The 110,435-nt window shown below is 38.7% G+C and carries 133 protein-coding genes, 6 tRNA genes, 1 rRNA gene, 2 other RNA genes, 1 pseudogene and 2 riboswitches (2 of these 145 running past the window's edge); of the genes and pseudogenes, 43 read left to right on the plus strand and 100 right to left on the minus strand.

Annotated elements, in window-relative coordinates; all coding sequences use genetic code 11:
• Positions 1-1,259, minus strand: partial view of a S8 family serine peptidase gene (locus AC1DEF_RS14790; RefSeq protein ID WP_097822900.1) — the 5' portion only. 199 nt of this gene lie to the left of the window's left edge; the window shows 1,259 of its 1,458 coding nt (coding positions 1-1,259); the start codon lies at positions 1,257-1,259; its stop codon lies beyond the left edge, outside the window.
• A gap of 257 nt (positions 1,260-1,516) precedes the next feature.
• On the opposite strand from AC1DEF_RS14790, the gene AC1DEF_RS14795 reads away from it, so the two are divergent.
• Positions 1,517-2,383, plus strand: coding sequence for an alpha/beta fold hydrolase (locus AC1DEF_RS14795; RefSeq protein ID WP_255255678.1), 867 nt, complete (start codon positions 1,517-1,519; stop codon positions 2,381-2,383).
• Positions 2,384-2,619: 236 nt separating this feature from the next.
• Here the strand turns inward: AC1DEF_RS14795 and AC1DEF_RS14800 are convergent, their stop codons facing one another.
• The 7 genes from AC1DEF_RS14800 to AC1DEF_RS14830 form a co-directional block, all read right to left on the minus strand.
• Entirely contained in the window at positions 2,620-4,083 is a 1,464-nt protein-coding gene (locus AC1DEF_RS14800) for a sensor histidine kinase (protein ID WP_097822902.1), read from the minus strand.
• On the minus strand, positions 4,071-4,748 hold the full coding sequence (locus tag AC1DEF_RS14805; RefSeq protein WP_097822903.1) for a response regulator transcription factor: 678 nt from the start codon (positions 4,746-4,748) through the stop codon (positions 4,071-4,073). The genes AC1DEF_RS14800 and AC1DEF_RS14805 overlap by 13 nt, the downstream gene beginning before the upstream one ends.
• Positions 4,749-4,755: 7 nt before the next feature.
• On the minus strand, positions 4,756-5,529 hold the full coding sequence (locus AC1DEF_RS14810; RefSeq protein WP_082178509.1) for an ABC transporter permease: 774 nt from the start codon (positions 5,527-5,529) through the stop codon (positions 4,756-4,758).
• 13 nt (positions 5,530-5,542) lie between these two features.
• Entirely contained in the window at positions 5,543-6,370 is an 828-nt protein-coding gene (locus tag AC1DEF_RS14815) for an ABC transporter G family protein (RefSeq protein ID WP_097822904.1), read from the minus strand.
• Complete coding sequence (locus AC1DEF_RS14820; protein ID WP_097822905.1) at positions 6,367-7,092, minus strand: ABC transporter ATP-binding protein; 726 nt, start codon at positions 7,090-7,092, stop codon at positions 6,367-6,369. Before AC1DEF_RS14820 ends, AC1DEF_RS14815 begins: the two co-directional genes overlap by 4 nt.
• A gap of 63 nt (positions 7,093-7,155) precedes the next feature.
• Positions 7,156-7,419, minus strand: coding sequence for a YesK family protein (locus AC1DEF_RS14825; protein WP_097822906.1), 264 nt, complete (start codon positions 7,417-7,419; stop codon positions 7,156-7,158).
• 54 nt (positions 7,420-7,473) lie between these two features.
• On the minus strand, positions 7,474-7,785 hold the full coding sequence (locus AC1DEF_RS14830) for a hypothetical protein (protein WP_097822907.1): 312 nt from the start codon (positions 7,783-7,785) through the stop codon (positions 7,474-7,476).
• A gap of 557 nt (positions 7,786-8,342) precedes the next feature.
• Between AC1DEF_RS14830 and AC1DEF_RS14835 the strand changes: the two genes are divergently transcribed.
• From AC1DEF_RS14835 to AC1DEF_RS14845, 3 genes are read left to right on the plus strand one after another with little or no spacing between them, the layout of a single operon-like run.
• Complete coding sequence (locus AC1DEF_RS14835; protein WP_097822908.1) at positions 8,343-8,825, plus strand: DUF2975 domain-containing protein; 483 nt, start codon at positions 8,343-8,345, stop codon at positions 8,823-8,825.
• A gap of 28 nt (positions 8,826-8,853) precedes the next feature.
• Positions 8,854-9,333 carry a DUF2975 domain-containing protein gene (locus AC1DEF_RS14840; protein ID WP_097822909.1) on the plus strand — a complete coding sequence of 160 codons (480 nt, stop codon included), beginning with the start codon at positions 8,854-8,856 and terminating at the stop codon, positions 9,331-9,333.
• A 10-nt stretch (positions 9,334-9,343) separates the two neighbouring features.
• Positions 9,344-9,562, plus strand: a complete 219-nt coding sequence (locus AC1DEF_RS14845) for a helix-turn-helix domain-containing protein (RefSeq protein WP_097822910.1) — start codon at positions 9,344-9,346, stop codon at positions 9,560-9,562.
• A 269-nt stretch (positions 9,563-9,831) separates the two neighbouring features.
• Here AC1DEF_RS14845 and AC1DEF_RS14850 read toward each other — a convergent pair whose 3' ends face one another.
• From AC1DEF_RS14850 to AC1DEF_RS14865, 4 genes are all read right to left on the minus strand, one after another.
• Positions 9,832-10,251 (minus strand): GNAT family N-acetyltransferase, encoded by a 420-nt coding sequence (locus tag AC1DEF_RS14850; protein WP_097822911.1) that lies wholly within the window; start codon positions 10,249-10,251, stop codon positions 9,832-9,834.
• 197 nt (positions 10,252-10,448) lie between these two features.
• The gene (locus tag AC1DEF_RS14855) at positions 10,449-10,856 is read right to left on the minus strand and encodes a universal stress protein (RefSeq protein ID WP_057244203.1); all 408 of its coding nucleotides are present in this window, start codon (positions 10,854-10,856) and stop codon (positions 10,449-10,451) included.
• 14 nt (positions 10,857-10,870) lie between these two features.
• Entirely contained in the window at positions 10,871-12,337 is a 1,467-nt protein-coding gene (locus tag AC1DEF_RS14860) for a SulP family inorganic anion transporter (RefSeq protein WP_097822912.1), read from the minus strand.
• Between the two features lie 222 nt (positions 12,338-12,559).
• Positions 12,560-12,760 carry a helix-turn-helix domain-containing protein gene (locus AC1DEF_RS14865; RefSeq protein ID WP_097822913.1) on the minus strand — a complete coding sequence of 67 codons (201 nt, stop codon included), beginning with the start codon at positions 12,758-12,760 and terminating at the stop codon, positions 12,560-12,562.
• 231 nt (positions 12,761-12,991) lie between these two features.
• Here AC1DEF_RS14865 and AC1DEF_RS14870 point away from each other — a divergent pair, with 231 nt between their 5' ends.
• Positions 12,992-13,534 carry a recombinase family protein gene (locus AC1DEF_RS14870; protein WP_097822914.1) on the plus strand — a complete coding sequence of 181 codons (543 nt, stop codon included), beginning with the start codon at positions 12,992-12,994 and terminating at the stop codon, positions 13,532-13,534.
• A gap of 70 nt (positions 13,535-13,604) precedes the next feature.
• Here AC1DEF_RS14870 and AC1DEF_RS14875 read toward each other — a convergent pair whose 3' ends face one another.
• From AC1DEF_RS14875 to AC1DEF_RS14885, 3 genes are all read right to left on the minus strand, one after another.
• Positions 13,605-14,216 (minus strand): DUF421 domain-containing protein, encoded by a 612-nt coding sequence (locus AC1DEF_RS14875; protein WP_318331156.1) that lies wholly within the window; start codon positions 14,214-14,216, stop codon positions 13,605-13,607.
• A 166-nt stretch (positions 14,217-14,382) separates the two neighbouring features.
• A complete protein-coding gene (locus tag AC1DEF_RS14880) occupies positions 14,383-14,766 on the minus strand; it encodes a DUF302 domain-containing protein (protein WP_318331155.1) in 384 nt (127 codons plus the stop codon).
• A 121-nt stretch (positions 14,767-14,887) separates the two neighbouring features.
• Positions 14,888-15,601, minus strand: a complete 714-nt coding sequence (locus tag AC1DEF_RS14885) for a DUF4396 domain-containing protein (protein WP_097822917.1) — start codon at positions 15,599-15,601, stop codon at positions 14,888-14,890.
• Between the two features lie 153 nt (positions 15,602-15,754).
• Here AC1DEF_RS14885 and AC1DEF_RS14890 point away from each other — a divergent pair, with 153 nt between their 5' ends.
• A complete protein-coding gene (locus tag AC1DEF_RS14890) occupies positions 15,755-16,084 on the plus strand; it encodes a four-helix bundle copper-binding protein (protein WP_028409479.1) in 330 nt (109 codons plus the stop codon).
• A 107-nt stretch (positions 16,085-16,191) separates the two neighbouring features.
• Here the strand turns inward: AC1DEF_RS14890 and AC1DEF_RS14895 are convergent, their stop codons facing one another.
• The gene (locus AC1DEF_RS14895) at positions 16,192-17,034 is read right to left on the minus strand and encodes a LysR family transcriptional regulator (protein ID WP_097822918.1); all 843 of its coding nucleotides are present in this window, start codon (positions 17,032-17,034) and stop codon (positions 16,192-16,194) included.
• Between the two features lie 117 nt (positions 17,035-17,151).
• Between AC1DEF_RS14895 and AC1DEF_RS14900 the strand changes: the two genes are divergently transcribed.
• Complete coding sequence (locus AC1DEF_RS14900; RefSeq protein WP_097822919.1) at positions 17,152-17,895, plus strand: SDR family NAD(P)-dependent oxidoreductase; 744 nt, start codon at positions 17,152-17,154, stop codon at positions 17,893-17,895.
• A gap of 86 nt (positions 17,896-17,981) precedes the next feature.
• Here the strand turns inward: AC1DEF_RS14900 and AC1DEF_RS14905 are convergent, their stop codons facing one another.
• Positions 17,982-18,701 carry a nucleotidyltransferase domain-containing protein gene (locus AC1DEF_RS14905; RefSeq protein WP_097822920.1) on the minus strand — a complete coding sequence of 240 codons (720 nt, stop codon included), beginning with the start codon at positions 18,699-18,701 and terminating at the stop codon, positions 17,982-17,984.
• A gap of 266 nt (positions 18,702-18,967) precedes the next feature.
• On the opposite strand from AC1DEF_RS14905, the gene AC1DEF_RS14910 reads away from it, so the two are divergent.
• On the plus strand, positions 18,968-19,228 hold the full coding sequence (locus AC1DEF_RS14910) for an HPr family phosphocarrier protein (protein ID WP_029323251.1): 261 nt from the start codon (positions 18,968-18,970) through the stop codon (positions 19,226-19,228).
• 198 nt (positions 19,229-19,426) lie between these two features.
• Entirely contained in the window at positions 19,427-20,488 is a 1,062-nt protein-coding gene (locus AC1DEF_RS14915) for an NAD(P)-dependent alcohol dehydrogenase (protein ID WP_097822921.1), read from the plus strand.
• 80 nt (positions 20,489-20,568) lie between these two features.
• Here AC1DEF_RS14915 and AC1DEF_RS14920 read toward each other — a convergent pair whose 3' ends face one another.
• From AC1DEF_RS14920 to AC1DEF_RS14930, 3 genes are all read right to left on the minus strand, one after another.
• On the minus strand, positions 20,569-20,958 hold the full coding sequence (locus AC1DEF_RS14920) for a MerR family transcriptional regulator (protein WP_097822922.1): 390 nt from the start codon (positions 20,956-20,958) through the stop codon (positions 20,569-20,571).
• 248 nt (positions 20,959-21,206) lie between these two features.
• Entirely contained in the window at positions 21,207-21,383 is a 177-nt protein-coding gene (locus AC1DEF_RS14925; RefSeq protein ID WP_223260221.1) for an aspartyl-phosphate phosphatase Spo0E family protein, read from the minus strand.
• A gap of 242 nt (positions 21,384-21,625) precedes the next feature.
• Complete coding sequence (locus AC1DEF_RS14930) at positions 21,626-21,814, minus strand: hypothetical protein (protein WP_013058178.1); 189 nt, start codon at positions 21,812-21,814, stop codon at positions 21,626-21,628.
• A 275-nt stretch (positions 21,815-22,089) separates the two neighbouring features.
• Between AC1DEF_RS14930 and AC1DEF_RS14935 the strand changes: the two genes are divergently transcribed.
• Both AC1DEF_RS14935 and AC1DEF_RS14940 read left to right on the plus strand, forming a co-directional pair.
• The gene (locus tag AC1DEF_RS14935) at positions 22,090-22,617 is read left to right on the plus strand and encodes a cupin domain-containing protein (RefSeq protein ID WP_016764982.1); all 528 of its coding nucleotides are present in this window, start codon (positions 22,090-22,092) and stop codon (positions 22,615-22,617) included.
• A 225-nt stretch (positions 22,618-22,842) separates the two neighbouring features.
• Positions 22,843-23,154, plus strand: a complete 312-nt coding sequence (locus AC1DEF_RS14940) for a hypothetical protein (protein WP_097822923.1) — start codon at positions 22,843-22,845, stop codon at positions 23,152-23,154.
• 1 nt (position 23,155) lies between these two features.
• Here the strand turns inward: AC1DEF_RS14940 and AC1DEF_RS14945 are convergent, their stop codons facing one another.
• The 4 genes from AC1DEF_RS14945 to AC1DEF_RS14960 form a co-directional block, all read right to left on the minus strand.
• Positions 23,156-23,311, minus strand: coding sequence for a hypothetical protein (locus AC1DEF_RS14945; RefSeq protein WP_162488940.1), 156 nt, complete (start codon positions 23,309-23,311; stop codon positions 23,156-23,158).
• A 185-nt stretch (positions 23,312-23,496) separates the two neighbouring features.
• Positions 23,497-24,204, minus strand: a complete 708-nt coding sequence (locus tag AC1DEF_RS14950) for a hypothetical protein (protein WP_097822924.1) — start codon at positions 24,202-24,204, stop codon at positions 23,497-23,499.
• A gap of 15 nt (positions 24,205-24,219) precedes the next feature.
• A complete protein-coding gene (locus tag AC1DEF_RS14955) occupies positions 24,220-25,374 on the minus strand; it encodes a ParM/StbA family protein (RefSeq protein ID WP_097822925.1) in 1,155 nt (384 codons plus the stop codon).
• A 380-nt stretch (positions 25,375-25,754) separates the two neighbouring features.
• On the minus strand, positions 25,755-26,624 hold the full coding sequence (locus AC1DEF_RS14960; protein ID WP_097822926.1) for an STAS domain-containing protein: 870 nt from the start codon (positions 26,622-26,624) through the stop codon (positions 25,755-25,757).
• Positions 26,625-26,857: 233 nt separating this feature from the next.
• Here AC1DEF_RS14960 and AC1DEF_RS14965 point away from each other — a divergent pair, with 233 nt between their 5' ends.
• Both AC1DEF_RS14965 and AC1DEF_RS14970 read left to right on the plus strand, forming a co-directional pair.
• Entirely contained in the window at positions 26,858-27,070 is a 213-nt protein-coding gene (locus AC1DEF_RS14965; protein WP_016764987.1) for a cold-shock protein, read from the plus strand.
• 440 nt (positions 27,071-27,510) lie between these two features.
• Entirely contained in the window at positions 27,511-28,038 is a 528-nt protein-coding gene (locus tag AC1DEF_RS14970) for a hypothetical protein (protein ID WP_377574864.1), read from the plus strand.
• 200 nt (positions 28,039-28,238) lie between these two features.
• Here AC1DEF_RS14970 and AC1DEF_RS14975 read toward each other — a convergent pair whose 3' ends face one another.
• The 4 genes from AC1DEF_RS14975 to AC1DEF_RS14990 all read right to left on the minus strand — a co-directional run bounded on the left by AC1DEF_RS14975 (position 28,239) and on the right by AC1DEF_RS14990 (position 33,194).
• Complete coding sequence (locus tag AC1DEF_RS14975; RefSeq protein ID WP_097822928.1) at positions 28,239-29,750, minus strand: methyl-accepting chemotaxis protein; 1,512 nt, start codon at positions 29,748-29,750, stop codon at positions 28,239-28,241.
• 17 nt (positions 29,751-29,767) lie between these two features.
• Entirely contained in the window at positions 29,768-30,352 is a 585-nt protein-coding gene (locus AC1DEF_RS14980) for a GGDEF domain-containing protein (protein WP_176521196.1), read from the minus strand.
• Between the two features lie 54 nt (positions 30,353-30,406).
• Positions 30,407-31,411 carry a PAS domain S-box protein gene (locus tag AC1DEF_RS14985; protein ID WP_176521197.1) on the minus strand — a complete coding sequence of 335 codons (1,005 nt, stop codon included), beginning with the start codon at positions 31,409-31,411 and terminating at the stop codon, positions 30,407-30,409.
• A gap of 454 nt (positions 31,412-31,865) precedes the next feature.
• Entirely contained in the window at positions 31,866-33,194 is a 1,329-nt protein-coding gene (locus tag AC1DEF_RS14990) for an SH3 domain-containing protein (RefSeq protein WP_097822931.1), read from the minus strand.
• Between the two features lie 345 nt (positions 33,195-33,539).
• On the opposite strand from AC1DEF_RS14990, the gene AC1DEF_RS14995 reads away from it, so the two are divergent.
• The 3 genes from AC1DEF_RS14995 to AC1DEF_RS15005 all read left to right on the plus strand — a co-directional run bounded on the left by AC1DEF_RS14995 (position 33,540) and on the right by AC1DEF_RS15005 (position 35,507).
• Positions 33,540-34,751 carry an AGE family epimerase/isomerase gene (locus AC1DEF_RS14995; RefSeq protein WP_097822932.1) on the plus strand — a complete coding sequence of 404 codons (1,212 nt, stop codon included), beginning with the start codon at positions 33,540-33,542 and terminating at the stop codon, positions 34,749-34,751.
• A 133-nt stretch (positions 34,752-34,884) separates the two neighbouring features.
• Positions 34,885-35,187: a hypothetical protein gene (locus AC1DEF_RS15000; protein ID WP_013058189.1), complete on the plus strand. Its 303-nt coding sequence runs from the start codon at positions 34,885-34,887 to the stop codon at positions 35,185-35,187.
• 17 nt (positions 35,188-35,204) lie between these two features.
• On the plus strand, positions 35,205-35,507 hold the full coding sequence (locus AC1DEF_RS15005; protein ID WP_255255679.1) for a hypothetical protein: 303 nt from the start codon (positions 35,205-35,207) through the stop codon (positions 35,505-35,507).
• A gap of 47 nt (positions 35,508-35,554) precedes the next feature.
• On the opposite strand, the gene AC1DEF_RS15010 is transcribed toward AC1DEF_RS15005, so the two are convergent.
• Positions 35,555-36,496: a magnesium transporter CorA family protein gene (locus AC1DEF_RS15010; protein WP_013058191.1), complete on the minus strand. Its 942-nt coding sequence runs from the start codon at positions 36,494-36,496 to the stop codon at positions 35,555-35,557.
• A 166-nt stretch (positions 36,497-36,662) separates the two neighbouring features.
• Here AC1DEF_RS15010 and AC1DEF_RS15015 point away from each other — a divergent pair, with 166 nt between their 5' ends.
• Positions 36,663-37,520 carry an STAS domain-containing protein gene (locus tag AC1DEF_RS15015; RefSeq protein WP_097822934.1) on the plus strand — a complete coding sequence of 286 codons (858 nt, stop codon included), beginning with the start codon at positions 36,663-36,665 and terminating at the stop codon, positions 37,518-37,520.
• A 42-nt stretch (positions 37,521-37,562) separates the two neighbouring features.
• Here AC1DEF_RS15015 and AC1DEF_RS15020 read toward each other — a convergent pair whose 3' ends face one another.
• Together AC1DEF_RS15020 and AC1DEF_RS15025 are read right to left on the minus strand one after the other, a co-directional pair.
• Positions 37,563-37,787, minus strand: coding sequence for a hypothetical protein (locus tag AC1DEF_RS15020; protein ID WP_013058193.1), 225 nt, complete (start codon positions 37,785-37,787; stop codon positions 37,563-37,565).
• A 31-nt stretch (positions 37,788-37,818) separates the two neighbouring features.
• The gene (locus AC1DEF_RS15025; RefSeq protein ID WP_013058194.1) at positions 37,819-38,688 is read right to left on the minus strand and encodes an SDR family oxidoreductase; all 870 of its coding nucleotides are present in this window, start codon (positions 38,686-38,688) and stop codon (positions 37,819-37,821) included.
• Between the two features lie 222 nt (positions 38,689-38,910).
• Between AC1DEF_RS15025 and AC1DEF_RS15030 the strand changes: the two genes are divergently transcribed.
• Positions 38,911-39,249 carry a YflT domain-containing protein gene (locus tag AC1DEF_RS15030; protein WP_055992677.1) on the plus strand — a complete coding sequence of 113 codons (339 nt, stop codon included), beginning with the start codon at positions 38,911-38,913 and terminating at the stop codon, positions 39,247-39,249.
• Positions 39,250-39,595: 346 nt separating this feature from the next.
• Positions 39,596-39,948: pseudogene (locus tag AC1DEF_RS15035) on the plus strand (SDR family oxidoreductase); the annotation flags it as partial.
• Between the two features lie 45 nt (positions 39,949-39,993).
• On the opposite strand, the gene AC1DEF_RS15040 reads toward AC1DEF_RS15035, so the two are convergent.
• The 5 genes from AC1DEF_RS15040 to AC1DEF_RS15060 form a co-directional block, all read right to left on the minus strand.
• Positions 39,994-41,649, minus strand: a complete 1,656-nt coding sequence (locus AC1DEF_RS15040) for a M14 family metallopeptidase (protein WP_097822935.1) — start codon at positions 41,647-41,649, stop codon at positions 39,994-39,996.
• Between the two features lie 578 nt (positions 41,650-42,227).
• A complete protein-coding gene (locus AC1DEF_RS15045; protein WP_097822936.1) occupies positions 42,228-42,812 on the minus strand; it encodes a hypothetical protein in 585 nt (194 codons plus the stop codon).
• Between the two features lie 155 nt (positions 42,813-42,967).
• Positions 42,968-44,047, minus strand: a complete 1,080-nt coding sequence (locus AC1DEF_RS15050; protein WP_097822937.1) for a DNA alkylation repair protein — start codon at positions 44,045-44,047, stop codon at positions 42,968-42,970.
• Between the two features lie 2 nt (positions 44,048-44,049).
• Entirely contained in the window at positions 44,050-44,532 is a 483-nt protein-coding gene (locus tag AC1DEF_RS15055) for a GNAT family N-acetyltransferase (protein WP_043981141.1), read from the minus strand.
• A gap of 79 nt (positions 44,533-44,611) precedes the next feature.
• Positions 44,612-45,097: a DUF2306 domain-containing protein gene (locus AC1DEF_RS15060; protein WP_097822938.1), complete on the minus strand. Its 486-nt coding sequence runs from the start codon at positions 45,095-45,097 to the stop codon at positions 44,612-44,614.
• Between the two features lie 160 nt (positions 45,098-45,257).
• Here AC1DEF_RS15060 and AC1DEF_RS15065 point away from each other — a divergent pair, with 160 nt between their 5' ends.
• Complete coding sequence (locus tag AC1DEF_RS15065) at positions 45,258-46,388, plus strand: GerAB/ArcD/ProY family transporter (RefSeq protein ID WP_097822939.1); 1,131 nt, start codon at positions 45,258-45,260, stop codon at positions 46,386-46,388.
• A gap of 74 nt (positions 46,389-46,462) precedes the next feature.
• Complete coding sequence (locus AC1DEF_RS15070; RefSeq protein ID WP_097822940.1) at positions 46,463-46,933, plus strand: hypothetical protein; 471 nt, start codon at positions 46,463-46,465, stop codon at positions 46,931-46,933.
• Positions 46,934-46,991: 58 nt separating this feature from the next.
• On the opposite strand, the gene AC1DEF_RS15075 is transcribed toward AC1DEF_RS15070, so the two are convergent.
• The 5 genes from AC1DEF_RS15075 to AC1DEF_RS15095 form a co-directional block, all read right to left on the minus strand.
• Positions 46,992-47,237, minus strand: a complete 246-nt coding sequence (locus tag AC1DEF_RS15075; protein ID WP_097822941.1) for a hypothetical protein — start codon at positions 47,235-47,237, stop codon at positions 46,992-46,994.
• Positions 47,212-48,771, minus strand: coding sequence for a sodium:solute symporter family protein (locus AC1DEF_RS15080; protein ID WP_097822942.1), 1,560 nt, complete (start codon positions 48,769-48,771; stop codon positions 47,212-47,214). Before AC1DEF_RS15080 ends, AC1DEF_RS15075 begins: the two co-directional genes overlap by 26 nt.
• 287 nt (positions 48,772-49,058) lie before the next feature.
• Positions 49,059-49,754, minus strand: a complete 696-nt coding sequence (locus AC1DEF_RS15085) for a FadR/GntR family transcriptional regulator (protein ID WP_013058211.1) — start codon at positions 49,752-49,754, stop codon at positions 49,059-49,061.
• 223 nt (positions 49,755-49,977) lie between these two features.
• Positions 49,978-50,607 carry a CPBP family intramembrane glutamic endopeptidase gene (locus tag AC1DEF_RS15090; RefSeq protein ID WP_097822943.1) on the minus strand — a complete coding sequence of 210 codons (630 nt, stop codon included), beginning with the start codon at positions 50,605-50,607 and terminating at the stop codon, positions 49,978-49,980.
• Positions 50,608-50,711: 104 nt separating this feature from the next.
• A complete protein-coding gene (locus AC1DEF_RS15095; protein WP_097822944.1) occupies positions 50,712-51,641 on the minus strand; it encodes a hypothetical protein in 930 nt (309 codons plus the stop codon).
• A 114-nt stretch (positions 51,642-51,755) separates the two neighbouring features.
• Between AC1DEF_RS15095 and AC1DEF_RS15100 the strand changes: the two genes are divergently transcribed.
• Together AC1DEF_RS15100 and AC1DEF_RS15105 are read left to right on the plus strand one after the other, a co-directional pair.
• Complete coding sequence (locus AC1DEF_RS15100) at positions 51,756-52,256, plus strand: GNAT family N-acetyltransferase (RefSeq protein ID WP_097822945.1); 501 nt, start codon at positions 51,756-51,758, stop codon at positions 52,254-52,256.
• Between the two features lie 73 nt (positions 52,257-52,329).
• Positions 52,330-53,016, plus strand: coding sequence for a YoaK family protein (locus tag AC1DEF_RS15105; RefSeq protein ID WP_097822946.1), 687 nt, complete (start codon positions 52,330-52,332; stop codon positions 53,014-53,016).
• 346 nt (positions 53,017-53,362) lie between these two features.
• On the opposite strand, the gene AC1DEF_RS15110 is transcribed toward AC1DEF_RS15105, so the two are convergent.
• A complete protein-coding gene (locus AC1DEF_RS15110) occupies positions 53,363-53,572 on the minus strand; it encodes a hypothetical protein (protein ID WP_097822947.1) in 210 nt (69 codons plus the stop codon).
• A gap of 52 nt (positions 53,573-53,624) precedes the next feature.
• Complete coding sequence (locus AC1DEF_RS15115) at positions 53,625-54,383, minus strand: DeoR/GlpR family DNA-binding transcription regulator (protein WP_097822948.1); 759 nt, start codon at positions 54,381-54,383, stop codon at positions 53,625-53,627.
• 164 nt (positions 54,384-54,547) lie between these two features.
• On the opposite strand from AC1DEF_RS15115, the gene AC1DEF_RS15120 reads away from it, so the two are divergent.
• Positions 54,548-55,423 carry a Cof-type HAD-IIB family hydrolase gene (locus AC1DEF_RS15120; protein ID WP_097822949.1) on the plus strand — a complete coding sequence of 292 codons (876 nt, stop codon included), beginning with the start codon at positions 54,548-54,550 and terminating at the stop codon, positions 55,421-55,423.
• A 28-nt stretch (positions 55,424-55,451) separates the two neighbouring features.
• Here AC1DEF_RS15120 and AC1DEF_RS15125 read toward each other — a convergent pair whose 3' ends face one another.
• Together AC1DEF_RS15125 and AC1DEF_RS15130 are read right to left on the minus strand one after the other, a co-directional pair.
• Entirely contained in the window at positions 55,452-55,682 is a 231-nt protein-coding gene (locus AC1DEF_RS15125) for a YczI family protein (RefSeq protein WP_097822950.1), read from the minus strand.
• Positions 55,683-55,693: 11 nt separating this feature from the next.
• Positions 55,694-56,659 carry a 2-hydroxyacid dehydrogenase gene (locus tag AC1DEF_RS15130; protein ID WP_097822951.1) on the minus strand — a complete coding sequence of 322 codons (966 nt, stop codon included), beginning with the start codon at positions 56,657-56,659 and terminating at the stop codon, positions 55,694-55,696.
• Positions 56,660-56,785: 126 nt separating this feature from the next.
• Between AC1DEF_RS15130 and AC1DEF_RS15135 the strand changes: the two genes are divergently transcribed.
• The 3 genes from AC1DEF_RS15135 (at position 56,786) to AC1DEF_RS15145 (ending at position 58,142) form a co-directional block, all read left to right on the plus strand.
• Entirely contained in the window at positions 56,786-57,274 is a 489-nt protein-coding gene (locus tag AC1DEF_RS15135) for a DUF2500 domain-containing protein (RefSeq protein WP_097822952.1), read from the plus strand.
• Between the two features lie 153 nt (positions 57,275-57,427).
• The gene (locus AC1DEF_RS15140; RefSeq protein ID WP_097822953.1) at positions 57,428-57,625 is read left to right on the plus strand and encodes a hypothetical protein; all 198 of its coding nucleotides are present in this window, start codon (positions 57,428-57,430) and stop codon (positions 57,623-57,625) included.
• A 76-nt stretch (positions 57,626-57,701) separates the two neighbouring features.
• Positions 57,702-58,142 carry a DUF5391 family protein gene (locus tag AC1DEF_RS15145; RefSeq protein ID WP_097822954.1) on the plus strand — a complete coding sequence of 147 codons (441 nt, stop codon included), beginning with the start codon at positions 57,702-57,704 and terminating at the stop codon, positions 58,140-58,142.
• A 70-nt stretch (positions 58,143-58,212) separates the two neighbouring features.
• Here AC1DEF_RS15145 and AC1DEF_RS15150 read toward each other — a convergent pair whose 3' ends face one another.
• Entirely contained in the window at positions 58,213-58,347 is a 135-nt protein-coding gene (locus AC1DEF_RS15150) for a hypothetical protein (RefSeq protein ID WP_255255680.1), read from the minus strand.
• A gap of 127 nt (positions 58,348-58,474) precedes the next feature.
• Positions 58,475-59,086, minus strand: coding sequence for a transglutaminase-like domain-containing protein (locus tag AC1DEF_RS15155; protein ID WP_097822955.1), 612 nt, complete (start codon positions 59,084-59,086; stop codon positions 58,475-58,477).
• A 138-nt stretch (positions 59,087-59,224) separates the two neighbouring features.
• Between AC1DEF_RS15155 and AC1DEF_RS15160 the strand changes: the two genes are divergently transcribed.
• Positions 59,225-59,857 (plus strand): LysE family translocator, encoded by a 633-nt coding sequence (locus AC1DEF_RS15160; RefSeq protein WP_176521205.1) that lies wholly within the window; start codon positions 59,225-59,227, stop codon positions 59,855-59,857.
• 166 nt (positions 59,858-60,023) lie between these two features.
• Positions 60,024-60,164 (plus strand): hypothetical protein, encoded by a 141-nt coding sequence (locus AC1DEF_RS15165; protein WP_013058226.1) that lies wholly within the window; start codon positions 60,024-60,026, stop codon positions 60,162-60,164.
• 86 nt (positions 60,165-60,250) lie between these two features.
• Here AC1DEF_RS15165 and AC1DEF_RS15170 read toward each other — a convergent pair whose 3' ends face one another.
• From AC1DEF_RS15170 to AC1DEF_RS15235, 14 genes are all read right to left on the minus strand, one after another.
• Positions 60,251-60,664 (minus strand): DUF5301 domain-containing protein, encoded by a 414-nt coding sequence (locus tag AC1DEF_RS15170; protein ID WP_097822957.1) that lies wholly within the window; start codon positions 60,662-60,664, stop codon positions 60,251-60,253.
• Positions 60,665-60,695: 31 nt separating this feature from the next.
• Positions 60,696-60,860 (minus strand): hypothetical protein, encoded by a 165-nt coding sequence (locus AC1DEF_RS15175; RefSeq protein ID WP_165574848.1) that lies wholly within the window; start codon positions 60,858-60,860, stop codon positions 60,696-60,698.
• Between the two features lie 159 nt (positions 60,861-61,019).
• On the minus strand, positions 61,020-61,223 hold the full coding sequence (locus tag AC1DEF_RS15180) for a helix-turn-helix transcriptional regulator (RefSeq protein ID WP_097822958.1): 204 nt from the start codon (positions 61,221-61,223) through the stop codon (positions 61,020-61,022).
• Between the two features lie 187 nt (positions 61,224-61,410).
• Entirely contained in the window at positions 61,411-61,545 is a 135-nt protein-coding gene (locus AC1DEF_RS15185; protein ID WP_255255681.1) for a hypothetical protein, read from the minus strand.
• A gap of 111 nt (positions 61,546-61,656) precedes the next feature.
• Positions 61,657-62,157, minus strand: a complete 501-nt coding sequence (locus tag AC1DEF_RS15190; protein WP_097822959.1) for a GNAT family N-acetyltransferase — start codon at positions 62,155-62,157, stop codon at positions 61,657-61,659.
• Positions 62,158-62,300: 143 nt separating this feature from the next.
• The gene (locus AC1DEF_RS15195; protein WP_043981097.1) at positions 62,301-62,918 is read right to left on the minus strand and encodes an acetate uptake transporter; all 618 of its coding nucleotides are present in this window, start codon (positions 62,916-62,918) and stop codon (positions 62,301-62,303) included.
• Positions 62,919-63,060: 142 nt separating this feature from the next.
• Positions 63,061-65,355, minus strand: a complete 2,295-nt coding sequence (metE, locus tag AC1DEF_RS15200) for a 5-methyltetrahydropteroyltriglutamate--homocysteine S-methyltransferase (protein ID WP_097822960.1) — start codon at positions 65,353-65,355, stop codon at positions 63,061-63,063.
• 150 nt (positions 65,356-65,505) lie between these two features.
• A riboswitch (cobalamin riboswitch) is annotated at positions 65,506-65,694 on the minus strand.
• A gap of 79 nt (positions 65,695-65,773) precedes the next feature.
• Positions 65,774-65,884, minus strand: a riboswitch (SAM riboswitch).
• Positions 65,885-65,963: 79 nt separating this feature from the next.
• On the minus strand, positions 65,964-66,215 hold the full coding sequence (locus AC1DEF_RS15205; RefSeq protein ID WP_033580155.1) for a hypothetical protein: 252 nt from the start codon (positions 66,213-66,215) through the stop codon (positions 65,964-65,966).
• Positions 66,216-66,636: 421 nt separating this feature from the next.
• Entirely contained in the window at positions 66,637-67,512 is an 876-nt protein-coding gene (locus AC1DEF_RS15210; protein ID WP_242614918.1) for a metallophosphoesterase family protein, read from the minus strand.
• A gap of 296 nt (positions 67,513-67,808) precedes the next feature.
• Positions 67,809-67,943 carry a hypothetical protein gene (locus AC1DEF_RS15215; protein ID WP_255255682.1) on the minus strand — a complete coding sequence of 45 codons (135 nt, stop codon included), beginning with the start codon at positions 67,941-67,943 and terminating at the stop codon, positions 67,809-67,811.
• A 144-nt stretch (positions 67,944-68,087) separates the two neighbouring features.
• Complete coding sequence (locus tag AC1DEF_RS15220; RefSeq protein WP_097822961.1) at positions 68,088-69,467, minus strand: sugar porter family MFS transporter; 1,380 nt, start codon at positions 69,465-69,467, stop codon at positions 68,088-68,090.
• A 147-nt stretch (positions 69,468-69,614) separates the two neighbouring features.
• The gene (araA, locus tag AC1DEF_RS15225; RefSeq protein ID WP_097822962.1) at positions 69,615-71,039 is read right to left on the minus strand and encodes an L-arabinose isomerase; all 1,425 of its coding nucleotides are present in this window, start codon (positions 71,037-71,039) and stop codon (positions 69,615-69,617) included.
• A gap of 29 nt (positions 71,040-71,068) precedes the next feature.
• Positions 71,069-71,767: an L-ribulose-5-phosphate 4-epimerase gene (locus AC1DEF_RS15230; RefSeq protein ID WP_097822963.1), complete on the minus strand. Its 699-nt coding sequence runs from the start codon at positions 71,765-71,767 to the stop codon at positions 71,069-71,071.
• Complete coding sequence (locus AC1DEF_RS15235; RefSeq protein ID WP_097822964.1) at positions 71,761-73,392, minus strand: xylulokinase; 1,632 nt, start codon at positions 73,390-73,392, stop codon at positions 71,761-71,763. Before AC1DEF_RS15235 ends, AC1DEF_RS15230 begins: the two co-directional genes overlap by 7 nt.
• 338 nt (positions 73,393-73,730) lie before the next feature.
• Here AC1DEF_RS15235 and AC1DEF_RS15240 point away from each other — a divergent pair, with 338 nt between their 5' ends.
• Positions 73,731-74,837: a GntR family transcriptional regulator gene (locus AC1DEF_RS15240; protein WP_013058239.1), complete on the plus strand. Its 1,107-nt coding sequence runs from the start codon at positions 73,731-73,733 to the stop codon at positions 74,835-74,837.
• 90 nt (positions 74,838-74,927) lie between these two features.
• On the opposite strand, the gene AC1DEF_RS15245 is transcribed toward AC1DEF_RS15240, so the two are convergent.
• Complete coding sequence (locus AC1DEF_RS15245; protein WP_097822965.1) at positions 74,928-75,911, minus strand: HD domain-containing protein; 984 nt, start codon at positions 75,909-75,911, stop codon at positions 74,928-74,930.
• Positions 75,912-76,141: 230 nt separating this feature from the next.
• On the opposite strand from AC1DEF_RS15245, the gene AC1DEF_RS15250 reads away from it, so the two are divergent.
• Positions 76,142-76,522 carry a FixH family protein gene (locus AC1DEF_RS15250; RefSeq protein ID WP_013058241.1) on the plus strand — a complete coding sequence of 127 codons (381 nt, stop codon included), beginning with the start codon at positions 76,142-76,144 and terminating at the stop codon, positions 76,520-76,522.
• A gap of 45 nt (positions 76,523-76,567) precedes the next feature.
• Here AC1DEF_RS15250 and AC1DEF_RS15255 read toward each other — a convergent pair whose 3' ends face one another.
• The 5 genes from AC1DEF_RS15255 to AC1DEF_RS15275 form a co-directional block, all read right to left on the minus strand.
• On the minus strand, positions 76,568-76,945 hold the full coding sequence (locus AC1DEF_RS15255) for a hypothetical protein (RefSeq protein WP_097822966.1): 378 nt from the start codon (positions 76,943-76,945) through the stop codon (positions 76,568-76,570).
• 73 nt (positions 76,946-77,018) lie between these two features.
• Positions 77,019-77,702 (minus strand): hypothetical protein, encoded by a 684-nt coding sequence (locus AC1DEF_RS15260; RefSeq protein ID WP_097822967.1) that lies wholly within the window; start codon positions 77,700-77,702, stop codon positions 77,019-77,021.
• 180 nt (positions 77,703-77,882) lie between these two features.
• Complete coding sequence (locus AC1DEF_RS15265) at positions 77,883-79,250, minus strand: nucleoside recognition domain-containing protein (RefSeq protein WP_377574861.1); 1,368 nt, start codon at positions 79,248-79,250, stop codon at positions 77,883-77,885.
• Between the two features lie 13 nt (positions 79,251-79,263).
• Entirely contained in the window at positions 79,264-79,995 is a 732-nt protein-coding gene (locus tag AC1DEF_RS15270) for a FeoB small GTPase domain-containing protein (RefSeq protein ID WP_097822969.1), read from the minus strand.
• Entirely contained in the window at positions 79,988-80,245 is a 258-nt protein-coding gene (locus AC1DEF_RS15275) for a FeoA family protein (RefSeq protein WP_013058246.1), read from the minus strand. The genes AC1DEF_RS15270 and AC1DEF_RS15275 overlap by 8 nt, the downstream gene beginning before the upstream one ends.
• A gap of 432 nt (positions 80,246-80,677) precedes the next feature.
• Between AC1DEF_RS15275 and AC1DEF_RS15280 the strand changes: the two genes are divergently transcribed.
• Together AC1DEF_RS15280 and AC1DEF_RS15285 are read left to right on the plus strand one after the other, a co-directional pair.
• On the plus strand, positions 80,678-81,607 hold the full coding sequence (locus tag AC1DEF_RS15280) for a DUF3298 and DUF4163 domain-containing protein (RefSeq protein WP_043981075.1): 930 nt from the start codon (positions 80,678-80,680) through the stop codon (positions 81,605-81,607).
• Positions 81,608-82,336: 729 nt separating this feature from the next.
• A complete protein-coding gene (locus AC1DEF_RS15285; RefSeq protein WP_097822970.1) occupies positions 82,337-82,717 on the plus strand; it encodes a VOC family protein in 381 nt (126 codons plus the stop codon).
• Positions 82,718-82,796: 79 nt separating this feature from the next.
• On the opposite strand, the gene AC1DEF_RS15290 is transcribed toward AC1DEF_RS15285, so the two are convergent.
• Positions 82,797-83,180 carry a FixH family protein gene (locus tag AC1DEF_RS15290; RefSeq protein WP_097822971.1) on the minus strand — a complete coding sequence of 128 codons (384 nt, stop codon included), beginning with the start codon at positions 83,178-83,180 and terminating at the stop codon, positions 82,797-82,799.
• A gap of 205 nt (positions 83,181-83,385) precedes the next feature.
• Positions 83,386-83,733, minus strand: a complete 348-nt coding sequence (locus AC1DEF_RS15295; RefSeq protein WP_097822972.1) for a DUF6054 family protein — start codon at positions 83,731-83,733, stop codon at positions 83,386-83,388.
• 76 nt (positions 83,734-83,809) lie between these two features.
• On the opposite strand from AC1DEF_RS15295, the gene AC1DEF_RS15300 reads away from it, so the two are divergent.
• Positions 83,810-84,298, plus strand: a complete 489-nt coding sequence (locus AC1DEF_RS15300; RefSeq protein WP_235860900.1) for a MarR family winged helix-turn-helix transcriptional regulator — start codon at positions 83,810-83,812, stop codon at positions 84,296-84,298.
• A 45-nt stretch (positions 84,299-84,343) separates the two neighbouring features.
• Here the strand turns inward: AC1DEF_RS15300 and AC1DEF_RS15305 are convergent, their stop codons facing one another.
• Complete coding sequence (locus tag AC1DEF_RS15305; RefSeq protein WP_097822973.1) at positions 84,344-85,507, minus strand: DUF4179 domain-containing protein; 1,164 nt, start codon at positions 85,505-85,507, stop codon at positions 84,344-84,346.
• Positions 85,508-85,526: 19 nt separating this feature from the next.
• Positions 85,527-86,039, minus strand: coding sequence for a sigma-70 family RNA polymerase sigma factor (locus tag AC1DEF_RS15310; RefSeq protein ID WP_097822974.1), 513 nt, complete (start codon positions 86,037-86,039; stop codon positions 85,527-85,529).
• A gap of 148 nt (positions 86,040-86,187) precedes the next feature.
• Here AC1DEF_RS15310 and AC1DEF_RS15315 point away from each other — a divergent pair, with 148 nt between their 5' ends.
• Entirely contained in the window at positions 86,188-87,201 is a 1,014-nt protein-coding gene (locus AC1DEF_RS15315) for a S66 family peptidase (protein ID WP_097822975.1), read from the plus strand.
• A 142-nt stretch (positions 87,202-87,343) separates the two neighbouring features.
• Complete coding sequence (locus AC1DEF_RS15320) at positions 87,344-87,562, plus strand: hypothetical protein (RefSeq protein ID WP_097822976.1); 219 nt, start codon at positions 87,344-87,346, stop codon at positions 87,560-87,562.
• Here AC1DEF_RS15320 and AC1DEF_RS15325 read toward each other — a convergent pair.
• Positions 87,493-87,852: a DUF4181 domain-containing protein gene (locus AC1DEF_RS15325; RefSeq protein ID WP_368484534.1), complete on the minus strand. Its 360-nt coding sequence runs from the start codon at positions 87,850-87,852 to the stop codon at positions 87,493-87,495. The genes AC1DEF_RS15320 and AC1DEF_RS15325 overlap by 70 nt on opposite strands.
• Before the next feature lie 186 nt (positions 87,853-88,038).
• Between AC1DEF_RS15325 and AC1DEF_RS15330 the strand changes: the two genes are divergently transcribed.
• Positions 88,039-88,689 (plus strand): DUF975 family protein, encoded by a 651-nt coding sequence (locus AC1DEF_RS15330; protein WP_097822978.1) that lies wholly within the window; start codon positions 88,039-88,041, stop codon positions 88,687-88,689.
• Positions 88,690-88,737: 48 nt separating this feature from the next.
• Here AC1DEF_RS15330 and AC1DEF_RS15335 read toward each other — a convergent pair whose 3' ends face one another.
• The gene (locus AC1DEF_RS15335; protein ID WP_097822979.1) at positions 88,738-89,652 is read right to left on the minus strand and encodes a DMT family transporter; all 915 of its coding nucleotides are present in this window, start codon (positions 89,650-89,652) and stop codon (positions 88,738-88,740) included.
• Between the two features lie 514 nt (positions 89,653-90,166).
• On the opposite strand from AC1DEF_RS15335, the gene AC1DEF_RS15340 reads away from it, so the two are divergent.
• Entirely contained in the window at positions 90,167-91,006 is an 840-nt protein-coding gene (locus AC1DEF_RS15340) for a C40 family peptidase (protein ID WP_097822980.1), read from the plus strand.
• A gap of 57 nt (positions 91,007-91,063) precedes the next feature.
• Here the strand turns inward: AC1DEF_RS15340 and AC1DEF_RS15345 are convergent, their stop codons facing one another.
• Entirely contained in the window at positions 91,064-91,729 is a 666-nt protein-coding gene (locus AC1DEF_RS15345) for an MOSC domain-containing protein (protein WP_097822981.1), read from the minus strand.
• Positions 91,730-92,163: 434 nt separating this feature from the next.
• Here AC1DEF_RS15345 and AC1DEF_RS15350 point away from each other — a divergent pair, with 434 nt between their 5' ends.
• Entirely contained in the window at positions 92,164-93,339 is a 1,176-nt protein-coding gene (locus AC1DEF_RS15350) for a NupC/NupG family nucleoside CNT transporter (RefSeq protein ID WP_097822982.1), read from the plus strand.
• 341 nt (positions 93,340-93,680) lie between these two features.
• Here AC1DEF_RS15350 and AC1DEF_RS15355 read toward each other — a convergent pair.
• The 12 genes from AC1DEF_RS15355 to AC1DEF_RS15410 all read right to left on the minus strand — a co-directional run bounded on the left by AC1DEF_RS15355 (position 93,681) and on the right by AC1DEF_RS15410 (position 97,607).
• Positions 93,681-93,771: transfer RNA gene (locus AC1DEF_RS15355), tRNA-Ser, on the minus strand.
• A gap of 114 nt (positions 93,772-93,885) precedes the next feature.
• A tRNA-Arg gene (locus tag AC1DEF_RS15360) sits at positions 93,886-93,962 on the minus strand.
• A 9-nt stretch (positions 93,963-93,971) separates the two neighbouring features.
• Positions 93,972-94,056, minus strand: a tRNA-Leu gene (locus AC1DEF_RS15365).
• A gap of 10 nt (positions 94,057-94,066) precedes the next feature.
• Positions 94,067-94,143 (minus strand) — tRNA-Met (locus AC1DEF_RS15370).
• An 18-nt stretch (positions 94,144-94,161) separates the two neighbouring features.
• Positions 94,162-94,254 (minus strand) — tRNA-Ser (locus AC1DEF_RS15375).
• 15 nt (positions 94,255-94,269) lie between these two features.
• Positions 94,270-94,346 (minus strand) — tRNA-Ile (locus AC1DEF_RS15380).
• Between the two features lie 340 nt (positions 94,347-94,686).
• Positions 94,687-95,538, minus strand: a complete 852-nt coding sequence (locus AC1DEF_RS15385; RefSeq protein ID WP_097822983.1) for a tyrosine-type recombinase/integrase — start codon at positions 95,536-95,538, stop codon at positions 94,687-94,689.
• 125 nt (positions 95,539-95,663) lie between these two features.
• A 5S ribosomal RNA gene (gene rrf, locus AC1DEF_RS15390) occupies positions 95,664-95,779 on the minus strand.
• Between the two features lie 52 nt (positions 95,780-95,831).
• Positions 95,832-96,096, minus strand: an RNA gene (gene ffs / locus AC1DEF_RS15395) — signal recognition particle sRNA large type.
• 13 nt (positions 96,097-96,109) lie between these two features.
• Positions 96,110-96,298: non-coding RNA, 6S RNA (ssrS, locus tag AC1DEF_RS15400), on the minus strand.
• Between the two features lie 343 nt (positions 96,299-96,641).
• Positions 96,642-96,821, minus strand: a complete 180-nt coding sequence (locus tag AC1DEF_RS15405) for a small acid-soluble spore protein H (protein ID WP_013058264.1) — start codon at positions 96,819-96,821, stop codon at positions 96,642-96,644.
• A gap of 525 nt (positions 96,822-97,346) precedes the next feature.
• Positions 97,347-97,607 carry a hypothetical protein gene (locus AC1DEF_RS15410; protein ID WP_043981048.1) on the minus strand — a complete coding sequence of 87 codons (261 nt, stop codon included), beginning with the start codon at positions 97,605-97,607 and terminating at the stop codon, positions 97,347-97,349.
• Between the two features lie 356 nt (positions 97,608-97,963).
• Here AC1DEF_RS15410 and AC1DEF_RS15415 point away from each other — a divergent pair, with 356 nt between their 5' ends.
• On the plus strand, positions 97,964-98,119 hold the full coding sequence (locus AC1DEF_RS15415; protein ID WP_013058266.1) for a hypothetical protein: 156 nt from the start codon (positions 97,964-97,966) through the stop codon (positions 98,117-98,119).
• A gap of 254 nt (positions 98,120-98,373) precedes the next feature.
• Here AC1DEF_RS15415 and AC1DEF_RS15420 read toward each other — a convergent pair whose 3' ends face one another.
• Positions 98,374-99,378 (minus strand): AbaSI family restriction endonuclease, encoded by a 1,005-nt coding sequence (locus AC1DEF_RS15420; RefSeq protein ID WP_097823075.1) that lies wholly within the window; start codon positions 99,376-99,378, stop codon positions 98,374-98,376.
• A 433-nt stretch (positions 99,379-99,811) separates the two neighbouring features.
• On the opposite strand from AC1DEF_RS15420, the gene AC1DEF_RS15425 reads away from it, so the two are divergent.
• Positions 99,812-100,363, plus strand: a complete 552-nt coding sequence (locus AC1DEF_RS15425; protein ID WP_097822984.1) for a DUF4352 domain-containing protein — start codon at positions 99,812-99,814, stop codon at positions 100,361-100,363.
• A 185-nt stretch (positions 100,364-100,548) separates the two neighbouring features.
• Here AC1DEF_RS15425 and AC1DEF_RS15430 read toward each other — a convergent pair whose 3' ends face one another.
• From AC1DEF_RS15430 to AC1DEF_RS15440, 3 genes are all read right to left on the minus strand, one after another.
• Positions 100,549-100,821 (minus strand): hypothetical protein, encoded by a 273-nt coding sequence (locus tag AC1DEF_RS15430; protein ID WP_255255683.1) that lies wholly within the window; start codon positions 100,819-100,821, stop codon positions 100,549-100,551.
• Between the two features lie 252 nt (positions 100,822-101,073).
• Positions 101,074-101,925, minus strand: coding sequence for a sialate O-acetylesterase (locus tag AC1DEF_RS15435; RefSeq protein ID WP_477727424.1), 852 nt, complete (start codon positions 101,923-101,925; stop codon positions 101,074-101,076).
• 236 nt (positions 101,926-102,161) lie between these two features.
• A complete protein-coding gene (locus tag AC1DEF_RS15440; RefSeq protein ID WP_097822986.1) occupies positions 102,162-102,389 on the minus strand; it encodes a hypothetical protein in 228 nt (75 codons plus the stop codon).
• Between the two features lie 432 nt (positions 102,390-102,821).
• On the opposite strand from AC1DEF_RS15440, the gene AC1DEF_RS15445 reads away from it, so the two are divergent.
• The gene (locus AC1DEF_RS15445; RefSeq protein ID WP_043981009.1) at positions 102,822-103,016 is read left to right on the plus strand and encodes a hypothetical protein; all 195 of its coding nucleotides are present in this window, start codon (positions 102,822-102,824) and stop codon (positions 103,014-103,016) included.
• 265 nt (positions 103,017-103,281) lie between these two features.
• Here the strand turns inward: AC1DEF_RS15445 and AC1DEF_RS15450 are convergent, their stop codons facing one another.
• From AC1DEF_RS15450 to AC1DEF_RS15475, 6 genes are all read right to left on the minus strand, one after another.
• Positions 103,282-103,767 (minus strand): tetratricopeptide repeat protein, encoded by a 486-nt coding sequence (locus AC1DEF_RS15450; protein WP_097822987.1) that lies wholly within the window; start codon positions 103,765-103,767, stop codon positions 103,282-103,284.
• Between the two features lie 129 nt (positions 103,768-103,896).
• Positions 103,897-104,190, minus strand: coding sequence for an RNA polymerase alpha subunit C-terminal domain-containing protein (locus AC1DEF_RS15455; protein WP_097822988.1), 294 nt, complete (start codon positions 104,188-104,190; stop codon positions 103,897-103,899).
• A gap of 162 nt (positions 104,191-104,352) precedes the next feature.
• Positions 104,353-105,060: a DNA alkylation repair protein gene (locus AC1DEF_RS15460; RefSeq protein ID WP_097822989.1), complete on the minus strand. Its 708-nt coding sequence runs from the start codon at positions 105,058-105,060 to the stop codon at positions 104,353-104,355.
• Between the two features lie 40 nt (positions 105,061-105,100).
• Complete coding sequence (locus AC1DEF_RS15465; RefSeq protein WP_097822990.1) at positions 105,101-105,472, minus strand: iron chaperone; 372 nt, start codon at positions 105,470-105,472, stop codon at positions 105,101-105,103.
• A gap of 142 nt (positions 105,473-105,614) precedes the next feature.
• Positions 105,615-106,208, minus strand: a complete 594-nt coding sequence (locus AC1DEF_RS15470; protein WP_097822991.1) for a YdeI/OmpD-associated family protein — start codon at positions 106,206-106,208, stop codon at positions 105,615-105,617.
• A 173-nt stretch (positions 106,209-106,381) separates the two neighbouring features.
• The gene (locus AC1DEF_RS15475; RefSeq protein WP_097822992.1) at positions 106,382-107,491 is read right to left on the minus strand and encodes a Gfo/Idh/MocA family protein; all 1,110 of its coding nucleotides are present in this window, start codon (positions 107,489-107,491) and stop codon (positions 106,382-106,384) included.
• Positions 107,492-107,616: 125 nt separating this feature from the next.
• Here AC1DEF_RS15475 and AC1DEF_RS15480 point away from each other — a divergent pair, with 125 nt between their 5' ends.
• Positions 107,617-108,489 (plus strand): LysR family transcriptional regulator, encoded by an 873-nt coding sequence (locus AC1DEF_RS15480; protein ID WP_097822993.1) that lies wholly within the window; start codon positions 107,617-107,619, stop codon positions 108,487-108,489.
• A 157-nt stretch (positions 108,490-108,646) separates the two neighbouring features.
• On the opposite strand, the gene AC1DEF_RS15485 is transcribed toward AC1DEF_RS15480, so the two are convergent.
• The 4 genes from AC1DEF_RS15485 to AC1DEF_RS15500 form a co-directional block, all read right to left on the minus strand.
• Entirely contained in the window at positions 108,647-108,865 is a 219-nt protein-coding gene (locus tag AC1DEF_RS15485; protein ID WP_097822994.1) for a hypothetical protein, read from the minus strand.
• A gap of 65 nt (positions 108,866-108,930) precedes the next feature.
• Positions 108,931-109,248 carry an immunity 22 family protein gene (locus tag AC1DEF_RS15490; RefSeq protein ID WP_255255684.1) on the minus strand — a complete coding sequence of 106 codons (318 nt, stop codon included), beginning with the start codon at positions 109,246-109,248 and terminating at the stop codon, positions 108,931-108,933.
• 254 nt (positions 109,249-109,502) lie between these two features.
• Positions 109,503-110,006, minus strand: a complete 504-nt coding sequence (locus AC1DEF_RS15495; RefSeq protein ID WP_097822995.1) for a MepB family protein — start codon at positions 110,004-110,006, stop codon at positions 109,503-109,505.
• A 197-nt stretch (positions 110,007-110,203) separates the two neighbouring features.
• A protein-coding gene (locus tag AC1DEF_RS15500) for a hypothetical protein (RefSeq protein WP_097822996.1) crosses the window boundary here: on the minus strand, positions 110,204-110,435 show its 3' portion. The gene runs 230 nt beyond the window's last position; 232 of the gene's 462 nt are visible here — the last part of the coding sequence; its start codon lies off the right edge, out of view — the gene reads right to left on this strand; the stop codon is at positions 110,204-110,206.

A 110,435-nucleotide genomic window follows, 5' to 3' on the forward strand; every position in this document is an offset into this window, starting at 1 on the left:
TTTAACTCATAGGAAGTCCCTAAATACGTAGGCCATGTACTCAGAATTAAATTGCTTGGATCAGCCGCTGCAGGATCATTGGTTTTGGCATATTTCTCTCCAAAATCCCCTCCTGGAGCCGCCACGTCAATGGCACTGTTTCCATAATTAGAGTAGAAAGCAAGCTGCTGAGTCGACCATTTTGTGGAAGCCGAAACATTAATCACTCCTGGCATTTGTGCCGGTACGACAGTTGCTGGCCCTTTGACACTTATACCATATGGTTCATACAAGGTATTTAAAAAGTCGTTTACTTCCTTTTTATTATCCAAATTTAAACTTTCGTTTCCGCTACCGGCTACTACCGTTACTCCATTTTTCACGGCATACTGAATGGCTCTTTTCCAAAGCAGCGTTTCAGCGATTGATTTATAACTTTCTCCTTCAATAGTCATCTTGTTATTATTATAGAAACGAAGAGACATATTAATAACATCTACTTTATCATTGGTTGCGGCAATAATTCCGTCTATAATCCAAGATGGCAGTCCTAGAGCTTGCTCTGAGTACAGTACGCGATAAGAACGTATTCCAAGTTCCGGTCCCACTCCCTTTACTTTTCCATTCGCACCAATGATTCCAGCAACGTGCGTACCGTGTCCGTTACGATCTTTTATATCTGCAGGATCCCCTGTTTCCGATTCGTCCATTCCAGCTGGAACAAGATTACGTCCGCCTAGTATATTATCTTTTAAATCAGGATGAGACTCATCAATACCGGTATCAATTACTCCTACCACTGCTTTATGAGTTGTACTACCATCTTTATTTTTATACCCGCCTGTTTCTAGCTCATAAGATTTTCTATCATTTGTCACTCGTTGAATATCCCATTGAGAGTCCCAATAATTCTCTGAATTCTGTGAGCTGATTATACTAGACTGATAGTTATAAGGACTAACTGCTGTTTTTTCCAAGCTTAGAGGAATTTCCCTGTTAGCAGCTTCGATTGAAGAATTTCCTTTTAAATTGTTAAGAAAAGAAGACTGTTCAGATTGAGCTTCTATTCCTCCTACTTCCGGCAGAGCTTTAGTGACTTTCCCACCAGCTTTTTGAATAATCTCTTGATAGTTGTCTGGTAATCCATTTTTAAAAGCAATTGCGTATGTGTTACTTATATTTTGATCTTGAGTCTTAGCTTGAGTAGGAACTCCGCCAACAGCAAACACTCCTGCTCCTACCGCAAGTGAAAGCACCGTATGTAGAATTTTTTTTTGCATATGTCCCCTCCTATATATGGAAATATTTATCATATACTATCTTATTACATAACCTTCAAAATTCCAAGTTTTTCTAATAGATTACGATTATTCAAAATAAGACTGGGGTTATATTTCACAAACAATAACCAAAATAAGGGTTTTAAAAGAGCTTTATAGCTCATTTATCGCGTAAAGAAACCTTATTATTTGATACATCAACTAATAAAGAGTAAAGTTTTTCTATAATAAAGAGTAAAAGCGAAAGGATGAGTAACATGTTTAAAGACGGTTATGTAAAAGTGAATAATGTAAACCTCCATTACGTGACAAAAGGTGAAGGCGAGCTTATGCTATTTTTACACGGATTCCCTTACTTTTGGTATACGTGGCACCATCAGTTAGAAGAGTTTTCGAAAGATTACCGCGTGGTAGCTGTAGATATGCGAGGCTATAACTTATCAGATAAGCCAGAAGAAATTTCTTCTTACAGCATGCCCCTTCTCATGGAAGATGTAAAACAGTTGATTGAAGCGTTTGGTGAAAAAGAATGTGTGTTAGTGGCACACGATTGGGGCGGCGCTGTTGCATGGGCATTTGCTTATACATATCCGCAGTATGTCAAAAAGTTAGTGATGTTTGATGCACCGCACCCTTACACATTTATAAGAGAACTTGCTGAAAATCCTGCTCAACGAGAAGCAAGCAGCTATATGAGCTTTTTCCAACAGCCAAATTCTCAAGATGAGCTACTCGCCAATAATAGTGAAAAGCTAAGAAATATGCTGACGGAGCCCGGCATTAAAAAAGGCTATTTAACTAAAGAAGAAGAAGCTAAATATGTAGAGGCCTGGAATCAGCCAAATGCAATGAAATCCATGCTTAACTACTATCGTGCGTCTTCTCTTTACCCATTTGAAGAGCGTGTTCATAAACCCGTAGCATTGCCGCATAAAGTATTTCAGTCTCCGACTTTAATTGTATGGGGAAATGCGGACGAAGCGTTTGAAAACAGTAATTTAGATGGTATTGAAGAGTACGTTCCAAACGTAACGATTCACCGCTTAGACGGTGTGGGACATGCGCCTCAGCATGAGCAGCCAGAAAAAGTGAATGAATTTATGAGAGAATTTTTAAGTAAATAAACTAGAGAAAGACTGCAGGATACGGTATACAGCCGCTTTGCAGTCTTTTTTATAAATTATAAAGCATATTATCAACTATTCATTTCTATTATTAGATTATTTTTCAACGTTTCAACAAGTGTACATGGGGTATAAATTTTACTGTACAGATGCAGTCCCCCAAAGGAACATGTACATTTCTTTCTTACTTACCCTTTTTTGAACTCTCTTTTTTGAGGGTTCTTTTTTTTACGCGTTTACTTCTTTCCCATTGGAAGAACAATCTTAAACACTGCTCCTCCCGTCTCCTTATTATCGGCCGTGATGCTTCCCCCGTGGTTTTTCACAATGGAATGAGCAATGTAAAGACCTAGCCCCAAGTTTCCGTGGCCGCTTGTTCTCGACGCATCTTCTCTGTAAAACTTTTTAAACAGCTGTTCTTTGTTGGATAGTGTAAACCCAGGACCCGTATCATGTATTTCAAAGATTACTTCGTTGTGATGAATCACGGTATTCCAAGCTATCTCTCCTCGTTCAGGCGTGTAGCGAATACAGTTTGTGATGATATTATCTAACACTTGAGAAATGCGCTGGGGATCTCCGTAAAATTGATTTGATCCGTCTACTTCATTAATCGAAGATATAAATGTAATCTCTTTTTTTTGACATAAAAGCTGAAACTCGTCTGCTTTCTCATGAACAAATGTGTTGATATCAATAGGCTCACTCTTTACGGAAAAGCCTGGATTTTCTATGACTGATACTTCTTGCAGCTGATTTAATAGTTGAATAGAACGAAGTGTATTCGTGTAGATCGTATGTAAATATCGATTAAGCCTCTCCGGGTCCTTTTTGCTTCCTTCTACTAAAATTTCGGTATGACCGTGAATAATCGTAAGAGGCGTTCGTAAATCATGCGCAATCGCAGCCGTCATATCTTTACGGTCTTCTTCTAGCTGCCACTGTTTAGCTAGCGATTGCTTTAATTCTTTTCGCATTTCTTCAAAGGCATGAAGCAGCTGACTTAATTCTTTGGCGTCTTGAGTCACGGACAGCGAAAAATCCAAATTATTATGTTGAATATTCTTTGCGGCTGCCATCAGCTCGTTAAAAGGCCGTTCAATTTTTTTGCTAAATCGTCTTCCAAATAAATAAGCAAACAAATAAAAATAAAGAAACGGACTGGCTAGAGATAAAAACGTTACAAGCGCAACTATCCATTTAATATTTGGGTTAGTCGAAGCCATGTTTAATTGATATCTCAGCGCAATGGCCCCGTTTACTTCGTCTTTTGAATTAAAAAGCGGATACACTTTTATAATATATTTACCTGAATGGATATTTGTATTGACCTGAGAATAAAGATCCCGTTTATTTTTTATGTATGAAGTGGACATGGAGCCATACACGATTTGTCCTTCTTTATTCATAATTTGATAATCCATTCCTTCTAGCGGAATAACCGATTCTACTTGGTTTTTAGCACTTTTAGAAAGAAGCGCATCTTCCTTTTCGTTCACAAACTGGATAATTTCTGGGATTTTCTTTTCATAATAATTCGCCGGATTCAGTGCTCCGGGCATAAAAAACCAGTTCACTGAGATGACAATTCCCCACGTTAAAAGTGTCGCAAGCAGGCTATACAGCAAAATCAAATGAAAAGATAAAACAAACTGCGCTTTTAACGTTGCCCGGTTCATCCATTTTTTTATTTTACCCATTTGTAGCCAATTCCCCAAACCGTTGAAATGTAAGGCGTTTCGTCATATTTTAATAGTTTTGCTCTAATTTTTTTCACGTGTTCTGTAATCGTAGACGAATCCCCTTCCGCGTCGTAGCCCCAAACTTTTTCATACAGCTGCTCACGTGTAAAAACCTGACCTGGATGAAGAGCGAGGAAATGAATAATCTCAAATTCTCTTGAAGTAAACGGAATCACTTCATTGTTATGTAAAATTTGATAGCCGTTTAAATCAATGGTTAACTCTCCAAAATGAAGCCTGTTATAGGAGTTACTATTAATTCTTTGCTCCCGGCGCAGATGGGCGTAAATCCGGGCTTTTAGTTCTTTCATGCTAAAAGGCTTAACTAAATAATCATCTCCACCGACTAATAGTCCTTTTACTCTGTCCTGCTCCGTTTGCTTGGCGCTTAAAAAGATGATGGGACATGATATGCTTTTTCGGATCAATTCACAAAGAGCAAAGCCGTCCATGCCTGGCATCATCACATCCAGCACAATTAAGTCTGGATTTACTTTTAGCTTCTTTAACGCTTCTTGACCTTCGTAAGCGAACATCACCTCATATCCTTCATCTTGCAGCGCATCTTTCATAAACGAAATAATGTCTTTTTCGTCGTCTACTAGTAAAATTGTTTGCTTCATCTCCAGCTCACCCTACCCATTCTTTCTTTTTCCATACGAATAGGTTTATTATAAGGCTAATAAGCAAAATTGGAAATAATAGGTTCACTAAAAATTCAGAGTTTGGCCTGCTTAATTCATGAAAAACAGAATCGGTTACGGAGAAAAAGAAGCTTAGTTTATCTGACACATACACACTTCCAATTAAAGCACCAATAGTTGCTACGTAAGATAAAATGGAATTAGGCATAAGAACACTCAGGATACTCCCGATACTAATAACCGCTATAAAGATGCAAAAACAAATGCCGTAAAATTTCAGCGAATATAGGAACGCCCCTAAAGTCCCTAGCGTATGTCCGCCTAAAAACGTTGTTTCGTTTACGTGAGGCATAGCTAGCTTCCCAACACACGTGCCCACTACCCAAGTAATACAAAGAATAAGAAAAACTAACAAACATTGAACGGCCCATTTTACAAAAAACAGTTTTACACGATGATGCGGTCGAATCAATACCATGCGCAAAGCTCCGGACGTGTACTCGCCGTTAAAACTATCTGCAACAAACATAGGAATGACAATAAACGTAATAACAAACGACAGTTCTCGAAGAAACAAAGGCGCGGAATTTAAAGAATCAATTTTCACGTCATGATCTGCATCGAAAAACGAAGTGCCTCCCATTCGAAATAAAAAGAACCAAATAAAAGCAAGTAACCCTGCGTACACGGCTAATACAGCCGCTGTTTTCTTTCGTTTAAACGTTCGCTCTAATTCACTGATAAAAAGTCCTGTCATCATGTCTTCTCTCCTTTTATAAAAATGATTCTTTTTTTCGAATCGCTACATACGTTAAACCGCTAAAAAACAGAACATAAAAACCTAACACGCCGAAATTCCAGCCTACAAATTGCGGTTTCTCTGCCATCATGACTGTGATTCCCTGCCATTGAATCATCGGTACAGAAGTAAAGAAAAGCTGTCCAAAAAGCTCTTCACTCATCCACTGCCTAAATCCCGTTAATAAAGTTGGATACGACAAGGAGATTAGTATAAAAGCAACACCAATTCCAACAGCCGTAGTGGTCGTTTTGCTGATAACAGAGATAAAAAACAGCACACAGCATATCGCAATAGTCGTCAAGTAGGCATATCCATAGAATGAAAGATTATATACTAGCGCTTCTTTTATGCTGAAAGCATGACTGTGATAAAACACAAAGTAGGTTTGCGGATGTTCAAACATCAGAAAGCCTATCACATAGCTCATACAAAAATACGTAATAAAAAACAGTGCATTAAACAGCAGAATCACTGCGGCTTTTGCTAGGATGATTTCTTTAAACGAATATGATCGTATCATGACCATTCGCAGCTGTCCTGACCGGTATTCGCCGGTAACAACGAGCGTAATAAAAACTAAGAACATAGCATTAAAAACGGTAAATAACATTTCGGCTAAGCTCAGTACAGGAAAGTTTCCCGCAAACGTATACTGTGGTAAGTCGACTGTGAGTGCTCCGTTTTCTTTTTGGAGATAGGAAGAAGCAACTAACAGCACCACCGGCACTAATAGAAAGGTCAGCCACGCCACTTTTCGTTTCCAAAGTCTTTCCCACTCCGCTACTAACAGCTTCTTCATTGTGACACCAGCTCTACAAATGCATCTTCCAGATTTTTACCGGATGCTAACTGGTCTAAAGCGCCGTCCCATATTAGCTCTCCTTCTCGCATCACGACAATTTGATCACATACTCGCTGTAATTCATCCAGCAAATGACTAGAAATCAAAATCGTTTTGTTATAGTGGCGTTTTAAGGTGAAAAGAAGCTCGCGCAGTTCACGTACGCCCATTGGATCTAAGCCGTTGGCTGGCTCATCCAGTATTAATAAGTCCGGGTCGCCTAAAAGCGCTTGAGCAATTCCGAGCCTTTGCTTCATCCCAAGAGAATACGTTCGAACTTTATCATTTTCTCTGCCGGTTAGCCCCACAATATCAAGCACTTCTTTTACTTTTTGCTGCCTTTCTTTCTTTGTTGGAAATGAATGCAGGCGAGCTAAATTTGTCAGGTTTTCTTTTCCTGTCATATAAGGAAAAAAGATGGGCGACTCCACAATTGCGCCAACGCTTTGCAGCGCTTCTTTTCTTTGTGAAAAAATATGTTTGTTATTAATAAAAACTTCTCCCCCGGTTGGTTTAATCAACCCCGTCAACAAACGAATTAAGGTCGTTTTACCAGCACCGTTTGGCCCTAGCAATCCGCATATTTCCCCTTCTTTAATTTGAAACGATACTTCTTTTACTAAGTGACGACGTCTTACTTTTTTCGAAACGCTTTTTACATCTAAAATGATATTTTTCATATTAAATCCCCCCTACACGTAGTATAGGAGGGATTTATAAAGAATTTATAAAGTTTATAAAAATTATTGTACAGGCTTTTTAGCTACAATATAGGATACAAGCGCGAATAAAAGCAAAAACACAGATAAAAACAAATAGCCCGCACCTTCAAAACCTCTTATTTCTACATAGCCAATGTAAAAAAGAACGGCGGCAGCCATAACGGTTAGCATTGAAGGAAGCATTCTAATGACTTTGTTCCACTTCATCTTTCTGAACAGCCAAGTTACAAGGATTATAAGTACACCTGGCAGCAGCGCAATCAATAAAGGACCGCCTATCATCATAATCTATCAACCTCTCTAGAACCTTATCATTCATCTATAATAAAAATAATAAGCTTACGGTTCAGAAATGCCATTCGCAATTGCTAATAAAAAAATTAAGCCGGAAAGCAAAACAAAAAAGATACTGTTTGCGATAATGCTAAACCACACAACGCTCGGTTTTTTGGTTCGAACTCCTAAAACTAATGCCACAATAAAGCCAATATCTATCGCAAAAAACAGCCACAGTAGAATGGTCAAGTCACCGGTTTCACTTGGGAAAATTGAATTTTGGGGAAGCAGCCGATTTGCAAAAAATACAACAAACGCAGCCGCCAGTAAAATAACTGTCAGTAAAATCGGCTTATTTTCCTTTGGAATACTCATTTCAAATACCTCCTGACTAAAGAAAATAATACCATATATTATTAAATAGACATATACAGATTCCATAGTCTCAATATCAAAAAGAAAAAAGGACATAGATTTTTATTAACGGGTTCTTTTCTAAGGTGCAAAATTTAATTTCATCATGCATTTTTAGCATGAAGTCACACATGAATTCACGTTTTTTATTTGCTTGTATTACTTCTATATTTGCTATTCCCCCTGAAATTCAAGCAGGAATTCGCATGAAACTTCTCCACTATGGAAATAATTATTTGAATTTAACCGTGAATTATTTAGTGAGTTTTAAAGATATTATTTATTTTAAGTAGGGTCTGATATCTTTCGTTGTTGATTTTGGAAGTTTTGTTGAAAAATTTATAAATTTAACCTTCTAAAGTAAGAACATTTCTTTGTATTAAGAAATGCTTTTTATTTTGTTTAAAATTAAAAGGATATTTCAGTAACAACAATAATATAATATAAAACGATAATATTTTATTGTAAAACGATAAATCATATGTTAAATTCGTATTATCATTAGTGAGGTGTTTTTTATGAATGTTAAACGAGGCTCTACCACTTTCTTAAAGGTAATAATTTTTCTGATTGGAATTGCAGTGCTTGCCGCATGTATATTTTTGTTGCCTGAGGCAGCCAGAAGAGATGCTATAGAGCGTCCTGGTGATTATTCGTTATATCCACTGTTGGTATGTACATATGGAATATGTATTACATTTTCTTTGGCGTGTTATCAAGCTTTTAAACTTTTAACCTATATCGAGAAGAATAACGCTTTCTCTGAGTTATCTCTTCAATCTTTGAAGGTAATAAAAAAATGCACTTTTACTGTCATTTTGTTTATTTTGTTAGCAATAGTTTATTTAAGGGCGCATGCTCAATTCACAGGTGATGATGCAGCAGGTCCAATATCTCTAGGTCTAATGGGCATCTTGGCAACAAGTATCATCGCAGCCATTGTGGACGTGTTTCAAAAACCTATAAAGAATGTCATGGATTTACAGACAAAAAACAATTAATATTTTGAAATATAGAAGAGGTGTTTTTATGAAGATAGCAACCACATTATTTTTGAAGATAGCAGTTATTCTCATTGGAATTTTGGTTCTCACTTTGTGCATATTTCTAGTTCCTGAACTGGCAGATGCGGTAGCGGAGTTCTTAGGTATTCATTCCATAGAATATATAATTTTCATTCTTTTATATGGAGGAACATTACCTTTTTACTTCGCCCTTTATCAAGCTGTTAAACTGTTGAGTTATATTGACAAGAACATTGCTTTCTCCGAATTATCTGTTCGAATTTTAATGAGCATCAAATACTGCGCCATTTCTATCTGTAGTTTGCATGTCTTAGGTTTGCCCATCTATTATCTCGTGGCAGATAAAGACGATGCCCCAGGTCTCATTTTTGTTGGAATGGTCATTCCTTTTGCTTCGTTGGTTATCGCAGTTTTTGCTGCTGTTCTCCAAAGACTTTTGCAAGAAGCGATTAACATAAAATCAGAAAATGATTTAACGGTCTGAGGTGTAGGATATGGCAATTATTATTAATATTGATGTGATGTTAGCAAAACGAAAAATGAGCGTAACGGAGCTTTCAGAGAGGGTTGGAATTACTATGGCGAATCTTTCCATCCTAAAAAATGGAAAAGCAAAAGCGGTTCGTTTTTCAACATTAGAAGCAATATGCAAGACTTTGGATTGTCAGCCAGGTGATATTTTGGAGTACAAAAGCGAGGAAGACAATCAATAATAAAAGACAACAAATCCCTTCAACCATGAGGATTAAGTATTGAAATTAAAATGAAGAGACAGCTTAATTGCTGTCCCTTCTCTGCTTTTATTGATTTATTTAATTAGAGAACTTGATTGAGAATTATATTGATATTGATAACAAAAAGTGTGATGCGATTTGCAATGTTTGCACTTCAAAAGGGAACACGTTAGATTTTCTATGTCCTCTTTATTATTCATTCGGTACATACTTTAAAATGTCCCTTGGTTTGCAATCTAACACATAACTTATTCCAAATATTCTTCCGCTAAAGAAGGATTTAAATAACGAGCCATTCCAGTTTTCATTTTCCGAAATCCTGCTTTTCTATAAAACTCTTCATTACCTGCTGTAGAAACAAGATGAACGCAGGAAATATCGTCAAGCTGAGCAAGTAAGTTTTTTATAACTTTCTGTCCAATTGCTTTGTTTTGATACTGCTCGTCAACCACAACATCATAAATGGCAGCATTAAACACACCGTCTGAAAGAGCTCTCCCAAACCCTGCTATATTATCTTCATCATAAGCGATAGCTACTACGTTGCTTGATTGAAATACTTTTTTAATTTTTTCTTCATTATGGTTCGTCCATCCTACCGAGTGATAAATTTCTTTCATTCTCGACCACTCAACATTTTCTATAGAATTTGAAAGGGAAATCTTCATACAACCTCCTCCTTTTATTTTTATATAAACTATTTCTTTTTTCAAAACCAAAAGTCCTTGGCAGATTATTACGAGTATGTGTATACGATAAAAAGTATCATACATGTTAGTAATGATTTATAAACGTTAACTGCTATATTCAAACGCAAAAAAGGTACAAATCGTCTACGATTTGTACCCACAATACCTACGTTCACTTACTTAATAATCATAACCGGACAGTGTACTCGTTTAGCTACTTTATGACTGACGCTGCCTAGCACCATTTCTTGAAGAGAATTTAAGCCGCGGCTTCCTATTACAACAAGATTAAAGTTGTTTTTATTGGCGTAGTCTACAATGGTTGGCCCAGGATCGCCGCGTTCTATTTTAAGCTGATACGCTATCTGCTTCTTTTCAAAGCAACTCTTTATTTCTTCGAGCGCTTGCTGTCTTTTTTGTTTCAGCTCTCCATGTAAAATCTCGGTTTTCGCTTTTGATAAGTCAATAACCGAAATAATTTCTACTTGTGATTGCGGTATGAAAGAAGCAACTTGTATCGCATGCTCCGCGGCTCTTTTTGAATGTTCCGACCCATCTACAGCTAACAAGATTTTTTGATACATTCATTGTCCCCCTATCAATGAGCTGATGCTCTTGCGCTCGGCTTATTGTAAGTCGCTAACCTTTGAAGCAACTCTTCACTTACATCATTTAAACCTGTCAGCTTCACCTCAGCAGACGTTTGTTCTTTTAGCTTCAGTACGATTTTATCGATAGCCGCTACGGCTGAGTCATCCCAAATATGCGCTTCTGAAAAATCAATTAAAATTTGATCTTGTTTTTCTGTAAACGAAAATGAGTTTACAAAGTCTTCTACAGAGGCAAAGAACAGCTGACCTTTTACTTTGTAAACCGTTTGGTGCTCCGATTCTTTTGCTGACACGTCTAGCTTTGAAATTTTAGCCGCAAAGAAAACTGCGCTTAAAATAACACCAGCAATAACTCCTTTTGATAAATCATGGGTTGCTACAACGGTAATCACGGTCACAAGCATCACGACTGTATCTGTTAAAGGGACTTTGGTTAGTGTACGAAGTGAAGACCAGTCAAATGTTCCGATCGATACCATAATCATGACCCCGGCTAGTGCAGCCATTGGAATTTTGACAACCCAGTCGCCGAGCACCAAAATGAGAAACATTAGAAATAGACCCGCTACGAACGTTGATAAACGACCGCGTCCTCCTGATTTTACATTAATAACGGTTTGACCAATCATCGCACAGCCGGCCATGCCGCCAAAGAAACCAACGACGATATTCGCAATTCCTTGCCCTCTGCTTTCTTGATTTTTATTACTAGACGTATCTGTCATATCATCCACAATCGATGCTGTTAGCAGCGATTCTGTTAATCCAACAATAGACAGCCCTAGCGCTGTTGGAAAGATGATGGACAGTGTTTCCATATTCCAAGGAACGTTAGGAATAGAAAAGATCGGCAGTGACTTTGTAATCTCTCCCAAGTCTCCTACTGTACGCAAATTGAATCCTCCGAAAATAGCTACAATTGTCATAACGACAATGGCTACTAATGGAGAAGGAACCGCTTTTGTAAAGCGCGGTAACACGTAAATAATGACCAGTGTTAGCGCAACAAACACATAGGTCATTGTTGAAATTCCTACGAAGTGCGGAACTTGTGCCATAAAAATTAAAATAGCTAATGCGTTCACAAACCCAACCATCACGGAGCGAGGAATAAATTTCATAAAGCGAGCAATTTTAAAAATGCCAAACAGGAGTTGAATCACACCCGTTAAAATAGTCGTTGCCCATAAATACTCCATTCCATGTTCTTTTACTAGCGTCACCATCAGCAGAGCCATCGCACCGGTAGCTGCTGAAATCATGGCAGGACGCCCTCCTACAAAGGCCATCACAACTGCGATACAAAAAGATGCGTGTAGGCCCACCATGGGATCTACCCCGGCAATAATGGAAAAAGCAATGGCTTCTGGAATGAGGGCAAGCGCTACGACAATACCTGAAAGGATATCTCCTTTTACGTTGCCAAACCACTCCATTTTTAATTTATTGAACATGATAACCAAAAACACCTTTCTTTCTATACTAAAAAGCATTTATAACAACTTTTCTAGCTTTCGAATAGCGGAAATGATAAAATAAAGAACCAAAATAGAACGTTTATGGTACTTAGGATATATAAAAATGCGTAAAGGCGGTTTGTTTATTTCTATTATGTTCCGCTTTACTGAAAAGTTGCATTCATATACAGTTCCACTACGTTTTTAACTAGAACATGATTAAGAAGAAATCAGCGCCTCTATTTTTTCCTCATTTAATCCAAACGCTTCTTTCACTTTATTCTCTAAGTCCTCTGTAATTCTTCTCTTCCCAACTTCCACTAATGCAATGAGTGAAAAGCTGCAGTTTACCATTTTAGCAAAATTTCGCTGATTTAAATTGTAGCTTTTTCGAATCAGTTTAATGGTCTCTTTATCCATATTACACCTCGCTTTTCTTTTATAAGTGGCTTCCAACTCTCATAGAAGCCGAGACGTTGTTAACAACTAAAACTCTAGCAGACCTAAATCAAAATGTCTATCATTTTTTGTACCAAAAACGATCTTTTTCGGAACTACACTCCTTTCTATACTGAAAAGAAATGTTATGGGTGGAAGGAATTTGGTACAATAGGTAAATATAAATAAACAATCCGTGCAGGAGATGGTGTAGTGATTATTGGTTATACCCGTCCATACAGCGAAGATGAAAATGTGGACAAACAGTTACAGGCATTGCAGCCTTTTAATTGCGATAAAATTTATCAAGAAAAAACAAACTCCATAAAGAAAAGAGTAGAATTTGATGAGATGGTAGCCTCGCTTCAGCCGGGCGATACAGTCGTTGTGTATAAATTTTACTGTATTGCAGACTCTACTCGGCACCTCATTGAATTAATTGAATATCTTTTTGACAATGGCGTTCACTTTGTATCCATTTTGGATGACGTTGATACGTCCACGCCACAAGGAAAAACCTTTTTCAGTACCATTAAACGTATTGGAGAATTTCAGCATGACGTCATCAGCGAGCGCACAAAAGCCGGTCTTCAAGAAGCAAAATCAAAAGGAAAAAGCGGCGGCCGTCCAAAAAAGCCTGACTATAACGTCCATCGAGCGCTTGACATGTACTGGAGTAAAAACTATACGATTGCTCAAATAACGGAAGCTACAGGTATAAGCAAGACGACTTTATACCGTTACTTAGATAACTGAAGCAGTAAAAACACATGCAAAAAAGACGGCCTTTTATCCGGGAAAAGAGCCGTCTTTTTTAGTGGCTGTATCACTGAAGGTATTTAGGGTTTGGTTTAGAATCGTGATTAATTTCTTCAAATATATCTGAAGAAGGGTTAGACCACACTTTGTTATGTAAAGTTTGGACAGGGACGCTGGTTTGAGAAAAGGATGGCATATATAATTCCATTAACTGTTTAAAATCACCTACAGTCAATGGTTTTGCATCTTCTTGAAGTTCGTACCCTAGCTGTCCATTTGGTTCAATTGTTGCAGTTTTAACATCTTTTATAGTTGATATGCCTGCATTTCGTAATCTCATTTCTAATTGATCGGCGGTTAAACGTAATTTTTTAAGCTGCTTAGTATCTAATTGACCATTATTTATAACGATTTTAGACTTACCTGTCAGAAATTTTTCAAACCCATTAAACTTTAATTGTAAATACTCTAAAACTAAAATAGCAAGAACAAAGATAGCAGCCCCGCCAATCGCTTTTAGCATACTTTTTTCAACAATGGGTTGCACGATGATGGTACCTAGAGAAAGCATAACGACCGTTTGAGCGAGCGTCATTTGTGCAATCGATTTTCTTCCCGCTATTCTTAGTAATAATATTCCCGATAAAATTAAGATTGCAGATTGCCAGATAAAATTCATAATATCATCCTTTTTACTACAGTTTGCTTTTAGAGTAGGCAACTGAAAGCAAATTATTCATGTATTAAAAATTTCGTTTCCACTTCTCATATCTTAATAAGTTTAAAAAACAAAAAGATACCCCTCAGGTATCTTTTTGTTTTGATATTTTTTCTCTGAGTAACACTTACACCGATTGATCAATACAGTGGATTAGCCTTATTTCAATATCTTCTGCCAGTCGTTGAAGCTCTTCATTATGAAGCATATTAATCATCGCCGTAGGCCTAGGCATGCCAATCTTTATTTCACTTCCATCTTGATATACAACCATTTTACAAGGCAGAAAGTATCCTACTAAGAGATTTTGCGATAGAACTCGCTGAGCTTCTTTCGGATTGCACACTTCTAATACTGTAAACGGTGTATGAAAGTCCTGCCCTTTTTCCTGTAGCTTTGCAGTTAAATCGAAATTCCACAACACACCGAACCCTTCGCTTTTTAAGTTTTCTTCTAGAGAACTAATCGCTTCTTCTAAGCTTTTCGGTGTTTTTACCGTGTAATCAAACATCAAATCTCCTCCTGTTAAATTAAAATGATTTCCTTTTTCACAGGAAACTGGGAGTTGATACTATTCTGCCCCATCCTGTAGCTTTAAACCTGATATCAACGGCAGCAGCCCCAAGTAAAATCTACATCGCATGTTTTACACCTTTTTTAACAAGTACCCAGTTAGCTGGATAGCTTGTACAAAAGCCAATGATCATGGCGATTTGCATCATAAACCAAAAGACCGCGCTGTCTGGTTTGGGTGCCTGTGCAAAAAAGACATAATGTGATAAAGCCATCCAGCCGAACATCCCGATTTCAAAGGCAATAAGCGACCATGTATCCGCTCTTACAGCGTTTTTCAACTCCTCTTTTGAGCTAGTATCTTTCATACTCATGCCGTAGTATTGAAAAGCAATTCCCGCTATATAAGCAAGAATAAATTCCGCTACGTAATCCGCAAAAAGTACGCTTCCAGCAATCGTCCATCCTGTTAAAAATACAATCGGTGCACCAATTAAATCTCCAATCGAGCACCCGCTGCTGCAGTGCGTAGTCGATACAAAAACACTTTGCCAAAAAGGCTTTTCACTATGATGGTGCTCATGATGATCTTCATGGTTACCGTGCATATGTTCAGAGGAATGATGAGCGTGATCGTGTTTTTTTCGATCTTTACGCCCTAATTTAAAGTAAAACCATATCCCGGCGACAGGAAAATAGAGACCCGTAATAGGCCAGACAATATTCATCACAAACATCATCTGCGGATGCCTGATCACGTCGATTGTAATAACTAAAAATTGAATAATTCCAATTGCAATAGCTATATAAGAAAGTATTTCTAGCCAGCTCATGTACTACACTCCTTTAAGATTTATCTATCAACTACATACCCTCCACCCCTATATTTAAACATAAAAGACCACCTGCTCATTTTTATTATGTTTAATAAACCAAACGATAGTCTAATGTAATAGAGAGAAGAAAAAATAAGGAGGAATTTTACAATGTCTAACGAAAATTATCAAACTGTTATTCAAACGCTGCATGACTGTATGAGTGCCTGCAACCATTGTTTTGATGCTTGTCTAAAAGAAGAAAATGTGGGTATGATGGTGGACTGTATCCGTTTTGATCGAGAATGTGCAGATATTTGCGGATATTTGGAACAAGCTCTAGAAAGAGGAACTCCTTTCGTTGCTGAACTGGCTGGGGTTTGCGCCGAAATTTGCGAAAAATGTGGAAATGAGTGTAAGAAACACGATCATGACCACTGTCAAAAATGTGCGGAAGCTTGCTTGAAATGCGCGGATGAGTGTAGAAAATTAGCTGCATAATCTTTGGAACATAAGAAAGCTAGAACCCTTGAAGCGCATTTCAGGCATTAAGGGTTCTTTTTAATGTATTGGAAAAGAGAAGACATCACGCCACCTCAGGACAGAATCTATAGACTCCCTAAAAAATGAATAAACTTTTTAAGACTTTGAGAGCGCTGCTTCCCTTTCTTTACTACAAAATCAATATGAACGTCTTCTGAAAGCTCTTGATATTCAATGCTTTTCATATCACCACGAGAATTTACTACGCTAGCCGGGACTACACTCATGCCTATTCCATCACGAACGCCTTGTAAAATAGCTTCTAATGAATCAAATTCCATAATATTGGCTTTATGTATATGATGTTCTTTTGAAAACTCTAATAGTCTGTTTCTATAGATGCAGTTTACATCACTATTAATGAGTAACGTTAGTTGACCTGTTTCTGCTCTCTCTGCGGATAGAGGTGAAATAAGCACCATTTTTTCTGCATAGTGATAAACCGTTTCAAACTGAGCCTCATTATAGATACCGCTAAGAAAAAGTCCGTCAATTTCTCCGTACGAGAGCATTTCTTGTAAGACTTGTTTTCTATCTGTTTTTATTTTAACTTCAATATTTTGTTGTTCTTTCAGAAAAGATGAGAATAAAGAAGGAATTTTAATAGCGGAAATCGTCTGCGAGGCACCAATAATCAAGGATCTTTTAAACTTATTCGGATTAACTTCTGCTTTAGCTTCCTCCATTAAACGTAAAATACGCTGTGCGTAGTCAAACAAAGCTTCCCCTTCGTTTGTTAACGTAACTCCTCGATTCGTACGTATCAATAATTTGGTGTCTAATTCTTCCTCTAGATTTTTAATCCGCTGGCTAATATGCGGTTGAACATATCCTAATACCTCCGCAGCTTTTGATAGTGATTTTGTTTCTGCCACACATTTGAAAATTCGTAAGTCTTGGCTTTCCAATTTCAATTCCTCCGTTGCTATCATTTTAAATGATACCGCTCTTAGTATTACCTATTATATCCTTTTTCTGATCGAAGATATAATAAAAGATGTTAAGAGAAAGGAAGGTTTATAGAAGTGAACAATTTTAAAAATAAAGTATTTATTATTACGGGCGGCGGCACTGGTATAGGCAAAGCAACGGCTTTAAAGTTAGCAGATAGAGAGGCAAAACTTGTGATAAACTACAGTTCCTCAGAAACAGAAGCGAAAAAAGTTGTGGAGGAGATTGCTGAAAAAGGAGGCATTGCGTTTGCTTTTCAAGCGAACGTAGCCAGTGAGCACGAAGTTAATAATATGATTGATCAAACCATTGCACAATTCGAACGGTTAGATGGATTAGTGAATAACGCTAGTATTACAGCTCAAATCCCCATGAATGACTTAGAGTCTGCAACGGATGACATATGGAACTCTTTATATGATGTAAACGTAAAAGGTATGTTTCACTGTGTAAAAGCAGCCGTTCCACATATGAAAAAGCAAAAGTCAGGGGCGATTGTTAATGTAGGAAGCGTTGCGGGTACAACTGGAATCGGCTCGTCTATTCCCTATGCAGCGACAAAAGCAGCAATTCATACGATGACGAAATCGTTAGCGATTGCACTGGCACCACATATTCGAGTAAACTGCATCTCTCCTGGTGCAGTCGACACAAGGTGGTGGTCTGGCAACGAAGACAAAATGTATCAGCTTGCGGGAAATTTACCTCTTCAGCGCATTTCTTCTCCCGAAGATATCGCAGATGCTATTCTGTTTCAGTTAAAACAAGAGTCCGTGACCGGCCAAGTGTTTACGATCGATAACGGACAAACTCTTTAAGCATACGTAAATATTTCTAAAAAACAACTCCACTACTAGCAAGAAATAGTAGTGGGGTTATAACAAGCTCTCTGCTACTGATTTTATCATTCTTTCCCCAAGGAAAACCCTTCAAACAGCCGGCCTCCATGGGGTGCTAACACTTTATCGACTAGTTGAATTATTTTAACTTTACTCCCTGTTTTATAAAAGATTTCGAATGCCTCCACAAACTCTTTACTAAAGCTTTTATTGTAGTTATTCAAAGACCGTACAATCCATTTAGAATCCCCGATCCAATGACCGTTCGTTCTTAATACAAATTCATGAGTTATGTAAGCGAGCGTGTTAGCAATAAAAAGTGATTCACCTGTATTTGAAGAACCGATTAAATCATCTAAGGCATCACTTATAAAATATCTTTTTAATCTAATCGTCTCTTCCGGCCATTTTTCCGGACCTTTTTCTAGTAATTGTGCAGCTTCTTTTTTTATAGCCTGCATCGTTCCTTTATCCACTAAAATAATTCCCTCGGAAATCATTCTTGGGAGTGACGGTCTAGCCCTCTTACAGTCGCTTTTAAAAAAGGCTTGGTATGAAGTCAGACTATGACCAAAAACTTCAATTGCCCATCCAAATTCAATGAGTGACTCCCTAAAAGAAGAGGTGAAATTGTCATCAAAAATAACAATATCAAGGTCGGACGTATGTGTAGCTTCGCCTCTCACTACGCTTCCGGCGAGTAATGCACCTTGGCAATGAGGGTAATGTTTAAAAATGAATTGTGTAGCTGCTTGCAGCGGTTCTAACCTTTTTATCTCTTTCATCGTATTCCTCCAGAAAATGATATATATTATTTTTCTGGTTAGAACGCGGAAATTCCTTTAAACATAAGTGCTTATTTATTTAACCTTCCTGAACATGTGTACCGTATTTTCTTTTAGTTACCATCATTTAAATGACTAGTAGAAACGATTGCTGCTCCCCATACATTCATAAATGACTCTTTTATCCAAATTACCTCTTGCCTTAAAGTAGACTTTAACGTTTAAGCTAGTTTTATAGCTTTAAAAAACAAAAAAGGAGAAATACTATGCTGATTAAAAGGATTATGGTGCAACTCCCCGGCGGACTTCAGGCTAGACATACAGCTTTATTTGTACATAAAGCTTTCTCTTTTAAAAGTAACATTCTTCTTGCGAAAGACGGAAAATCTGCGAATGCCAAATGCATAATGAAGGTTATGGAGCTAGCTGTTAAAGAAGGAGATGAAATTACCTTACTGACAGGTGGAATCGATGAACACGCCGCCGTTCGCACCCTTGAAGAATTTCTTTTAACTAAACATAGATAAAAAGCTGCTACACTATTCCTTACTCTCCTTTTTTCATAAAATCATAGAAAGCAAAATTTTTTAAAAAAACTCTTGCTTTAAAGTCGACTTTAACGTTTAAGCTAGTGTTGTAGCTTTTAAATACATCAAGCGTAGTCAGTGAATGCCATTGTGCTAGCAACTGGTTATGTTTAATACGAAAGGATTGTGTTTTTACTTATGTGTAATAATCATCAACATACAACAACATCACGTGTTCTAAGTGCGCCGCATGCAAAGGCAAAATTCGAGAACACGACAATTGAACGCAGAGAACTGCGAGCAGACGACGTTTTAATTGATATTAAGTTTAGCGGTATCTGTCACTCTGATATTCATAGTGCATTTGATGAGTGGGGCGGCGGAATGTTCCCGATGGTTCCTGGTCATGAAATCGCAGGAGTAGTTGAAGCGGTTGGAGAAAGCGTAACAAAATACAAGGTTGGCGATCGCGTTGGCGTGGGATGTTTCGTTGACTCTTGCGGAGAGTGCGAGTACTGTGTGAACGGTGACGAGCAATACTGTACAAAAGGCGTTGTTCAAACGTATAATTCGTTGGATTATGACGGAAATCCTACATACGGCGGCTACAGCCAAAAAATCGTCGTAAAAGAAGGATTCGTTGTTCGTATTCCTGATAAGTTAAGTATGGATGCAGCAAGTCCCCTTCTATGTGCAGGTATTACAACATTTTCTCCGTTAAAGCACTGGAATGCTGGCCCTGGCAAAAAAGTGGCGATCGTGGGAATGGGCGGTCTTGGACATGTAGCGATTCAATTTGCACATGCAATGGGTGCTGAAGTGACGGTATTGAGCCGTTCTAACAATAAAAAAGAAGAAGCTCTAAGCTTTGGCGCAGATCATTATTTTGCAACAAGTGATGAGACGACATTCACTGAATTAGCGGGTCGCTTTGACCTTATCTTAAACACAGTATCGGCTAACCTGAACGTGGATCAATATTTATCATTACTTCGCGTAGATGGAACGCTTGTTAACGTTGGCGCACCGGCTAACCCAGATCAATACAGCGTATTCTCACTTATCACGGGACGTCGCAGCATTGCTGGTTCACTTGTAGGCGGCATTCGTGAAACACAAGAAATGCTTGATTTTGCGGCTGAACACGGCGTTGCTCCTATGATTGAAGTTATCGATGCTAAGCAAGTAGATGAAGCGTACGAGCGCGTTCTTCGCAGCGACGTTCGCTATCGATTTGTTATTGACATTTCTACACTGTAAATTTAGAAAAAAGCGGGCAGCTAATTGGATGAGCTGCCCGCTTTTTATTTCTTTATAAAATACGAAAAACAACCGATAAATTAGGCTTTAGATGAAAGCTCTTCCTGATACTTTTGTTCTAATTTATCATAGTAATCAATTTTCGTTTCCACTTTTCTAAAAGCTGCGTCCAGCTCTCTTTGTTTTTCCATCATTTTCTCTCTATGCTTTTTAAATATCTGCTTGCGCAAACCGATTGTATCATCGCCTTCTTGTGTTAATTCAACAATTTTACGTAATTCTAAAAGGGCAATATCCGTTTTTCGTAAGCAAATAATAAATTCTAACCACTCGATATCGGACTCACTAAAAATACGATTTCTGTTCTCATCTCTTTTTATAAAAGGTAAAAGCCCTTGCTGTTCGTAGTATCGAAGCGTATGCGGAGGCAGCCCTACCTTTGCAGCGGCCTCTTTAATATGATATTCCATTCCACTATACCCTCCATCGCCATTCTTAGTGCGGCGTTTGCTTTATGTATCTAAGCTTCCCTTTTTACGGGTGCTTTCAACTCTTTTTCTAGGTTTCTACTATACAATATATATAATAGATTCCACTATTTTCTTTACTATGAGGTAACTGTATAAATAGTATCATAAACATTAAAATAAACGTTAAGGCAACTTATAAAGAGCTGCCGTGAAGTCAGCAGCTCTTTTCATTTTTATATAAAATACGATTAATCTGCGGCCATCACTTTACTTAGTTCATTTAATAAATAATCAAGGGTTTGACTGATTCGAACTGTATTACGACTTGTAAGACCTTCTGTAAGTCCTAACATAACCATGTGCTCTCTTGCTGTTTCGATTTCTGTCATTAAGACTTGCATGACAACTCCTTTATACCACTTCACAGCTCATCACCCCTTTTTACTATACATATATCTCATATGCGGTAATCTTAAACCTATCATACAGGTTTTTGGGGGTGAATAACGAGTTTTAGACCTTCAACAGTTGTATTTTTTATGAAGTAAATATACTAATATACTTATTGAAATAGAAAGTATCACTCCACTTTCTGTGAGAAGTTAAGAAAAGGCCTCCTAAATGGAGGCCTTTTCTTATTTCTTATAAAACAGTCTAATACAAAGCCTTAGCCTCTAAAATATTCTCTATAATACGAACCTTTCTCACACTCTATCTCATAGCGCAGCCTAGTTTGCTTTCTGTAAAGCTCTTCGGACAGCTCATTAAATTCACCTTCTGTGATAGATCCATGAATTAAATTGTTGAATAAATTATTAAGATGTTCAGTTAATTCTTGAAGTTTTTTTTCTTTCAATGAACGTCACCCTTTAAAATAATTTTCATCTTCTAAAATTATATCAAATAAAACGTTTTCATACGATATATTTTTTACTGAATTATCGTATTAAAGTGATGAAATTATTTTTTAACCACCCCAAAACAATCAAAGAGCTCAGATAAATCATTAATCACATGATTTCAGTAAAAAATAAGTGCATAAAGACCGCGGACAAAAAGGCAAATGGTATCAACCGTTTTGACAAAAGCATAGGATGAAAAGAAAAATTAAACGAGAAAAGGAGAATGAGTATGCACTATACACCTTATTACCATCAGTGGCAGACTCCAGTGTATTACGGCTGGCAGCCATATAGTTATTATGTGCCGAATCACTATCACACTAGCGAACAGTTTCAGCAAAGAAACGGTAAATTAAAGGACTACGGACCAAGGCCGTTTGTTATTAACATTAATGAAGCATCAAAGCAAAACAATACGTACCGCACTGCTTTATGGACGGGAACACATTTACAAGTGACGCTAATGAGTCTTAAGCCCGGTGAAGATATCGGCTTAGAAATCCACCCTAACGTTGATCAATTCCTGCGCATTGAACAAGGGCAAGGCGTTGTTCAAATGGGCAAAAGTAAAAACAATCTAACCTTTAAACGAAAAGTCTACGATGACGATGCGATATTTATTCCTGCCGGAACGTGGCATGATGTCACCAATACGGGTACCACTCCGCTAAAGCTTTACTCCATATACGCTCCGCCAAACCACCCATTTGGTACGGTTCATGTGACAAAAGCAAACGCTCTGGCTGAAGAACATTAAAAATAAGCAGAGCGTTATGCAGGATTGGAACGCTTTTTCAGAATCAATACTAAATGAATAGACGGATGTTGACTAAAAAAGCCCTCTAGAAAATCGGTGTATGACCTTTTCTAGAGGGCTTTTTTTAAACTTGCTATACATACAGGATTTTATAGCCAAGGAAAGAATTATAGAATGAACCCAATCTTTTTAAACAACTTAAAATAACTGAAAGGCAAACAGGCGATGAAATTATTTTATAAAATTCCCAAATCAAACGTACATCCTTCTCTTAAACTAGCAAGAAAAATTCTATATACATCGGTAGAAGCAGTCATTATGACCATGCTTGTGATTAAATCTTTTACTGTGGCCTATGAAAACGACATAAATTTAATTCTTAGGCAGCTAAATGAACTAAAAGCTTCCATTGGCGGATTTGGCATAAACGAATCGTTATTTTGGTTTATGATAAAATGCAGTATCTTCACTATTGTTACATTCGATCTTTGCTTATACGTCCGAAAAATGCTAAAAAGAAACAAAAGAGCTTTATGATTTATACGCTAAAGCTTTTACATTGGACCGCTGTTAATTTCCGTGCAAGGCTTCGCTTTCCCCGGGCGGTCGATGAGCCTCCTCGTCGCTTGCGCTCCTGCGGGGTCTCACCTGTTCCGCTTTTCCCGCAGGAGTCTTCGCCTTGCCCTCCAATCAACAGCTAGAAGCATTTAAACACATGAAACCTACATTCAGCATACCAATAAAAAGCCGAACAAGTTGGATTCACACTCAAGAATCAAACTCGTTCGGACCTTTCTTCACCTAAAACACTTTTGTTCCGTCCTCATGTTTAATAGAAAAATAATAAAAGTAGAGGCATATTACGCCTCTACTTTCTGTTTAGAAATCTACATCGATATCTTCTTGAATGGTTCCGGTCACTTTTTCACTTTTAATTAATTGACCTTCTTTAAATGTTTCTTCTTCCTCATTTTTAATGGATTTCAGCTGCTTATAGGAAGGAGCTGACGCAGAGCCCAGCTCTTTTTTAAGCAAATGAATTTCGCCTAACAGCTCGGCTCTCAATGAATGAATTAACGATTGAAACTCGTCTTCCCGGCTGTCTTTCTGCCCGTTTTGTTCCACAAGCTTCGCTACATAATCCTGAAGGTCCTTTGCCTGCGAGGCCTCATACTCCTCACGATTTGCAGCAAGACTTGAATTCATTTCTTTTTTTAGTAAGTCAATTTCGCCCAACAGCTCTTTTCGAAGTGAATGAACGAGCGTCTCCACTTCATTTTCTTTGCTCTTTTTTTGCAAGTCTTGCTGTATGAGTCTTACTACATAGTCCTGCAGCTCGTTTGCCTGCTGTTTTTCTTTCAGAAATGAAGACACTTCTGACGGAATGTCAGCAGTGTCGATTGTGAAATTTGCACCTTCATCTCTATTACTTACGGTCTTTTCCCTTGCTCCCATCATATCTGCTGATAGATTGCCAGCTGTCAGAAACGCATTTGATAGTAAGTAAAACGGTGCAGCCATTTGGGAGCTTAGCTGACCGTACCAATCATCTAGTGCGTCCTTAAGGCGAGTGTTTTGATGACTCATATATGCTCCCCCTTTTTAAACGTGAACTGCGTTTGTTTCATGTCTGCTTAAAATTTCAAGACCGTATAAATTTAATTTGCGCGTCTCCGGCAAGAAAAGATGATTTTCTTCTCTGATTTCTTCCCCGTACATGTTATCAATCTGCTCTGCAATAAACTGTTGAAGGATAGGAGCCAGTCCTCCAATATAAATATATTTATAGACTTTATCTTTTGGCGATGAAAATAGATTTTCAATTTTCGTTAATAAAATTTGCGTGTATTCTCTAAGCGAAGCGTGAATAGGCTCCGTGAGATCTACTTTTTTCCCGCTATTGCCGTCTCTTTGCTCCATTTTTGCTTTATGGATATTAGCAATAATAAACTCTTCTAATGAACGAACATCATCAAAATACTCAAGCAGTTTTTCATTTCTTAGCTTTTCAATATGCTTCAAATATGAAATATCCGTAAGACACTTCAGCGAATTTCTGCTTTTAGGAGCTTGAAGTCCTGCAGGAAGAAGCGCAAGGTCAACCGTGCCTCCGCCCAAATCTACAATTAGCGTTTCAAAATGTTTGAATGCATTTGCTTCTTCTCTATCTTGTAATTCAAAATCTTTTTTGATCGCCCAGCGAGCAACTTCACTTTCAATACGGCATTTGCTCGTTTCAATGTTCACAGTGAGCGTTTTTTCTAATCCAGGAGTCAATACCGTAACCGTGTGCTCTCCTTGAAAACGTTCGGCCATCTTCTGCTGCATTTCACTGAATTTATTTGTTTTCTTAAGCAGCCAAATCGGAAGCATAGTCGAGAAATAATTAATCGTCACATGATTATCCTCTTTGTCTTTTCCTTTAAGTATGTTGTAATAAGCAACTGAAGCTAAAAACATCACATAAGGAATATCGGATTCAGTTTTATTATGTAACTTATTAATATGGATATTGCCTAGCACGTGTTTCTCTGCTGCGTCTCCTACTAAATAATACTTTTCTACTCCTTCGATTGTTGTAGAAATCAGTAAATTTTGAAGAAGTAATTCCGGTTCATTTACACTTGAAGGAAAATGACCTTCTGCCTGATCTTTTGTGATTTCTACTACGTTTGTAGGAATTTCATAGTAATAACCATCCACTAGCGTTTGAAAAATTGAGTTACCAAAATCAACGTTTTGACGTTTGATATCCATCCTTGTTTCTCCCCTTTATCTTTTCGTGACAACACTAATAAGTATATATTTTCCTCATTTGTTTGTCTAAGTATTTAAATAATTTATGTTATTCGAAATTGACAATTAATTAATTTTAGACGGCTAATGTAATTGAAAAGCACTTGGAATGCTTCTTTTTACCAGTACCCCTTTTTACAAGGAATGTAACATGTGACGCTGTGACTTTCCCTTAATTTTTTTGCAATATAAGCCCTTCAATCACCAGCTAGAAGCAGCCACATACATGAAACCTATGTTCACCCTAACACCAAAAAAACCCGAACCATCACTCAGATTAATAGTTCGGATTTAACTTCAACTAAAATATTTTTGTCTCAGCCTCTGGGCTTTTTTATTTATTAATAACGCCATTTGTCTTTTTTTCTTTGCGGATTTTCTGGCAGTTTACTAAAGCCTATTTCTTCAAGACCTTTTTCTAATGTCGCTCTTGTTTTGATTGTTCCAAAATCCACGCCTAAATCCACAACGGTTTGCGCGATTTCCGGACGTATTCCGGTAATCATCGTTTTAGTGCCGATAAGCTGTAAGGCTTTTACAATTTGAAAAATATTGTCCGCTACCATCGTATCGACGATAAGAACACCTGAAATATCAAATATTAAATAACTCAGCTGCAGCTGAGCGCTTTTTTCTAAAGCCGTTTCCATAATAAGCTGCGAACGATGCGTATCAATTTGTCCAACGATTGGCATCACAGCGATTCCTTCAGAAAGAGGAACGATGGGAACTGATAATTCTTCTAGCGCTGCATAAGCGCGTTTTATGGTGTCCGTATTATGTTCTTCGTAGATTTCGACAAATATATGATTAAGCTGATCAAGCATCGGATCAATTTTTTTACTTACATCAAGCATCGTAATAGGAGCAAACTGCTTCTGCTGCAGCTCTTCTGTAAAAACACCCCATATCACTGTTCGAAACAGCGCAAGTGATTTTAACGTTTGGCTCAAAGAAAGTCCGTTTTCCACAGCCACTTTTCCTATATCTGTCCCCCACTGAACGATTTTCTTTAAAACGACCGAGCGCTCCTCGAATAACGACTCGCCTAAATACTCAATGAGTTCTGCTCTCCATTTTAAAACTTCGCTTTCTTCGTGGTAAACCAGCTTCCGCTTATATTCAGAGTCCATCAGATCAGAAAATTGTATCGCTAATTCCTGCTTATTATCGATAATTTTCTTCCCTATATATAACAACTCATCCCTCATTTTTTTCTTTATCTCCTTTAGTTAGCAGAATTAACGATTACATTTTATAACAATAGTTATATCACATACAATATAAAAATATAACCGAAATAAAAAAATTGTTAGGCCCCCCCCTATTTACTTTTACCCCTATTCTTCTAATCAGTATACCTGCCATAATAGGATTGAAATTTCAGCGTTTGGGTAAAAAACTACTATGAATTTATTTCTATACTTATAAGGGGGCTTTTTCAATGAGCAAACATAAAGGAACCGTTAAATCTTTCAACGAATCAAAAGGATCTGGATTTATTACACCCGAAGACGGATCAAAAGAAGTGTTCGTTCACTCCAATGCGATTGACCGTGAGGAATATAAAAACCTGGCAGAAGGACAAAAAGTAGAGTTTGAAATCCAAGAAGGAGCTAAAGGACCCAGCGCTATAAAAGTACACCCAGTTGACTGATAGAGTGACATTTACATACAGATTATGGGTAGACTGTCAAATCAAATACTTTTCGAACCCAAAAACACCTCTTCGCCTTTTGTTCGAAAGAGGTGTTTTTTTTGTATAATGCAACTAATTCTACATTCAAAATTAGTTACTATTAGCTATTTAAAAAAACAGTTCTAAAGTTGTCGGACAAGTATCCAAACATTTCCTCTACGAGTGAATACAGTATAGAGTACTGCAAAGAAAGGGTGATTATTATAAAAAAGTATTATTTCAATTACAATGATAAAGATGACAGATATTATGTAGAAAAATCTTATCCTTACAAGAAGAAATCTCGCGAGACTTCCCTTAACAATAAGAAAGAGCAGCTTCAAGAAGATGCCCCTGAGGAAGCACGCGGCTGGGCTTATGGACGTGAAGAAGATAGCTCTGAAGAATCACAAGTTTGGATGTATGAACGCGAAGAAGATTTCTATGAGGAATCACATGATTGGGCTTCTAAATATAAAGAAGATAAAGGCAAAAAAGGAAGCACGCGGGAGTCAGCATTTAGAGCGCTCAATTTAACGATGCCTCAAAATGTTCCTGCAAATACGTTTGTAAAAGCAGTTTTCCCAACTGAACAATTTGATTTAGCAAATGAATATAACCCGATTACTTCTACCTTCCGCCCCCAAAAAGATGGCGTATATTCCATCATTGCTACAATTGGATTCTCTCCTAACGACCAAATGCTAGATTATAGAACTCGTATAGAAATACGTGTAAATGGGACAACCGCTATCGCTATCGATAACGATTTCTTTGGCGGAAACACACCGTTTGTTAATGCGGTATCCGTGTCTACTATTTATAATTTAGAAGCTGGAGATCGCGTTGAAGTTTTTGTTCAAAGCAGCATAGCTGGCACAATCGTCACATCCGAAGATGGCTCACATTTTGAAGCAGCTAGATTTCCTTCTCCAACAAATAACTAACACTAGCTTTTAGCCAAAAGCATCAATCCCCTCTTTTTAGATCGCTTCATTTTTCTAAAGGAGGGGATTTATATAAACATTAGTGGTCTAAAGGTCCGCAGAAACTTTTTAAGCGTTCGTATGTACATAATTCTTTAGTAGATTTATAGCATTAATCCAGTGTATAAAATCATGTACTTCTATGTAGTCTGCTGACTCACTCACGCTTGCTTCGCTAACTTTTCCGTTACGCTGCCAAGCTCTTCAACTAACCCACTTAAAAATTCCGCCGTCTGGCCAATGATCTGCAGCGATTGCAGCTGACGCACGGAAGCAGAAGAAATGCCCCTGCTGCTTGCAGCCGATTGATTGGCAAAAGCGGTCATATCGCTGACGGCATGGAGCACCTGCGTAGATCCGGCTGCTATTTGCTGAGCAGAAGCAGACGTTTGCTGAATTTGCTCGTGAACGTAGGCAGATGCGTCGGCGATTCGATTAAAAACATTTTCCGCTTCGTTGGCTAGTAAAATACCGTTTTTTACATCGGCTGTTCCTGATTGAATGAATGCTACGGCTTGAGACGTTTCTTGCTGAATATGCTGAATGAGCCTTGCTACTTGTTCAGCTGACTGATTGGATTGTTCGGCAAGTTTGCGAACTTCCGCTGCTACGACCGCAAACCCTTTACCATGTTCGCCTGCGCGCGCTGCTTCAATTGCAGCATTTAGCGCCAGTAGATTTGTTTGTGCAGCAATGCCTGAAATCACACTCATAATATCGTTGATTTCCGCAGAACGTTCTTTTAACTGATGAATAACGCTAGCTGCATGCTGAACAGAAGAATCGATTGTATGAATTTGTTGAATTGCTTCTTGAATTTTTTCTTTTCCCTGCACGGCTTCATTTGCTGTTTGATCAGAAGCTTCGCTGACTGCCGCTGAAGCCTCAGCTATTTTGGTTACGCCTTGCGTCATCTCTTCTAGAAACTCACTGCTTTTTTGAGCCATTATTACCTGCTGCTCAGCTCCTGCGGCTAGCTCTTGCATTGAAGCAGACGTATGGTGACTAGCCGTTTTTGATTCTTCTAAATTCCCCTTTAAGTTGTCAACCGTTTGTCTTACCTGCCCATTCGTTTCATGCAGTTTTTTCATCATGTCATAAATGATATGCTGCTTTTGTTCCTTTTCCTGCTGAAGCTGTTCTGTGTATTTTTTCTTTGAAGTAATTTGCCAAGCGGTTGCCCCTGATGTAAAAAGCAGATAAGCCGCGTGAAGGCAAAGCATCGAAAAGGAATAAGAAGACGTTCCGAAAATAATCGGCGTAAAAAATGGCACGAAAAATCCAGCTAGATGCTCGATGACAAAAATACCCGTCATTAACAATAACAGCTTTACATTTTCATAGTAGGAAAGAATAGCTATCACCATAAAAATTGAAAAGTGATACTCGACCATTCCTCCTCCCCCTACAACCGTGCTGATACTTGAAAACGTCAGCGTTAGTGTCACAAACGCAGGTACTAGCTCATGCTTTTTAACGTACAGCACAAGCAGTACACCAAGAAAAAGAATAGGAAGCATCAAAAAGATCATGGACACTTCGCCTGGCGTTGAATTATGTTCCATGGACATGCCGGACATACCCATCGGCCAAATACGATGAATGATATGTATAAGCAGAGAAATCGTTACTGCTCCGCTTGATAAAACAACCATTAATTTATGTTTATTCATGTTTATCCCTTTCTATATTAGACAATACTTCCTTTATCTATAGAATCGGCTGCAGGTTGGTTTTTTTTATAGAAATTCACGTTATTTTTTCCCTGTCGTTTTCCTTCATACAGCGCTTGATTCGCCTGTTTTAACAGCTCTTGAAACGATTCTCCGTTTTCTGGATAATAAGCGGCTCCAATGGTCGATGTAGCTGTAAAGATGCAGGATTCAATACTCCATTCTTTTTGAAGCTCTCCGTGAATTCGTTCCATGATTTGCTGTATTTCCTCGCACCTTTCAATCTGCCGAAGCAAGATAACAAATTCATCGCCTCCAAGGCGATATACTTCGTCACATGCGCGAATGCAAGACGTTAAACGATGTGCGTACTGAATTAAAAATGCATCGCCAATATCATGGCCAAATTGATCGTTCACTTCTTTAAAATTATCGCAGTCTAAAAACAGCAGGCCAAACCTTTCTTTTTGCTCCATCGCAGCCTGTACTTGTTTTTGCAGCATCATTCGATTCGGCACCCCCGTTAAACTGTCATGAAACGCCTTAAACTTCAGCTGATTTTCCAGCTTTTTTTGCGCAGTAATATCGGTTTGAATCAGCACGTAGCTTGAGATGCGATGATGAATATCGGTCAGCGGAACAATCGTCTTATGGCTCTACACGATGACGCCTTCTTTTGTTATGCTTTTGACTTGCCCTCTCCAAACCTTTCCTTGTCCAATACTTTCAAGAATCCGAGGGTCATAGCTTACATCAAACAGTTCATATGATTGTCCAATTAGCTCTTCTTTTTCATAGCCGAATATCGTACAGAACATATCGTTTACATACATAATCGTTCCATACGGATCCAGGACGCTTACGATAGCAGACTCATCAAGGGCATACTTCATGTTTGCTAAATCTTTCACCGTGTTTTCCAACTTTATTTCAGCTGTCTTTTCCTTTGTAATGTCCTGAGCAATCAAGTAAATACCAATCCATTCATTTTCCACTATGATGGGCACGTTTGTAACATATAAATAAATCTTTCCTTTTTCTTTGTGCCACGCTTGGATTTCTTTGCTGTAGCTTTGGTCGTATATGATGTGATGAAAAGGCAAAGCACGGGCGTCAATCTTCAGTTCTTCTAGAAGCTGCCTGTAAGAACTGTTGATGATCTCCTGCGCATCGTAGCCGAACATTTGCTCACAGGTAGGATTTGCTTGAACAATTTTACCGCTTAAATCCATCATGCATATGGCGTTTTCATGGTTGATAAAAAGCGATTTATACTGCTCCATGCTTTGGGCTAATTCTTTTTTTAACTTCTGGATATTTTTACTCATCACTAATAGGTGCGTACTATTGTCGGCATCATCAAAAATTGGGGTAAGCGTTGTTTCAAACGCTTCAGCTTCATCTAAGAAGGTATTTATGTCATGGTAGATAACTGGTTTTTTTGTTTCCATCGCTTTCATATAGTAAGGGTAAAGGGAGTGATACACCCGCTCAGGGAGTACGCTTTCTAGCCGCATGCCCGCTTCTCCTTGACACCGTATAAGCTTAGCAGCCGCTTTATTCATTTTTTTATAATAAAGATGTTGGTTCTTTACTTCCGCTAAAAAAACCAGCTCATTCATTTGATCAAAATAAAATTCAAACATATGATCTTTCAACATGGTAGGATGCATCTCCTTCGTTTTTTCACAGATGAACGCCCCCTGTACTTTACACTTCTGTATGAAATATACACTAGATCTTTTCACACACAAACACAACTTCAAATGTACAAACAGTAGTTCTTTTGTATCATTACCTACCCTCCTTCACAAGAAGGGTAAACATGGTGAACAAAAATAAAAGAGATTGAGGTATACCTACATCCATCCAATCTAAAAACGAACAAATGGGATAAAGCAGCTAGTATGAATCACTTGTTCCAACGCTGTTAATTTTTTTGCTGGCGGCCGATGAGCCTTGCCCTCTATTCAGCACTTAGAAGTCCCTGCATATATGAAACCTACCTTCATCAAAACAATAAAAAATCCGAACGCGTTTGATTCTCTATCAAGAATCAAACGCGTTCGGATCTTCCTTCAACTAAACTGCTTTTATTCTAGCTTCTTTTTTAAACTACTTAATTCCGTAATATTCTTCAAGCGTAATGCCTTTACTCTTAATCGCCTGCGCCACTGGTTTGCCTACATATCGCAAATGCCACGGTTCATATTTATAGCCGGTCACCGCATCTTTTCCTTTTGGATAACGAATAATAAATCCGTATTCTGCTGCGTGGGCATCGAGCCAAGTTGCTTCTTTAGTTCCGCCAAAGCAGTCTTGAGCAGCACATGTGCCGTCTCCTTTTGTTACATCAATTCCAAGACCCGTTTCGTGTTCACTCGTGCCTGGCAATGCGCTATAAGTTGCCGCTTTATCATAACCGTCTCTTTGAACATACGAACTAAAAAGCGCGCTTTGCGTTGCATGTGAACGGTAAGCTGATACGCCAAGAAGCGTAACGCCTTGTTTTTTCGCACCTGCAAATAACTGTGCAATAGCAGCGGCTGCTTCACTGCGCATTTTTTTCTTTTCCGTTTGTTCTTTGAATGTAAATGGAATCGTTGTATATACTAAATCTTTCGGAACGTAGTTTTCCGGAAGCTTGTTTTGTTTATTCACAACAACTTGTATGCTTTCAGGGTTCGAAACCACTTTCATACCAGCTAATGCTCGTACGTATTGACCGCTTACATAGCCAACCTTACCTTGATACGTAATTTTCAGCCAGCCGTTTGCTGCTTTAGCCGTTACGTCGAGCTGTGTGCCGGCTTTAAGTGTTGCAATAACAGCACCAGATGTTGAAGCAGTTGTTCGAACATTTAAATTCGCCGTTGCCACATAGACAGAAGCCGCCGGAGCTGGAGCCGGTTCAGAAGAACCCGTTGATTCCTTTACGTACTGCGTGCTCACATAGCCCGTTTTGCCTTGATAGCTTACTTTTAGCCAACCGTTCGCTGCTTGTTCTGTCGACGTTAGCTGCGCGCCTTGTTTGACCGTTACAACAATCGTGTTGGACGTCGATGGACCGCTTCGAATATTTAAATTTGCCGTTGTTACATAGATTTTGGTCGTTGAACTCGCTGACTTTTTAACATACTCACTGCTTACGTAACCCGTTTTGCCTTGATAGTTTACTTTCAGCCAGCCGCTTGCTGCTTGTCCAACTACCGTTAGCTGCGTGCCTTGTTTGACCGTTGCAATAATCGCGTTGGACGTCGATGGGCCGCTTCGAATATTTAAATTCGCCGTTGTTGTATATGTTTCCGCCGCTGCGCTTGCTACAGTTGGCTCACCCGTAAAATGTGAAGAATGAAGACCTAGAGTTCCTGCCCCTACAAGTGTAAAAGCAAGACCTGTTACCGCTAATTTTTTGTAAAATCTTTGTTTGTTCACTTCTGTCATTTTTTATACCTCATTTGCAAAATATAATAGAAATATATGCTGCTAGTTTAATAGGTTAAGTGAAAACAGGATCCGATGTTTAAGCTCAACCTTAACTAAACAACATTAAGTAAATTTATTCGACGTCTAGAGGCTTATCATTACTTCGTTCCAGCTAGCACGTACTTTTAGAATACCGGATAATCGTATCAAAAGTATATCAAAATATTTCAAACTTGTTTCCAAACTGATACATTTTCAACAAAAATAGAATAATAGAGCAGAAACAGCAAAAAAACCCTTACGTTTACGCCCAACTGCTTAGGGTAAAAAACAACTAAAAACAACGATTGAGATGGTGATAAAATGAACACGGCAACGGATTTTTCCTCAACTGCGTTTCGAGAACCTCACACATTAAAACAGCATATTTTTGATACGCTTCATTTCTACTATCCCGCTTGTATTGACAAGAAAAACGGTGGGTATATCCATGAATACTACGACGACGGCACCGTCAACAACACGCATTCAAAGCACTTGGTAAGTACGGCGCGCTTTATTTATATCTTCAGTGTAGGGGCTCTTTTAGACGGACCGGATTGGTGCAAAGAAGCAGCTCAGCACGGCATTCGTTTTCTACAAAACAGCCATTATGATAGAGAGCACGGCGGGTATTTTTTTGAAATAGCCGATGACGGAGAAGTAAAAGATGATTCTAAACAAGCATATGGGCATGCTTTTGCTCTTTTAGCTTCTTCCATCGCGTATCAAGCCGGCATTTCAGAAGCAAAAGAAACAATTGAACAGGTATATGACGTGATGGAAAAGTACTTTTGGGAAGATGCGCACGGCTTTTACCGAGACGAATGGGACGCATCGTGGTCGGCTTCTTCTTTATATCGCGGCCAAAATGCAAATATGCATATGTGTGAAGCGATGCTTTCTGCCTTTGAAGCAACAAGAGATAAAAAATACTTAGACCGAGCGTATACGCTTGCAAAAGGCGTTACTCAGCAGCTTGCTGAACGATCTGGCGGCATGGTTTGGGAGCACTATGATACAGACTGGCAGCCAGATTGGGACTACAATAAAAACAATACAAAAGATGAATTTCGTCCGTACGGCTTTATACCAGGACATCAGTTTGAATGGAGCAAGCTGCTTTTATGGCTTGATCGGCACCGTTCGGAAAACTGGATGACAGAACGTGCAAAAGATTTGTTTGATAAGGGCTGGAACCTAGGCTGGGATGCTAAGTACGGAGGTCTTTACTTTGCGCTGTCTCCTCAAGAAGAGGTCATTGATTGGGATAAAAACTACTGGGTGATGGCCGAAGCCATTTCTGCGGCTTCACTGCTTGGGGTAAAAACCGGAGACAGCGGATATTGGAAAGCATACGACGCCCTGTTCTCCTACTGTCAGAAACACTTTATCGATCACACATATGGAGGGTGGTATCAGCTGTTAAATCAGCAAAACGAACGCTACAGCTCGAAAAAAAGCCCCGCTCCTAAAGCCGATTATCACCCTGTGGCAGCTTGCTATCAAACGCTGATAGCACTGAATTCTCTTTGAGATAATGCTCATGAAGAAACCGTTTTCTAGCAAATGCGTTTATTTCTTTTATTTAAGGGAATTTACTTACTAACAATCAATGTTTCTACAATTCAGAAAAAGCTCGACTATATATATGCAAGGAGTGAGGACGATGTATTTTTACGCGTTAGCACAAGGAACAGATTCTGGAGATCCAGTAACACTGCATCATGAGAAGAAATTTTCGAAAAAAGAATTTTTAGAGATGTTTAATGAAGCATTAGATGAGTTGGATACGCATCCAGCTCCAAGCGCTGTCGGTGAATACCTTTGCCGTGCGTACGGATTTCAAGAAATTGAAATCGAGACGGGTGTTGTATGCTACTGCGCTCCTTTTAGAAAGCTAGACGACTCGGATATTATAGAAGACCGTACGTACATGGACGCCACGACCGGAACACTAAAATACAACTAACCAAAAAGAAAGGTTGGATGCGTGTGAAGACCGTACAGAACATTTATCGAACGAGTGAAGCTGTACCAGAATCGGGCGCTTACGTTTGTGCGGAAGGTGAAATTAAACTCTTTCACAAAGATGATCTTTTTACACCTTGCCCACATACACGTGAATCAACGACGTGGAAGCCTGTAGATGACGCCTTTTCAACCGGAGAATTGGTTCCGCAAACCGGTCGCTATACCGACGAAAACGGCAATCAAGTAAAGCTAAAAGAAAACGATTTATTTCCAAGATGCCTTCGTTCAGGTGAGCCTACGACGTGGAGGCGAGGATAACAGGCAACAAAGCAGCCGCTTATTAAGCGGCTGCTTTTTCTTGAAGCTTATTTAAAAAATGAATTCTTTTTTCTTCCTTTTAACAGATCGCCCGTCCACCCTTTCATTCGTAAATAGAGATAAATGGCCACGGTTGAAAGAACAATTAAAATGAGTGCGTAGACATAGCCAAACTTCCAGTCAAGCTCCGGCATCCCTTTAAAGTTCATTCCCCAAAGAGCTCCAAAAGCCGTTAAAGGCGTACTGATTGCTGTCAGCAGCGTTAAAGCTTTCATAATCTCATTTCCTCGATGAGTAGACACAACTTCTTCTAATTTAATTAACGCGTCAAATTCTTTTTGATATTGTTCAATTAGCGTTAAGCCGATTTCGATTTTTTTACACATCCGCTGATATTCGACCGTTTGGTTAATTTTTTTATGAAATGCTTCTTCTATTCCCATTGTGACTTCTCGAACAGAGCTAATTAAATTTGTCCATATAAGCAGGTCATACCGGGCTTTATGAATGTCATCTAACACGTCAATGTTATTATTATGGCGCACTTCCCACAGAAGCTCTCTGAAATGACTTTCAAACTGATCAAACCCGTTTAAGTGCTTTTTCATAATTTCGCCTAAAAGAATAAAAAAGCTTTCTGCCGTGTTAGCAGACTGCTTCATGCGTTCAATCATTCGTTCATGATGGGTGTCTTGTAGGATTTCCAAATCAATTCCTGCCGTTATAATAAACTCCTCGGTGATATAAAAATGAAACGAATCGTAATTTTTTTGATCAAACGACTTCTTATGATAAATTAGTGAACCATAAATGAGCTCACTTCCCCCTACGACATCTACTTGAATATGATTAGAATTTTTCTTTTGCAGCTGCTGGCAAAACCATTCATCTCTTGGATACTGATAGTCTTTGATTATATCAGCTATTCCATCTGCTTCTTCTAAATCAAACTGATACCATTTCCATTGATCGTTCGTCACGGTATTCATACTTTCCCTCTTTCCCCTTTTATTAGAATTTTTCCCTATATACAATCATTTAAAACCTATCACGCAAAATAAACATACATTTCATATCCATCTTTATAAAAAAGGTGCTATAATAAATACGTTGCTCACATGCGCAATGCTTTATCAGTTTGAGAGGAGAATAACAGTGAAGAAAGATATCGCTTTACGTTCTTATCTGCTAGAAAATGCACCAAATATGACGGAAGAATGGTATGAATCTTTGGACAAAAAGTCTTCTGAAGGCGTATATACCTCTAGTAACCCCGATGTCATTCAACGCTTAAAAGCGCAAAACTATGAATTTCATTTATATATTAGCAACGTCTTTATAGAAGATGAAAAAATCTTTTTTGAATCTTTTAACACGTGGCTAAATAAAGTTGCCAAAGACCAAGAACATATCAGAACACCCATTCAAAGTATTATTAAAGAATTTATGAACGTCCGCAAACAATACTGTGAGTATATTCGACGGTTTGCAGAACTTAACGATGACATCACTCAGCAGCATATTGATGTGTGGAATGAAAAAGTAGTAAGGGTATTTGATATTATTATTTTGAAATTCATCACAGAAGCGCAGGAGTACGCATCAAACCGCCTCCGCTCGCAGCAGGAAATGATTCATGAATTAAGTTCACCTGTTATTGTGATTAAAAAAGACGTTGCTCTTTTACCGTTAGTCGGCGATATTGATACGGCAAGAGCCAAAATGATCCTAGAAAGCACGTTAAAACAGTGTGCAGAGAAGCAAATCGCTCATTTGTATATTGATTTGTCAGGAGTTGTGATGATTGATACAATGGTCGCACACGAGCTGTTTCAGCTGATAAATGCGCTTGATTTAATCGGCGTTAAATCAATTTTATCGGGCATTCGCCCTGAATTAGCTACTACTGCGATGCAGCTTGGACTGAAATTTGATCATATACGAATTAAATCGAATCTTGCTCAGGCATTAGAAGATGATTCAAAAATTGTAATTGCTTCTAGCACTCATTAATATAGGGATACAAACAAAAAAACAGCCCGAGAAGGCTGTTTTTTATTTTCTATGATGAATGTTTTCAGAACCTGATTCATCTTTCGTTTTCGTTTTATTTTTCTCTTCTTTTTGTTCAAGTCTTATGTCTTCCATTGGCATAGGATCCACGGTTTCTTCTTCTTTGAAACGTTCAAATAACGTTTCGTCTTGATCTGTTACACGCTGTTCCGTTTCATCTCTTTTTTTAGGTGCATTTGATATAGATCTTTTCTTGCGTTCTCCCATCTTTTCTCCTCCTTTACTATAGGTGGTGCAATTATGTGTTCATGAAATCTCCGCCGTTGACATGAAGCGTTTGACCGGTCATATAAGATGAATCATTTGAAGCTAGCAGTACATAGCAGCCTACGTGCTCCACAGGATGCCCAGGTCTGCCCATCGGCGTATCGGTACCGAATTCTCCTACTTTATCACCTGAGAAAGTAGACGGAATAAGCGGTGTCCAGATTGGTCCCGGCGCTACAGCATTAACGCGAATGCCATCTTTGACAAGCGCTTGCGCCATGCTGCGCGTAAAGCCGTTGATTGCACCTTTTGTCGCCGTATAATCGATCAGCTGAGGATTTCCGCGGTAAGGATTAATTGACGTTGTATTAATGATCGCACTGCCTTTTCCTAAGTAATCAAGCGCTTTTTTCGTAAAATAAAAGTATGAATAAAAGTTCGTTTTGAACGTTCGTTCAAGCTGTTCACTTGTAATTTCTTTAATGCTTTCTTTTGGATGCTGCTCTCCTGCATTGTTCACAAGAATATCAAGCTTTCCAAGCTCACTTACTGTTTTTTCTACCGCTTCGTTACAGAACGATTCGTCTCCTACGTCTCCTGCAATCAGCAGACATCTTACACCTTCTTCTTCAATGCGGGCTTTTGTTTCCTCGGCGTCGCTATGTTCGTTTAAGTAAACGATGGCTACGTCCGCTCCTTCTTTCGCATAAGCAATGGATACAGCTCGTCCAATTCCGCTGTCTCCTCCGGTAACTAGCGCTACTTTTCCTTTTAATTTTCCTGTACCAATGTAATTGTCATCCTCATAAATAGGGAGAGGATTCATCTCGCTTTCGATACCCGGCTGGCGGTCTTGCGTTTGCTGGGGCTGACCTTGTGTTTGTTGATCTTGTAAATTCATTTTAATCTCCTCCTATTTTTGATGGAACTTTTTAGTATAGTCTACGTTTAGCCTTCTGTTTTGAAGTTCAAACATCTTTTTTTAAAAATTTATGATATTTCTATTCTCTTTTACTATCTTAGAAAATTCATAGAAAACAAGTTTAAAGTTGGAAACAAAGGCTACAGAATGAGTAGAAGATGTATTTCAGAAATATCTTTTATTAGGAGGTTTGGTTGGTATATGAAACACATTGAAATAGCAGAAAACCAAGAGGAGGCAACCTGCATCATCCATTCTTTTTTAAAAAAAGGATTTACAAGCAAAGATATTTACCTGCTGGCCTACGATAAAGAATGGGCTCATAATTTAACGGACGCAACACATACAAAAAAATACAGAATGGCAGAGCAAGGTATTTTTGAAACAGCGGTAAACATGCTTCTCTCAAGAGAAGATGAGCTACTTTCAAAGATGGCTTCTCTCGGCTTATCTAATCAAGAAGCAAACCGGTATAAAGAAGAAATGAAACAAGGACATATCGTGGTTGTTGGCGCACAGAGTCAATCAATTCCCTACTAGAACAGCGGAAACGTTTTTTATTAGCTTATAAGGGTATTTAGTAAAATAAACCATTGTCTATCAAGAAAGGAAGTTATTAACGATGTTAAACTATTTGGGAATTCAGATAGGCTCTCTTTACTTTCCTACTAGTATTTTGCTTATCACGTTTCTTGTATTAATCGGCTTTTTTATTTATTTCCTATCTAGAAGAAGAAAAAACCGCCAGGAATCACGTGAGCACTCACGAGGAAAATAAAAGAGAAGGTCAATTTAAAAGCCCTTCATGAAGAAGGGCTCTTTGTACTATAAAACAGGCAGATACTTCTCATAGCGAGGGTTTACATAAAAAGGCGGACGAGGTCCTAAAAGCGGCAGATCCATTATTAATACCGCTTCAATTTTGACGTATAAAGGCTATGAACAGTTAATTGACTATACGGCCTAAAGGAGCCATTGTTGGCTTTACTCGTGCGCTTTCCAATAGCGTGATTAAAGACGGCATTCGCGTGAACGCCGGAGAGCCGGGACGCATTTGGGACACCGCTCATTCCAGCAAGCTTTTCAGCTGATCAAGTAACGCAAGTGGACAATCCGATGGAGCGCCAAGGGCAGACGCTTGAACTTGCTCCAACCTACGTGTACCTCGCAAGCGACGACTCAGGGTTTGTCACGGGGCAGACGCTGCATGTAAACGGCGGAGAGTGGGTTTCTTCTTAAAAATCTCAATATAAAAAGCGTGAAGCCAAGCTCCACGCTTTTTCATTATTTACGGGATTCTTTTTGCAAAGGCGATTTTTCAATGGAACGAGTAAACCGGTAAACATCAAGTTCTTGCCCTACCTCTGAAGGCAAATACCCAAACGTTGTGAAGCTGTCCACAGATTCCGGCTCAAGTGATAGAGACAATAAATTGTTTTGCGGCTGAGATGTTAAAAAGACGTAGCTTCCTTTTGGGAACGTCACCGTTTTTGGCTTGACGATTGTTTGCACGTCTACGTTTGGTTTGTTTTCGTAGGCTTCATTTTCAATACGGCTGCTGACACTATACGCTTCTACTGAAAGAGCCGTTTCTTTCGTTAACTTGAAGCCTTTTACTCCTTGTCCCTGCAATTTCGCTGCTAACTCTTCATGTCCTGGCTTTAAAATATAAGCAGTCGGACGTTCGCGGACAAGCGTCGGCGTAGCTTTCTTTGCACTGTAGTACGTCACAGGAATGTCTTTAACAGACGCGCTTTCCACATCAACCATTTCTAACGTCGAGTTTGGTATTTTTTTATTTTCGCTGTTCACAATAATCGGGTCATGATCATTTGCATTTTTTCCTTTTTTGACAAGCGCCGCTTTTTCTTTTGCAATCAGCGCTTTAATTTGTTTCGCATGAGCGGCTGTTTGCGTAATCAGCTTTTCTTGCGTAGCAATTTGGGCACTCACTCGCCGCGGAAAATCTTCTCGTCCAATACCGATCCCTCTGCTTTCGACTAAAAACGAAAACGATGGATACAAGCCTAGTGAGTTTCGGCCGATTCGCGGTTCAACTGAGCCTTCTTCCACTTCAAGCTGCCCTTGTTTATTCACTTGAGACGTATAGTATACTTCTCCTGAATATCCTTGCTTTTCAATGGCTGTAAGTGTGCTGTTCACAAACAGCTCATCAGACATGTTGCGAATGTTCTGCGGAATATTTAAGTTTCGACCTGACTGCAGTAAAATGTCGTGATACTTCCACACGCCTTCTTTACCGATATTTTTAAATCCGCTGCTGTAAGGCGTATATTCATGAGCGTCGATGACGACTTCCGGTGAAAAACGGTTAAATTCAGCTCGTACGCTCTGCACTTCCGGGCTTTCAAGCTTTATGTAGTCGCGGTTTCCATCTAAATTATTTGCTAGCTGACGCTTGAATGCATAAGATCCGTCTGGATTAATGCGCGGCACAATGACGATGTTCACTTTATTTAGCACATCTTTTCCAAAGTCTTCTGTCAAACGCGTCGCAACGGCGAGTACGGATTCGCCGCTTGCCGGTTCATTACCATGAATTTGACTTTGAAGCCAAATCGTTGGCTTTTTAGATGTTTTTCCATCCGCAAATTTCTTTTCCTTTGAAAAATACAGAGCCGGAATGTCTCGTCCTTGCTGTGATTTACCGATAATCTTCAGCTTTACGTATGGACTTTTATGAGCAAGCTTTTGAACATAGCTCATCATTTCTTCTTGAGTCGTAAAGGCGTCTTGTCCTTTCATAAATGCCGGCGTTGCTTCATTCCCCTTTATTTCCGGATAAAGCGCTTTAATTTTTTCCGGCTGGCTATAGTCTTTTCCGTAATAAGGCATCTCAGCTTGTACCGCAAGCGGCGACAGCAATAATCCAATCGACAAAAGAGCCGGCACGGCCGTTCGTTTTACTGTTTTTTTCATTCATTTACTCCTCCCCATCCTCTTGGTTAGACATTTTAAATTTTTAAAATATTTAAAATGTTACATAAATAATTATACCGTTTAAGGAAATAACTTCAAGATAAGGGAGCTGAACCTTTTTGACTATTTTAATGTAGGAGACGAGTGCGGTTTTATAACAAAGAGATTGGGACATAGCAAAACCAACTCAATATGAAGACGACCAATCAGGCTTAATGATCTCGCTTTTCCTCCGCTGTTGATTTCCGTGCAAGGCTTCGCTTTCCGCGGGGCGGCCGATGAGCCTCCTCGTCGCTTAAGCTCCTGCGGGGTCTCATCTGTCCCGCTTTTCCCGCAGGAGTCTTCGCCTTACCCTCCAATCAACAGCTAGACGGAAACAAATGAAACCTACGTTCACCCTAAAAAAAATGAACCCCTAATGGAACATGTTGATCAATGGTTCATTTTTCATTTCAGCTAAAATACGTTTGTTCCAGCCTCTTTTTTATGTATGAACTGCTATAAAACTTAGCATTTCCTCGAGCCTGTTTTGCGCTAGTCTAGCTGTTTCATAGTCCATGCAGCTATCTCTCTTATGTTCATTTCTTTACGGATTCTAGCGTTTCTAAATCATATCGGCCGATTTCTTTGTTGTTTCTCGTGATGACGAGTTTTCCATGCCTCGCCACCTTTTGGAGTTTTTTTAATTTCTGACCGGACGGAGCCATAGGCATTTCTTTGTTTTTAACAGTCGCGCCCAGATCGTAGTGCACATCGACTTTTCCTTTTTTCATATAGTCAAACTCTTCAATTCCCGTACCTGTACCGAACTGCTCATGCCCTTCATCAAATACATTAACACCTACTGTATTGATAGATGCTTTCTTTAAATCTTCATTCGGTATAATTTTAGCTTCTATTTCGTCTTTATCATTTTGATAGAATTTACGCTCGCCTTGCTGCTTCATTTTAAACTCGTAATACAGCGCTTTTGGTTTTACGTCGACCATTTTTCCTTTGCTATCTTCTATACCAATTCCTCCAATTAAAGCAGGGTCATCTGTTATCTTGACTTTCACTTTTTGAATGCTATAGCCGCTCTCTTCTTTACTAGCAGAGTTTGAGCACGCTACCAATGACATTGTCAAAAAAGCACTCAATGTGCCCACCATAAATTTCTTCACTTCACCACTCCTCAAGGATTAACATACCATAAAAGGAATTTAAATGGATGTTTATCAGTCGATTTTGTACATAATTACAGAGGCAGCAACCTATTGACTTAAGTTTCCTCATCAGCTCTATAAAAACATAAAAAGCTCTCTCCATGAGGAAAGAGCTACTCTATCACAAAGTCCGCTTCTGCTTTTACCACTCCGTTTACAATAACAGAAAGCGTATGCGTACCGGTGTAATGTTTTCTTGTACTTAAATCTTTAAACGCATGCTTTTTTGCGACTGTCAGCGTTTGGCCTGCTTTGGCTTGAACATTTTTTAGCATAAACACTTTTTGACTGCGGTTTCCTTTTGCTTTTACGTAATGAATTCCATACTCTATGCGAAGGGGCATGTTTTTTTTCACCGATAATCGGAAAGAAAAGTCAATGCTATCACCGATTGTAATAGTATGCGGATGTACGCTAAGCTCTGTGACAGTCACGCCCGGATCATCTCCATAGCCAAAAAGAGACAGAGCTTCAGGATCTCCTTTTTTCAGCAGTGAACGGCACGCATGTTTAACGATCCAGTCGGTTTTAACGTCTTTTCCGTACCAGCTTTTCACCACATCAAGCATCCAGTCTTTTTCTATGTAAGAAATATCATTTAAATGATTGGCTACGCTTTTTCGGACATAGAGCGATTCATCGCATTTTAACTGCTCTAAAATCGGCAGCGTTTGTTTCGGATCTTGCTTTAACGCAGGTACTGATTGTCCCCACGGAAGTCTAGGCCGGCTTCCTTCGCTTGCTAATCTGCGAATATGATGATTTTCATCTCCTGCCCATTCAATCATTTGCTGGAGCATTCGATTTTTATCTTGAATTAAAAACGGACGCACCGCAAATTCTGATGTGGAAAACGGCGTAAAAAAAGCGAGTGCTTTTATTGAAGCTTTCCAATCGTTCAATCCGTACAGTTCAACGTAATCTGGAAAAATCGTGCCTTGAAGTCCTCCTACCGTTGGAGCCACTTTATAAAGGATATGAAGTGCTTCTTCATAATCCCCCGGCAGCACTTCATGCATGGAAAGCGTAATTCTTCTCATGCGCTCTTTCAGCCCTAAGTCTTCCCAGTCCTGTTGAAAAACCAGCTCATGAAATACTTGTTTATCAAATGAACTCATTTCACATGAAAAAGCGTCGCTCAAGTGCGTAATCAACTCTTCATTAAATACGCTTTTACGTAACTCTTCAGCCATACTTATCCCTCTTTTCCAGGCAGTATTTTATTTTCTTTTGAATAAAGCGCCCGCTCGTACATGCCTTTTTTAAAAATTTGCATAAACAGCTGCTTATTTTTAACTTCTTTAAATCCGTACTGACTGTACAAACCGTGAGCATCTTTTGTTGCCAATAAAATTTTTCGTACGTGTTGAATCGGCTGATAGCCAATCATTTCTTGTACCAGCGCTTTTCCAAGCCCGTTGCCCCGTGCGTGCGGAAGAATAAACACATCCGCCAAATAAGCAAACGTGGCAAAATCAGAAATAATCCGTCCGAATCCTACTTGTTTATCGCACTCATCATACACGCCAAAACAAACGGAGTGTTCAATGGACGTTTGAACAAGGTGAAGCGGAATTCCTTTTGCCCAATATGACTCATAATGAAGGTACGAGTAGATGACATCTATATCAAGCTTTTCTTTATTCGTATGTATGGTAAACTGATGATTTTCTTTCATGCTGCATCCTCCTTGCTTCTCTATCATAGCACAAATGTTCGCAACAGAAAAAAGCCTTTTCGGTAAAAGGCTTTTTTGCTTAGTATGATATTTTTTTAGAAACAGAAGCATTTTTTCTATAGCGTCTTGCGACTATGTAAATAAGCGGACTGCCAATAATCGTCGGCAAAAACCAATAAGAAAGTGCCGGAAGCTTGTTTAACAGCGGAATACTGTCTCCAACATTTACAAGCAGTGCGGTAACCGCTCCGATATAAGACCCCAGCATACCGCGAATATGATGCTGAAGCCAGTTCTTCCATTTTCGCTTGCGTGCTGCATAGCCATAAATCGCTAATCCGTATGAAAACACGGCAATATAAAATAAATAAGCAATTTCGTTCCATTTCCAAATCGCTAACATGATAGCTGTGGCAGCTAGTGCTGCATAAGAACCGTGATACACTTCTCCCCATTTGGTATGCCGTCCTTTTTTCTTAGCCGCTAGCATAGACACCATTCCTGAAAGCAAACAAATCATGCCCAGTCCAATATGGATACTTAATATAACTTCAAATAAATCCAACGCGTTCTCTCCTTTTGCGTACTTCTCTCTTATATCTTCGGCTAGCGCCCTTTTTTTTTAACAAAATATCCCTATTTCCTTTCCAACTCTTTACTTACATGATGCATATGCTCCACGTTAAAAAGCGCATACTAGCTGTAGAAAAGGAGGCGGATAGGCAGTGGAAAATGCTCGAATTAGCGGATGGCAGCTGCTTGTGTTAATTACGCTCTTTGAGATTGGCAGCGCCTTTTTGGTCGGCTTAGCGATGGACGCTAAGCAAGATGCTTGGATTGCCATTTTAGTTGATATGATCAGCAGCTACGCACTCATTTATATATATTATCGCTTGCACCGCTATTATCCAGATTTAGCTCTGACGGAGTACATTGAAAAAATTATTGGAAAAGTGCCGGGACGCATACTGGCTTTTCTTTACGTATTATATTTTGCTAACGGAGCGGCGCGGGTACTGCGCGATTTCGGCGCGATGCTTCTTACCTTTGTCTATCCTGACACGCCGCTGTTTATAGTGAACGCTTTACTGATGCTCGGAATTATCTATACGGTTCGCCAAGGAATTGAAGTGATGGCACGTTCGGCGGAACTGCTGTTTTTCTTTATTTATATACTCGCCGTCGCTGGCTTTATTCTTATCTTCGTTTCTGGCCTTCTTGATTTTTCAAGCCTAAAGCCAATGCTTGAAAACGGTATTTCTTTAGTGCTGAGGGTTGCCTACAGCCAGACGCTGTATTTTCCTTTTGGCGAAGTCATTGTATTTGCCATGATTTTTCCTCATACAAAAAATGTAAAAAAGACCGCATTCATTGTATTCAGCGCAATTACGTTAAACGGCATTAACCTTATGATTACTATGATTGTGAATATAAGTGTACTAGGAGTTACCCTAACGTCCAGATCTGCTTTTCCGCTTTTAAGCACTGTTCAAAGCATTCAATTCGCAGGTTTTTTAGAACGGCTTGATGTGTTTTTTATGCTGGCTTTAATCACTGGCGGCTTCTTTAAAATAGGTCTGTTTTTCTACGCCACTGTGCTGGGCCTTTCCCACGTGTTTCAGCTTAAAAACCCGTCACCGCTTGTATTTCCAATTGGCTTAGTCGTTTTGTTTTATTCATTGTCCCTTGCTCAAAACTATTTCGAACACGTATATGAAGGGTTAAAAATCATTCCGTTCACTTTACACCTTCCGTTTCAAATTGTCATTCCTGCTCTTTTACTCGTGATCGCATTTTTAAGAAATCGAAAAAAAACACAGTCCGTCCCTGTAAAAAATACCGCAGAAAATTCATAGTATGTCCATTTCTCTATTGGATTTGATCTCCTAAAATTATACAATATAGTCAAGAAGCCAAAAGGAGAACCAATATGATTGGATTAATTCTTTCTATTTTAGTATTTAACGTTCTTGCTTTTAAAACAAACAAGCGCTTCACGACAAATCAAATTGTACACATTTGGATGTTCACCATTGCTGCTCAGCATATCTTTGACGTCTTCATTAATTTCAAATTTCACGGCTACTGGTATTTTACACAAGGCACAGACTGGAAAGGTATTTTTGCCTATACCGTTCTCATTCCGCCTGTAAACATGCTTTTTCTTACCTACTATCCTTTTGCGGGGAAACTCACAAAAAAAGCCGCCTATATTTTACTTTGGTCGGTTGCTGTTTTACTTTACGAAGTAGTGGCCCTTCTCCCTGCTCCTTGGGGTTATTTTCATTACGGATGGTGGACGTGGTGGTATTCACTCCTCCTAAATCCGCTGCTGTTTTGGATGGTGGTGCAGTATTACCGGTGGGTGTATAAGTTGGAGAGGAATTCTAGACCAATATAAGTAATCAATGAAAGAACAGCTTTTCTGCAAAAGAAAAGCTGTTCTTTGATGAAATCTATTATTTTAAAGCACTATCCTTCTTCTCCCTCACAAACTCCACCACAGGCCCCACAATAATACAAATTCCTGCGATAATCAGCCAGCCAAACGCAAAATACGTCCAGCCTTTAAAAAAGGAAAGGGTGTATTGATAGCCCGTTAAAAACATCACGCCTGGAAACAAGAGGACAAACAAAAATGTAAGTCCCAGCGCCCAGCGCGCACATAGCTTTGCGTCTTTATTTAACTGTTGTTGTGGATCCATACGCCACTTCCTCCCTTAATGGTTCATCTCCATGTTCATCAAAGCTTTTGAATTTGTCTTTTAGTTCATCAAAGTCAAATTCTTTTTTAGCAAGCAAGCCGTGTCCAATTGATATGATTCCGCTGATAATAAAAACGGTAGAATTTCCAATAAGCATTGGATACAGTCCGCCAAGGGCTTCTACATCAATGTGACCGTTAATTAAATAAGCAGATGTGTTCCATGCGACAACGCCGCCAATCATCCCTAAAAGCGCGCCGTAAAATGCACCTGTATTCGTCGCTTTTTTCCACATCAGTCCAAGCGTAACGGGAATAACGGCTCCGCTGACGAAAATACCCATGGCCATATACACAAACCCAAGGCTAATTCCTAAGTAAAACAGTAAAATGGAAAACACACCCATCGCCAGCCCAAAGCCAAGCGTCACTTTTCGCGACGTGCTTAAGATTTTTTTACTGCTTGCTTTCGGATTGATAGATCGCAAGTAAATGTCCGTTACGATAATATTTGTGATCGCCGTTAATTCAGCTGCTCCTGTCGACATTACCGCCATAAACAGCATCGTTAAAAACAAAATAGAACCTAGATTTCCAAGCACGTGTGACGCCATAACGGGCGCGATAGAATCCGGTGAATCTACAGCAATTCCAAGCCCAGCCGCACTTACACCTAGGAAAGTGGCAACGGCAAATGGAATCGAAAACCAGGCAATTCCGCCGTAAATATACGCTTTTGAAGCAGCGCTATTTTTACTTGCGATGGCACGCTGCCAGTATGCTTGATCCACAAAGACCGTACCGAAGTTCCCGATAATATTAATCATCCCAAACAAAAGACCTGGCACCGATGCCATCGTAAGCATATGCTGTGACGAAGGCAGATTTTTCAGCCCTTCGTACACGCTTGTTATGCCGAACTTATAATAAACGGCAGCAGCAAAAATAAATAAAATAATGAAAATAAAAACGGTGTTAAAATAATCAGCAACAAATGAGGCTTTTAAACCGCCAATCATGGTGTAGATGGTAAACGTAAGAGGAATTAAAAAAGCAGCAATAAAAATATTCATCCCGGTAAGAGAGTTTAAAGCAATGGCTCCTCCTAAAATAACCATGGCGGTCACAATAATATTTGTCATAAGAGCAAAGCCAAGCATTAAACGATGATTTTTCACGTCGAAACGCTGTGCAATAAATTCTAAAAACGTATGAGCATTCGGTGCTTTTTTCTTCAGGTTAATCGCGACAATGGCAAACAGCAAAATTTGGATGCTTGCTCCCGCTGCATACCAATACGGTCCGCTAATTCCGTACTGATAGCCCGTGGAAGAAGACATCATTAACGTAGCAGCCCATGTCCACGCGGCGATAATGGACGCACTCGCCAGTCCAACGCCTACATTTCTTCCGGCTGTACTAAACTGCTCAGCCGTCATTTCCTTTCCTTGACGGCGCTGCATCATGATTGTAACGGCCGTAAATCCTCCTCCAAAAATCAGTAAAATCAAATACCCGACGCTTGATGAAAGCATCCTATCCCTCTCCTTCCTCTTAATGTTATATTTACTCACATATATATGTAAATAAAAGTAACATTTGTTAATAAAATACCACGCCGTAAAATTATTAACAATACTGTATTTTCTGATTATTAAGGAGTATAATTAGATACTTTCCCCTTATGCAAACAAAAAAAGCCGGCACATCCGCACCGGTCTAAGCATGAATTTTCGTTTTCAACGTGTGTTATTTCCTCACATGAATGAATGGTCTTACTAATAAAAAAAAACGACAACCCCTTGGGTTGTCGTTTTTTTTATTATTGAGATACCATTACTTTTTGGCGAACGTGCTCTAAGTGATCACGAACTGCTTCTGCTGCTTCTTCTGGCTCTCCATTTTTAATCGCTTCAAAAATACGCTCATGGTCGGCATCCGTTTGCTTGCGATTTTCTTTTTGGCTTTTATTTAACGAATAAGCAAGCGCTTTTCGATACAAATGGCCTAAATCTTCTACAGCATGAAGAAGGAATGAGTTATGAGCTGCTTTCACGATGTCATGGTGAAAGCGATAGTCCGCTTCATGTCCAATTTCTTCACTGTTGTGAACCGTCTTTTTAAATGCTTCTAACGATTCTTTAATTTCAATCAGTTCTTCATCTGTACGGCGCAGCGCGGCTAAGCTTGCTGCCTGCGACTCGATGATAATACGCATTTCAATTAGTTCAAGAACCTGATCTGCTTCAACCATTTCAAACGTCATTGGATCAAGCATACCCACTAAGTTTACACGTTTTACGTAGCTTCCTCCGCCTTGTCGTGATTCAATTAATCCGCTGGCAGAAAGAACGCTTAGCGCTTCACGAATTGGTGCGCGGCTCACTCCAAACATTTTGGATAACTCATGTTCCGACGGCAAACGAGACTCTGGCGGGAACGTTTTCTCTTTAATCATCTTTTTTAATTGATCAAGCACTTGACTAGATACTTTTTTTCGCTCAATAGGTACAAACATACTTCTATTCCTCCTCCAAGTAATTATCTCTCTCTTTTTTTAGTTTTCATCGGACCCAGATTAACTATGTGTATTCCGATTTATGTAAACGCTTCAATCTTTGTATTACAAGTATACATTATTTCAATTCAAATGTGTTGATAAAATTTTACTATTATTGTTATTATACCATGAAAACAAGTTATAAATGAATAACGATTCATGGTTTTTTGACATAATACCACTATCTTACATATAATCCGTATACAATCATAATCGCCGCGTCCGCTAACGCATGACTAATAATTGCCGCTTCGGCACCGTATCGCTCCCTTATACACGCCCACGTTATACCTGCTAAAAAAACGCCTACAGCCGAGATCCAATTAAAAGGAAACGCAAAAACGGGCAGAATAATAAACAGGTGATAAATCGTATAAAAGCTTGATGTAACAATGGTTGAAGCGGGTAAGGATAGATGCTTCTTCACTTTATTCTGTATATATACGCGCCAATACATTTCTTCTAAATAAGGGTTAATAAAAATCAAAATGACGGCTAAAATGATAACTTTCCATCCGCTAAATCCCCATATTTGCAAAACCGCTTGCATATCTTCTACATGAAAGATTTTACCAGAAAAAAACAGGCTGCTTCCAATTATCACAGCGGCACATAGAACTCCGCTCAGAGTTCCCACATACAGAGATTTTTTTGTAAGCGCTACCTTCAAGTTAATTTTATTATTCGCATATAAAATCATAAACATCCAGCCGTAAAAGCAAACAAATGTTACCAACACATTTTGGATAAGCCACAAACCGAAAAAAACAAAGATTGTTGGCATAAACAGCAAAAACAAAAATTTTATCACGTTTATGGCGCACCTTCTTTAAGAGACGCTTTTCTTTTACCTAGTAAACCTTTCGTATTCAAAAGGTTTACTATCTTTTATCTTATAAAAGTCCGGGGGTATTTTCAATTATTTTTTAATTCCTGCTCCAGCTCACGAAGACTTTCAGCAAGCTTTTTCTTTTCTTCTTCAAAGTGGGCATCGTTTTTAAAAGCAGGAGCTGAAGGTTCTAGCTCTTCATTTTCTCTTAGCCAATCCGGCGTCAATTCCTTGCGAACAACGTGCTTTTTAGTAGCGTAGGAAAGCGGCTTTTCAGTCTGCTGACTCGCTAGCGTGCGCTGTGATGTTACATAATGCTTATAAAAAAGATGCTGTTTGATATAGGCAAATGCTCGAATGGTATCGCCGCTGTATTTAGGCACGTAGTGATCAAATGCTTCATGCAGTCCTGATAGCGCCGTTTCTATTGGTATTTCGCTTTTTGCGACTTCGTACATATGCTTTAAATCACTGGCTGAAGGATACATCCCTCGGTTTCTTCTAGCAATAAAAGCGGCTTCTAACGTTTGTACGTAAGCGTCATGCGCGGCTTCTTCTCTTTTTATGTGATTTGTATTTTCTGCTGTAGTCTCTGTTAATGACGCCTTCACTGTGACCGGCTCCGCTGCTTCAATTTGACTTTCCCCTTCTGTCAAATTGACATCTTCGAGCTCTTCAAATTCATCGCTTGGCATAAGCTCTTCTAGTTTCTTATAATCAATCCGGTACCAGACCGTGTTGTTAAATTTAGAGCGGTTGTACTTTCCTTTTACAATCAGGCCTTCTTTTTCAAGCTTTGAAATGATGCGTTGAATCGTTGAAAGCGACCAAAATGGAAACTGCTGCAGCCACTGCTGATTGGTGTTGTATACCCACGTATATCCGTCCTGCACGTTTACGCTTTTTTCAAGCCAGTAGTGAAGCTGCTGAAGAAACAGGGCTCCGTTCACTCCTACTTTGACTGCCAGCGCCGGTAGTACAATTAACGGCTGATCTTTTAATAATAATTTACTCATTATATCATCTCCTTTGTTATGTAAAATAGCTACTATATATATACAAAAAAAATGAAAAAACAGGGATGCCCGTTTTAAAATTATGTTAAAATATAGAAAAAATGAGGTGAGCATATGATACGTCCAGGCAGAATTGGCGATGAAGCAGGCATTGCAAATGTACACGTAGAAAGCTGGAAATCAACTTATAAAGGACTTGTTCCGGATTCTTTTTTAGATTCTTTGAGCGCTGAAAAGCGAAAGCCCCTCTGGAAAAAGCAGCTGGAATCAAATTCTATTTTTGTTGCAGAAGAAAACGGTCAAATCGTAGGCTTTGCTTCTTATGGCAAAGAAAGAACCAGCAAGCATCCTTTCTATAAAGGAGAACTGTATGCCATGTATTTACTCGCAGAGCATCAGCGAAAAGGAATCGGAAAAGCGCTTATGCATAAAATAGCGCAAGAGTCGGCAAACCAACATATACATACGATGCTCACATGGGCTTTTGAACAAAACGGCGCCTGTCAGTTTTACGAAGCGCTTGGCGGAAAAAGAATCGATCGTGCTGAGGTTGTTATTGAGGGAACCTCCCTATCTGAAGTGGCTTTTGGATGGGACACGCTTAAAAATTTGTAAGACAACTCTCTGGACAGATTTTTTTCTTCACGGTAAACTGTTTAGTTGGTATAAAAAGAAAGGATGACTTACCGTGACGAATTCTACTTATCGAAACATTATTTTGCTGGTTCTTTGTGTCACAGCGGGTATCGTCGATGTGATTGGCTACTTAAGCCTTGGCCATATCTTTACTGCAAACATGACCGGAAACATCGTGCTGCTCGGGTTAGCAATCGGAAACTCGCTTGAAACAACTGTTTTTCACTCTCTGACAGCTTTAGGAGGCTTTATTATAGGAGTTGTAGGAGCTGCAATTTTAGTTGGAAACAAAGAAAAAACGTTTTGGCCTAAAGCCGTAACGATCGCGCTTGGAATAGAAGGATTAATTTTACTTGTTTTTGCACTTTTATCTTCGTTTTCTCCTTCTTTACACTTAACTTACTTATTTATTTTCTTATTAAGCTCAGCGATGGGTCTTCAAACAACGGCGGCTCGAAAGCTTGGCGTAGCCGGCATTTCCACAACTGTATTGACAGGGACGCTTGCTAACTTTTTTGAAGACGTAACGGCACGTTTTCGCAGTTCTCGCTACCGCAAAACGTTTAACATCGATGCTATTCTTCGCGCGCTGTCTCTTGTGCTTTACTGCTTTGGCGCTGTTATCGCCGCGCTTGCAGAGCCTGCTTATAAATTTGAAATTATTTGGCTGCCAATTGTGATTTTGTTAGCCATTATCATTTTTGTCAGCACGAAGTTTCACTCTGATTCAGAAAAATAATAATAAACCGAGGCTGGGATAAAAGTATTTTAGTCAAAGGAAAATCCGAACGAGTTTGATTCTTGATTGAGAATCAAATTTGTTCGGATTTTTATTAGTATAGTGAACGTTCATATATGTAGCAGCTTCTAGCTGCTGATTGGAGGGCAAGACGAAGACTCCTGCGGGAAAAGCGGGCTAAGTGAGACCCCGCAGGAGTGAAAGCGACGAGGAGGCTCACCAGCCGCCCGCGGAAAGCGAAGTCTTGCACGGAAATCAATAGCGCTGTAACAAGCGAACACAATAGCTCATCTATCCAATTTGTTCGCCTTGAGATTATATTGATTTAGTTATGTCTCAACCTTTTTCATTTTCCCGCTAGTGCCGCTAAAACGCCAAAAATGATTGCTGCTGCAGGCCCTACAATGAATAGTCCAATTAAAATCGATCGTATGGCTTCCCATAATGACCGCCAAGGACCTTGCTTAGACTCTGCTTTTTCCACTCTTTCCTCTAGGTGTTCGACTCTTTGCTGAAGCTTCGCTAATTCCTGCGTAACATCTATTTGTTCGCTCATCGCTCAAGCTCCTTTTTACTCTACATTACCATATACTTCCTTACTAAAACGACTATTTATTTGTGATTACTTCAATGCCGATTTCGCGGTAAGCATTTAACACGGTTTCGTTCACATGTTCTTCTGTAATGAGCCAATCTAGTGAGTTTGCTGAGCTGAACGTGTACGTTGACGATGTATTGAGTTTTTTAGCTGTTACAATAGCCGCTACTTCACTCGCACTTTTAATCATTTGGCTTTTAATGTGCATTTCTTCAAGCAAAGGAATGCTCATGCCGATTTTAGGATCGATTGCGTATACGCCTAAAAAACAGAGATCCGCTCGAATTTGTTTTAATGTATCAACCACGCTTTGTCCTACCGTGACCATCGATTCTTTTCGAAATGTCCCTCCAAGAGAAACAACTTCTACAAAGTCATGCTCCGCTAGTGCAACGGTAATTAACGGACTGTTTGTAATAACCGTGACGTTTAAATTCTTTGGAAAAGCTTTGACGAGCTGAATATTTGTTGTACTTCCGTCCATCAAGAGCACCTGCCCGTCTTTAATTAACGGAAGCGCCGCAACGGCAAGTGAATGCTTGACATCCATCAATTCACGTTTTCGCTCTTTGTACTCAACCGCAGACGTGGAACGCGGAAGCGCTCCTCCGTGTACGCGCTGCAGCAGACCGAGCGCGTCCATTTCCCGCAGATCTCTGCGGATTGTATCTTCTGAAACATTCAGCGTTTGACTAAGCGTCGTAGCCACAATTCGCCCTTCTTTTTCAAGCAAATTCATAATTTGTTTGCGTCTTTCTTGTTTTAACATTGCTTGTTCACCTGTTTTCTTTCTGCTTTTTACTTTATTATACTTGTTTCTTTTGTAAAAACAATGTAAAAACGCTTGATTATCAGTGTTTTTTCGTTTATTGTAGGATAAACAAGATAAAACACGCAAAAACAAGGAATAATAGTCAAAGGGAGAGATAGTTTATGAAGATGATTTTTACAGATTTAGATGGAACTCTTTTAAATAGCAGCAGTGAAATTAGCACAATTAATGCAGAAGCAATTAAAAAAGCGCAAAAACAAGGAATTGAAGTCGTGGTTGCTACAGGGCGCGCTTATTTCGACGTGCAGGAAATTTTAAAAAAAGCTGAGCTTTCAAACCTTTGGGTGATTGCCGCAAACGGAGCGACTATTCATGACCCGAACGGACAGCTCAGACATTCTGTTCCGATTGATACACATCACGTCAAAGAAGCGCTTCAGTGGCTGGATGCAAACGAATTTTACTATGAAGTGTTTGCTGAACATGCAATTTATACGCCAAACTCGGGCCGTGAACTGCTGGCCATTGAAATTGACCGAGTAAAAAGCGCCAATAAAAATGTGGATGAAGAAAGACTTCATCACGCAGCGGCTAAGCAGTACAGCCAAACGGGGTTTGCCTTTGTTGCATCGTATGAAGATATTTTAAATACAAACGCTGAGCTTTATAACGTACTAGCTTTTTCATTTGATGATGAAAAACGACAAAAAGGCTGGGATCACTTTAGCAAGCAGCACGACATGACGCTTGTATCTTCGGCTGATCATAACTTCGAACTTGAACACAAAGACGCATCAAAAGGAAACGCATTAACATACGTTGTAAAAGAGCTCGGCGGCTCTCTTCATGATACCATTGCTATTGGAGACAGCTTTAACGACGTATCCATGCTGCAAAAGGCTGGAAAAGGAATCGCTATGTCAAATGCGCACGCGGAAATTAAAGCACTAGCTGATGACGTTACATTAACAAACGATGAAAACGGAGTAGCTTCCGTTATTGAAAAAGTGTTAGAAGCACAGCTGGAAGCACATTAAAAAAACGCTTGGCATTTGCCAAGCGTTTTTAAATCATCATGCCATAAATACCGACAAACCAGCTAAACAGCGCAACTAAAAACAACAGCCATGCGCTGGTTTTCTTTCTTTTTTGCCACTCGATTGCTCCTAAAACTAGCATCGTTAAACCTAAAAGTATATTTAAAAACGAAAGGAACTGGTAACTGTGAGTAAGCATGATATAAAGAGCCAGTCCAACAGTAATAATTGAAAAAATAAGCTGTAATGCTTTTAACAAAAAATCTCTCCTTACTTGTAATTCACTTCTTCATTCACACACGTCACTAAAGGCTTTTTTTCAAGACCTAAAAGCAGGTTCTGGACGGCTAAATCTGCCATGCGATTGCGCGTTTCATACGTAGCACTTCCAATATGCGGCGTCACCAGCACATTTGAAAGCTGCAGGAGCTTATGATCTGCCGGAAGCGGCTCTGGGTCTGTTACGTCCAGTGCGGCATACGCAATTTCTTCATTTTTCAGCGCTTCGTACAGTGCTTCCGTATCCACTAATCCCCCGCGTGCTGCGTTCACAAAATACGCGCTGTTTTTCATAGCTTTAAACTCGGCTTCTCCGAACATGCCTTTGCTTTCATTTGAAAGCGGCACTAAGCATACGATACAGTCAGCTGTGTGAAGCAGCTCTTCAAATGAAAGGTATACGGCATCAAGCTCTTTTTCTGCTTCATGCTTGCGGCTTCGGTTGTGGTAAACGATGTTCATGCCCGATGCCTTTGCTCGTCTGGCAACGGCGCTTCCGATATCGCCCATTCCAACAATACCAAGCGTTTTTCCAAATAAATCAACACCAAACACCGTTTCCCAGTTTCCTTGTTTCACTTTTTCATAGCCTTCATGAATGCGGCGAGCTGCTGACAGCAAGAGACCAAACGTTAAGTCTGCCGTTGCTTCTACTAGAACGCTTGGCGTATTACTAAACGGCACCCCTTTTTTGGTGCATGCTTCGACGTCTACACTGTCATACCCGACGCCTGATTGAGAAATAACGCGCAGATTCGGCGCTGCTTCTAACAGCTCTTCGTCCACTGTGATGTGGCCGATATTAAAAAAGCCGTCGGCGTCACGAAGCCAGTCGCGCAGCGTTTCTTGTGGAATCTTTCCTTCTCCTTCCCACATTTGAATATCGCAGTGCTCCGCTAGCTTCTCGTAAGCATTTGGCCACGTTTTTCCAGACATAACAACTTTGTATTTCCCCATGTGTATCTCTCCTTTTCCTTGTTCACTCATATGTATGAATAGTAACTAGCTATCCTATCATAAGCCTACTATAAAGATGAAACTTTTTCCATTCAGTAATCGTATTTATAGTAAGGGGGAATACGAATGTTTGAAGATGAAATGATATTTGAAGATGATCCGTCCGGAGATGACATTGTTTTTGAAGGTGATGTGCCCGATGACGTAAGCGGAGGCGCTTTTTTTCCAGACGACGCGTTATTTAACGGAATGCCTGCGTTGGTGATGCTGTTTTTTGTTATTGTTATTGGTATTTTTCTATTTTCTATTTTTAAAGGAATCGGCACTTGGAGTAAAAATGAGCAGTCTCCCCGTCTCTCCGTAAAAGCAAAAATTACGGGCAAACGGACAAACGTCCACCGCCATGGCGGTCACGCTCACGAACATCATCACTCTCACACGTCTACAACTTACTACGTAACCTTTCAGTTTGAAAGCACCGACCGCTCTGAATTTACTGTTTCAGGCCGTGAATACGGCATGCTAGCAGAAGGCGACGAAGGAATGCTGACGTTTCAAGGAACTCGTTTTTTGGATTTTCAAAGGAACCTCAGTGAAGAACATACAGATGCCTAGGTTATGACCTCTTGCTTTTAGAGGTCTTTTTTACTGGAATGAGGCATTTATACAGCAAACGACCTATTTGTGCCCTTTTTACATTCTACAAGAACGTTACTCAATACAAAAACATACCGTGTAACACATTCATTTAAACAGGCAGGTGATTTTATGTATTCTCCTTATTCAGGCAGCAGCCTCTACTACGGACATTACGGTGAAGCCCCTCATTCGCACCCTATTCAAACAATACTGGCACAACACTGGCACGAAACCCACTATCCAGGTCCACACAAAAAATATGTACACGTGTATTATCTTAACCCGGCTTCTCTTCATTATTATCCAGCCTATCGAACGTTTTTGTAAAAAATTGGTGATTTATAAACTTTTTTATTGTAAAATTAATCCATATACTTATTGATTGGAAAGGAGGTTAAAAACAGTGCGTAATTCTACAGCAAAAAATAGTGTGATAGTCACCACTTTGCTTTCCGCCCTATTTTTCTGCTTCATTTTGGTTCTTGGTTCGCTTTCTCCTCTAGCAGATTCAGGCCCCAACGTTAATACATTCGGCTCAACTGGGCTGTGGTTATCTCTTGGCATGGTTCTATTTTTATACCTATTGCCTTTAGCTTTTTATATTTTGGGAATGCATTTCTTAAAATTTGTGATGGCCGCTTTTTGCAGCATCGGCCTTTTAATCGCTGCTAGTACTCTATTACTGATGCCAGCTCTGTTTTTATTCGGATTAGAAGATTTCTCAGGAAGTTTATCTTCAATTATAGGAATAATGATTTCTTGTTTAGGGTTGCTGATTACGAATATTGTGTGGTTTGTTGCTGCGTTTAAAAGACCGTCAGCCACCGTGCAGGAAAGCGTTTAAAATGGTGAAGAGATAGCATACTAATTCCAGTTAAAGACGAACAAATTGGAGAAATGAGCTGAACTGCTTGTTACACCGCTGCTGATTTCCGTGCAAGACTTCGCTTTCCGCGGGCGGCCGCTGAGCCTCCTCGTAGCTTCCGCTCCTGCGGGGTCTCACCACTTCCGCTTTTCCTGCAGGAGTCTTCGTCTTGTCCTCCAATCACCAGCTAGAAGCAGCCACATACATGAAACTATCAATAAAAAATCCGAACGAATTTAATTCTCTATTAAGGTTCTCCATTCATCGTTCGGATCTTCCTTCAACTAAAATACGTTTGTCCCAGCCTCTTTTTATAGCTCGGTAGGCAAGTAGTGCAAATACATATCCAGGCAGTCTTCATACTGATACAACACGTTCATCGTTTTTTTATGAGGTTTTGTATAAATAAGTGAATAGTCCACTTCCCCCCGTGCAGAATTCGCTGGAAAAGCCACTTTTTCTTTTTTTAGCGAAAAGTCCGCCTGCACTCCTTCTTTATTTCCTCTTGCGTCCAATCGAATCCATCTATCTTCACTTTTAATGTAAACTGCATTTAAGGCATGAATACAGTAGCCTGTGTCTATCGTATCTCCAAGTATCAGCCTTTGATAACAAAAGCCTGCAGGAATCCCTTCTGCACGCAGCAAAGCAGCTAATAGATTACACTTGCTGTAACAAATCCCTTCCTTTTCTTTTAAAGTCTCTGAAGCCGTTTTTGTGATGATTCTGCTTTGAATATCCCATGAATGAGAAACTTCGTCTCTCACAAACTCATACGCTTTTTTTATGTACGCTAGTGAAGAATGAGGCAACCCACTTTTGAGTTCACGTACCTTTTGTTGAATCAAAGGATATGTAAAATTCACTTCAGGAAGTTCTTGCGTGTAGTCTTCTTTTTCCAACGATTCACAAATTAATTTCATTTACTTTCTTCCTCCTCTATATTCACTACATGTTTTTTTATACATAATATTGAATTTTATTACATATTTTTATATAATGAAAGACCACTTAAACGGAAAACGATAGTAGATACGAGATTGAAAGAGGTTTTGTTTTTGGTGACGTTATTTTTAACAAATGTGCTGCTCGGTCTTTCGATTGCCCTTCCCGTTGGTACGGTGACAATTGAAATGACAAAACAAGGTTTAAAAAACGGGTTTCTTCACGGATGGGTTGTCGGACTCGGAGGGATGACGGTTGATTTATTATTAATTGTGCTTCTTTACTCTGGACTGGCTTCTGTTTTATCGGCTCCTTTTATACAGCTTATCATGTGGCTTATAGGAGCGCTTTTCTTACTTTATATTGGCTATGACAGCATTAAACATGCTGACCATGATATAACAGCTCCTGGAGAACACGTAAAAAAGTCGTTTGCCTCTTCTTATGTGAACGGGATCTTTGTTGCGATTTCTCCTAGCAATCTCATTTTTTGGCTCAGCGTGTTTGGAACGGTGCTGACCAATTCGCTTCAATCCTCTCATTCTTTTCATTTCCTGCTGATTGCTGCCGGAATATTAACAGGGATTTTAATTCATGACCTAGGCTTAATGACGATTGTCTCTGGAACTAGAAAAGTACTGAATCAGTTTTATATTAAATGGGTTTCTATTGCGGCTGGATGTATCTTAATCGGTTTTTCATGCTATTTTCTTTACCGATTTGTTGAGAATTTGCACATGTATTTTTAATGTTTCTACATATTTTATGACGTGCTATATCCCCTCTTTATCTAGTATAGAGAGGGAATTTTTATCATCTATCAGGGACTATTAGACAAAAAGTTCACAATTTCGTCACATTTCTATTGATTTTTTTCTCTTTTTATACGAAAATATAAAAAAGGGAGGAAATATCATGAAAATCAAAAAAGCACTTCGCATCTTTATTGGATCAAACGTTCTTGTATTATTAACATTTGGCCTTCTTCCAGCACTATTAGTTAACCCGGATATTGACCTAATTCAATCATTTATTAATTATATAGGCAAGGATTAATTCCGCTTAAAATAATCTAAATTTTCAATCTATTATTTTTATAAAAAAAGACAGCGCAGGCTGTCTTTTTTAGTAGGTTTACACGTTTATTTAGTTGAAAACAGCTTTTTAACATCTACTTTTTGGTCTTTAACAATCGTATATGTCGCCTGTTTTTTATCTTCAAAGCTAAACGCTTTTATGTAGTCATCATCATAAATCGTTAAACCGTACGCATCTTTTCCGTTTTCGACGATTTTTACCCAGTAAGACTGATCAAACTTTGGGTCGAGCTCCTTGCTTTTTTTTACTTCTATTTTTGCCAAAGAATGTACGATTTGCTTTATCTCTTTTTTATCATCTACTACACGTTTTCCTTCGTCCGTATCTATTTCAATACGCGTAACGTTTGCTTCATCTACTTTTATGACGTCTTTTAACTGATAGGCTTTCCCGGTATATGTAAAATAAAATACGACGATAAATAAAAGTGCAGCTATAATAATTGTTCTTTTTTTCAAAAGGAACCTCCTTTTCTACATCGCGCTGCATTCACGTGATACACCTTTTTATTCCTCCTGTTCCGCAGCCCTTTAGTACAATGCTGCTTCCTACAAGTAAACTATACGTTACTCCCGGAACAGGAAGTACTAACGTTACCATCAACAGTAACATGCCCGTACTTGTAAGAGCTACTCCGGCAGCTCGATTTTTCATTCCTTTCACCACCGTTGCTCTGTAAATCTCTTTTTTATAAAGTGATAGAAGTAATATTGATCTACTGTTTACATATGTGATTTTAGCTTATAGTACAGAAATGTCAAAACTTCTACTAGTAAGATCACTACTTCACATTACCTTCTCTTTTTAACTAACTCATCCTGATTTATGAAATAAAAACAGCTCATCTACTGTTGCTCCCAGCTCCTCAGCCAGCTGAAAAGCTAGCGTTAAGCTTGGATCATACTTATTGTTTTCAATTGCATTAATTGTTTGTCTCGATACGCCGCATACTTTTGCCAGTTCATCCTGAGACATTCGCTTGCTTTTACGCAGTTCTTTAATTCGATTTTCCACCATTCATCACTCATCTCTAAAATGTAAAAAACTTTTTACATCCATATCTTATATTATTTTTCTTGTTACTGTCAAATATGTTTGACAAATCAATGTCTCTTACCTACCTAAAAAAGAGATTGAAACATAACGAGATTGATCCAATCTAAAGACGAAAAAATGAGAGAAATGATTGAGTATAAATCGCTTGTTACACCGCTGTTGATTTCCGTGCAAGGTCTCGCTTTCCGCGGGCGGGCGCTGAGCCTCCTCGTCGCTTTCGCTCCTGCGGGGTCTCACCTGTACCGCTTTTCCCGCAGGAGTCTTCGCCTCGCCCTCCAATCAACCGCTAGAAGCAACGAAATAGATTAAACACATGTTCACCATCACAATGAAAAAAGCACAAACTCCTTAAAGGAAGCTGGTGCTTTTCTATTTCATTATTTCCTTGTTAACATTAAAGCTCCTTACTCATATTAAACCACTGCACGCCTGCATGCTGAGACTCGGCAACGCCTTGATTCACATATCCGTTTTTTTCGTAAAACGGAATCAATTCCTCTTTACATGTTAATGTAACCGTTAAGCGCTGTTTGTCCTGCGCTTGCTTTTCAAACTCTCTTAGCAGCATACTCGCAATTCCTTTATGATGATGCTCTGGATTTACAACGATACCTAAAATGCTTTGATGACCGCCTGCCTCAGGGTTCGAAATCGTTTTTTCAAACAAATCATCCGTAATAAACGGAGCTGAAATGACGGGACCGTTCACATATCCGATTATTTCTTCATTTTCTTGAGCGATGATAAACGTATCAGGAATAGTGTTAATCCGCGTGATAAATGCATCTTTTGAGGCAGCTTCTTCAGGTGTAAAGCCTTTGTTTTCTAACGTAATTAATTGGTTTAAATCTTTTTCCTCCACTTGTCTTATAATCATTGGAACGTTTCCTTTCATTATGTATTTTCTTTTTTCTCTAAAAGCTTCTATTACATATAACTATCTCTTTCTACTATATATAAAAATGCCCAAACAAAAAAGGATTGACCTCTGCATCATACAGAATTCAACCCTACTTCGCTTTTTAATTAACATCTTGATTATTTGATAAATGCTCCAAACGGCTTGCCCACCGGAAGCACAATTCGACCATAGTGAGTATTTAATACAGCCGCTGCAGATCCATAGAATGAAAACAGAGCAATCAATAGCTCTGACACTGCTGCTAGTAAGTGCGTGTACTCATACGCCACACCGAATGTACTTAGCGATAATCCAATGAATAAGAAATCAATTAACACAAAAATAATAAATAATACTTTATGAGTGCCCATTGCTCCAACTGTCATAAAAACGCTGAAAATCAAGTAGCCGACAAAAGCAAATGCGAGCTGCTTTGGATCCGCTTCTTTTGCGAGCGCTTCTCCAAATGCTCCAAGCTGAATAAGCCATGTCATAGCTACACCTAGCCAAAATAATCCGAAGGCACCAAAAGCAGTTGCGCCGAAGGTATTATTATGTTTGAAATCTTGCATAGACGCGATTAACTGTCCTATTCCGCCTAAAAAAACCGCCCATGGCAATACCAATGAAACACCATCGGTTACCCCAAGCTTTTGAAACGATGCAACAAGTGTCACCATGGCAAGTCCGAATAGACCTAGCGCTGATGGATCCGCTGTTACAATTTTAACGTGCTGCGTGCTGTTGTTACTCATGTTGTACCTCCCTGATTTTAAAAACACCTTTAAAAAGATACAAAAATGTACGGGAAGTGTCAATGGATATTTTTGGCCTTTTAAAATCCCATAAGACCAAGCAGTGTAGCGTTTACACTGCTTGGTCTTTAATTTCTTGTTATTAAATATTTTGTAATAAATTTTGTCTTGTTTGTTTTGCTGAAGTAACCATCACTTTTAAAGCTTCAACCGTCTCGCTGATTCCTCTTGTTTTAAGGCCGCAGTCGGGATTAATCCAAAATAATGCAGGATCAAGCACCTTTAGAGCGCGGTCAATGTTTCGCTGAAGCTCTTCAAGCTTCGGTACGCGCGGGCTGTGGATATCATATACGCCAAGTCCAATTCCTTGATTGTACGTATGTTTTTCAAACGCATAAATTAATTCGCCGTGGCTTTTAGATGTTTCAATGGAAATCACGTCGGCATCAAGCGCTTTAATCGCATCAATAATTTCTTCGAATTCCGAATAGCACATATGCGTGTGAATTTGCGTCTCGTTTTGCACCGATACCGTCGCTAGCTTGAACGCATACACCGCAGCATTTAAGTAGCTGTCCCAGTTTTCTCGTTTTAACGGCAGTCCTTCACGCAGCGCCGGTTCATCTACTTGAATCATTGAAATGCCCTGACTTTCAAGTGCTTCTACTTCTTTTCTAAGAGCAAGCGCAATTTGATTTGCGACGTCGTAGCGCGGGATATCATCACGCACAAACGACCAGTTTAAAATCGTAATCGGACCCGTCAGCATTCCTTTAACCGGCTTATTGGTTAGAGACTGTGCGTAGACCGTTTCTTTGATCGTCATCGCCTGCTCATACGATACATCTCCGTAAATAAGCGGCGGCTTCACGCAGCGAGAACCGTAAGATTGCACCCAGCCAAACTTCGTAAACTGAAAGCCTCCTAATTTCTCACCGAAGTATTCGACCATATCCGTACGCTCAAACTCTCCGTGCACAAGGACATCTAAGCCGATGTTTTCTTGAATTTCAATCCATTTTTTTATTTCCTCGTTAATGTACGCTTCATATGCTTCATCGCTTAACTCGCCTTTACGCCATTTTAGACGCTCTTTTCGCACTTCTTTTGTTTGCGGAAAGCTTCCAATCGTTGTCGTTGGAAGAAGCGGCAGTTGAAAAGCTTCTTGCTGAACGCGCTGACGTACGTCAAACGGCGCTTGTCGCTCTGCTTTATAGCTGTGCAGCTGCTTCAGCTCTTTTTGCACGTCTTGATGATTTCGAAAAGATGAACCATTTAATGCTTGAATTGCCTGTTTGCTTACGCTTATTTCTTCTTCTATTGCTTCTTTTCCTTGCTGCACCGCTTTTGTTAACAGCGTAATTTCCTTTAGCTTTTCATCTGCAAAAGAGAGCGCATTTTTCAATACTGGATCAATCGTCTCTTCATTTTTCACCGTGACAGGAACATGTAGCAGACTTGATGAAGGCTGCAGGATTAGACGATCTTTTGATACAGCTTCTTCAATTTCACTGATTGTTAAAAGCTGTTCGTCCAAATTTTCACGCCAAATGTTTCGTCCGTCAATCACTCCTGCTGCCAGCACTTTATCAGTCGGAAAACCATATTTATTAAGCGCAGTGAGATTTTCGCCTCGGTCATGCACAAAGTCTAAACCGATTCCTTCAACAGGAAGAGACACAACTTCTTTGTAGTGATCAACGCTGTCAAAATACGTTTGCAAAATGACTTTTACATTCGGTGCCGCTTCCTTCAAAGTTTGATAGACTTCTGTGTAAAGCGCCAGGTCTTCTTTTGATAGCGTTGTAGCTAAAACCGGCTCATCTATTTGTACCCACTCTACTCCTTCTGCTTGCAGCTCCGCTAAGATAGTTGCATAAAGCGGAACAAATTGTTCAACTACTTCTTTAAACTCACTTTTTTTATATCCTTTTGACAGCTTCACAAATGTTACTGGACCTAAAATCACGGGCTTACCTTCAATATTCAGCTTCTGTTTTGCTTCTTTGTAAAATTGAAGCGGGCGATTTTCTACAAGTGCCGGCGTACATTCCTCAAGCTCTGGTACAATATAGTGATAATTTGTGTTAAACCATTTTGTCATCGTAGAGGCTACCGCACCTTTTGTTCCTCGCGCAATCTCAAAATACGTTTCAAGCGATACCGCTCCCCCGTCATAATCAAAGCGCTTTGGCACCAAACCAAACATAACAGCTGTATCTAACACATGATCGTATAAGCTAAAATCGCCGACTGGAATCAATTCAATTCCTGCGTCACGCTGTTTTTTTAGATGCGCTAGACGAAGAGCTTCAATTTCTTGAAGAAAGATATCTTTCTCTAGTTTTCCTGCCCAAAACTGCTCAAGCGCTTTTTTCCATTCTCGTTTTTCACCAATTCTTGGATAACCTAAGTTCGAACTTTTTACACTGCTCATTTTTTCCACTCCCTGTATATTTTTTTATCGGTAAACTAAAAAATCTCTCTTTTCGAAATAAAAAGAGAGATGATACGCATACTTAACTAAAGTTGAGATAGCCTGTTTTTCTCAACACGTATTCCTCACTCCTCTCTATATCCCGTAGAGCTTAAGTGCATACAACAGGCAGGTCTCCTGACTTAGGTTCATCGCTTCCTATCCCTTCCCATTTCAAAATGAAACAGTGGTTAATAAGTTGCTCCCCATTACAGTGGCGGGACCGCGCCGGCTTTTCACCGGTCTTCCCTTTTAAGCTGCGTACATTCGTTACACAGCACCTGATGCATTTCTATGAAATTGTTTATTCAAAACACCTTCACATAAAATAAAAAGCCTCTATATCATGAATAGAGAGGCATAGTATCTATGAAATCCTCTCTTATTTTTCAAAGCTGTACGCTTTGCAGGATGTAGCACCTTTTTAACAAAATTGTTAAATGGTTGCCGGGCTTCACAGGGCCAGTCCCTCCGCCTCTCTCAATAAGAGTTTTAATTGTTTATAATGTTTTGAATTTAGAGTTATCTTAACACCTTACATTTACGTTGTCAAAAAAAATTTTAAAAAATCAGTTTTCAGGAGGTGCTGACGCTAATTTTTGCCTTAACAATTTGTAATCATCTTTTCGATGTGTTTCGATCAAGTCTTTTGCTCCTTGATGATACCCTGAAGAATAGATGTACTCTACCGCGGTTTCGATAAGCATTCTCTTTTCTTCCGCACACTCCCGATCCATTAAAGGGAACAGTCTACCTAAAAGGTCATTTAAATCTTCCTTAATAAAACGATTAAGTCCTTCTTGCATCTTTTCGTTTGCCATGATAGCTCCTCCATTTGCTGTGTATCTTCTAAGCCTCTATAAACAGGCAGTTCACTGTAAATTTTAAGATAAAGTTAAGTCATTAAACAGTATATCAAGTGAATGTTTTTCTTCAATTACATATGTAATACAAATATATGACAAATATAGAGAATATATCATTATTCACTATCTATTATAACGTTTGACTGAGCCTTCTGCTACAAGGTTTCGTTAAGAGTTATGTACGGTTTTCCCGCAGGGGTCCTCGCCTTGTCCTTCAATCACCTGCTAGAAAGACCTATACACATGAAACCTACGTTTGCCTTAACAAAAAAACGAACCACTAATCACACATCTTGATCGATGATTCGTTTCACTTCGTCTAAAACCCTTTTGTTCCAGCCTCTTTTTTTGAACCTAACTTTCTACTTTCTTGTTTTTACAAACAATTTCTTCGAGGTCGTCCAAAATCCTTCCAAAGAAGAGGACCTAAAATGTCGTACCTGCTTACAAAAAATTCCGTAAAATTATAATTATTTAAAATTAAAGGCGGCTCAAAATCAAGGGGAGCGCCGGCGCCTCCTGACAATACAAAATCAGTGCCTCTTCCAAGCGTAAACGACCCGTTTCTGTTTTTTCTAATAAACTGCTCGTCATACGCATGCACGTGGCTGACTAACACTTTTTTCACGCGGTGTTCTTGAATTAAATCAAAAAACTCTTGACTTTGAGGAGTCGTTACAGGAAACCCTTCAAGGTTTGTCCACCGACCGATATTTGGCTGCGCATGCATGGCTATAACGGTATTACGAGGAGCATCCTCTAGCTGCTGCTCTAAATAATTAAGCTCTCTATCTGTAAATCCATATATTTTATTTTTGGGACTGATGACATTATTTAATGCGATGCACCGGAAGTTAAAGACAGGAATATCAATAACCCAGTGTACTTTTCCGATAGTGGCTCTGAAGTTTTCGAGATTGCTTTCATCAAGGTACAGTTCATCATGATTCCCTACGCATACAAACATAGGAATGTTTGGGGCGATTTTTTCAACAACCTTAACAAAGTGCTCCAAATACTCTTTTTTCCCTGTATAGACGGTGTCTCCCCCATGAATAATAAACAGCGGGTTCAATTCCACCGCCTTTTTTAACACAAGCTCAAATTCACCGCTCATCGTGAAACAATTATCGTTTGGTCCGTCACCTCTGCTGTCTCCCATAAAAACAAAGTTAAATGGATCTCTCGGATTTAATTGTTTAATTCTTTGCTTTAATAACTTTTCAGAACGTTCATGAAGCGTCAAATTCATCAACTAGTTAATCCCCCTATTAATAAATAAATTTAGTTAAAAGTAAACAAGCTTACTTATTTATATGAGAATTTGTTGATGATGGTCACTACCTTCTTGTAAGCAGAACGCACATTTAGCTTTCGTTTTAGAAATTGCTAGTTATGAATATCTATTAAAGTCTACATTATGATAAGCTAACCTATCTTTCCATTTTATTAGGCACTAATAGGACAGGGTAAAAGATGAACTCTCTGTATCTACTAATAAGAAAGAGGCTGGGGACGAACAAAGGCCGACATGAGCTGAACCGCTTGTTACCCCGCAGTTGATTTCCGTGCAAGGCTTTGCTTTCCGCGGGCGGCCGATGAGCCTCCTCGTCGCTTGTGCGCCTGGGGGGTCTCATCTGTTCCGCTTGTCCCGCAGGAGTCTTCGCCTTGCTCTCCAATCAACTGCTAGAAGAAACGAAACAGCTGAAACCTGCGTTCACCATAAAAAAACGAACCACTAATCAAAGTGTTTGATTAGTGGTTCGTTTTTCACTTCAGCTAAAATACTTTTATCTCAGCATCTTACATTTAAAACATTTACGACAATTAAACATATTTATTACGCTCAACTGGACTTACAGAATTTCTTCCAGACCGAGCTGCCATGTCCGTTTCAATTTGCTCTAGGCTACGTCCTTTTGTTTCAACAACTACAAAACGTATGAAGAATAAACCGAGAATGCAAATGATCCCGAACGTTGAAAAGATAACGCCCAAACTAAACTGATCAGCTAAAATTGGGAACACAAGCCCTACTGCCAGCGATCCTGTCCAGTTAAAAGCAGATGAAATCCCAGCACCGATTCCACGTACAGAAAGCGGGAAAATTTCTCCTACAATGATCCACGTAAGCGGTGCCCAAGAAAACGCATAGCAAAGGATAAAGCAGCAAAGAGCAATTAACGTAACCCAGTTAACAACGACTTCATTAACGCCTAATGCTCCTAGAATAGCCGGTGTGAAAAATGAAAGAGCCATACCCGCGCCGCCAATCGTAAGAATGGTACGGCGGTTGAATCTATCGACAAACTGCAGAAAAATAAGTGTTGTCACGACGAAGATTACCCCAACAATAACCGTAAAACCAGCAGCTACCTGCGGGGCTAAACCAACTTGACGTGCAATGCTTGTTGCATAATAAACAATTGAGTTTGAGCCTTGAATCTGCTGAAAAGTTGCCATTCCGACGCCGATAATTAAAGCTAGACGAAACTTTTTCTGAAACAGCTGCTTAATGCCTGATTGTTCATGCACAGCTACGCTTTCAATTTCAGACACTTCAGCTTCTACTTCAGCTGTTGAGCGGCGAAGCGTACGCAACACTTCACGCGCTTTATCTGGCATTCCATTTTTAATTAAGTAGCGCGGCGACTCTGGAAGCTTGATCATACCGATGCATAATACAATCGCAAAAATACCGGCGCTGCCAAGCATGAGTCGCCAGCTGTTTGGAACCGGCTCAAAAATAAAGGCTACGATATAGCTTAATAATAATCCAATTACAATCATTAGCTGATTTAAACCTGAAAGCTTCCCGCGAATATGAGCAGGTGCGATTTCTGACATATAGGCAGGAACTAAAGAAGAAGCCGTTCCTACTGCTGTACCTAAAAAGACGCGCGCAATCGTTAACGTAATTTCCTCTGGTGCAATCGCGGAACCGATGGAGCCTAAAAGAAAGATGATCGACGAAATTAAAATTAACTTTCTTCTTCCAAACTTATCGCCTAATAATCCGCTTAAAATGGAACCGATAATTGCTCCTCCCATTAGCGACGAAACCACAAGCCCCAGCCAGAGCGGACTCAAATGAAACGCTTCACGGATATGACCTTCTGCACCAGCAATAATCCCAATATCATAACCGAATAAAATACCGGCAAATGAGCCGAAGAAGAAGATAAACTTACTTGATACTTTACTCATGATTATAGATCCCCTTTGTATTGTCTTAGTTTTGCTTCCTATCACACAATTTTAAAACGCTTTCATTTATTTCTAAAAACGGCGTTCTTTTACTAACGCTATATTTTTACTTCCAAGGAAGCAGCGCTCCCTCGGAAGTAGTGATGCTTACTTAATAATGACGTACTCTAGATCCACAAGCTTTGCATAGCTCACGATTTGATCGGTCGTTAAATTTAATGAAAGTACCGTATGATGGCCTCCTCCGTTTTCAATCCACGCTTTAACGCCGTCTTGGAAGTTTGGCTTAATGTTCCAAAGCACGCGCGCTACCGGAAGATGTGGAGCTGGAACTTCCGGCTCAAACGCCGATACTTCGTTAATTAACAGCTTGTAATGCGTACCGAAGTCGGCCATGGAAACCACTACGCCTTCTCCTTGTTTACCGTCAAACACTAAGCGGGCCGGATCTTCGCGGTTACCGATACCTAGCGGAGAAACGATTAGTTTTGGCTTGTTTACTGCTAGCGTCGGGTCTACTTCAAGCATGTGTGATTGAAGCACTGACTCACGTCCGGGTGCTAATTCATACGTGTAGTCTTCCATAAAGCCCGTTGACTGATTATGGCTCATTACTTTAAGCAAGCGGTCAAGCGCTGCTGTTTTCCAGTCTCCTTCACCAGCAAAGCCGTAGCCCTGTGCCATCAAGCGCTGTACGGCTAGACCTGGAAGCTGTTTCATACCGTATAGATCTTCAAAGTTAGTGGTAAAGGCGCTATAGCCGCCTTCATCTAGAAAACGTTTAATCGCAATTTCATAGCTTGCCTGTACTTTTACACTAGACTCCCAGTCTTCTGCAGAATAATCACCGTAGACAAATTCATACGCGTCTGCATATTCAGCAAATAAATGATTGATTTCTTCTTCCGTAACGGCATTGACATATTGAACAAGGTCACCGATTCCGAAGTAGTCAACCGTCCAGCCAAATTGAATTTGCGCTTCAATTTTGTCTCCTTCCGTTACGCCGACGCTGCGCATATTGTCACCGAAACGCGCAACTTTAATGTTGAAGCTTTCGTTATAAGCAGCGGCTACGTCCATCCACTGGGCAATTTGCTGCTGTACTTCGGGGCGCTCCCAGTAGCCCACTACGATTTTATTTTGCTTGTTCAAACGCGCGTTGATAAAACCGTATTCACGATCACCGTGAGCGGACTGATTCAAGTTCATAAAGTCCATATCAATCGTTTCCCAAGGAATGCTTTCGTTAAATTGTGTTGCTAAATGAAGCAGCGGTTTTTGCAGTAGTTTGGTACCGCGAATCCACATTTTTGCAGGCGAGAACGTATGCATCCACGTAATTACGCCGGCAACTTCATCTCGGTAATTCACTTCTTTCATCATCTTTGTAATCGTGTCAGCATTCACAGCTAAATCTTGCAGAACAATCGGATAAGGCAAGACACCGCTTTCATTTAAAGCATCAGTCATCGTTTGCGCGTGTGCTTTTACTTCTGCTAGCGCTTCTTTTCCGTAAAGATGCTGTGAACCAACAATAAACCAAAATTCTTTTTGAGCTGTTTTTAACATGATAATCCCCTTTTCTGTATGTAAGTCTTTTACTGTCCTTGCCCGTAATACGCATTTTGTCCGTGTTTTCGTAAATAATGTTTGTCTAATATACGCTGCGGCAGCTCTTCAGCCAGCCCGTTTAATTTTTGTGTAAAGAAGTTCATTTTGGATACTTCGTCTAATACGACGCTGTTCATTACCGCCGTTTTGGCATCTTTTCCCCACGTAAACGGCCCGTGCCCTTGAAGTAAAATGCCAGGAACCGCTAACACATCTAAGCCGCGCTCTTCAAATGTTTCGATAATCACCTTGCCGGTTTCCACTTCATATCCGTCATTCACTTCTTTTTCTGTCAAAAAGCGCGCGCACGGTACGGAACCATAAAAGGTATCGGCATGAGTCGTTCCCATTGCCTGCACATCAAGTCCTGCTTGAGCCCAAATGGTCGCCCAGGTTGAATGCGTATGGGCAATACCGCCGATTTGCGGGTAATGTTTATAGAGTACGGCATGTGTCAGCGTATCAGATGACGGATTAAGCTCACCTTCTACCACGTGACCATCTAGATCAACGACTACCATGTCTTGCGCCGTCATTTTCTCGTACGTCACGCCGCTTGGTTTAATTACAAACAAACCGCTGTCTCGATCAATGGCACTTACATTTCCCCACGTATACTTGACCAGTCCGTGTTTTGGCAAATCGACGTTTGCTTGAAATACTTCTTCTTTTAATTTATCTAGCACACTAATTCCTCCCGTTCTTCGCTGTGGTGCTCTGCAGCTACTTTTTCAATCACTAGCCCTTTTTTATATCTTTTAATAAATGCTTCAAACCCTTTTACATCGAGTTCGTCAGGATAAATTTCTTGTGCGGTTACTTCTTTAAAGACTTTATCATCCAAGAAATCTTCTAAACTTTCATTCTCATTTTTATTAAGCATATAAGAAGAAAGAATAGCCATTCCCCACGCGCCGCCTTCTCCAGCTGTGTCCATGACGGAAACCGGGGTATTAATTGCCGCTGCCATCATTTTTTGACCAACTACCGGCGTTTTAAATAATCCTCCGTGCGCTAAAATACTGTGAATCTTTACGTTTTCTTCTTTGACTAAAAGATCCATCCCTATTTTTAAAGCGCCAAAAGCTGTAAAAAGATGCGTTCGCATAAAGTTTGCTAGATTAAAATTACTTTTTGCTGAACGAACAAATAGCGGACGTCCACTTTCTACTCCGGTAATATTTTCACCTGAGAAATAGCCGTAGCTAAGCAAGCCTCCTCCATCAGGATCAGCTTCTAGCGCTTTATTTAACATCACTTCGAATAATTTATCCGACTCTACTTTTTGTCCCATCGCCTCCGAAAATTCGCGAAACAATCCGAGCCAGGCGTTTAAGTCGCTTGAGCAGTTATTCGCATGGACCATTCCAACTGGACTGCCGTTTGGCGTAGTAACCAAATCAATTTCCGGATAAACGTTTGAAAGCTTTTTATCTAGTACAATCATCGCAAAAACAGACGTTCCTACTGAAACATTTCCCGTGCGTTTTCTTACGCTGTTTGTCGCCACCATTCCCGTTCCCGCATCTCCTTCTGGAGGACAAAATGGAATTCCCGGCTGCAAATTTTTTGATTGATCTAAAATACTAGCCCCAATGGCTGTTAATGTACCTGCTTGCTCGCCTGAAGTATGGACTGCAGGCAGAATATCTGATAGTTGCCACGGATACCCTTTATGAGAAATGAGATCATCAAACTGCTTCATCATCGCTTCACTGTAATTTTGCGTGCGTTCATCAATTGGAAACATTCCTGAAGCATCTCCAATGCCAAGCGCCTTACTGCCTGTCAGCAGCCAGTGAATATAGCCGGCTAGCGTTGTCATGTAATCAATGCGCGGCAGATGTTTTTCTTGATTGATGATTGCCTGATACAGATGCGCAATGCTCCATCGTTCAGGAATATTAAATTGGAAATGTTCAGTTAATTCTTTTGCTGCTGCGCTTGTTGTTGCATTACGCCACGTTCGAAACGGAACAAGCAGCTCACCCGTTTTATCAAATGCCATATATCCGTGCATCATAGCTGAAACGCCGATGGAGCCAACTGTTCGAATCGTGATCCCGTAGCTTCGTTCCACTTCTTGCTTCATTTCACGGTAAGCACTTTGCAGACCTGTAATAATATCGAGTAATTTGTACGTCCAAAAACCGTCTTCTAAGAGATTTTCCCATTCATAACTGCCTGATGCGATCGTTTCAAAGTTTTCATCAATCAGCACCGCTTTAATACGAGTAGATCCAAGTTCAATTCCAAGGGACGTTTTCCCTTTAGCAATTGCTTGTTTTATGCTTTCTTGAGTTGTTTTCACGTTTAATCTCCTTTCTGATAGCTATAAAGATACCTATAGCAGTAAGGAAGCGCTTTCCGTTTTATGTAACGCTGTTTGAATTTGTTAACAACTTAAGTATATTTATTTGTACGTACATTTGTCAATATAAAAATTATATATGCACACAAATATTCAAAACACCATACTATTCCCTTCTCAAACTTTTAAAAAATCGGTATCCAACCCTTAAATCATTCTCCTTTCGATTAAAAATCAAGGAAATCTTTTCATTTATTCACGTTCATGATAAAATATGTCCATACAAATTTTATACATAAAAAAAGTTGAATGTATACAACTACGAAAGAAGTGAAAACATGAAGCCAAAATATCAGGTGATTATTGAGGATATAAAAAGCAAAATTCTTTCAGGCGATTACAGCATGGGCGAACAAATCCCTACTGAATCGGTTATGCAAGAAACGTATGGTGTCAGCAGACATACGGTTCGAAAAGCCATTTTAGAGCTGTCGAATGAAGGTTTTTTAAGAAGTGAAAAAGGCTCTGGCACCTATGTGAGCAATCAGTATCAATCCAAATCTAGCGGGGCTTCTGCCAACAAAACAATCGGCGTAATTACCACGTATATTTCCGACTATATTTTCCCTTCTATTATTCGCGGAATTGAAAGCAGATTAAATAAAGATAATTATTCGCTGCTGCTGGCGAGCACGAATAATGATGTAGAACAAGAAAAAAAAGCATTGGAAATGATGCTTTCCTACGGAGTAGACGGTCTAATTGTTGAGCCTACAAAAAGTAATTTGTACAATCCAAACATCTCGTATTATTTATCATTCAAAGAACAAGACGTTCCGTTTACGATGATTAACGCCTACTACGAAGAATTGGACGTTCCGTTTTTTTGTCTAGACGACGTTCAGTCAAGCTACCTTGCCACAAATGAATTAATTTCAAAAGGTCATACACAAATTGGACTCATCGCAAAAATGGATGACCTGCAAGGAAAGTACCGAATGAAAGGCTACATAAAAGCGCTTGGTGAAGCAAAGCTCCGCTTTCAGCCTGAGCATATTTTGTCTTTTAACACCGAAACAAAGCTTGATTTGTACGCTAATTTAAAGACGTTTCTTACTGAAAATCAAGACGAAATGACGGCTCTTGTCTGCTATAACGATGAAGTCGGATTAGAAGTTGTAAATGTATGCAGACAGCTTGGCATTTCTATTCCGGACAAGTTGTCAATTATTGGTCAAGACAATTCGTACATCGCTAAAAATGCGACGATTAATTTAACAACTTTAACCCATCCGCAGGAACAAATGGGACACGACGCGGCGGATTGGATTATTAAAAAGCTGCAGGGCAAAAAAGAGTTACCAACCGAAACCTACTATCAGCCTGTATTAGTTGAAGGTGAAACGATTAAAGAGTTAAATGCGAAGCGTGATGAAGTTCGTTAAGAGAAGGCTTCCTTAGAGGTCTATAAAACTTCTTATGAGAGAAAGGGATGCACATTATTATGCATCCCTTTCTTTATGTAATGATTCCCTTTATAACGGAGCCTGAATGCTGAGATATACTCCTTTTTCTATCTTTTGTTTTGCTTCTTCTATTACTCTTTTAGCGGTAAGTGATAACTGAGATACAGGAGCCGCCCCATCTGAACCAATAACAAGAGGATCAACCCAGCGCATTTTTGTCGTTTGGTGAACATCATGACAAGACGCTGTTCCTTTTTGTACTTTGCTGTTAAAAAGAGCAGATAACACCCCTTCAATGCTGCTATCTCCAGCATTTTTCAGCAACCGAACCACATCGTCATCCTGCTTTAAAAAATCTTCTATAGATAAAATATCTTTTTGCAAAGCGAGCTTGATAATTTTCGTCAGCTGATAGTTGCCAAACATATTAAGCGGATTCATAAAAAAGCCAATTACTTCTCTATAATAAGCATCCACAAACCATTCTGCCGCTGATAAATTACTGCATGCCATTTGTCCATTAAATACGACAAGCTGATCTAAAAATGTATGCACTTCTTGTAAAGTAATCTCCCCGCATACGTACAAATCCCGCAGCGTATAATCCACGCGGTCAGCGCATAAGTGCGGAGCGTTCTGTTCGAGCAGCGTCCATTGGCTTTCATCAAGTAAGATATCTTGCCAGTTTAAACCGGCGCTCTTTAAAATAGGAGGAATAGACGACTGGGCCACAATTTGTTCGTAAATCGTTTCATGATAATTTTCTTCTTTTTGTTCCAAAACATAGTCAATCACATGAGAAAATGCCGTATGTGAAACGTCATGTAATAAAGCCGCTATTTGCTCTTCCAAAGAGCCTCCTAATCTGTTGACAAGCATCATCGCACCAACGGAATGATCATATCGAGTAGTATTCCAGTTTTCATTTACAAACCGGCTCGCTCCGCCTTGGTAAATTCCTTTTAAACGCTGTACGGGATCACTTTGAATGAGTTCTAAAAGAACGCCGTCTATTTCAAATTTCCCGTACAGCTCATCATAAAGTATGAGCATATTTCTCTCTCCTTTTCCTAGCTTATTATGTTTAATCCTAAGCTCAAGACGGAATGCTGTAAAGTTGTGTTGCGATCGTAAACTATTTTTTGTGACAAAATGTTCGAGTTTCTTGCCGTCACACTCATAAAAATCACTCATTGGGATGATTTTATTTTGTGACTTCAGTGATAAAGTTTTATGGAGAAATGTATTCACTAATAGGATATAAGATAAAAAAGGAGATATTTATGAAAAAGCTTAGCATGCTGCTGCTCGTTTTAGTCATTGCCGTGGTCGGCTGTTCAAAAGGAAATGAGCAACAGTCACAGGAAGTAAAAGGAACAATTGAAGTGCCGCAAACTATTAAAGCAAACGAAAAAACATCTATTAACGTACTCGTTACACAAGGAGATAAAAAAATCGAAAATGCAGACGCCGTACAGATTCAAGTTGAAAAAGAAGGCTATATTAACCAGGAAATGATCGATGCCAAACATCAGGATAACGGCGCATACAGCACGGACTATACGTTCAAAGACGACGGCGAATATACGATTACCGCTCATGTGACGATAAAAGGCGACATGAAAATGTTTACGAAAAAAGTGACGGTTGGCGAGAAAAAGTAAATAGCCTATCAAAAAGCGACCTCTGCTTGTCAAAGGTCGCTTTTATTATTTCTTTGATTCTTTAATACGGTCAAGATACTGCTTCGCATGAAGCAGACCAAGATTTTTTTCTTTTCGTATGTATTTAATAGCCTGCACATCACTTCGGCCATTCATAACCATCAAATTGACTCTGTTTTCAAAAGCCTCGTCTTTCTCTATTTCTAGCTGCTTCCACTCTTCATCTAAATCACGTTTAGGTGTTTTGAGCAGGAATATCACGAGTATAACAAGAACGCTACTTGTGGTGATATAAAGCCAAAGCCAATCGAGAAACCAGCTGTTAATCACATTCACTACGATGAGAATGGTGAAACAAGAGTATAGCCTTGTTTGATACTTATTAGCTTTTTTTGAATCTATTTTATTAGAAAATATCCCCACCGTCAGCCTCCTTTTAGCACGTTATCCGCGCTTTTTTCTACTAATCTCTCTTAGTGTAAACTGCAGCTTCTTTTTACCTGATGATGACGCTTTTGGTCGTACCCTCGCTTGTCTGATAGCTTCCCGAACTGTTGCTGCCAATCACTTGTATGCTGCCGTAATTACGATAATCTTTGTCCGAAGCATGAGAGGTTTGTAGTTGTTTTAACTCCGTTCCCTCTAAAATAAAGTAAGGGCCGTCATAACTCGTATTCTCGTACTCACCGGAAGAATAAAGGTGCGTGTACACATAGCGACTAGTTGTAAAGAAATGCTGATTATTAAGAACCTCTACCTTCGAAAAAAACTCATCTGCGGTCATTAATCGGTCATATTGAGCAGGCTTTCGATCAACTTTGTCACTTGTAACCGTTAAACGATCCTCTCCTTTGTCTTCACAAGAAAAACATGAGCTGTAATGTAACGTTGTATAGGAATTATGATCAGAAGGATCTATTACTGTAAACCGCATAGAAGATATGTTTTGATTCCTATCGAGCGTTAAACGAAAATCTTCTATTTTTGCATTGTTCTTTGACAGCTGCTGTTCTTTTCGAAATGATTCCCAGCTTTTGCTTACTTCTCCAGACTTCAGCTCATCTCTTGTAAATAGAAGCGTTTGTTTTGTACCTTTATAAACGACATTTACAATACTGAGAATAAGGAGAGCAAGGATTCCCAGCCAGCAGATGGTTTCTGCTGCCTTGTTTTTCGCCATAGTTGTTCTCCCCCAGAAGTTACATGTGTGCGTATCATAAAACAAATACACATCATACAAATTACCATTTCTCCTAAAAAATATCAATCAATCTTACATTATAAAACTGAAAATCTAGTTAATTAACAACTCATAAAAAATACAGGGCTCTTTTTAAAACCCTGCACTTTTATATCATATTTAAATAAGGTTAAACGCTTTTACCACTTGAGCAACCGTAAACGTAACGCCAATCGCAATCACTGTTGGTATTGCAAAAGCAAGAAACGTCCACTTGACATTTTTGGTTTCTTTATAAATATTCACAAGCGTCGTTCCGCACGGAAAATGCAGAAGCGAAAACAACATCATGTTAAGAGCTGTTAGCCACGTCCAGTGGTGGTCAAGGAAAATTTGTTTCAGTCGAGTTGCATCTTCAATTTCAATTAATGAGCCCGTTGATAAATACGCCATCAGTAGAACCGGTACAACAATTTCATTAGCGGGCAAGCCAATGATAAAAGCAGCTAGTATATACCCGTCTAGCCCCAGCGTCTTGGCAAACGGATCAAGAAACTGAACGAAGTGCATTAAAATACTTGTGTCACCGATATAGATATTAGCCAATACCCACGTTAACACCGCCGCGGGTGCTGCAACAATAATCGCGCGTTTTAACACAAACAGTGATTTATCCAGCGTCGCGCGCACAATCGTATCAACAAATTTCGGCTTGCGGTAAGGCGGAAGCTCTAGCGTATAGTGTGTTGGTACTCCGCGCAGCGCCGTTTTAGAAAGTGCCCACGATACGAACAGCGTCACCACAATTCCGAATAACACTGTTCCGACTACCACAAGCGCCGTTACGAATGTTTTAGCACTCCCTGTAAAGCCTGTTGCCATAAATAAAGAAGCTAACAAAATCAGCGTAGGCCATCTGCCGTTACACGGAACAAAGTTATTTGTTAAAATCGCCATCATACGTTCACGCGGCGATTCAATAATACGGGTTGACATAATCGCTGCGGCGTTACATCCAAATCCCATCGCCATCGTCAGTGACTGCTTGCCGTGTGCGCCTGCTCGTTTGAACAGACGATCCATATTAAACGCGACGCGAGGCAAGTAGCCGTAGTTTTCTAAAAGCGCAAACACCGGGAAAAAGATGGCCATCGGAGGCAGCATCACGCTAATGACCCATCCTGTACCTCGAAACAGTCCTAATACAAGAATTCCGTGCAGCCATTCCGGCGCATGCATCATTTGAAAGAAAGCTGTTAAATACCCTTCCGCCCAGCCAAATCCTTGTGCGATTAATCCGGAAGGAACGTTTGCGCCGGCTATGGTGATATAAAAGATGACCGATAAAATGCCAAGCATAATTGGAAATCCCCAGATCGGCGAAGTGAAGACTTTATCCAATTTCTCCGTGCGCTGAAGCTTTGAGCGGTCTTCGTACACAACTGATTTTTTACATATTTGCTGTGACGACTTGTAAATGCTTGCGACCATATTTGAACGATGATCTTTTTCTTTTGCCTGCTGAGCATAGCGTGTTAGCTGTTCCATGGCTAATGAGTTTTCAGGAGTTAACGGATTTCCCATATGCGCTGTTCCTCCTTTCTGTGTGACTGGTGTCTTGCTGCTGACGCTGCTGAATCGTTTCTAAAAATGATGTGTCTCCATCAAGAACCCGTAAAGCAATCCAGCGGAGAGGAAATTGATTTCCCACAATAGAAGCAACTTGAGGTTCTAGCTCCTTTAGTGACGCTTCAATTTCTTTTGTGTACTGCACCTGGTAAGGATTTAGCTGTACCTGCCCGCTTACGACTTGTTCAATAGCATCTAGCAAATTCGTAATTCCTTTTTTATTGCGTGCTGATATAGGTACAACCGGTACGCCTAGCGATTCAGCGAGCTTTTTTTCATTAATCACAATTCCTTTTTTCTTTGCTTCATCCATTAAGTTCACGCAAATCACGACGTTTTCAGTCATTTCCATTACCTGCAGCGCTAAATTAAGATTTCGCTCCATCGCCGTTGCATCGACCACCACAACCGTAACGTCAGGTCTTTCAAATAAAATATAGTCACGCGCTACTTCTTCGTCCGCTGAGTTTGAATAAAGTGAATACGTTCCAGGCAAATCGACGATTGTGTAGAGCTGCTGGTGATGTTCAAACGTCCCTTCTGCTTTGGCTACGGTTTTCCCCGTCCAGTTTCCCGTATGCTGCTTGAGACCGGTTAAGCTATTAAATAACGTACTTTTTCCTGTGTTCGGATTTCCTGCTAATGCAATACGATACTTACTCACCGTCGTCACCTACTTTTTTTACATAAATTTTTGAGCTCTCTTCTTTTCTGAGACCAATCGTTGTATGACTGACTTGATAGGCAACAGGATCTCCTAACGGGCTTTTTTGAAGCACTTTGATAATTGCTCCTGGAATAAATCCTAAATCTAACAAGCGTCGCTTTAAGGCACCTTCGATTTCGATTCGCTCTAGCTGTACCGTTTCACCTGTCGTAAATGTAGACAATGGATAATTATTTACACTAGCCATCTATTTTTCGTCCCTTCTCATTTTTTACCTAAGGTTATGTTTTTTTCACCAGACCAACTTTTAAGGTAAAAAAAATATGCTCGTTGATTTTTAATAAGGTATTCTGCTGGTGCAGAAAAATGAACATGTCAGCATCATTTATTTAAAATTTTCAGTTTTTACTTGTCATGATACCGAAAGTTTACCACAGGAAACTTTTTTAGTCTAGGGTAAAATACTGTGTTTTTTCTTATTTCTACTGAAGGCATAAAGTGCGCCGGCTATTTTATTTAATCATTTAATAAGAGGAATCAAGTCGAAAAATAATTTAGTAAACACGAATTAACAAAAGTGAAAAACTGTAAAAATATGCTATACTAGTGAATGGGTTTTTTTTGAAAATAAAGTATTGATTAGCTTTAAAACCTCAAAAAATCACTTTAGGGGGCTTTTATGAAAAAGTTCAAAAGAGTTAGCGCAGTTGTTTTAGGTTTGGCTTTGTTATTCTCACCGCTTGCTCCGCAAACAGTTGCAGAAGCAAAAGTGGTGTGGGGGAATCAGGAACTGGTTAAAGGGCAAATAGGACGCGTTACCGTTTTAAAGAACACGAATCTTTACAACATTAAAAACAACAAGTTAGTAGCGGCTAGAAAAGTGACAAAAGGGCAAGTATTCCGCGTGTATTCTGAGTCCAGCAAATTTGGTGGTCTGTATGGGGTATCAAAGGGTACCTATGCTCAGAAGTCATCAAGTATTAAGTATGAAAAAGCACCTAGTGACAAAATTCAAGCACTAGGAGTAACGGTTACGAAGAAATCTTTAGCAAGCAACATTAGCTATCCGCAGGTGTCCGGCCTTATCAATAAACCATTTGAAGCTAGCTATAATCGAAAATTTTTAAACATTGCGAAAGAAGCACAAAAAGAACACAACGAGCTAAAAGAACAGGAAAAGGAAGACCGTAAAAACGGCTGGGCACCAGGTCCTTATTCTCGTAATATGACATACTCTGTACCTTACAACCAAGATAATATTTTAAGTGTTGCTATTACGAATGATGCGTACGCTGGCGGCGCTCACGGCAACGCTTGGATTGATACTTATAATTACGATTTATTGAAAGCTCGACAAATTAGCTTGAAAGATATTATTAACAACAACACTAAGTTGAATAAAGTTAATAACTATATTCGTAATGAAATGATTGCTCGCAATAAAAAAGGTGCTCAGTTCTGGGTTAATGAATTTAAGTCTGTAAACTTAAAAGAAGATCAGTTTTACTACACAAGTAGCGGCATTGCCATTATATTTGGTGAGTATGAGTACGGCCCTTATTCTAACGGCATTCATACGTTTAAAATCCCGTCCAGCGTTTATAAATAAGCTAATCGTATAAAACAAAAAAGAAGCTTACGAATCATCAGTTCATAAGCTTCTTTTTCTTTTTTTCTGCAAAATAAGCAGAGTAAAAAAGAAAGGTTATTCCTAATCCCCTTCCCTTTTACCATCATTTTTTCGGATATTGCAGAAAATCAAATTATACAGCCATGGAAGAACTCAGGGCTGCCTACATTACGCTGCTGATAGCCGAGGAAAACTGCTTTTTGAGGTATTTTTATAGCGTTTGAAAAAGTGAAATGGTCAGAACTAACGTCAGCAAGGAGCCTGCGGATGTTAACATCATTATTTTTCGGTTACTCTGATTCTTTTCAGGTTTTAAAAACTCTTGAATGGCTACAAACCAGACAACAAAAGTGATTAAAGAAAGTATCCCCATAGATATACGAGCATCTCCATTCATATATGTATTTAAATTTTTAACCCATCTAATCAACAAGCTTTTCAGACCAAGTTACTAAAATAAATGCCACTTCTCATCTAATATTAACATAAAATCCCATAAATATTTAATGCATTGTGTAAAACCACAATATTTAAAAAAACAAGCTATTTATAAAACACTCTTTTGAACTAAAAATAGACATACAGCTGTCTTTGTCTATTCTCCTTTTTACAAATGATATACTTATTTATAGAAAATTTTCTCAAAGCTCACCCAGTACTTACCCTATCGTCAGAGAAAGAAAGCTTACATTGTGAGGAGGAAACGACATGATTAAAAAATTAGACCATTTTGTGCTAACGGTAAAAGACATTGAAAAAACGACTCACTTTTATACGGTTATTTTAGGCATGAAAAAAGAAACGTTCGGAGAAGGAAGAATAGCGCTTCGTTTTGGTGAACAAAAAATAAACTTACATCAAGCGGGCCATGAATTTGAGCCAAAAGCAAAGCATCCTCTTCCCGGCTCTGCTGATTTATGTTTTATCACAGAAGAAAAAATCGAAAGCGTAATTAGTCATTTACAAAAACATAATGTAGAAATCGAAGAAGGACCGGTAAAACGAACAGGTGCTGTAGGCCCTATTGTTTCTGTTTATATTAGAGATCCTGATTACAATTTGATTGAGCTATCGAACTACTTAGATTAAAGCCATCTTACTAAAAAAGAGAATGCACGAGGCATTCTCTTTTACATGGCTATATAAGCCCCTTCTGCAACTATAAGCTTTACTCTTTAGACTTACCTACCTCTACTTTTTTCGTAAACATTTTCATGTCACCGTCTACCGTCACGTGAGCGGTAATCATATATTCGCCGTCTTCTTTAAACGTATAGTCCGTGCTGTATACACCTTTTCCTTCGTGCGGTGCTTTTGTCATTTCTTGATTGATATAGCCTTCTTTTTCAACTTGGAACTGTACGTCATCGGCGTTTTCCACTTTTTTATCTCCTTGTGTCACAAAGACTTTAAGCTTGACTTGTTCATTTGCTTGAATTGATTCCGGTACTTCAATCGTTCCTTTTACTTCTTTTGAACTTGAATCATTTCCTTTTGAACAGCCTACTATAGCTATCATTAAAACAAATAATACGATGCTGAGTTTTTTCATTATGTTGTTCTCCTTTGTTATGTAAATGTGAAGTCTTCCTGCAATTTCATATTATACTCATTTATCCGGTAAAAAGAGAAAAAATGCTTATTGTCCACATAAAGTTCTTATTTCTACAGTAGCTTTTGCATCTTTTCATTTCTCTACTCGCCCTTCGCTTCACAAAAAAAGCTGAAAAAGCTTATTGCCTTCTCCAGCTTTGCCTTTATCTTTGCGGTTCTTCTAACGTGTACGATGAGAGGGCGTTTTCTACCCATCGCACAAAATCCTTGCTTGCTCCCCAATCAATATTCAACATGCCTTCTGCGCTTCCTGAAGGAATACACTTTACTTTGTTTGGACCCGATACATTTTCTAAAATAATCGTTAGTGATCCTCTGCCGCCGGTGCGGAAAAAATAGCGTTCAAACACAAGCGTACACATCTGCTTGCCGTCTCCGAGATCATAATATTCCTTGTATAATAAGTCACTTTCCGAATTATTTGCATTCACAAGCTTTTTTGCTCCATCAAAAGGAAGCAGCGTCGTTTTAAACTCAATTACTTTTTCCATCACTCAAGCCCCTTTCTATCGCAACAGATATGTACTACTTCTCTTTTTCCCACTAAAAAACCTGCCGCTTCTCTTTATGTACAATCAATATGGTACAATAGAAGAAAAAGAATTGTTTGAACGGAAAAAGGAGCATACAACCTCTATGAATACACGAGATCAACTTATCCAAAATGTGGTTTCAACGATGCGAAACCAAACGAAAAAAATGCAGCTATCGGTTATCCCCACTTTAAAATCATATATTCCTTTAAATGAATTTTTAGCGCTTCGCCTGCTGTATAAAGAAGGCAATCATATCGTTTCTGAGATTGCAGAGCATATGCACATCTCAAACAGCAGCATGACGTGCGTCAGCGACCGCCTCATGGAAAGAGAATTTGTCACGCGCGTACGCAGTCAAAAAGACCGCCGCGTTGTCTACTTATCCATTACGGATAAAGGAAAAGCGTTTGCAGAAGAAATGGAAAAAGTGCTCACCAAAGAATATGGTGAAAAGCTTAGCCATTTTACGGATGAAGAATTACAAACGTTTCTTCGCTTGTTAAATAAAATGGATATCTAATAAAAAACCAGATGCACGCTAAGCAGGCATCTGGTTTTTATTTTGTTATTTGTTGTTTACCTTCAAATTAAAGGCGTCTGAGGTTAAGTCTTTTGAACTGTCGTTTTCGTAATCACTTACATACGGAACAAATCGCAGCATAACCACTCCTTTGTCGTTTCGGTACTCTTCGTCCATTTCTAGCACTCTGTCTGTTCCTCCTCCACTGCCGCTTTCAGAAAGATCTCTTCCATTTTGGTCTTTTATTTTTACGCCCACGTTCGTTCCGTTTCGAATGCTTCCGGTTGACGATGTAAACGTATAGTGCAGCTTAATCGAAACAGGCGATACGCGAACTTCTTTAATAGACAATACGCCTTCTATTCCTTTTTTATTAATCGGAATTTCTTTATTTAACGGATACACTTTTGTATCAGCAATAATTTTTGAGCCGTTTACGCTTGTATGAACCGTCCAATTTCCTTTAATTTCTCCGTAGGAATCCCGGTAGTTCCCGCTTTTCGTCTGAGCAGGATTCTTTTCAAATTCTAGACTTGTGAACTGCGCGCTGATTTGATAGTTTTTATTTGGATCAATATGATCTAGCACATTGTAGCCTTCCACATCGATTTTCCCGTCTCCGTTCGTGTCCGCTTGCGTTAGTTTTAAAGCGTACAGATAGTTCCAGCTTCCGTCTTTGTTTTTGATTGATTCCTCTCTGATACTGGAAGCCGAATCAAAAAACGACATGTTGCCAATTTTCACGCGCAGCTCTCCTGGACGAATTGGCGCGTTTCGATTAAGCCCTAGTGCAGTTCTTCTAAATTCATCTGCGCTAATCGTTAACCCAAGCAGTACCTGTCCGTCATCAAGCATCAGCTCATTTACTTTCACTTGAATGCCTTGGTCCGTTGCTGTTTCATTTACCGTTTTTTTATAGCTGCTCAAGCTGCCTTCAGGCTTGTTCATAAGCAGCTCGATTTGCTGGCCAATTTGCTGACTGATTCGCACAGCCGATGCCCATACCGTTTCGTTTTGCATCATCACAGGCGTCACAGCAAGCAGCAGCACGGCAGCGGCAATCAGCGGACGCGCTTTTTTCCGCGCCGGCTTTATGTCACGTTTTAAACGTTTTTTCATACGCTTTTTCTCGCTTGCCGTTAGCTCAATTTCTTCATATTCATCAAAATCTACAGAAGATCCGTTTAATAAGTCATATTGATTTTTCATCTTTGTCCCTCCTTATTTCTTATTTGAAAATCGCTTTTAACTTTTTGCGTCCGCGCGACAGCCGGTTGTATAAATTGCTGATGGTAGTCTGCTGCTTTTGAGCAATTTGCTTCAGCTCGACTTCCTGTAAGTAATACGCTTTAAACAGCTCGCGGTCTCCTTCGCTTAAGTGACCTAAAAGTTCTTCCACGTCGTTTGTTTGAATGTTATGAACTTCTGATGTTTCACCCACTCCCGCTTTGCTAAGCGATTCGTGCTGCGTTTTTATATATTTACGCTGATAGTCAATGGCTTTGTACTTAGCAACAGCTGCAACCCAATTTTTAAACGTATTTTTCTCCGGATCAAAGCGATCAATATGATGCCACACCGCTAACAATACGTCGTTTACACACTCTTCTTCGTAGCTTTTCAGCGTGCCTAAATGCTTGCGAACAATAGAGGTAACTAATCCTCCGTACTGATCGATTAACAGCTCTAATCCTTTTTCTTTTTTTCGCGTTATACATGCAACAATCCAGTCATCTTCCATGACATTGCTCCTTTCCGCTTGCTTTTACATCTATTAATACGGATTCTTTTTACAAAACCTATCAATCTTCCTAAATTAAATAAAAAATAAGCTTGTTCCGTATTTCTCTCGCTGATAAAATAAGCTAAAACCTTTCAAGGAGGCCGCTATGATTACCTATCCTTTTCTTACATCTAACCCAACCATCGGTATAACCGCACCTTCTTCTGGTGTACCTCAAGCTCTTCATTCCATGTTTTCTTTATCGTGTGAACGCATGAAACAAAAAGGCTTTTCTGTTATACCGGGAGAAACCATTTGGACGCAGCATAAAGCAAAATCCGCTTCTCCTAAAAAACGTGCAAATGAGCTCCAAGCCATGATTGCTGATGAAAACATCGATATCATTATTCCTCCTTGGGGAGGCGAGCTGCTAATTGAAATTCTTGAACATCTAGACTTTACAAAATGGACAGCAAAATGGGTGCTTGGCTATTCTGACACCAGCGTTCTTTTGCTGGCTATTACACTTAACAGCGGGATTGCAACGGCTCATGGAACCAACTTTGTGGACTTGCGAGGAGAGCACTGGGATCCAACGACTGCGATGTGGCAGCAGGTGCTGACGACCAAAAAAGGAGAAAGTGTGGCTCAAGTTTCTTCTGATTGCTATCAAAAAGAATGGCAGCATGACAACCCGTCACCATGCGTGTTTCATTTAACGGAACAAACCACTTGGAAGCATACGGAGTTAAGCGACGTGCACATCAAAGGGCGTCTTCTCGGAGGATGTATTGACGTGATCAGGCACTTAGTAGGAACTCCTTTTGGAGATGTAAAAACGTTTCGAGAAAAATACATTCCTGCTGAGCCGGTCATTTGGTACTTTGACAACTGTGAACTCACGACCGCTGACCTTCGCCGCTCGCTTCTTCAGCTTAAGCTAGCGGGCTGGTTTGATAACTGCTCAGGTATTTTATTCGGCAGAAGCAGCGCTAATAAGCCCGTTGATTCCTACACCGCTGAAGACGTGTATCATGACCTTGCCTCTGACTTACATATTCCAGTTATCTATGACATTGACTGCGGCCACCTCCCTCCTCAGCTCACGCTTATTAACGGCGCGTATGCCAGTGTTAACGTAGAGAAAAATAAAGGGACAGTCGTTCAATACTTTACGTAAAAAAAGAAGCTTGTATAAAAGTAGTTTGATTAAAGGAAGATCCGAACGAACTTGATTCTTGATGGAGAATCCAATTCGTTCAGATTTTTTCATGGGTATGGTGAACGTAGGCTTGTTTCATATATGCAGGTGTTTCTAGTGGTTGATTGGAGGGCAAGACGAAGACTCCTGCGGGAAAAGCGGAACAAGTGAGACCCCGCAGGAGCACACGCGACGAGGAGGCTCACCGGACGCCCGCGGAAAGCGAAGTCTTGCACGGAAATCAACAGCGCGTTATGTCTCAATCTTGTTTTACATATCCGTCATCAGTAATATAAACGTCCCAAATAAGAAAAAAGTTGCACCAAACCACGAGTGGTAGTGCTCTTTTTTCTTTCTTTCAAACTTCCATTCTTCGAAACCTCGAATTACGTATAGGAGAAAAAGGAAAAGAAACATAAAAACCGAGGTGTAGGCTGGAGGTATAACGAAGATGAGCACTAAAAACGAAGCAAGCATCACCATTTCAATTGTGACAAACAGCGGACGCCTTCCTTTAAAACTTCTCCAATAGCTTTTTTTCATCTTTGTATGGAGCTTTTTTCGCATGACAAGATCCAGAAAGATATAAACAACTGCCAGAATCAGCAAATACACAAGCGTCATTTTCATTCCTCCTTCTGCTCCAAATATCCTTATACTTCCATTTTAAAGAACTTTCCACAAATTTCAAGACTCTAAAAAATCTTTACACAACTTATTAGTGCAAGCATTCATATATTCAAAAATCGCTAATATATTGACTAATGTACAGGTTAAATTCTCTGTATAAACTCACCTAGAGGGGGACATCAAGTTATGAGAATAAAAGAAGTGAAGCAAGGTGCACTCGCAGCGCTGAAAAACCGCTGGGGATTTGCCGTACTGCTTACGTTCGTTACGTATTTAATTGCTGCCGGTATTCCAGGACTTATTGACTTTCTTGTTAACGGATTTCCAAGCGGGTCCGAAACCGAATACTCTCAGTCTACCTTAGCTAATATTGTATCCCTGCTGCTCGTACCGCTCTTTTTCTCTTACTACTGGGTACTATTGCGTCTGGTGCGAGGAGAAAGTGTACGTGTAGGAAACGTGTTTGATTCGTTTTCATGTGCGGGATTATATTTTAGAACCCTCGGACTTTACTTGCTAACGATTATTTATACCGTGCTATGGAGTATTTTATTAATTATTCCCGGCATCATCAAAAGCCTTGCCTATTCACAGGCTTACTACGTATTCCGGGATAACCCAGATTATTCGGTCAACCAGTCTATTACTGAAAGCAGACGATTAATGAGCGGCTACAAGTGGACCTACTTTTTACTTGTTTTAAGCTTTATCGGCTGGGGAATTTTAAGTATCATCACGCTTGGCATTGGGTTATTATGGCTCGTTCCGTATGTAACGACTTCGCTTGGCGTATTTTATGAAAAGCTAAAAGCAAATGAAACTGAAGTTGCTGAATAAACGAAAAACCGTATTCGAGTTGCGAATACGGTTTTTTTATGGATAGCTTTACGCTGCCTGGTCTCCTCCATCAGAGGGCTTTAACTTTTGATTCTTCGCTTTTTTATTCACTAAATAAATACTGATAATAATAAGCACCAGCCCTACAAGAAGTGACGACGTAAACGGTTCGTCTAAAAAGAGTGTGCCGATGACAATTGAAATAATCGGAACAAGAAAATTAAAGGACGCCACTTTGCTGGCCTCTCCTTTACTGATTAAATAAAAATAAATGAGCCACGCAACAGCAACAGAAAACAGTGCTAAAAATAAAAGCAGCAGCATAGATGATGAATTCCACACCATATGAGACCATCCTTCCACTCCGCTTCCGGCTGCTGTCATAACCACTCCGCCGACAAGACTTTGAACGGTAATAAGCCAAATACCATCTACACTGTCGCTAATACGCTTGATATAAACGGTTCCAATCGCCCAGCTCAGTGCCGTAAGGACAGCTAAAAGAATTCCAGCGGCTGAAGCATTAGCAGATAATTCTCCCGTGCTGATGGTAGCTACACCTACAAAGCCAAGAAGCAACCCCCCTATCTTCACAGCGTTCATGCTTTCTCCAATCCACATCCATGCAATGATGCCGATGAGCACCGGCTGCAAGTAGACAATAACGCTGAAGACCCCTGCTGGCATAAACATAAGTCCAATCGTTTGCAGACCGTAGAATAAGATTGAATTAAATAGACCTGACACCATATATTTACGCCAGTTCTGCTTCCAGTGAAGCTGCTTATATCTTGGCAGTGCGACTGCTAATAAGATGATTCCCGCACTTAATGACCGCAGTCCAGATAACAAAATAGGCGATGAATAGCCAAGCGCCAGCTTCGACATCGGCCACGTTAATCCCCAAATCAGTACAAGAGCAGCTAAAAGAATCCCATTAATAAAAGATGATGACTGTTTCATACAACAACCACTCCTACATATATGAATGTAAATGATTCACGCGTTCATTCCTCCTTGTATACTACGCTTCTTTTTTACTCACTTCAACTGGATGCTTTTGATGTAATTTATGTATAGCAGTTATAGTAACTGAGTTTCTTTTATGACAGCGTATCTTTCTTCTCTATGTGTTCACCCAGAAAAAATAAAGTGCATGGCTAGTGACAATATCACTTTTTATCTATAGCTTTTATACATCTTAAAAGCCATGAAGCCATTCAGCTGCTGGGTTTCTGCTCCCCTTTTTCATTTAGCTTACATATTTTCTAATAAATCTATGAATCTCCTAAACATTTCTACCTAGATAAATTGTCAGAATTATTACAGAGAAGGTGACAATTCTACTTATATCGCCCTTTAATATTAAAACTATGTTACAAAATGTCGTAATTTGGAATTAGATGTTTACTTTTCCTGTCAGGATTGATAGACTCACACTTGTGAATAAAACAAGTTATGGAAAGGGAGAAAGAACATGCTAAAGAAAGCAAATCGTACAGTTATGAATATGGGGTTAGCAGCATTACTTGTTCCCGCTGCCCTAACATTTAGCACAACTTCAGCAAGTGCTAATGACGGAGGCGCTGCACCAGCACCCGTACAAGAAAAGGTAACGCCAAGCTTACCTCAACAACAAGCAACTACTACTACTAATCAAAAAGTCATCGTAAACGTGAGTGCGTTAAATATTCGTCAAGGAGCTAGCTTTTCATCTCCAGTCGTTGGAACTGCAACACAAGGTCAAGAGTTTGCTATTTTAAAAGAAGCAAACGGCTTAGTTGAAATTGCACCAAACAAATGGATTTCAAAAAGCTCAAGCTACGTAACAATTGCATCAGGTAAACCAAGCGCAAGCCAAGTAAAAGGTGTAAGCACATCAACTCCTTCTACTTCTACAGCATCTACATCTGCAGCACAAGAAACTAGCACACCAGCACCTGCTCCAACAACAAGCACGGCTTCTGGAAGCACAGTAAATGTTGCACGTAGTTTAGTAGGATCACCTTACCAATGGGCAGGAAACACACCAAGCGGATTTGACTGCTCAGGCTTTATCGCATACGTGTTCAACCATAGCGGTCACAGCATTTCACGTACAAGCGTAGCCAACTACTGGAACATGGCGACAAAAATTTCGTCTCCACAACCAGGAGATCTAGTATTCTTCCAAAACACATACACAAGCGGCCCATCTCACATGGGAATCTACATCGGAAACGGCCAAATGATTCATGCTGGTTCACACGGTGTAGCTGTAGCTGACCTAGATGTTTCTTACTACCAAGATCATTTCTTAGGATACGGACGCTTCTAAGAAAAAAATGCCCTCTAATCGTTAGATACGTTCTAACGATTAGAGGGCATTTACTTTTTATCTCTGCGCGACGGAAAGCGCCTTTTCAATACGCGTTTGAAATTTATGCTTCCAGTCTTCAGCCAGCTCAGCTACTTCTAAAGCCTGCTTCATCCCTTCTACATCTTTTGAACGATGGAAATATAAATCAAGCGTAAACCAAACGGATACTTGGTTTGGATGAGCTTCAATCAATTTCACTTCCGCATCTTGCGTAATCGTACCTTCTTTCAGCACGCGGCAAAGGTAGCCCGTATAGCTTGTCTCAATCATTCGTTTTAAAATCCCTTTAACGCCCGTTCTCTTTGTAATCGTGTCGCATGGATTTCGACCTTGCGTCACTTGAATAACGGCGTCTCCTACTTGATAAACGTCTCCAATGCATACGTCTTTTTCAATCATGCCTGCTACAACAAGATTTTCTCCAAACGCAGACATTGGGAGCTCCGTATCAAACTCTTCGTTCCATTTATTGTAGTGTTCATACGAATACACGCACACCGCACGATCCGGCCCGCCGTGATACTTTAAATTCGCTACGCCGTCGCCTTGAAACCCTTCTTTTGCTAAAAACGTTTCGTCTACTTGCTTTTTGCAGATGCCTGTGCGCATTTCTTTGTCAGGACTATATGCCATTTGTTCAGGCATTCCGGTTGCTAAATGAATTATTTTGCGTTCATTCATTTGTACCTCTCCCTTCCCCGTTTTCCCTTACTAATTACGTCATATTTTACCACATTTTAAAGATGGATCTCTTATTTTTCATGTATTCCACTAAAATCTTGGCAATATCATGAAAGTTTAAAAAATATTTCACAATTATATTAAAAATATCTTCATTTCCTCTTTTTCTTTTGTTCGAAATGATTTAAGATAGTAGAGGCTGTCGAAATATAAGTTATTATGTCAGCTCTGCATGTTTCTTTACATAATAGCACATAGTAAATATTATTTTACAATTACGTCATTTTTTACAATGGCCTAAAAAATTTTGTCCATTTTTACTAAAACTAGCGTGAAAGTCCTGATTTTTATATAAAATAGAGGCCGATTTACATAGTCATTTCTATGCACGTCCCTCTTTTATAAATATAGAGTACATGTAAGGAGAAAAGTAAATGTCAATTTTAATGGGAATTATCGGAATTGTAATTGTCTTAGCAGTTGCGTTCCTCATGTCAAACGACAGGAAACTTATCAACTACAAAGGCATCGCAGTTATGCTGGTTATTCAGCTCGCTATCTCTGCTTTTATGATGAATACATCGATTGGTCGCAAGGTGCTTGACTTTATTACGAGTGTATTTACAAAGATCTTATCATTTGGTAACGACGGAATTTCGTTCGTGTTTGGAGATCTTGCAGGAAAAGGCATTTTCTTTATCCAAACGTTAGTTATGATTGTATTCGTTTCAGCATTATTAAGTATTTTAAACTACTCTCGTATTTTACCCTTTGGGATCAAATATATCGGAGGACTTGTTTCAAAAATTACCGGACTTCCCCAAATTGAAAGCTTCACAGCCGTGAACGCAATGATTTTTGGTGATACAACGGCGCTAATTGCGGTGAAAAACCACATCGGAGGTTTAGCACCAAACCGTTTATTTATCGTCACAACAACATCTTTAGTATCCGTTTCTTGTTCGATTCTAGGCGCATACATGCAGATGATTCCGGCTGAATACGTATTAATTGCCCTTCCGCTAAACGTATTCTCTGGCTTAATCGTTTCTTCTATCGTTGCACCTGTAAAAGTAGAAGATGAAAACGAAGTCGATATTAAAGCGCCTGCTAAGCAAGGCACGCTGTTTGAAGCAATCGGTGACGGAGCACTAGACGGCGGACGCGTTGCGTTAATCGTAGCAGCGATGCTTGTAACGTACGTTGGTCTTTTAGCATTAGTGAACTACGTATTAAACGGCGTAATTGGATTAACTGTTCAAGACATTTTAGGCTATATCTTCTACCCAATTGCCTTTATCATGGGTATTCCGGCAGATGAACTAATGAGAGCCGGCGGGGTAATGGGAACAAAAGTAGTAGCAAACGAATTCGTTGCCATGCTTGACTTCCAAAAAATGATGCCTCACCTTTCTGAAAAAACGGTCGGGATCGTATCAGCTTACTTAATCTCATTTGCAAACTTTAGCTCAATTGGTATCGTTCTTGGTACGATCCAAGCAATCAACGGCGAACAAGCTTCACGGGTTGCAAAGTTCGGCTTGAAAATGCTGTTAGTCGCTACAATGGGATCGATTTTAACAGGTATTATGGTTGGATTGTTTATTTAATGGAAAAGCACTCACTTGTGGTGAGTGCTTTTTTGTTTGGTTGTTCTTTTTGGGTTATAGCTGGAGCGTTTCTACAATGTTGAAATTTATTAAATATCTCTGTTGACATACTCCGAGTTATCGGCACTATTATCAAATGCTTTTTATCTTCATTCTAATAACATTTAAATTAGTTTTACATAATGGATTAAAGCAATATCTCTTATCCAATAAAAAGACAGCTTGCTTTATCAGCAAACTGCCTTTTTTGTAATGACCCGTCCGGGATTCGAACCCGTGTTACCTTTTTAAAAGGATAATTTCTTGACCACTTGGCTAACGGACCAGATAAAATTATAAAATGGCAGAGAAGAAGGGATTCGAACCCTCGCACCGCGTTAACGATCTACTCCCTTAGCAGGGGAGCCCCTTGAGCCACTTGGGTACTTCTCTGTATGGATCTCCCATTGAAATACTGTGGAATAATAGTAGGCCTAAGTGGACTTGAACCACCGACCTCACCCTTATCAGACTTGGGCTCTACCAAAATGAGCTACTTCCCGTTTATGGCGCGCCCGAGAGGAGTCGAACCCCTAACCTTTTGATCCGTAGTCAAACGCTCTATCCAATTGAGCTACGGGCGCTTCCTAAAATGGTGCGGATGAAGGGACTTGAACCCCCACGTCATAAGACACTAGATCCTAAGTCTAGCGCGTCTGCCAATTCCGCCACATCCGCATGTGAAAAATGGTTGCGGGGACAGGATTTGAACCTGCGACCTTCGGGTTATGAGCCCGACGAGCTACCGAACTGCTCCACCCCGCGATAATAACAAAGATATAATGGAAGAGGAAGAGGGATTCGAACCCCCGCGGGCTTTGACACCCCTGTCGGTTTTCAAGACCGATCCCTTCAGCCAGACTTGGGTATTCCTCCATATTTCAGGTTCAATGGTGGACCTTGTAGGACTCGAACCTACGACCGGACGGTTATGAGCCGTCTGCTCTAACCAGCTGAGCTAAAGGTCCTTTCTAAGCTCTCTATTAGAATGTGGAGCCGGCAATCGGATTTGAACCGGTGATAAAGGTATTGCAGACCTTGACTATGCCACCAATAAGTATGGAAATTATTTATAGTCAGTCACATTTATCCGTATGCTACCCCTTCATATGAAACATGGACTAGTAATTTAATAATTAATATCTGTTTCGCTACCAACAAAAATTATTTTATCTTATAATTTCGTAGAAGTCAACATCTATGTAAGTTTTGTTTTAATACTTAATTTTGCAATTATTAAGTAGGAACATACACCTAAATAAAAAAACTCTGTAACAAGAATCATGATTCTTGTTACAGAGCTTATTTTTATAAAAAGGTTTGCGTAATCGCATTTTCTAAATCTCTTGTAGAAGATTTTAGGTATCGTTTTGTAACATTCACATCAGAATGGCCTGCTAATTCGGCAACTGTTGCAATATCTATCCCTTTCTTAACTAACTCATGACAGAAAGTATGGCGTAATTTATGAGGATTTACATTATATTTTTTTAACATGTACTGAACCGTACGTGGAGACATTCTTCTATCAAAATTAGAGACAAATAAAGCTTCATGATTAGAATCAAGTGAATCAATATATTTCTTTAAACTATTCCTTGCTTCTGTAGAAAGAGGAACAAATCGCTTTTTACATCCTTTAGCATTACGGATAATTAAAAAACCGTCAGATTTGTTAATCTCTACGTCTTTATGATTCAAAGCACAAATTTCTGATACTCGAACCCCTGTATGTAATAAAGTGTATACAATAGCAATATCACGAAGGTTTCCCTGTTGCTTTACTTCAGATAAAAGACGGTCAAGCTCACTTGCTTCTAATGACTGTGGTACAATCTCGTTGTTTTTCTCTTTTCGTTTACGTTCAATATTTTGAACAATTTCTGGTTTTTCAAGAAAGCGTGCAAAAACGCTAATTGTGACAAAAGCTTTTTCTATAGTCGACGCACTTTTATTATTAGATTCAAGGTTAATCATATAAGTTTGGACATTATTTTTTGTTACTTGATCTAAATGTCTACCTTCACTTAGAAGCCATTCATGAAATTGGTTTAGCACTGCTCGATAGGTTTTAATCGTATTATCAGATTTGCCTGATTCTATTAACCATTGGCTAAAGTCATCAATCAACGGAATAACTTCTAGGCTATTTTTTTTCACTCTAAATCCTCCTACATGTACTAATAAATTACATAAAACATAACATTTAATTTCGTAGAAATCAATTTAAACGAAATTAATATACAAAAAAACAGCCCATCATTGATATGATGAGCTGTTTTTTTGCCTGACAACGTCCTACTCTCACAAGGACAAAGTCCCCACTACCATTGGCGCTAGAGAACTTAACTTCCGTGTTCGATATGGGAACGGGTGTGACCTCTCTGCTATCGCCACCAGACCTATTAAAGATAGTTTTCTTAACACTAAATAAAAATTGCTAAGTAAAAACACCGTGCACCCGTCATTGACATGATCAAATAAGCGTTACTTGTACAGTTAGCTCGACCGGGTTGTGCTGCAACACACAGAAGAATCTACTTATGGCTGCTTCCTTCCGGACCTGACCATGTTCATAGGTTTCTGTTGTGCAGGACCCAGTTGTCAACACCACTTGTCCAAGTCAGACCTTACCTGACTCATACCTCTGTTAGGAATTAAACCCTGCTAAGGCGGATTGCAGGTTACAGGGCACCGCCATCTCCCCGTCTAGCACGGTATGTATAGTTAAGGGATTCCCACCTATGTCGTCCTCCCAATCTGTTTTGTGAACCCGCGATCTCGCAGGTGGGTTTCCGCATATTAACGTTCCAGCGATCCTGTGTCAAAGACAGGCATGGCATCAGTCAACAAATGTAGGAATCCCAAATAAACAGTACGGTTCAAAACAAATAGGGCATAACGTGCATCGTAGGATAAGTATTTAATGTGTTTATTGATGATATAGATTATCCTACAATAAAATTTCGTAGAAGTCAACATAAACGAAAAAATGACTTCTAACCCTCAACATTTTCTTATTTGCTTGATTTACTGTTGTTGGGAAGGGATTTCTTTGAAAGATGGAAGTTATAAGGAGTGGTGTTTCATTATATTGAGTCCTCCATTTAAAAGTGAATTTCATTACGGTTAGATTTTTATACATCCTTGATCTAACACTACTTTTCTAATGTGGTTATTTTTTCTTCTTATCCTCTCTCCATAAAAATAAGAGAAAAATAAAAAAAGCCTAAATAAAATGGCTTTTTTATTCTAAGAGTAAATTATTGTTCTGTTAGTTCAGATATAGAAACACTTTGCTTATTATTTGGTTCATCCAGGTTATGAATTGTAGCTACCCCATTTTGTTGGTCTACATGCTCAATGTAAATGCTTTTCCCGTTATATATTACATTGGCCATGTCCACTGAATCGGCAATTTCTTGTGCTCTTTGTGCATCCATCTTTATCTAGCCTCCTTTTTATTTATGACAGTGAAAGTATTTGTTTTTAATTAATTTTTATGCATTTAATTCCTCTATATAAAATCAATTTTAATTTTTCAAATGAGACATAAAGCAGTAAAAAAACTATCTCCTTTATTATTTGAGATAGCTTTTTATTTTATTATTCAGTTTAATCTTCTTCTGGAATCTTAATTAAAATGGCTATAGCTATTGTTGCCAAAAATATAACTCCTAAAGTTAGCAATAGACTCGTACTCATATGCCTCATCTACCCTTCTCTTTTCATCCCTATGATTCCATTTTAGCAGAGGAAATTAGGTAATAAAACTGGAAATGATAGCGTTTTACTAAAAAATTTATACATGTTAAAATAATGTAGTTGTTTTAACTCAACCAATGTATTCAATCTTTTACTTCAGTAGAGCAAGCTACCTCTTTTCTATTTTTGGGTAGCCTTTTTTTATTGTAATAAAATAAAATGTTGTTTTGGATCTATTCCTTCCTGCCCTCGGTTTACATTCGTTATTTACGCATCTGTTCAATCTCTTCTTCTGTAAGCTCCGTTAATTCAGATATTGTTTGATTATCCATACCTTTTTGCAGCATTCTTAATGCTACTCTCTTAATAGCTCTTTTTCCCCCTTGCTTTTCAGCTTTTTTTAATGTCAATGTTTCATCTACTTGGAATTCCTGGTTTACTTCATAAGTCATTAACATTTGTGGATCCTCAGTCACACGTGCCCATTCATTCATCGCATTTTTCAACGTTTGATCTTTCTCCATTACAACTTCCTCCAAAAATGAGTAAAATCTTCATCTCTTGACACATTAAACAACAGTAATTGTCTTACTAATTATGTGTCTCTTTTACGATACTATTCTCACCTATCCCAAAATCAAATTAATCCCATAAAGCTTGTCCGTTCACCCTAAAACTAAAAAAGAATAATTACTGCATTAGGTGAGGTGTAAGTAGTAATGTAAGATGTGCTCGGTTGTTTATATGCTGGGGCTCGCCTAGTGGCAAATAGGGCTTTGATTCAGAAGCAACTAACAAATTATTTATTTAATTTATATGTTTTTTCTTATAGTTGCACATATTAAAAACAATACTAAATGAAAGCGAGATGAGATAAGTAATGTCAAAACAAGGGATACAGAAAAAGAATCAAACAAGAGAGCAAGTGGAGAAGCAAGATAAAAGAAATGATGTTGAATTAGGCAATGAATTTCAAACTGGCAACACAAGTTCCCAGAGCCAGAAAAAAAGTGGACGCCAAGTAAATAAAAAATAAATTTAACCTTTCGAGGATAATAAAAAACCTCCGTTCAAATTTATGACTTGAACGGAGGTTTCTTTTATAGAGTGAAGAAGACTTATGTGCAAAAGAGGCACCAAGCTAAAGAGAATTTGAATTCTATTATGAAAACAGAATTCAAATAAAAAGAAAGTATCTCACATTAGATAATCGTTAAGTATTATAACAAAATAAAAAAGTGTAGCTTAACATAACAACTCTTTCCGAAACTTATAAGAAAAACGATCTTTTTATGTATACGATATTATCTTATATCTTTTTTTATACTTACCTTCAAATTTTCTAACCTGATTCTCTGTACAAAAGTGTGCTACTTTATATCCGTCGTTATTATAGGCTTCTGCGACTCTAAGAGGTTGTTTAACATCTTTTGGATAATAAGTCGGCATTATGGTCGACATCCTTTCATAAGTCAGAACACCTGTATTTTTGCTTTTTTCACGATTTAGTACATAAAGTCCTTTAAATATTGCTTCAAATCGTCCCGAAGAGGTTTTTGCATATGCGAATAGCGCGATCTTCTGATTCAGCTGATACATTCTTTTTTGAAAGTAGACTTCGTTCTCTTCTGGAATTGTATTATATTTAATAAATATTTCCTCGTTTTCAAGAAGTTGATTGTTCCACGTTTCGTTAGGGAAAAATTTTAATCTTTTAATATCTGTATCTTCTTCAAACTTGTGCGGTGCGCCGCTTTTTTGAATCCCGTGAGCATAGCCAGCTCCGAACACATTGCAACAGTCTGCAACTAACCGTAAAGAAACATTGTCATCAGCATCTATATATCCTTGTTCAATATAAGTATTTGGATCATATTCCTTCTCCAAATCCCATGGAATAAACCATTTCTCCTTTGTTAGCAGATTAATTTTTTCCACTACCTGGTCGATCTTTTCGTGAATCTTTTCAAGAAATTGAGTAGCATCTATTCTGATAAATTCACAATCTAACGCATTCACAATATCGTTTTTTCTAATTTCATCCAGTGTTTGATTTATATCATTCTTATGATGGGCTTCATCAATTTCAACCGCCAAATTAAACTGCGGAAAATACAAATCAATTAATCCGTATTCAGCCTTTTGGTTTTTATTTGATCGTACTACATACTGTTGAGTATTTATTTTTATATCGTAATTATCAAGCAAATGCCAGATCCTTGTAATGATATAATTTTCATCGTTTTTTTTATTCGTTTTCGCTAATTGTCTTTTAATATAGTCATACTTGTTCATTACTTTTCTAGATCCTCTCTTTTCCCTCTGCTGTAGCACTATAAAAATGAATTCCTAAATAACCATATCCGAACGATGAGGGGAGTGCAACTCTTTTAATAAACTGTCTACTGGACCTTGCATTTACGATTCCCTCTTCTTATTGCTAGAAGTTTCTGCTAGTTATTTTGATATACATACTCACATCCTATTTTAGTATATATATATTGGTAAAATAATTTACATATACTAAAATTAACCAAAACAAACATATCGAGACTTAATTTCAGGATAATAAGTCCCTATTAGTGTATATTAAGCAGTTTGATCTAACCTATTATTAAAATAAGGAAATTTAATATTGTAATATAACTATATATATGTAAACATTAAACATGTATTTTAAATACATAATAAATGCATGTTTAATGTTTACAGGAGGAAATGTACTAAAATGAAAAAAATTTTTAAGATTGGCTGTTTAGGATTTATTATTCTTATTGCACTTATTGTAGTAATTGCTGTCGTAGCATCCGGTGGAGATGATAGTGGTTCTGGATCTAGTTCTAACTCTTCAAAATCAGAAGAACAAAAAGCTCATAAAGTGGGAGACACTTTTACAGTAGATGATAAAGCGGAAGTTTCTGTAACAAAAGTAGAGGAAAAAGAACAAGTTGGAAACCAATATGCAAATAAAAAAGCTTCTGAAGGCGGTACACTTGTTGCTGTGCAATGGACTGTTAAAAACGTATCTGATAAACCTTTAAATGCTTTCTCAGTTCCATCAATTAATTTAGTTGACGAAAAAGGTACAAAATATGAAGCAGATATTGATGCAACATCAAATTATGCAATCGAAACAGATATTGATAACTCTAAAATTGCAAGTGACTTGAACCCTAACATTAAAGTAACAGACATTAAAGTGTTTGAGATTTCAAAAGATAGCTATGCAAAAGGTAAATGGTATTTAGAAATAAACGGAAGTAAAGTTCAAATTAAATAATACTTTTCCATAGAGTAAAAAGCTCACTAAACGTTCAACGTTTAGTGAGCTTTATTATATTTATACTATTATCTATACCCATGAGAGAGTATATGAGGAAACGGCCCCTTTTTTCTGCAGAGAATGTTGAATAGTAGCGGGATACTATATACTTGTTTCAAACAAATTCAATTTACGCACCGAAATTATAAATAGAGTCCTTTAATGTAAATAGATGCGATATTCTTAGCAATTTGTTCTACAGGATGCTCATATTCATTACGAACAATTTCCCAAAGGTACATTTCATTAGTGAAAAACCACCCTCTTGCTACTAGCTCGTTATGTACATCTTTACGGGCTAATCCATTGCGCTGCGCATAGGCAATGTCTTCTGAAATTCGTTGAATAAACTTTTCCCGAATGTTCTTCCATTTCTCTGAAACGAGAGGAGAAATACAGATTTGAAATATTCCCACCTAAAACTCTGTCTGCAACTTCTCCGCTAGTTGCATTTGAAAAATTTGCGTGTCTTGAATACCGGCTTTTTGGAGTTCCTGTTTAAAGGATTCTCCTTTTTTTAGTTTTAATAATTAACAAATCTATACTAACTCCACTCATTCATAATTGCCAAAAGTTCATATCCATATGAACCTGGTTTTCTTTTAACAAACCTAAGATTAAAAGTGGAATCAATTGATCTCTCCTCATAAAATGGGATTAATTTTGCTTTAATTACTTTCATTAATAATAGTAGAGATATTAATAGAAAACTCCTCAAAACTTAATTGTCCCAAGGCAAACTTCATACTTTCAACAAATATACGCTCATTTTTAGTTAGTTCACGCTTTGCTTCCTTTTCAATCCATTCATGCTCAACGTCCAAAACATCTAAAACATGCTTTTGTTTTGAAAAAGCCTCATAGTATCTTAATCCAAACTTTCTTTGAGAGACGGCATCAATATGAATGCCATCTGGATTTGCTGTTAAGTCTTTTGATGTTACAAAATAACAATTTTTTTTAGTGTGGGCAACTTTAGATAATATCTGGTTTATTTGTTTATATTCTACAGCGCTTTTTCCAAATCCGACATCTCCAAGGTAATGCCCCAACTCACCTATAATAATCGGGATATCTGGTGCATTCAATTCTTCTCTCAAATGTTTAAATAATGAAAGCAATTTATCTTTATACGTCTTATAACGTTCTCCGTAACTGTCGCTTTCTCCTTGATGCCACAGAATTCCCACTAACTCACTTGTTTCCATTGCGAATTTCGCTTCAGAAACCGCGTGTCTTGTTAATAGTCCGTCAATTGTCCACTCATCAATTGAGCTTCCTCCCTCGGCACATGGTATTAATCCAATGGACTCGTCAGGATGATCTTCTGTCCAAGCTTGAGCAAAAGAGGCTGCCGGCCCAACACCAGATATGTGACGATCAAAATTAAGTGGTTCTGCCATCGTTTGCCATCTACCGTTTCTCAACATATGTATATGCTCATTATAAATCGGCGGTACATCCTCAATAAATCCTCTGCCTGCCATATTTGATTGTCCAATTAACAATACAGATTTCATAGAAACGCCTTCTTTCTTTGTTTACAATAGTCTAATTAGACTAAGTAGGTTTATCAATATAATTTAATTAGCTTTTTTATGATTTAGGTTTTGATAAGATTTCATCTGGAGATTCAGCGTATTCATACACTTTAGTAAGATTTATTTCTTACTGTTCTTTCTCTTCCATGTTGATCACTTTTTTCTAATTTGCTCGTGGTTATACTTATAGAATTAGTTACACTTTGATATATAGCTTAATTGATAGCTTCAAGGGCTTGTTTCAAATAATCCATTTCAGAGGTTATATCATCTATCTGTTGGTTTAATTGACTTACATTATCAAGAGTATTCTGTGCATCTAATAAATTAATTTCTAACATCAAACGGCTTGCTTCACTCTCAAGTTCTAGTCTCTTTGCAAATAATACCTCATGCTTTTTTATAATTTCAGATTTTAAATTCTTACTATTGGTTTCTTTCATACTTCTACCTCACTAACTTGTAACAACAGTATTTTACTTACAGGAAAACCACATTTATTTCGCATTTACATAAGATAAATAATAGAAAACAATTAAAATAAATTCCATTATTCACTTTCCTTGGATGGCGTTCATAAGTTCTTGGTGTTGGCATTCAGATACATACTGAGCGTTCAAAAGCTTCCCTAACTGTTAAAAACAAATGTAACATTCCATAATAAGGGAAATTTTGAATCGTTTAGTTTTTTTTGCAGGAAAAGAAAGCGCAGTATATAAAAATAACAGTATGCATTAAAAAGTGTTAAGAACATTTTATTATCATTTTCTATCAGCACGAGAGCAATATTGAGAAAAGAGCTTATATAAGTCCGTGTCTTAAGTATGCCTATTATATAGAATGGGTTACTTAGTAACTAAGGGAAGGTGATTTATATGTTAGGGGAAGAAGATTTAAAAGTAAATTGTATATCAGCTGCTATAGGTTTACTCATCCAACATAATATTATCACTCACCAGGAACTGGACAAACTAACTAAAACAAATTATCACGTTTTTTATCATTTTCTCATGGATAAGCTAATTGAAGAAGAGTTTAGTAAGGATAGAGATAGAGTGGTACAAACATAAGTGCTTCAACAAAGAAAGAAGCGCAAGATCTAAAGCAAAGATCTCATATTTCAAATCTATTTCTAATAAGGTTCCTTACATATTAGACATATATAATATGTAAGGACTCTCTTATTCAACAAACGCCCCCTATAGTTTAAATGTACTTCTTCACACTCTATCATTTAAAAAAGTCATTTTATCGCAGGAAGCCTGCCAGTATTGTTACAAAAAAAGTCCTCTCCTCGTTTCAGAAAACGAACTTATATTCAGTGAATTTCACAAGCTACTTCCAAGTCTGATCCAGTTTATCTGAATAAAAATGTAAGGCTTTTTTATAACTTAGTATTTCATTGTCATTTGTCGTATTTAGTAAGCACTTCAATAACAGTTCCATCGCTTGACTATGTTCTTTTAAATTGTATAAGGTCATAGAATAAAACACTTTAATTACATGATTATCTGGGAATAATTCCATTCCCTTTAAAAATATATCTTTTGACTTTTCATATTCCCCCAAGGCTCTATATGTGCTGCCCAATCCCAATATTGCCCCTTCCATATCCTTCGAAGGTAATCCTATCTTTATGGCATTTTCGTAAAAGGGTACTGCCTTTTCTTCTTCTCCTAATATGTCAAAGCTCCAAGCACATTGATAGTTATATAAAGCATCGTCTGGAAATTCCTTAACTAATTCACTTAGCAATTCGTTAGATTCTTTGTGATTTCCATTCTTTCGTAATGCTAATGCTTTATCTAGTTTGTGATTCAACTTAAATCTCCAACCCTTCTTTTTCCCACTACTTTTTTATCTCTTAACATCCTTCCATATCCAGAAATTCAGCTTATTCGTACACTTTATCCAGATCTATTTCTTGTTTTAACTATCCTTAATGAATGTTTAATCTTTAAAGACTAACCCATTGGCCTGCAAAGCTGTTCTAAGTTTAGGTAAAGAAGCCGGCCCCATACCATGAAATTGTAATATCTCTTTTTCACTAAATGTTGATAGCTGCTGCAAAGAAGTTATCCCGTTGCTTTCCAATGCTCGTCTTGCTGGTGCTGATAGCATGGAAAGAAATCCCTCTTCAGGTTTCCGTTCTTGCTCACAGGTTGGGCAGGTCGGACAGCTACTGCTTTTATAATATTTATGTCCTTTATGACAGATTCTTAGATTTCCCTTTTGGATGTTCATTTTTAATCTCTCCTTTTCTCAAGAGTTTTTTAGCTTTTATCCCCTGCCACTTCTTCAATGGATGGTTTATGAAGGAACAAAACATCATGCGTATAGTAAGCTAATTATCATTAAATACTTGTGAGTCTTGTTTCAGGTAGTGCAGCTCCATTACAAATTATGCTAACACCTTACATGTTTGCGTTTGAACCCAAGCCGTCCTCTATCTATATCCTTTTGAATGTTTTCGGAAGCAAGAAGAATACTACTTTTTTTCTTATCCTTCTTAACTTCGACTGGACCTACTGCCTTTGCAGTTTCAAGCGCCTTCTCATGAAGTGGCAAATATGAAATACCCACTGTATAGATAAAATTATTCATAGCCGATTTCGTTCGATCTGGAGAATCGTGAATCGTATTTTCCACTTGATTAAGCATATCGGCAATCTTGCTTGTGCTAAATTCATCGTCAGGACGATTACCCAAAAGCCAGCAGTAACAACTCCAACCTGCCGACATTTTAAGTTCTTCATCACTTGCCACCCATTTATCAGCAACAACTTGCGCAAAATCGGTTTCTGACAAAGTTACTGCAACTACATAATCGGACAGCATGTAAAAATACGCTTTATCGATCCAACGCTTAAAATCCTCCGCAGTCATCTCTGTTGGGTCTGCAATGATACCAGCAAAATACATAGCGTCATAATTGCCAGACGCATAAAGCTGCTCGGCTAAAGCCTGATTTTTCTTGATTTTCTTTGCAATCGGCTTCATTTTCCCTGTTGCCACTCCAAAAAGTGGATCGTGTGCACCATTGTTTATGTAAGTCTTTTTAATTCGTTCCGTACCAAGCGCTTCAAGTTCTTTCATAACCATTTCAAAATCCACCGTTCTGTACCCTCCTTCTTCTCCGTTCATAATCTGCTTTTCATTTCCGCCAAAAAGTTGAACAGTCTTTCTTATCTAAAATATTAAACTCAATTATTTTTTTAAGTAATTCATAGTTTACTGGCTCAGTCCATAGAATTCGAAACAAGCCTTTGGTAGCGCTGTATCCAGCCTGAGCAATGTCATTATTAAAGTGCACGATGCCTGTTTCTTCAGGTGAAACGCTCAAATGATGTTTCGCTGAGGCAAAGCCGATGATGAATGTTCCACGATCAGTAAACATTGGCGTATTCCATTTGATTTGTGGTTCCAAATTCGGGAAAGTATTAGCAATCCAAGTCAAAACCTCCTCTGTTCGGTCACGGTGCTCAGGGCTATCTATACGCGCTAAATATTCTGCAAAAACTTCCATAGCATTTTCTCCTCAAATAAAATTTTTTTAAATTTACTCTACTTTTATACAAATGGAACATCAGTCAGTTCACTTAACCTTGTTTCACTTTTGACTCAAATACATTAACAATTTATATTGGCCATGTTTTAAATAAAATGTACTAATCATTTAATCCTTTTCCATTAAGAATGTTCGGAATGCATTTTTCAATCCTTGATTCTCGAGTCTTAGATTGCTTGGCTGCAGAAAAATGAAGAATATATGCTCTTTGCCGTCCTGGAGTCAATGTAGTAAAAGCATCTTTTAGAGCAGGTATTTCATCAAATTTATGCTGTAGCTCATCAGGAATAATGAGTTCTTCAGGCTTTTTAACTTGGACTTTTAATCCGGCTTTTTCCACCTCGATGGCCTCATCAATATAAGCTTTCAAGATGGCTTCCTTTTCAGCTATTTCTTGCACATTGGTAAACCGAATTTGTCGCGCGCCTTGTACATTCTCCGTTTGTTGAATTAGAATACCATGAGAATCTTGTAACAGAGAACCTTTAGGAAACAGCAACGCACAGTATTCTTTAAAACCATGCATTAAAACAATGTTTTTTTTCTCGAACGTGTAACAAGGATTCATCCACTTAAAATCTTCGGTCAACTCACAGTCAAGAACAATCTTTCTCAACGTCTCATATTCTTCTTTCCACTTTTTAGCTTTATTTAAAAATTCATTAACCTTAGGATTCATTTTGCTATTTGTCATTAAAGAACACTCCTATTCAATTTTTTAATCTGTGGCTCTAGCAGCCATACAGGCAACCTTTAATTCATTTAATGGTGTTACTATTCTTCAAATATAGGAAATGCCCTTCTACAATTGACTTGATAGTTATTAAAATTATAAACATTTTAACTTTATAAGAAAGAGGCTTTCGTTTATTTATCAAGCGTTACCCTTTCACCAGTCTCTGCAGATATTCGAACCGCATCCAATAGTTGATGAAGTTTAACAGCATCGTGGAAGTTTGGAATTTGACTTTTGTGTTCAAATATATCTTTTGCTAACACCTGATAAGCCTTTTCAACGTAATCTTTTGGATGATTATCTTTTACCGAAGATACGTTTATCTCTTCAACATACACACTTTCAGTACTTAATAAATAAGTAGGATACTTGACCTTCTCTAATTTAAGATTACCAAATTGTACGTGACCGGATGAAGAATTCTGAGTTAAGCGAAAAACACCTTTTTCTCCTCTAATCTCTAATTGAAAAGCAGGATAAACTCCGCCTTGAATATGAACAGAAGCGGAAATATCACCGTCGAGTGTTCCCTGTATTAAGATTTGATCCGCTGTATCCTTTCGAACCGTAACTTTTGTTCCTTGTATGAGAGCTTCTGTATAATGCGTATTCATTATCGACGATAACTCTTTAAAATCACCTAAGATGTAGCACAGAACATCAAGCGAGTGTCCACCGTTGATTGTAAGAAGGTTCGCTCCATTTTCTTTTTTTAAGATATAGCTGTTTGCTTCATCTGTTATTCCACCCTTCCCTTGTGTCGCTACCTGCATGGTACAGGAAATAATTCTTCCAATTTCCCCTTGGTTAATAGCCTGCTTTACATAATTCACCTCGGGAGATTGTCTTGCTTGTAACCCAATCGCATGATGAATGTTCGCCTCATCCGCTAACTTTGCCAGTTTAATTGCTTGCTTAGTATCTACACCTAAAGGCCACTCGCAATAAATATGTTTCTTTTCCTCTATGGCAGCAATTGAAGCTTCGTAATGAAACGGAACTTTTACACTAACTACTACTAAGTCAACATCTTTAGATTGGGCTAATCCCTTATGATCTGTAAAGCTGCGGGAAGCATCAAGTACCCTCGCGCTTTCCTTGGCGGTTTCCGCTTTTGATGTTCCAATTGCGGTTATTCGATAAAAAGGGCTTTCCTTAAGCACTGGAATATGTGTTTTACTCGCCCATTGATTATTTAAAGATCCCCCTATAATTCCTACTTTTATTAATTTCTCCTTCATTAGACATTCCTCCAATATTTTGTAGAAAATATTACCTTTTAATCAAGTATAATTAAAATGAATCATTATTTTAAATGTTAAAATATGATGGCTATATCACTTTTTTTGATGGAGGGTGAATATGAATGGATATTGAAAATATGAAAGCTTTTGTTTCAGTGGCGGAATTAAGAAGTATATCTGCTGCTGCAATAAACTTGAACCACCTTCAATCCAATATGACCGCAAAAATAAAGAAAATAGAAAGCTATTATAATCAAGAACTGTTTATTAGAAACTCTAAAGGCGTTAAATTAACCAAGCAAGGAGAAAAATTGTATCACCAATTTAAAAAAATATTGCTTCTTTGGGAAGAAACTGAAAATAAAATGAAGAAACAAGATGAAAAACTCCGTATTGGCACCATGATATCAGTTGGGGGCACTCAATTCTCAAGCGCTTTAAACAAACTTTACAACACCTATCCAGATCTAGCAGTAACACTAAAAACGGGTTCAACCGAATATATCGAAAATCAAATTCTACTTGGACAAATCGATGTAGCTTATACAATTGGATCATTAAACAACCAAAAGATAAAATATAAAAAAGTAGGCGTAGAAGAAATGGTTGTCATTGGTCGCGATATTGATCAACACACGACATTTGATGACTATGTAAGGCAAAAAAATATACTGGTACTTTCAGATAAGTGCTTATACATGACAATATTAGATACTATTTACGCCAGCTTACATATTGAACAAGGTGACATGATCGAAGTTAGCGATCCAGAAACATTAGTACAATTTGCGTTAATGGGCATGGGAATTTCCTTAATATCTAAGCGTATCGCAAACCGTTATAATATCCATAATTTTTTAGAAGTTCCAACACCTTATCGGTACACTGACTTTTATCTCATTTCCCGGCTAAATTATGAATTTACCCCTATCGAAAAACAGTTTATTGAATTGAATAACTTCCTTGGGGACACTTTTAGAAGAGTAGAAGTTTAATATTGAGGTTATAGTTTTTTCTGTAACCTTCTTTGTGATTTCTTGGCTATCATTGTTTTTTATATAGGTACAGTGAAAGATTTTTTCGCTTTACATAAAGCGTATTCTTAGCAGCCATTTATAATAAAGAGCAAATCAATGTTTGATTCGCTCTTTATTAATCTTCCCTCATATCCAACGTGTAGAATTCTACAACGTTATCTTCATTATCCTTAAAATACAGCCGCTTCTCTTTTTGCATATTGATATTAACCTCTTCTATAACCTTATAGTCAATACTAGCATCGTTTAATACTTTAATGGCAGAATCAAAGTTCTCTGTTTTTATATGTAAAGCAAAATGGATATGAATACCACCTTGTTCATAACTATCCATACCTAATACTTCCTAAATATTTAACACCATTAATTTCGTTATCACTCTTTTTATTGTGCTGGAAATCATAAATTAAAATCATAAATTAAAATCATACTGTTGAAACCATCAGGCAAATATTCTCCATATTTTTCAACAAAGTTAGGAATTACTACACCATCATACGAACAGCCTTTTAACAGGTGCGAGAGCTTACGCATATCCTGATTTGCATAATGAGCTTCGCTAAAATCTTCGTCAAAGTAATCAACTTTAAAGTCCTTTTCAAATTGTGAGGGTATAGCATCTCCATCTTCCGTATAAGCAACCAACAGATATTTTTCTAGCTCTTCGCTAGTTGAAAACTTACCGATCCATAAAGATACATAACCTATCTGTTCCATACAATCCCTCTTTCCAAAAAACATTTCTTACATTACAATCATTCTTTATACTTTAACTCTACACGAATTAAACATCGATTAGCTCAATTAATCTCATTTTGTTCTTTAAACCAAACGTGTCATCAATAAAAACAAACAGTTCACCTAAAGAATCAAAAAACTGAATGAATCCTGTCTTTGTTACGCATTGACTCTTCTTATATTATGTAAAGTGCACTTGCTAATTCATATATAAGGCTTTAACCCTTGCCACTCTAGATGTATAGCTTTAATAATTTTTGATGGAGCAAATCGTTCGCATCATTCGTCTCAACAAAATATTCTAATTGCCATTTTTGTGTTTTCATAGCTTGTTTGCTAGTTGGTTTATCCCATATCGGATACACTCTAATAGCCATTTTACCTTTTGTGGTAGCCGTTTTAAGGATTTTTTGTTTTAAAAGAATCTCTTTTGGAAAAATGAATTGTCCAAATCTATTTGTACTAGTGAAGGTATTAATAACTAATAGATCGGTAGCTTTTCCATACGAAAAGGCTTGGTTTTTATGAGCCGCATCTTTTTCCCAAAAGGATACAAACTGCCCTACCTTATTAGGTGTAGTTTTCGCTACCCTAAATCTTATAGATTTTGAATTTAACTGAAATATACCAGCGCCATAATCTGAGTTCTGAGCTTCTTCTCGAATAGCTTTTATAACGAAGTGATTTGGTTCATAAAAGTTCTCATTTACATAGGTTAACGCCTCATGAAATTCCATTGTTTTTACCCCTTATGTTTATAGCCCTCTCCAATTAATACTAAGTGGTTTGTATTTCTTTCCTCGAAATCGCGTCTAAATATCTTAAATATTCCAAATGATATAGCGAAACTATCCTTGACTTATAACACCTCTTGATCCATTAAGCGTTGCTACCCTCTTAATATAGTTAATGTGCCACATATTAACCTCATTTTTTACTCTTGTTCTCGATCTCTTTGTATTACTGAAATACTTGGAGGTTCAGTTGAAACCACATCAATTATATGATTCAAAGCATGTATTCCATAGTGCTTAAACGGGCCAGGGTGTATATCGTCAGCTATGGTACCAACTTCGATAAAATCTAGATATCTGGACTTTGAATAAACTGCAAAAGCGCCTCCTCTATACATTTCATATTCATCTATTACAGTAAAACTTTCGTTT

It is taken from the genome of Priestia sp. 10L35 (assembly GCF_056395685.1).

What these genes read in the sequence shown, in the direction of transcription:
- AC1DEF_RS14795 (WP_255255678.1), top strand. Translation starts at nt 1,517, where the DNA reads ATGTTTAAAGACGGTTATGTAAAAGTGAATAATGTAAACCTCCATTAC.
- AC1DEF_RS14800 (WP_097822902.1), bottom strand. Translation starts at nt 4,083, where the DNA reads ATGGGTAAAATAAAAAAATGGATGAACCGGGCAACGTTAAAAGCGCAG.
- AC1DEF_RS14805 (WP_097822903.1), bottom strand. Translation starts at nt 4,748, where the DNA reads ATGAAGCAAACAATTTTACTAGTAGACGACGAAAAAGACATTATTTCG.
- AC1DEF_RS14810 (WP_082178509.1), bottom strand. Translation starts at nt 5,529, where the DNA reads ATGATGACAGGACTTTTTATCAGTGAATTAGAGCGAACGTTTAAACGA.
- AC1DEF_RS14815 (WP_097822904.1), bottom strand. Translation starts at nt 6,370, where the DNA reads ATGAAGAAGCTGTTAGTAGCGGAGTGGGAAAGACTTTGGAAACGAAAA.
- AC1DEF_RS14820 (WP_097822905.1), bottom strand. Translation starts at nt 7,092, where the DNA reads ATGAAAAATATCATTTTAGATGTAAAAAGCGTTTCGAAAAAAGTAAGA.
- AC1DEF_RS14825 (WP_097822906.1), bottom strand. Translation starts at nt 7,419, where the DNA reads ATGATGATAGGCGGTCCTTTATTGATTGCGCTGCTGCCAGGTGTACTT.
- AC1DEF_RS14830 (WP_097822907.1), bottom strand. Translation starts at nt 7,785, where the DNA reads ATGAGTATTCCAAAGGAAAATAAGCCGATTTTACTGACAGTTATTTTA.
- AC1DEF_RS14835 (WP_097822908.1), top strand. Translation starts at nt 8,343, where the DNA reads ATGAATGTTAAACGAGGCTCTACCACTTTCTTAAAGGTAATAATTTTT.
- AC1DEF_RS14840 (WP_097822909.1), top strand. Translation starts at nt 8,854, where the DNA reads ATGAAGATAGCAACCACATTATTTTTGAAGATAGCAGTTATTCTCATT.
- AC1DEF_RS14845 (WP_097822910.1), top strand. Translation starts at nt 9,344, where the DNA reads ATGGCAATTATTATTAATATTGATGTGATGTTAGCAAAACGAAAAATG.
- AC1DEF_RS14850 (WP_097822911.1), bottom strand. Translation starts at nt 10,251, where the DNA reads ATGAAGATTTCCCTTTCAAATTCTATAGAAAATGTTGAGTGGTCGAGA.
- AC1DEF_RS14855 (WP_057244203.1), bottom strand. Translation starts at nt 10,856, where the DNA reads ATGTATCAAAAAATCTTGTTAGCTGTAGATGGGTCGGAACATTCAAAA.
- AC1DEF_RS14860 (WP_097822912.1), bottom strand. Translation starts at nt 12,337, where the DNA reads ATGTTCAATAAATTAAAAATGGAGTGGTTTGGCAACGTAAAAGGAGAT.
- AC1DEF_RS14865 (WP_097822913.1), bottom strand. Translation starts at nt 12,760, where the DNA reads ATGGATAAAGAGACCATTAAACTGATTCGAAAAAGCTACAATTTAAAT.
- AC1DEF_RS14875 (WP_318331156.1), bottom strand. Translation starts at nt 14,216, where the DNA reads ATGAATTTTATCTGGCAATCTGCAATCTTAATTTTATCGGGAATATTA.
- AC1DEF_RS14880 (WP_318331155.1), bottom strand. Translation starts at nt 14,766, where the DNA reads ATGTTTGATTACACGGTAAAAACACCGAAAAGCTTAGAAGAAGCGATT.
- AC1DEF_RS14885 (WP_097822917.1), bottom strand. Translation starts at nt 15,601, where the DNA reads ATGAGCTGGCTAGAAATACTTTCTTATATAGCTATTGCAATTGGAATT.
- AC1DEF_RS14890 (WP_028409479.1), top strand. Translation starts at nt 15,755, where the DNA reads ATGTCTAACGAAAATTATCAAACTGTTATTCAAACGCTGCATGACTGT.
- AC1DEF_RS14905 (WP_097822920.1), bottom strand. Translation starts at nt 18,701, where the DNA reads ATGAAAGAGATAAAAAGGTTAGAACCGCTGCAAGCAGCTACACAATTC.
- AC1DEF_RS14910 (WP_029323251.1), top strand. Translation starts at nt 18,968, where the DNA reads ATGCTGATTAAAAGGATTATGGTGCAACTCCCCGGCGGACTTCAGGCT.
- AC1DEF_RS14915 (WP_097822921.1), top strand. Translation starts at nt 19,427, where the DNA reads ATGTGTAATAATCATCAACATACAACAACATCACGTGTTCTAAGTGCG.
- AC1DEF_RS14920 (WP_097822922.1), bottom strand. Translation starts at nt 20,958, where the DNA reads ATGGAATATCATATTAAAGAGGCCGCTGCAAAGGTAGGGCTGCCTCCG.
- AC1DEF_RS14935 (WP_016764982.1), top strand. Translation starts at nt 22,090, where the DNA reads ATGCACTATACACCTTATTACCATCAGTGGCAGACTCCAGTGTATTAC.
- AC1DEF_RS14940 (WP_097822923.1), top strand. Translation starts at nt 22,843, where the DNA reads ATGAAATTATTTTATAAAATTCCCAAATCAAACGTACATCCTTCTCTT.
- AC1DEF_RS14950 (WP_097822924.1), bottom strand. Translation starts at nt 24,204, where the DNA reads ATGAGTCATCAAAACACTCGCCTTAAGGACGCACTAGATGATTGGTAC.
- AC1DEF_RS14955 (WP_097822925.1), bottom strand. Translation starts at nt 25,374, where the DNA reads ATGGATATCAAACGTCAAAACGTTGATTTTGGTAACTCAATTTTTCAA.
- AC1DEF_RS14960 (WP_097822926.1), bottom strand. Translation starts at nt 26,624, where the DNA reads ATGAGGGATGAGTTGTTATATATAGGGAAGAAAATTATCGATAATAAG.
- AC1DEF_RS14965 (WP_016764987.1), top strand. Translation starts at nt 26,858, where the DNA reads ATGAGCAAACATAAAGGAACCGTTAAATCTTTCAACGAATCAAAAGGA.
- AC1DEF_RS14970 (WP_377574864.1), top strand. Translation starts at nt 27,511, where the DNA reads ATGTATGAACGCGAAGAAGATTTCTATGAGGAATCACATGATTGGGCT.
- AC1DEF_RS14975 (WP_097822928.1), bottom strand. Translation starts at nt 29,750, where the DNA reads ATGAATAAACATAAATTAATGGTTGTTTTATCAAGCGGAGCAGTAACG.
- AC1DEF_RS14985 (WP_176521197.1), bottom strand. Translation starts at nt 31,411, where the DNA reads ATGTTGAAAGATCATATGTTTGAATTTTATTTTGATCAAATGAATGAG.
- AC1DEF_RS14990 (WP_097822931.1), bottom strand. Translation starts at nt 33,194, where the DNA reads ATGACAGAAGTGAACAAACAAAGATTTTACAAAAAATTAGCGGTAACA.
- AC1DEF_RS14995 (WP_097822932.1), top strand. Translation starts at nt 33,540, where the DNA reads ATGAACACGGCAACGGATTTTTCCTCAACTGCGTTTCGAGAACCTCAC.
- AC1DEF_RS15000 (WP_013058189.1), top strand. Translation starts at nt 34,885, where the DNA reads ATGTATTTTTACGCGTTAGCACAAGGAACAGATTCTGGAGATCCAGTA.
- AC1DEF_RS15005 (WP_255255679.1), top strand. Translation starts at nt 35,205, where the DNA reads ATGCGTGTGAAGACCGTACAGAACATTTATCGAACGAGTGAAGCTGTA.
- AC1DEF_RS15010 (WP_013058191.1), bottom strand. Translation starts at nt 36,496, where the DNA reads ATGAATACCGTGACGAACGATCAATGGAAATGGTATCAGTTTGATTTA.
- AC1DEF_RS15020 (WP_013058193.1), bottom strand. Translation starts at nt 37,787, where the DNA reads ATGGGAGAACGCAAGAAAAGATCTATATCAAATGCACCTAAAAAAAGA.
- AC1DEF_RS15025 (WP_013058194.1), bottom strand. Translation starts at nt 38,688, where the DNA reads ATGAATTTACAAGATCAACAAACACAAGGTCAGCCCCAGCAAACGCAA.
- AC1DEF_RS15030 (WP_055992677.1), top strand. Translation starts at nt 38,911, where the DNA reads ATGAAACACATTGAAATAGCAGAAAACCAAGAGGAGGCAACCTGCATC.
- AC1DEF_RS15040 (WP_097822935.1), bottom strand. Translation starts at nt 41,649, where the DNA reads ATGAAAAAAACAGTAAAACGAACGGCCGTGCCGGCTCTTTTGTCGATT.
- AC1DEF_RS15050 (WP_097822937.1), bottom strand. Translation starts at nt 44,047, where the DNA reads ATGGCTGAAGAGTTACGTAAAAGCGTATTTAATGAAGAGTTGATTACG.
- AC1DEF_RS15055 (WP_043981141.1), bottom strand. Translation starts at nt 44,532, where the DNA reads ATGAAAGAAAATCATCAGTTTACCATACATACGAATAAAGAAAAGCTT.
- AC1DEF_RS15070 (WP_097822940.1), top strand. Translation starts at nt 46,463, where the DNA reads ATGATTGGATTAATTCTTTCTATTTTAGTATTTAACGTTCTTGCTTTT.
- AC1DEF_RS15075 (WP_097822941.1), bottom strand. Translation starts at nt 47,237, where the DNA reads ATGGATCCACAACAACAGTTAAATAAAGACGCAAAGCTATGTGCGCGC.
- AC1DEF_RS15080 (WP_097822942.1), bottom strand. Translation starts at nt 48,771, where the DNA reads ATGCTTTCATCAAGCGTCGGGTATTTGATTTTACTGATTTTTGGAGGA.
- AC1DEF_RS15085 (WP_013058211.1), bottom strand. Translation starts at nt 49,754, where the DNA reads ATGTTTGTACCTATTGAGCGAAAAAAAGTATCTAGTCAAGTGCTTGAT.
- AC1DEF_RS15095 (WP_097822944.1), bottom strand. Translation starts at nt 51,641, where the DNA reads ATGAGTAAATTATTATTAAAAGATCAGCCGTTAATTGTACTACCGGCG.
- AC1DEF_RS15100 (WP_097822945.1), top strand. Translation starts at nt 51,756, where the DNA reads ATGATACGTCCAGGCAGAATTGGCGATGAAGCAGGCATTGCAAATGTA.
- AC1DEF_RS15110 (WP_097822947.1), bottom strand. Translation starts at nt 53,572, where the DNA reads ATGAGCGAACAAATAGATGTTACGCAGGAATTAGCGAAGCTTCAGCAA.
- AC1DEF_RS15115 (WP_097822948.1), bottom strand. Translation starts at nt 54,383, where the DNA reads ATGTTAAAACAAGAAAGACGCAAACAAATTATGAATTTGCTTGAAAAA.
- AC1DEF_RS15120 (WP_097822949.1), top strand. Translation starts at nt 54,548, where the DNA reads ATGAAGATGATTTTTACAGATTTAGATGGAACTCTTTTAAATAGCAGC.
- AC1DEF_RS15130 (WP_097822951.1), bottom strand. Translation starts at nt 56,659, where the DNA reads ATGGGGAAATACAAAGTTGTTATGTCTGGAAAAACGTGGCCAAATGCT.
- AC1DEF_RS15135 (WP_097822952.1), top strand. Translation starts at nt 56,786, where the DNA reads ATGTTTGAAGATGAAATGATATTTGAAGATGATCCGTCCGGAGATGAC.
- AC1DEF_RS15140 (WP_097822953.1), top strand. Translation starts at nt 57,428, where the DNA reads ATGTATTCTCCTTATTCAGGCAGCAGCCTCTACTACGGACATTACGGT.
- AC1DEF_RS15155 (WP_097822955.1), bottom strand. Translation starts at nt 59,086, where the DNA reads ATGAAATTAATTTGTGAATCGTTGGAAAAAGAAGACTACACGCAAGAA.
- AC1DEF_RS15165 (WP_013058226.1), top strand. Translation starts at nt 60,024, where the DNA reads ATGAAAATCAAAAAAGCACTTCGCATCTTTATTGGATCAAACGTTCTT.
- AC1DEF_RS15175 (WP_165574848.1), bottom strand. Translation starts at nt 60,860, where the DNA reads ATGAAAAATCGAGCTGCCGGAGTAGCTCTTACAAGTACGGGCATGTTA.
- AC1DEF_RS15180 (WP_097822958.1), bottom strand. Translation starts at nt 61,223, where the DNA reads ATGGTGGAAAATCGAATTAAAGAACTGCGTAAAAGCAAGCGAATGTCT.
- AC1DEF_RS15190 (WP_097822959.1), bottom strand. Translation starts at nt 62,157, where the DNA reads ATGAAAGGAAACGTTCCAATGATTATAAGACAAGTGGAGGAAAAAGAT.
- AC1DEF_RS15195 (WP_043981097.1), bottom strand. Translation starts at nt 62,918, where the DNA reads ATGAGTAACAACAGCACGCAGCACGTTAAAATTGTAACAGCGGATCCA.
- metE (WP_097822960.1), bottom strand. Translation starts at nt 65,355, where the DNA reads ATGAGCAGTGTAAAAAGTTCGAACTTAGGTTATCCAAGAATTGGTGAA.
- AC1DEF_RS15205 (WP_033580155.1), bottom strand. Translation starts at nt 66,215, where the DNA reads ATGGCAAACGAAAAGATGCAAGAAGGACTTAATCGTTTTATTAAGGAA.
- AC1DEF_RS15210 (WP_242614918.1), bottom strand. Translation starts at nt 67,512, where the DNA reads ATGAATTTGACGCTTCATGAACGTTCTGAAAAGTTATTAAAGCAAAGA.
- AC1DEF_RS15220 (WP_097822961.1), bottom strand. Translation starts at nt 69,467, where the DNA reads ATGAGTAAAGTATCAAGTAAGTTTATCTTCTTCTTCGGCTCATTTGCC.
- araA (WP_097822962.1), bottom strand. Translation starts at nt 71,039, where the DNA reads ATGTTAAAAACAGCTCAAAAAGAATTTTGGTTTATTGTTGGTTCACAG.
- AC1DEF_RS15240 (WP_013058239.1), top strand. Translation starts at nt 73,731, where the DNA reads ATGAAGCCAAAATATCAGGTGATTATTGAGGATATAAAAAGCAAAATT.
- AC1DEF_RS15245 (WP_097822965.1), bottom strand. Translation starts at nt 75,911, where the DNA reads ATGCTCATACTTTATGATGAGCTGTACGGGAAATTTGAAATAGACGGC.
- AC1DEF_RS15250 (WP_013058241.1), top strand. Translation starts at nt 76,142, where the DNA reads ATGAAAAAGCTTAGCATGCTGCTGCTCGTTTTAGTCATTGCCGTGGTC.
- AC1DEF_RS15260 (WP_097822967.1), bottom strand. Translation starts at nt 77,702, where the DNA reads ATGGCGAAAAACAAGGCAGCAGAAACCATCTGCTGGCTGGGAATCCTT.
- AC1DEF_RS15265 (WP_377574861.1), bottom strand. Translation starts at nt 79,250, where the DNA reads ATGGAACAGCTAACACGCTATGCTCAGCAGGCAAAAGAAAAAGATCAT.
- AC1DEF_RS15275 (WP_013058246.1), bottom strand. Translation starts at nt 80,245, where the DNA reads ATGGCTAGTGTAAATAATTATCCATTGTCTACATTTACGACAGGTGAA.
- AC1DEF_RS15280 (WP_043981075.1), top strand. Translation starts at nt 80,678, where the DNA reads ATGAAAAAGTTCAAAAGAGTTAGCGCAGTTGTTTTAGGTTTGGCTTTG.
- AC1DEF_RS15285 (WP_097822970.1), top strand. Translation starts at nt 82,337, where the DNA reads ATGATTAAAAAATTAGACCATTTTGTGCTAACGGTAAAAGACATTGAA.
- AC1DEF_RS15290 (WP_097822971.1), bottom strand. Translation starts at nt 83,180, where the DNA reads ATGAAAAAACTCAGCATCGTATTATTTGTTTTAATGATAGCTATAGTA.
- AC1DEF_RS15295 (WP_097822972.1), bottom strand. Translation starts at nt 83,733, where the DNA reads ATGGAAAAAGTAATTGAGTTTAAAACGACGCTGCTTCCTTTTGATGGA.
- AC1DEF_RS15300 (WP_235860900.1), top strand. Translation starts at nt 83,810, where the DNA reads ATGTACAATCAATATGGTACAATAGAAGAAAAAGAATTGTTTGAACGG.
- AC1DEF_RS15305 (WP_097822973.1), bottom strand. Translation starts at nt 85,507, where the DNA reads ATGAAAAATCAATATGACTTATTAAACGGATCTTCTGTAGATTTTGAT.
- AC1DEF_RS15310 (WP_097822974.1), bottom strand. Translation starts at nt 86,039, where the DNA reads ATGGAAGATGACTGGATTGTTGCATGTATAACGCGAAAAAAAGAAAAA.
- AC1DEF_RS15315 (WP_097822975.1), top strand. Translation starts at nt 86,188, where the DNA reads ATGATTACCTATCCTTTTCTTACATCTAACCCAACCATCGGTATAACC.
- AC1DEF_RS15325 (WP_368484534.1), bottom strand. Translation starts at nt 87,852, where the DNA reads ATGAAAATGACGCTTGTGTATTTGCTGATTCTGGCAGTTGTTTATATC.
- AC1DEF_RS15330 (WP_097822978.1), top strand. Translation starts at nt 88,039, where the DNA reads ATGAGAATAAAAGAAGTGAAGCAAGGTGCACTCGCAGCGCTGAAAAAC.
- AC1DEF_RS15335 (WP_097822979.1), bottom strand. Translation starts at nt 89,652, where the DNA reads ATGAAACAGTCATCATCTTTTATTAATGGGATTCTTTTAGCTGCTCTT.
- AC1DEF_RS15340 (WP_097822980.1), top strand. Translation starts at nt 90,167, where the DNA reads ATGCTAAAGAAAGCAAATCGTACAGTTATGAATATGGGGTTAGCAGCA.
- AC1DEF_RS15345 (WP_097822981.1), bottom strand. Translation starts at nt 91,729, where the DNA reads ATGAATGAACGCAAAATAATTCATTTAGCAACCGGAATGCCTGAACAA.
- AC1DEF_RS15350 (WP_097822982.1), top strand. Translation starts at nt 92,164, where the DNA reads ATGTCAATTTTAATGGGAATTATCGGAATTGTAATTGTCTTAGCAGTT.
- AC1DEF_RS15405 (WP_013058264.1), bottom strand. Translation starts at nt 96,821, where the DNA reads ATGGATGCACAAAGAGCACAAGAAATTGCCGATTCAGTGGACATGGCC.
- AC1DEF_RS15410 (WP_043981048.1), bottom strand. Translation starts at nt 97,607, where the DNA reads ATGGAGAAAGATCAAACGTTGAAAAATGCGATGAATGAATGGGCACGT.
- AC1DEF_RS15415 (WP_013058266.1), top strand. Translation starts at nt 97,964, where the DNA reads ATGTCAAAACAAGGGATACAGAAAAAGAATCAAACAAGAGAGCAAGTG.
- AC1DEF_RS15420 (WP_097823075.1), bottom strand. Translation starts at nt 99,378, where the DNA reads ATGAACAAGTATGACTATATTAAAAGACAATTAGCGAAAACGAATAAA.
- AC1DEF_RS15425 (WP_097822984.1), top strand. Translation starts at nt 99,812, where the DNA reads ATGAAAAAAATTTTTAAGATTGGCTGTTTAGGATTTATTATTCTTATT.
- AC1DEF_RS15435 (WP_477727424.1), bottom strand. Translation starts at nt 101,925, where the DNA reads ATGAAATCTGTATTGTTAATTGGACAATCAAATATGGCAGGCAGAGGA.
- AC1DEF_RS15440 (WP_097822986.1), bottom strand. Translation starts at nt 102,389, where the DNA reads ATGAAAGAAACCAATAGTAAGAATTTAAAATCTGAAATTATAAAAAAG.
- AC1DEF_RS15445 (WP_043981009.1), top strand. Translation starts at nt 102,822, where the DNA reads ATGTTAGGGGAAGAAGATTTAAAAGTAAATTGTATATCAGCTGCTATA.
- AC1DEF_RS15455 (WP_097822988.1), bottom strand. Translation starts at nt 104,190, where the DNA reads ATGAACATCCAAAAGGGAAATCTAAGAATCTGTCATAAAGGACATAAA.
- AC1DEF_RS15465 (WP_097822990.1), bottom strand. Translation starts at nt 105,472, where the DNA reads ATGGAAGTTTTTGCAGAATATTTAGCGCGTATAGATAGCCCTGAGCAC.
- AC1DEF_RS15470 (WP_097822991.1), bottom strand. Translation starts at nt 106,208, where the DNA reads ATGACAAATAGCAAAATGAATCCTAAGGTTAATGAATTTTTAAATAAA.
- AC1DEF_RS15475 (WP_097822992.1), bottom strand. Translation starts at nt 107,491, where the DNA reads ATGAAGGAGAAATTAATAAAAGTAGGAATTATAGGGGGATCTTTAAAT.
- AC1DEF_RS15480 (WP_097822993.1), top strand. Translation starts at nt 107,617, where the DNA reads ATGGATATTGAAAATATGAAAGCTTTTGTTTCAGTGGCGGAATTAAGA.
- AC1DEF_RS15485 (WP_097822994.1), bottom strand. Translation starts at nt 108,865, where the DNA reads ATGGATAGTTATGAACAAGGTGGTATTCATATCCATTTTGCTTTACAT.
- AC1DEF_RS15490 (WP_255255684.1), bottom strand. Translation starts at nt 109,248, where the DNA reads ATGGAACAGATAGGTTATGTATCTTTATGGATCGGTAAGTTTTCAACT.
- AC1DEF_RS15495 (WP_097822995.1), bottom strand. Translation starts at nt 110,006, where the DNA reads ATGGAATTTCATGAGGCGTTAACCTATGTAAATGAGAACTTTTATGAA.